Consider the following 85,985-nt stretch of genomic DNA (forward strand, 5'->3'; position numbering starts at 1 on the left):
TCGTACGCTTCCGTGCGATCCCGGGCGCCGACGATGCGTTCGCCGCGTGGTTCGAGCCGGGGCACCTGATCGTCGATCGCGTGGCGCCGTTCTTCGTGCGCCGCTTCACCGGCATGCGCTGGTCCATCGTCACGCCGGACCGCAGCGCCTGCTGGGATGGCGAGGCGCTGTGGCTGGGGCCGGGCGGCCAGCGCGACGACGTGCCCCCGGAAGACGCCGGCGAAGCCCTATGGCGCACCTATTACGCCAACATCTTCAATCCCGCGCGGCTCAACCTGCGGATGATGCGGCAGGAGATGCCGCAGAAATACTGGCACCTGCTGCCGGAAACGCACGCCCTGCCGGTGCTGCTGCGCACTGCGGGCGAACGCGTGCAGGCGATGGCCGAACGCGAGGCGCAACCGGTGCGGCGGCGCATCCCGGGACGGCCGCCGCAGCGCTGAGGCTTGGGGTGCTTGACGGCGACGCGGCGAGGCGCGATGGTCGCGCTGGCCGCGTCGCCACGACGGGCGAAGGGGACCGACGAATGGGAAGGATGCGATGGATCGTGGGTGCGATGGCGGTCGCGCTGGGCATGGCGGCGCTGCATGCAATGCCCGCGCTGGCATCACCGGACGTCGGCGAAGTGCCGCCGGACTATCTTGGCAAGACGCCGAAGGGCGAGGAGATCCGGATCAGCGAACATCGTGGCAAGGTGCTGGTGGTGACGTTCTGGGCCTCCTGGTGCCCGCACTGTCGTCGCCAGTTCCCGGTGCTCGATGCGCTGCAGCAGCACATCGACCCGTCGCAGCTGCGCGTGGTGGTGGTCAACTTCAAGGAAGACACGCCGACCTACCGCGCCATCCTGCGCCAGGCGCGGGATTCGGCGGTCACGTGGACGCATGACCGCAGCGGCGCCGTGTCCGACGCCTACGGCGTCAACTCGGTCCCGCACACCTTCGTGATCGACAAGGCCGGCCTGGTGGCCAACGTCAGCAGGGGATACTCCGCCGATTCGATCCAGGCGTTCGGCGCCGTGATCGACGAGCTGCTGGCCGAGCCGCCGCCGAACGAAGATCCGCCAGCGGCCGAGCCTGTCGCCAGCTTCGCGCCGGGTGCCTGAACGAGCGTTTCGCGCGGTGGCTAAAGCCGGTTGACCCGGAACTTGCGGCCCTTGATCTTGCCCTCGCGCAGGCGGGTCAGTGCCTTGCCCGCCTGCGCGCGCGCGATGGCGACGTAGCTGCGGGTGGCGAAGACGTCGATCTTGCCGATCGCATCCTTGTGCAGCCCGGCATCGCCGGTCAGTGCGCCGACGATGTCGCCGGGGCGCAGCTTGTCGGTCCGCCCGGCGTCGATGCGCAGCGTCGCCATCGCCGCCGCGGGGACGTTGCCGGGCTTGCCGGCCAGCGGCTGCACGCGCTCCCACCGCAGGGACTGGCCGATGCGTTCGGCCACCAAGTCGGCGCGCGGCCGCTCGCGCGGTGCGCACAGGCTCAGTGCCAGGCCATCTCGGCCGGCGCGACCGGTGCGGCCGATGCGATGCTGGTAGATGTCGGCGTCGTGCGGCAGCTCGTAGTTGACCACCGCGCCGATGTCCTCCACGTCCAGCCCGCGCGCGGCGACGTCGCTGGCCACCAGCACGCTGCAGCTGCGGTTGGCGAAGCGCACCAGTACCTCGTCGCGGTCGCGCTGGTCCATGTCGCCGTGCAGCGCCAGCGCGGAGAAGCCGTAGTGCTCCAGCGAACCCGCGACCTCGGCGACCTCGGCGCGGGTGTTGCAGAACACCACCGCCGACGCGGGCATGAACTGCAGCAGCAGCGCGGCCAGCGCCTGCACCCGGCGCGCGGGTTCGACCTCGAAGAAGCGCTGTTCGATCGTCGCCGGCTGCGCGCCGCCTTCGATGCTGACTTCCCGTGCATCGCGCAGCATGGCATTGCCGAGGGCACGGATGGCCTCGGGGAACGTGGCCGAGAACAACAAGGATTGACGATCCTTGGGCAGGCGCTTGACCAGGTCGCGGATCGCCTCTTCGAACCCCATGTCGAGCATGCGGTCGGCTTCGTCCAGCACCAGCGTGCGCACGCCACGCAGGTGCAGGGCCTTCTTCGCGACCAGTTCCTGCAGGCGCCCGGGCGTGCCGACCACGACGTGCGGGTCGTGTGTCAGCGACGCGAGTTGCGGCCCCAGCGGAATGCCACCGCACAGGATCGACACCTTGAGGTTCGGAATGCCCACCGCCAGCTTGCGCAACTGCTTGCCCACCTGGTCGGCCAGCTCGCGCGTGGGGCACAGCACCAGTGCCTGCGTCTGGATGCGCGCGGGGTCGAGCCGCGCCAGCAGCCCCAGCCCGAAGGCCGCGGTCTTGCCGCTGCCGGTCGGCGCTTGTGCGATCAGGTCGCGTCCGTCGAGGATCGCCGGCAGCGCCTGCGCCTGGACCGGCGTCATCGCGGCATAGCCCAGGGCATCGATGCCCTGCAGCAGGGCGGGCGGAAGGGGCAGCGCGGTGAAAGGTGTGGACTCGCTCATGCGGACATGATCGCAGGTCCGGAGACGACACCGCCGGCAGGTGCCGGCGGTGTGCGTGGATCAGGGCGCGTGCCCGGTCACGCCGCCTTCTGGCGCTCGATCCACTGGTCCACGCGACGCTCCAGCAGGTCCAGCGGCATCGCGCCGCCGCCGAGGATGGTGTCGTGGAAACCCTTGATGTCGAAGCGCTCGCCCAGCTCGGCCTCGGCCTTCCTGCGCAATGCCTGGATCCGGATCATGCCGACCTTGTAGGCGGTGGCCTGGCCCGGCATGATCAGGTAGCGCTGGATCTCCGACTCCATCGCCGCCTGCGGGATCGAGCCGTTCTCGCGGAAGTAATCCAGCGCCTGCTGCTGGGTCCAGCCCTTGGCGTGCATGCCGGTGTCCACCACCAGGCGGATCGCGCGCCACATTTCCGACATCAACCGGCCGTAGTCGGAATACGGGTCTTCATAGGTGCCCGGCATTTCCTTCGCCAGCCACTCCGAATACAGGCCCCAGCCTTCGGCGTAAGCCGTCGAGTTATAGCGCGTGCGGAACACCGGGATGCCCTGCAGTTCCTGCGCGATCGAGATCTGCATGTGGTGGCCGGGCAGGCCCTCGTGGTATGCGATGACCTCCATCTCGGTCTTCGGCATCGCGTCCATGTCCGACAGGTGCGCGTAGTAGATGCCGGGGCGCGAACCATCGGCGAGTCCGGGGTAATAGTGCTGCGCGGCACCGTCCTGTTCGCGGAAGGGTTCGACGCGACGCACCACCAGGTCGGCCTTGGGCAGGATGCCGAAGTACTGCGGCAGCACCTGCTTGATGTTGTCGATCGCCGCGGTGGCATCGTCGATGTAGGCCTGGCGGCCGGCATCGGTATTGGGATACTTGAACTGCGGATCGGTGTTGATGAACTCGAAGAAGGCCTGCAGGTCGCCTTCGAAGCCCACCGTGTCCTTGATCGCCTCCATCTCGCCGCGCAGGCGCGCCACTTCATCCAGGCCCAGCTGGTGGATCTCGTCGGCGGTCATTGCCGTGGTGGTGTTCTGCTTGAGCTGGTAGGCGTAGTAGTCGGCGCCGTTGGGGTGGGTGGTGCCCACGCCGGCGGGGTTGACCAACGCATTCGCCTGCTCCTGCTCGCTCCAGGCGATGAGTGCGTCGTAGGCCGGCTTGACGTGTTCGACCAGGGCCGTGCGCGCCTGCTGCTTCAATTCGGCGGCGCGTTCGGCGGTGATGGTGCCGCCCTCGGCAAGGGCGTCGGCCTTGCGCTGCAGGTCGGCCCACAGCGCGCTGTCGGCGCCGCTGTCGAACGGCGCACCGCTGACCACCTTGCGCGACTGGTCGATCACGCCTTCGAACGCGAACCGTGGCGGGCGGATGCCGTCCGCGGCAGAGGCGCGCGCATTGTCCAGCAGCTGGTCGAAGAACCGCGGCACCTGGCCCAGGCGCGACAGGTAGGCTTCGTAATCCTGTTCGTCCTCCACCTGGTGGAAGTTGATCAGGAAGGTCGGCAGCATGCTGTGCATGCCGTTCATCTGGTCGAACGGATACCCGTTGCGCAGGAAGGCCATGCCGTCGCGCGCGTCCTCGTACTGGCGCTTCCACAGGTCCCACGACAGTTTCGTGTCGTCGTCGAGGTGGTCGTAGTTGAAGTCGGCCTCCATCTTCGCGACCGAGGCTTCCAGCCAGGCCAGCCGCTTGTTCATGCCGTCCTCGGAGGCATCGTCGAGCTGGTCGTTGAGCTCCTTGCTGCCGTAGAAGGTCAGCATCACCGGGCTGAAGCGCATCCACTCCTCGTACTGCGCATCGAACCACGCGTTGGCGCGCTGCGATTCGTTGCGGACTTCTTCTGCGCTGGGTGCGGCCGCGGCAGTCGAGTTGCCCGGCTGCGGCGAGCAGGCGGCAAGGGCGAGGGCCAGCGCGAGCGCGCTGCAGGCAAGGACGGGACGACGCATCGGGCGGGCTCCTGGGACGGGAAAGCGCCCAGTGTGCCCGCGCCCCGGGCGCCGCGACCAGTGCGTTTGGTCACGCGCGACGGTTCAGCCCGAGGTGACCGCCTCCAGGATGCGCTTGCCGGTGCGGATGTCGGCGGCCGCTTCCGCCTCGACGGCATCGGCAGCCGCGTCCCCGCCATGCGTGCCATCGCAGTGCTGCTGCATCAGCGGGCAATGCGTGCTCATGTAGTCGATCTCGAGGTTCAACCGCTCCAGCAGGAAGTCGACGAAAGCGCGCACCTTCGGCGACTGCGCATGGCCGCGCGGGAACACCGCATTGAGCTGGTACTCGCCGCCGGTCCAGCCTGCCAGCACGCGCTTGACCATCCCCTGTTCGACGAACGGCTTGACCATCACGTCCGCGGCGATGGTCAGGCCTTCGCCGCAGAGCAGCGCACCCTTCCAGGCCGAGGGATCGTTGGCGACCAGGATCGGATTGACCGGGAACGCCTGGCGGCCGTTGCCATCGTCGAGGAAGAAGGCATAGCCGTTGCCGTTGCGGTTCTTCGGGCTGGCCAGGGTGCGGTGGTACTGCAGCTCGTCCGGATGCAACGGCTCGCCATAGCGGGCGATGTAGGCGCTGCCGGCGTACACCTGCGTGTGCAGCACGCTCAGCTTGCGCGCGACCAGCGTCGAATCGGGAAGGTCGCCGAAGCGCAACGCGACGTCGATCTCGCCGGCGATCAGGTCCAGCGGCTCGTTGCTCAGCAGCATCTCCACGCGCACTTCCGGATGGCGCGAATGGAACTCGCCCAGCAGCGGCGCGATCTTGTCGATGCCGATCGAATACGGCGCGGTGAAGCGCAACCAGCCGCGCGGGCCGGCCTGCAGCTGGCTGACGGCGCTTTCGGCTTCGTTGAGGTCGCGCGCGATGCGTTGCGAATGTTCGAAGTACACGTTGCCCGCTTCGGTCAGGCCCAGCTTGCGCGTGGTGCGATGGAGCAACTGCGCGCCGAGGCGCGTTTCGAGTTCCTGCACCTTGCGGCTGACCGTGGTCTTGGGCAGGCGCAGCGACTTGGCGGCGCCGACGAAACTGCCATGTTCGACCACCTTGACGAAGATCAGGGTGTCGTTGAGATCGTGCGACATGAGGGGCTCCGGAAGGGGAAGTGGTTTAGCCCACCTGCGGGATAATTATTCCCTTAATTCTGGACTAATCAAGTCCTGCTTTGATGCGTATCGTGCTCGCCATTCCCCACGAGGCCTGCCGCCATGCGCAGCTCCCCGCGTCGCCATCTCTCCTATGCCAGCTTCATGCTGCTGCTGGCAGCGGACGTGCTGGTCCTGTCGATAGTCGTTCTGGATCAATTGCTTACCGTGCCGGAGGCCTGGCTGGTCGGGTTGTCCGCCGTGCTCACCCTCGCGGCGATGCCGGCCCTGCTGAAGCTGTCGGATGCGGTGTTCGCGATGGCCCGCCGGCACCGGAATGTCCCGTGGACGGGAGAATCATTCCCATGAACGGGATAATCGATAACGGGACAATCGCCCCGGCCCTGCTGGTGCTGGGCGCAGGCGGCGAAGCCGGCCGCGGCGTGGTGCGTGCCGCGCTGGACGATGGCCGCGCCGTGGTCGCGGTGTCGCACGACGCTGCCGCCCTGCAGGCGTTGCGCGGTGCGCATCCCCGCGCCCCGCTGCGCACGCTGCAAGCCTCGGTCGCCAGCGACGGCGACGCAGCCGGACTTGCCGCGCGCCTGCGTGCGCTGCGTATCGGGTTCGACGGCGTGGTGGCCAGTCTGGTGGGAGACCACCCCTGCGGTCGCCTGGTCGAGCAGCCGGACAGCGTGCTGCGCAAGACCCTCGACGAGGACCTGATGCCGCACCTGTTCGCGGCGCGCCATCTGTTCCCGATGCTGTCGGAACATGCCGCGTCGGGCTACGTGCTGATCGGTGGGCCGGGCGGCGACTATCCGTGGGCCGGGTACGGGCACTGCTCGATCGCCGCCGCGGCACTGCGGATGATGGCGCGCGTGCTGCATGACGAAGCCGCCCGGCACGGCCTGCACGTGCAGTTGCTGGCGCTGGATGCGCCGCTGGATGGCACCCGCGCCGCGCACGATGCTGCGGCATTCGATCGCGCCACGACCACCGGTCGCCGTGCGCTGGCGATGCTCGACATCGGCCGGGAAACCCTCCGCCCGTCGCATCCGGACAGGCACCGCGCCGTGCCGCGACACCCCACCGACCACTTGCCCGCACGCGAACTGCGCGATGCGCGGGCGTTGCTGTCCTCGCTCTCCGTCCTTCCTCCCACCTCCCCAGGGATCCTCCACGATGAAGCCTTCTGATGCCGCCGCGGCACGCGAGCCGCGCAACGAGTTGTTCGACCCCGTCGTCTTCCGCCCCGTCGTCGCTGCCCTTGCGCTTGCGCTCCTGATCGGGTGCAGCAGCCAGGCGGCGCCCGGCGAAGGCGCCCCGCCGCCGCCGGAAGTCAGCGTGGCGCCCGTGCTCTCCGAACAGGTCCGCCAGTGGGACGACTTCACCGGCCGCGTGCAGGCGGTGCAGAGCGTCGAGCTGCGCCCGCGCGTGAGCGGCTATGTCGAGCGCGTGGCCTTCACCGAAGGCCAGGACGTGCGCATGGGCGACCTGCTGTTCGTGATCGACCCGCGGCCGTATCGCGCCGCTCTGGCGCAGGCACAGGCGCAGCTGGAGCGCGCGCGCAGCGAAGCGCTGCTGGCCAACGCGCAGAACGCGCGTGCACAGGCGCTGGTGGATGCGAAGGCGATCTCGCGCGAGGAGTTCGAGACCCGCAATGCCGCCACCGCCCAGGGCAACGCCGCGGTGCGCGCGGCCGAAGCCGCCGTCACCGCCGCGCGGCTCAACCTCCAGTACACCGAGGTGCGTGCACCCATCGACGGCCGCGCAGGTCGTGCGTTGGTGACGGTCGGCAACCTCGCCCAGGCCGACGCCACCCTGCTGTCGACCGTGGTCTCGCAGGACCCGGTGCATGTGTACTTCGAAGCCGACGAACGCACCTGGTTGCGCTATGCGCAGCTCGCACGCGACGGCGAGCGCGACGGCACCGGCAATCCCGTGCGGGTCGGGCTGGCCAGCGATGAAGGCCATCCGCACACCGGCACCGTCGATTTCGTCGACAACCACGTCGATCCGGCCACCGGCACCATCCGTGCGCGTGCGGTGCTGCGCAATCCGGACGGCGTGTTCACGCCCGGCCTGTTCGCGCGCGTGCAGCTGGAAGGCAGTGGCCAGTTCCAGGCACTGCTGGTCGACGACAAGGCGGTGCTGACCGACCAGGACCGCAAGTACGTCTACGTGCTGGACGAAGGCGATACCGCACAGCGCCGCGACGTGGTGCTTGGGCCGATGATCGACGGCCTGCGCGTGGTCGAGCGCGGCCTGGCGCCCGGCGACCGGGTCATCGTCAACGGCGTGCAGAAAGTCTTCATGCCGGGCATGCCGGTATCGCCGCAGCCCGTGGCGATGCGCGACGCGACGCCGCCACGCGTGGCCAGCGCCGGCGTGCAGTAACCCGCAGCGCACCTCGCCTGGAGCTGCAAGGGGCGAGGTGCGCGAACGTACCGCTCCGTTCGCCATGGAAGGTGCGCGGGGCGTCCCCTGGGCCGTTCGCTGCCAAGCGGCAGGACGGCCTCCTCCGGCTGGCGACCCTTCCACGGCCCCTCTCCCCGAACCGGGGAAGGTCGCCGGGCCGGAACCTTTTCCGTTCACCTCGTGCGCACGTGCGCACGGGACCGCCGCCGACGTGCCGCGCACAGGACCAATGCCATGGGCTTCTCGAAATTCTTCATCGACCGGCCGATCTTCGCCGCCGTGCTGTCGATCGTCATCTTCGCCGCCGGCCTGCTGGCGATCCCGAACCTGCCGGTCAGCGAATACCCCGACGTGGTGCCACCGGCGGTGGTGGTGCGCACGGTGTATCCGGGCGCCAACCCCAAGGTGATCGCCGAGACCGTGGCCACGCCGCTGGAGGAAGCAATCAACGGCGTCGAGGACATGATGTACGTCAAGTCCGTGGCCGGCTCCGACGGCGTACTGCAGCTCACCGTCACCTTCCGCCCCGGCACGGATCCCGACGAGGCCGCGGTGAAGGTGCAGAACCGGGTGGCGCAAGCGCAGGCGCGCCTGCCCGAGGACGTGCGCCGCCAGGGCGTGACCGTGCAGAAGCAGTCGCCGGTATTCCTGATGGTGGTGCACCTGACCTCGGAGGATGGCAACCACGACTCGCTGTACCTGCGCAACTACATGCGCCTGCACGTCAGGGACGAACTGGCGAAGATCCCCGGCGTGGGCGATGCGCAGCAGTTCGGTGGCGGCGACTACGCGATGCGGCTGTGGCTGGACCCGGACAAGGTGGCTTCGCGCGGCATGACCGCCGGTGACGTGCTGCGCGCGGTACGCGAGCAGAACGTGCAGGTGTCGGCCGGCCAGCTGGGCGCCGAACCGATGGCCAACGGCAGCGACTTCCTGCTGCCGATCAATGCGCGCGGGCGGCTGGAGTCGGTCGAGGAGTTCGGCGACATCGTGCTCAAGGCCGGCAGCGACGGCGAGATCGTGCGCCTGGCCGACGTGGCCCGCATCGAACTCGCCGCCGGCGACTACACCCTGCGTTCGCGGCTGGACGGCAAGAACGCCTCGGCCATCGGCATCTTCCAGGCGCCCGGCGCGAACGCGCTGGAGATCCGCGATGCGGTGGTGGCGAAGATGGACGAGATCCGCCCGTCGCTGCCACCTGGGGTGGAGATCCAGTCGATCTACGACACCACCATCTTCGTGCGCGACTCGATCAACTCGGTCATCGTCACCCTGCTCGAAGCGGTACTGCTGGTGGTGCTGGTGGTGATCCTGTTCCTGCAGACCTGGCGCGCGTCGATCATCCCGCTGCTGGCGGTGCCGGTGTCCATCGTCGGCACGTTCGCGGTGTTGCACCTGCTGGGCTTCTCGATCAACACGTTGACCCTGTTCGGGCTGGTGCTTGCGATCGGAATCGTCGTGGACGACGCCATCGTGGTGGTGGAGAACGTCGAGCGCCACATCGAGAACGGCGCGCAGCCGCTGGACGCCGCGCACCTGGCGATGAAGGAAGTGTCCGGCCCGATCATCGCGATCACGCTGGTGCTGTGCGCGGTATTCGTGCCGATGGCCTTCCTCGACGGCGTGACCGGCGAGTTCTACAAGCAGTTCGCGGTGGCGATCGCGATCTCGGTCGCGATCTCTGGCCTGAACTCGCTGACCCTGTCGCCGGCCCTGGCCGGGCGCCTGCTGCGCGCGCACGACGCACCGAAGGACAGGCTGACGCGCGGCATCGATCGCGCGTTCGGCTGGGTGTTCCGTCCGTTCAACCGCTTCTTCAAGCGCAGCTCGGACCGCTACCACGGCAGCGTCGGCCGCATCCTCGGCCGGCGTGGCGCGGTGTTCGCGGTGTATGCCGGGCTGCTGCTAGCCACCGGGGTGATGTTCAACACGGTGCCGGCGGGCTTCATCCCGGTGCAGGACAAGCAGTACATCATCGCCGGCGTGAAGATGCCCGAAGGTGCCTCGATCGAGCGCACCGACACGGTGCTCAAGCGCATGGCCGACATCGCGTTGGACGTCGAAGGCGTGGCCCACGAGGTCGCGTTCCCGGGCCTGAACCCGCTGCAGTTCACCAACACGCCCAACCACGGCGTGGTGTTCTTCACCCTCACCCCCTTCGGCGAGCGCTCGCGCAGCGCGGAGGACATCACCGCCGAGTTGAACCAGAAGTTCGCGTCGATCCAGGAAGGCTTCACCTTCGCCTTCATGCCGCCGCCGATCCAGGGCCTGGGCAACGGCTCGGGCTGGTCGCTGTTCGTCGAGGACCGCACGCGGCTGGGTTACGGCGAACTGCAGAACGCGGTGCAGGCGTTCCAGGGCGCCGCGGCGCAGACGCCCGGCCTCGGGTTCCCGATCAGCAGCTACCAGGCCAACGTGCCGCAGCTCGACGCCGAGGTGGATCGGGTCAAGGCCAAGGCGCAGGGCGTGCCGCTGACCGAGCTGTTCGACACGCTGCAGACCTATCTCGGCTCGGCCTACGTCAACGACTTCAACATGTTCGGCCGCACCTGGCAGGTGATCGCGCAGGCCGACGGCCAGTTCCGCGACGAGGTCGGCGACATCGCCAACCTGCGCACGCGCAACGACCGCGGCGAGATGGTGCCGATCGGTTCGATGGTGGACATCCGCGAGACCTATGGCCCCGATCCGGTGATCCGCTTCAACGGCTATCCCGCGGCCGACCTGCTGGGCGACGCCGATCCGCGCGTGTTGTCGTCGGGCGAGGCGATGGCCGCGGTGACTGCGCTTGCCGAACAAGTGCTGCCGCCTGGCATGGGCATCGGCTGGACCGACCTCAGCTACCAGCAGGCGACGCAGGGCAGCGCCGCGTACATCGTGTTCCCGCTGGCGGTATTGCTGGCGTTCCTGGTGCTGGCGGCGCTGTACGAAAGCTGGACGCTGCCGCTGGCGGTGATCCTGATCGTGCCGATGACCCTGCTGGCGGCGCTGTTCGGCGTGTGGCTGGCGGGGGGCGACAACAACGTGTTCGTGCAGGTGGGCCTGGTGGTGCTGATGGGCCTGGCGTGCAAGAACGCCATCCTGATCGTGGAGTTCGCGCGCGAACTGGAGTTGCAGGGCAAGGGCATCGTCGAGGCCGCGTTGGAAGCCTGCCGCCTTCGCCTGCGCCCGATCGTCATGACATCCATCGCCTTCTGTGCCGGCGTGGTGCCGCTGATGCTGTCCTCCGGTGCCGGTGCCGAGGTGCGCGCGGCGACCGGCGTGACGGTGTTCGCCGGCATGGTCGGCGTGACCGCCTTCGGCCTGTTCCTGACCCCGGTGTTCTACGTCGCGCTGCGCAAGCTGGCCAACCGGCCGTTGGTCTCCCACGCGCCTGCGCACGCTGCGCCCGCGACGGTGCATGCCTGAGTCGCCAGCACACCGCTCATCGGATCCATCCTTCATTCCCGCGCCACGCAAGGACAACGACATGAACACACCATCACGCATCGCCCTGGTCACCGGCGCCACCCGCGGCATCGGCTTCGAGACCGTGAAGCAGCTCGCCGAAGCGGGCGTACATGCGCTACTGGCCGGCCGCAACCGCGAGCGCGCGGTCGACGCCGCCCTGAAGCTGCAGGTACTGGGCCTGCCGGTCGAAGCAATCACGCTGGACGTCACCGACGCCGACAGCATCGCCACCGCGGCGAAGGAGATCGAGCAGCGCCACGGCAGGCTGGACATCCTGGTCAACAATGCCGGCATCGTCATCGACGATGCGCAGAAGGGCGTGTCCGGACAGTCGCTGGACACCTGGCGCAAGACCTTCGACACCAACGTGTTCGGGCTGATCGCCACCACGCAGGCCCTGTTGCCGCTGCTGCGCAAGTCGCAGGCAGGGCGCATCGTCAACGTCTCCAGTTTGCTGGGCTCGTTGTCAGAACACCAGAACCCGGAGTCCTTCATCTACGGGATCAAGGGCGTGCCGTCGTACAACGTCTCCAAGAGCGCGGTCAACGCATGGACGATCCACCTGGCGCACGAGCTCAGGGACAGCGGGATCAAGGTCAACACCATCCACCCGGGCTACGTGAAGACCGACATGAACAAGGCCGGCGACGAACAGAACGGGGAGCTGGAAGTTGCCGACGGTGCGCGCACCAGCGTACGACTGGCGCTGGTCGCCGACGATGGCCCGACCGGCGGCTACTTCTACTTCGACCAGGTGTTGCCATGGTGATGCGCCTCGCGACTACGCTGCTGGCCAGCGCGCTGCTCACGGCATGTGCGGTCGGACCCGACCACGTACGGCCATCGATGGCGGTGCCGGAGGCGTTCGGGTCCATGCCGGCAATCGCCGGGGCCGATGCGGCGCATTCGTTCGACGATGCCTTCCTCGACGGCCTGGGCGATCCTCAGCTGGCACACCTGGTGCACGACGCATTGCGTGCCAACCACGACCTGCGCATCGCGTTGTCGCGGTACGACCGCGCCAATGCCTTGCTGCGCGGCGCGCGGTTCGATGCGCTGCCGACCATCACCGCGCAGGGCGAGGCGGCCGACGTGCGCAGCAGCGCGTCGCAGGCACCGGGCGTGTCACGCGACGGGCGCGATGGCGAGCAGTGGAGCGCCGGGATCTCCGCGGGCTGGGAGCTGGACCTGTTCGGTCGCGTGCGCCGCGGCATCGAAGCCGGGCGTGCCGATGCCGAGGCGACTGCCGCCGACCTGCGCGCGATGCAGGTGGTGATCGCCGGCGAGGTGGCGATCACCTACGCCGAACTGCGTGGCACGCAGGAACGCCTGCGGGTGGCGCGCGCCAACCGCGACAACCAGCAGGCCACGCACGACCTTGTGCAGGCACGGCTGGATGGCGGCATCGGCACCGAGTTCGACACCGCACGCGTGCGTGCGCAGCTGCAAGCCACAGCGGCGCGAATCCCCGCGCTGGAGGCGCAGGAAGCGATGGCGATGCACCGGCTCGCGGTGCTGGGCGGGCGCGCGCCACGCGCGCTGGTCGAGGAGCTTTCCGGGCAGAGGCCGTTGCCGGCGCTGCCGTCGCGGATCGATGCCGGCACGCCCGGCGACCTGCTGCGCGCGCGTCCCGACGTCGCCGCTGCCGAAGCACGGCTGCATGCCGCGACCGCGCGGATAGGCATTGCCACGGCCGACCTGTTCCCGCGCTTCACCCTGGGAGGGCTGATCGGCAGCCAGGCGATCGACGGCAGCGCCCTGTTCGAGCGCGACAGCGAGACCCGCATCATCGCACTGGGCATCGACTGGTCGTTCCTCGACGTCGGTCGCGTGCGCGCCCGGATCGCCGCCGCGGACGCCGATGCCGAAGGCGAGCTGGCCCGCTACCGGCGGAGCGTGCTGCTGGCGCTGGAGGACACCGAGAATGCGCTGGTGCGCCACGCCAGGACGCGGGCCGAGGATGCGCACCTCGAACGTGCCGCGATCGATGGCGAAACCGCCGCGCGACTGGCGCGTGTGCGTTTCGAGGCGGGTGCGTCCGGCCTGCTCGAAGTGCTCGACGCCGAACGCACCCAGCTGCAGGCGCAGGATGCGTTCGCCGAGGCGCGTACCCGCAGCGTCGTGTCGGCGGTGGCGCTGTACCGGGCATTGGCCGGCGGCTGGCCCGGCCTGTCGCCTGATCGCGAGCGGCTGGCGGAGGCAATTGGTGCCCGGATGCACCTACGATAGCGCCGGATCGGCGTGTTCGCGCCATGGAGGCGGGCTTGTGGGCGAGCGGGCAGCGTGACGGCTGCATCCGCTCGCCCGGCATCTGCGTAGGACGCAGCGTTCGCCAATCGCGGCGTGGCGCAATCGACCAGGCCGGCGTCGCGATACCATGTCCACCCTTCGATCCCGAGGCCCGCCCGTGAGCAAACACGACGACACCCGCAACGGCGTGCCCCGCGACCAGGCGGAGGAAGCGGTGCGCACGCTGCTGCGCTGGGCGGGCGAAGACCCGGCCCGCGAAGGCCTGCTCGACACGCCCAAGCGCGTGGCCAATGCCTATGGCGAATGGTTCAGCGGCTACGCGCTGGATCCCGATGAGTACCTGGCGCGCACATTCGAGGAAGTCGCCGGCTACGACGAGATGATCGTGCTGCGCGACATCGAGTTCGAAAGCCACTGCGAACACCACATGGCACCGATCATCGGCCGCGTGCACGTGGGCTACCTGCCGAAGGGCAAGGTGGTGGGCATCAGCAAGCTGGCACGGGTGGTCGAGGCATATTCCAAGCGCTTCCAGGTACAGGAAAAGATGACCGCGCAGATCGCCGGCTGCATCCAGCGCGCGCTGGCACCGCATGGCGTGGGCGTGGTGGTGGATGGCGCGCACGAATGCATGACCACGCGCGGCGTGCACAAGCGCGGCGTGAGCATGATCACCTCGACGATGCTCGGCAGCTTCCGCGAGGACGCCCGCACACGCGCCGAGTTCCTGCGCTTCATCGAGGCGGGCGGCGGCCGGCGTTGATGGCGGATACGTGCCCCTGCGGCACGGGACGCGGTTACGCGGCGTGTTGCGGGCCGTTGCATGAGGGCTCGCCTGCACCGGATGCCGAAGCGCTGATGCGCTCGCGCTACAGCGCCTACGTGCTTGAGGATGCGGCTTACCTGCTGCGCAGCTGGCATGCATCGACGCGACCGGCCGACTTGTCTTTCGACGAACCGCCGGCGCGCAAGCCGGCCTGGCTGAAGCTGGAAGTGAAGTCGCACGCGGCAACCGGCGAGGACACGGCCGAGGTGATCTTTGTCGCCCGCTACCGCATCGGCGGCGGCAGCGTGGTGCGCATGCGCGAGCACAGCCGCTTCGTGCGCGAGGGTGGGCGCTGGTTCTATCTCGATGCCGTGGTTGATTGAGCCATCCGGGGCCAGATCGCTGTTCGGACAACGAAAGCTTCCGAAGCCATGCATCTCCGTCATCCCGGCTTGCGCCCGGATGACGGCTGAACGACACGGACAAGGCTGCGTCGGGATTCAAGCGGCATGACGGGGCCGCGGGCTATGCTCCACGCATCGCCACCACGCCTGCCCGTCGCATGACCCGCCTTCGCTTCTGCCTACCGCTGCTGCTCGTCGCACCCGTCCTGCAGGCGTACGCGCAGGCGACGCCGGTGTCGGCCCCCGATCCGGAATACGACGCCTGCATGGTGCGGATGAAGGCGCAGGCGGCGTCGCGCGGCGTGCCGGCGGCCAGCTTCGACCGCTTCATGGCGGACGTCACCGCAGATCGCAGCGTGCTGGACCTGCTCAATGCGCAGCCCGAGTTCACCACGCCGATCTGGGATTACCTGGCCGGGCTGGTCGACGACGAGCGCGTGGCGGATGGCCGGACGATGCTGGACACGCATCGCGAATTGCTGGCGCGCGTGGAACGCGAATACGGCGTCGACCCCGCCACGGTGGTGGCGGTGTGGGGCGTGGAAAGCGACTTTGGCCGCATCTCCGGCCGGCGCCCGCTGCTGCAGTCGCTGTCCACGCTGTCGTGCTTCGGTCGGCGCCAGGAATTCTTCCGCGGCGAGTTCATCGCCACGCTGAAGCTGTTGCACGATGGCGACCTGCGCGACCCCGGCATCACCGGGTCGTGGGCCGGCGCGTTCGGGCATACCCAGTTCATGCCGACCACGTATGCGCGCATCGCGGTGGACTTCGACGGCGATGGCCGCCGCGACCTGGTGACCAGCATCCCGGATTCGCTGGCTTCGACGGCCAATTACCTCAAGCGCAGCGGCTGGCAGACCGGCCGTCCCTGGGGGCACGAGGTGAAGCTGCCCGCGAACTTCGACACGTCGCTGGCCGGGCGCACGAACCGCCGGCCGCTGTCGGACTGGGTGGCGCGCGGCGTGACCCGCGTCGATGGCACGCCGCTGACGGCCTCCGACACGCGCTCTGCACTCATCCTCCCGGCTGGACGCACCGGCCCGGCGTTCGTGGTGTTCCGCAACTACGACGCGATCTACAGCTACAACGCCGCCGAAAGCTATGCACTGGCCATCGCCACGCTGGCCGACCGGTTGCGTGGTGGCAGTGGCCTGGCCATGCCTTGGCCGACCGACGATCCCGGGCTGTCGCGTGCGCAGCGTCGCGAGCTGCAGACCCTGCTGCTTGCGCATGGCCATGACATCGGCGTGGTGGATGGCATGATCGGGACCAATACGCGCCGTGCGATCCGCGACGAGCAGCAGCGGCTGGGGTTGTCGCCTGCCGATGGCCGCGCCGGGCAGAAGATCCTCGAGGCCTTGCGCGCGCTGCCGCCCGGGAAGCCGGACTTCGTTACACCGCCGTCGTCCGGGGCGCCAACACCGCGTTGACCCCAGGCCGCGCGGCGCGGGTTCCCGCATAATCCGCGCCTTCGTGCCGCCGCACCGGACGCGCCATGCCTGCTCCACCCGCCCACACGCCACGCAAGGCCGCGCTGGCCTTCATCTTCCTCGTCGTGCTGATCGACGTGCTGGCGTTCGGACTGATCATCCCGGTGCTGCCGCACCTGGTGGAGGAGTTCACCGGCAGCGCCGCTGGTGCCGCGCTGTGGATCGGCATCTTCGGCACGGTCTTCGCCACCATCCAGTTCGCCAGCGCGCCGATCCAGGGCGCGCTGGCGGACCGGTACGGGCGGCGTCCGGTGATCCTGCTGTCCTGCCTCGGGCTGGGCCTGGACTTCATCATCATGGCGCTGGCACCGACGCTGTGGTGGTTGTTGCTGGCGCGCGTGTTCTCGGGCGTGTTCTCGGCCAGTTTCTCCACCGCCAATGCCTATGTCGCCGACATCACCCCGCCCGAGCAGCGTGCGAAGCGCTATGGCCTGATCGGCGCCACATTCGGCGTGGGATTCATCATCGGTCCGGTGATTGGCGGTTGGCTGGGCGGGATCGACCTGCGGCTGCCGTTCTGGTTCGCGGCGGGACTGGCGCTGCTGAACTTCTGCTATGGCCTGTTCGTGCTGCCCGAATCGCTGCCGCCGGAGAAGCGTGCGCGCCGTTTCGACTGGACCTCGGCACGGCCGCACGCCTCGCTGCTGTTCCTGCGCCGCTACCCGGCGATCTGGGGACTGGCGGCGGTGGTGTTCATCGCCAACCTCGCGCATTACGTGTATCCCAGCGTGTTCGTGCTGTTCGCCGACGTGCGCTACGGCTGGGGGCCGCGCGAGGCGAGCTGGGTGCTGGCGCTGGTGGGCGTGTGCAGCGTGATCGTCAACGTGCTGGTGATCGGCCGCGTGGTGAAGGCGGTTGGCGAGCGTCGTGCGCTGCTGTTGGGCCTGTCGTGCGGCGTGGTGGGGTTCGTCGTCTATGCGTTCGCGTCCGAGGGCTGGATCTTCCTGCTCGGCTTGCCGATCAGCGCGCTGTGGGCGTTGGCGGCACCAGCCACGCAGGCCTTGATCACCCGGCAGGTGGACGTGGACATGCAGGGCCGCGTGCAGGGCGCGTTGATGAGCCTGGTCTCGGTGGCCGGCATCATCGCCCCGATCAGCTTCGCCAGCGTCTTCGGCTTGTTCATCAGCGATCGCGCGCCGGTGGCGTTCCCGGGCGCGCCGTGGATGCTGGCGGCGGTGCTGCTGGCGCTGGCGGTGTTGATCGCCTGGCGCCATGCGCGCCCGGCGCCGGTGGCGGAGGTTGCGGCGCAGCCTTGAGCGAGGGGTCGCGGACCGAGGTGCGGGGGTAGGGGCATCCATCGCCAACTTCCTTCCCGTGGCAAGGCCGTGCGCCGGCCATGACGTATTGCGTGCAGGACAAGCGTGGCGCGGATGCAGCAGGAACAAGGAACGTCGCAGTGCGGACACATGACTGACGCCACATGGGCCAGTGCCCGCGGCCGGGAAGAATGCGCCGTTTTCGCCCAACGGGAACCCTGCCATGCGCCGCCTCCTCGTCCTGGTGCTGCTACCCATGCTGCTGTGCGGTGTGGCGCGCGCGGCCTCGCCTGCCGCGGCGGAAGTCGCCGAGTTCTCGCGGCAAGCGATGGCCAGGCACTGTGTGCCGACGGGCCCGGGACTGGCGGTGCTGGTCGCGCGGGGCGATGAGCTGCTGTTTCGGGGCGCCTGCGGCCTTGCGGACGTGGCGAGCGGCGCGCCATTGACGCCGGACCATGTCTTCCGGGTGGCGTCGGTGACCAAGCAGTTCACGGCCGCGGGTGTGCTGAAGCTGGTGGATGAGGGGCGGCTGTCGCTGGACGACCCATTGTCGAAGTACTTGCCCGCCTTCCCCGACGCAGGCGGCATCACGGTCGGGATGTTGCTCAACCACACCGCGGGCGTTCGCAATGCAGCGATCATGCCCGCGGCCGATGCCGGCACGCAGGGCATGGTCGATGCCATCGGCAATGCAGGCGTCGATTTCCCGCCCGGGCAGGGCTACCGTTACAGCAACGCCGGCTACGTACTGGCCGGTGCAGTGATCGAACGCGTGACCGGCATGGCATGGGATGCCTACCTGCACCAGGCGTTCTTCGCGCCGCTTGGCATGACGCGGACTCGCGGTGGGCACGACGTGGGCGTGGGCGATCGAACCGGCGAGGTCACGGGGCATGTGATCCAACAGGGGGCCTGGTCGCATGCCCGGCAGATGGACATGCGGCTACCGCATGCGGCGGGCGCGCTGGTGTCGACGCTGGACGACCTGTGGGCCTGGAACCGGGCATTGCATGCCGGAACAGTGCTGTCGGCGCAGTCACATGGCGCCATGGCGACCCCGCGCGGCAAGGCCGCCGATGGGAACTACGGTTACGGAATCGCGGTCGGCACGCTGCGCGGTTCGCGCGTGTTCCGCCACAACGGCGGCATTTCCGGTGCAAGCGCCTACCTCGCCTACCTGCCCGAACACGACCTGACGGTTGCCGTGCTGTCCAATGCCGATGCACTGCAGCCTGAGGTGGTGCGTAACGGATACCTCGCCAACCTTCTCGCGGCCCACGCCATCGGCAAGCCCTATCCGTCCCGTGACGCCATCCATGTCGATCCGGAATCGTTGCGCCAGTACGAGGGGGTCTACCGCACCGACGCCGCGACCGCCCGGGTGTTGCGCGTTGTCGAAGGCCGGTTGACGTCGCAGCGGATCCCCGGGGGACAGCCCGTCGCCCTGGAGCCGGTGGCGCGCGACGCGTTCGCCCTCGAGGCGGCGTTTTCACGCATGGTGTTCGAACGTGACGCCGCCGGTGCGGTCGTCGCGATGCAGTTCCTTTCCGACGACGAAGCGCAGCCCGAACGCATCGAGCGCAGCGACGAGCCGCTGCCGTCAGTCCGGCAGGAAGTACGCGTTCCGGTGGAAGCGCTGCAGCGGATCGCTGGCGAATACGTCTACCGTTCGATGACGCTGGTGGTCTCGGTGGACGACGGTACGCCGCGCGTCCGCTTCAACAACCAGCAGCAGCCGATCGAACTCGTGCCGCAGTCGCCGTCACTGTTCTCGCTGAAGGTCGTCGATGCAACGCTGGAATTCACGCCGGACGGGGACATCGCACGGAAGGCGATCCTGCGCATGGGGCCCGCCGTCAATGAGTACGTGCGCCGTGAGCAGTGACGCCTGCATCCCGGAAGGCGAATGGATGCCACCTTCCGGAACGCTGGTTGCGCGAATCAGCCGCAGCGGACGGATTCGATCACGCCGTCGGCATCGAGCATGATGTTCAGGCGGTCTTCGCGATAGTCCATCGTCGCGGCGTCACCGGGCGACAGCACGCGCACGCTTGCGGCACCGCTGTCGATGCGCGCCTGCTCGGTCACGGCATCGGACGAGGCTTGCCCGACCAGCGACTGCACGGCGTCGGCATTGCAGGTGCCCATGGCCGGTGGCATGTCGGTCGCGACGGGATCGACCGGGGCTGGTGCGGCATCGGCCGGGGCCGGTGCAGTCGTGTCCGGCGTCGCGGCGGTACCGGCGTCATCGCGCGCGCAGCCAACGACCGTGAGTGACAGCAAGGTGGCCAGGCCGGCGGCAAGGGCGTTTCGGGTGAGGGACATGTGGTGTCTCCGGTTTGGGGTGGGCGCACGATAGCGCGGCGCGCACGACGCCGGATGTGAAGGCGCACGCAGTCGGGGTAGGCTTTGCATTCGACCTAGCCGACAGGATCGCCATGCCCGCCACCATGCGCATCGCCCGCGTGTCCCTTGCCCTGTGCCTGTTGCCGCTGGTGGCTGCCGCGGATGACATCCCCGGCGGTGGCATCGATGCCGACCGCCTCGCGACGCACCTGCGCATCCTCGCATCGGACGAATTCGAAGGCCGCGCGCCGACCACGCCCGGCGAGGACAAGACCGTCGCCTACATCAGCGAACAGTTCGCCGCCGCCGGCCTGCAGCCGGCGGGCGACGACGGCGGCTGGATGCAGCAGGTCACGCTGTCGCGCAGCACGCTGACCGGGCCGGTGGAGGCCACGCTGCAGGCCGGCGGCACCACGCGCCCGCTGGCCAACAGCGACGACATCGCGGTCGAGAGCCTGCATCCCGACCCCCGCGTCGACCTGCGCGACGTGCCGCTGGTGTTCGCCGGCTATGGCGTGACCGCGCCCGAACTGGACTGGGACGACTACGCCGGGCTGGACGTGCGCGGCAAGATCGTCGTGGTGCTGGTCAACGATCCCGACTTTGAAACCGACAGCGGCAGGTTCGGTGGCAAGGCGATGACCTACTACGGTCGCTGGACCTACAAGTACGAGGAAGCCGCGCGCCGCGGCGCGGCCGGCGTGCTGATCGTGCACGAGACCGTGCCCGCCGCCTATCCGTGGGCCACGGTGCGCAATGGCCGCAACGGGCCGCAGTACGACATCGTGCGTGCCGATGCCGCGACCCACCACCTGCCGATGCGCGGCTGGATGCAGCGTGAAGTCGCCGAGCGCCTGTTCGCCGACGTGGGCATGGACTTCGATGCCGCCAAACTCGCCGCGCAGCAGCAGGGGTTCCGCGGCAGCGCACTCGGCGGCGCCACGTTGTCGATCGCGTTCGGCGTGGTCCACGATCGCGTGACCACGCGCAACGTCGCCGGCGTGCTGCCGGGTGCTGCGCAGGCCGACGAGACGGTGATCCTGTCCGGCCACTGGGACAGCTTCGGCATCACCCCGAATGCCGACGAGCGCGGCGACAACATCATCAACGGCGCGGTCGACAACGCCACCGCCATCGCATCGCTGATCGAGCTTGCGCGCGTGTTCGCCGCCGGCGAGCCGCCCGCGCGCAGCCTGCTGTTCCTGGCCCTGACCGCCGAGGAGAACGGCCTGTTGGGCGCGAAGTACTACGCCGCCAACCCGCTACGCCCGCTGGAGACGACGGCGGCGGTGCTGAACATGGAGATGTGGAGCCCGGACGGACCGACGCACGACATCTCGTCGTGGGGCATGGGCAAGGTCTCGCTGGAAGGCAGCCTGGTGGCCGCCGCGGCGCACGACGGCCGCACGTACTCGCCCGACCCCAACCTCGAAGCCGGCCTGTTCTACCGCGCCGACCATTTCGCCTTCGCGCAGGCGGGCGTGCCCGCGATCACCATCGGCCCCGGCGTGGACCAGCTGGACGGCGGCATCGCCGGAGGACAGGCGGCGCGCGCGGCGTATTTCGAACGGTGCTACCACCAGCCCTGCGACGAATTCAGCCACGACTGGGACATGCGCGGCCCCACACAGGACACGCAGACCGTGTACCGGCTGGCGGCCGACATAGCCAACCGCCGCGACTGGCCGACCTGGGACGCCGACAGCGAGTTCGCGGCCGAGCGCGCGAAGTCGGCGAAGCACCGTCCGGCACCGTGACCGATGGCCGGCGCGCGCGGCGTTTGCACCGGGCAGGCTGTCATCACGTCAATCGAGGGGAATGCCATGCGCACCAGATGCCTGTTGCTAGCCGTACCGCTGTTCGCGCTGGCCACCGCGCTCCACGCCGCGCCCCCGTCGAAGCAGCAGGTCGAACGCGACGCGGCGCGCGCGCTGGCGGCCAATTGCCAGGCCGATGCGCCGGGCATGGCGGTGCTGGTCGCGCGTGGCGACGAAGTGCTGTACCGCGGCGCGTGTGGCCTCGCCAGCCTGGAGCTGGGCGTGCCGCTGTCGCCGGGCCACGTGTTCCGGCTGGCCTCGGTGACCAAGCAGTTCGCGGCTGCGGGTCTGTTGAAGCTGGTCGATGAAGGCAAGGTGTCGCTGGACGATCCGCTGTCGAAGTACGTGCCGGGTTATCCCAACGGCGATGCGATCCCCGTGCGCACGCTGCTCGACCATACCTCGGGCATCCGCAGCTACACCGCCATCCCGGAGATCATGGCCGGCGGCGGCATCATGAAGGACCTGACCACCGCCGAACTGATCGACAGCTTCAAGGACGCCGAAGCCGACTTCGCGCCCGGCGCCGACTACCGCTACAACAACTCCGCCTATGTGCTGGTGGGTGCGGTGATCGAGGCGGCCAGCGGAAAGACGTGGGATGCGTACCTGCGCGAGACCTTCTTCGCGCCGCTGGGCATGACCCACACGCGCGGCGGGCAGGATGGCGCGGATGGCGTGCTGGAAGGCTACGTACCCGGCTACACCCGCAAGGGCGAACGCTGGGCACCCGCGCGCTACCTCAGCATGACCCAGCCACACGCGGCCGGCGCGCTGGTGTCGACCGTCGACGACCTGCTGAAATGGAACCGCGCGCTGCACGAGGGCAAGCTGTTGTCGGAAGACAGCTATCGCGCCATGGTCACGCCCGGGGGCAAGGCGGCGGACAACGACTATGGCTACGGCATCATGACCGGGACCTTGCGCGGCGAGCCGGTGCTTCAGCACGGCGGCGGCATCTTCGGCTTCAGCACCTACCTGCTGTACCTGCCGGGCAGCGACACCACGGTCGCGGTGCTCTACAACGCCGATGCCGGCCGCCCGGGCATGCTCGGCAGCGGTCGCATCGCGCAGTTGCTGGCTGCGCAGGCGGTCGGCAAGCCGTATCCCGACAAGACTGCGATCGATCTCGACGAAGCGACGCTGAAGCAGTATGAAGGGGTCTATCGCATCGACGCCGAGGCCACGCGCGTGCTGCGCGTGGCCAACGGCAGGCTCACTTCGCAGCGCGTCCCCGGTGGGCAGCAGCTCGTACTGGTCCCGGTGGCAAAGGACGTGTTCCTGTTCGAGGAGGGCTTCTCGCGCATGGCGTTCGAGCGCGATGCCGACGGCGCGGTGGCCGCGATGCGCTTCTTCCCGGAAGACGAAGGCGAGGGCGAGGTGGTACCGCGCACCGACGAACCGTTGCCGTCCGGACGCGTTGAAGTGCAGTTGCCGCGCGAGGTGCTGGAGCGCCTTGTCGGCGAATACGCCTACCAGTCGATGGTGATGACGGTGTTCCTCGATGGCGACACGCTGAAGGCACAGCTCAGCGGGCAGCCGGCCTTCGAGATCTTCGCCGAGTCGCCGTCGAAGTTCTTCCTCAAGGTGGTGGAGGCGACCCTGGAATTCGCGCCGGAGGGGGAGATTCCCGACACGGTCACGCTGCGCCAGGGCGGGGCGGTGATCGAGTACAGGCGCAAGGCGGAGTGATGTAGACGCCTGCCGGCGAGAAGCGACACGAAGTGACCGTGCCGTGCAGGCGAGGCTGGCTTGACGGCTCGGAAGGATCAACGGCCCTCGCCTTCGATGGGGGTCCTTCATTCCGGCCGTTGCGGGTCTGGTCAAAGAAGAGCATTCCGGCCATGAACGGGCGGGTTCATTTCCTTTTGCTGCCCACTGCATGCAAGACGTGCATGCGAACGGCGAACCCGTCCCGAAGGGTGGGTGCCGCAGGCGCGAGTCAAAAGAAACGAACCAAAGAAAAAGGGCCTCCCCCGACGGAGCCGACGATTGGGCGGAGCGTGCGCGGGGGCTTTCCGACTCGCCATCCATGGCTCGGTCGGAGAACGCCGCGCATCCTGTGCGGCGCCCTACGGGTCTGGCGAGTACGGGGGCGTTCTGGCGAAGCAACAATCGCTCTTGATCTTCGTTTCGCCATCATCGATGTCTGCCGTTTTTCGACCAGGACAGGGATGTCCTGTCGAAAAATCCCGTCGAGCCTGGCCCGAAGCGTTGGCTCCGTCGGGGAAAGGCATTTCTTTTGGTTACTTTCCTTGACCGGCTTCGCCGTTCGCTTCGCAGTGGGCAAGCAAAGAAGGTAACCCGCCCGTTCACGGGCGGAATGCTCTAGCTTCTCACCAGTTCCACCGTTTGCTTTGCGTGGGCAGGCAAAGAAAAGAGCCCTGCCGAAGTCGGATGCATCTGCTCCACGCTCCAAGTTCCGCCAGAATCAGGCTGCCTGCACGATGCGCAGCGGGTTGTCCCACTCCTTCAGCAGTTCCGTCTCGCGTGCCTTGGCCTTGTGCAGGTGCGCTTCCTTGACGTGGCCATAGCCGCGGATCTGCTCCGGGATGCTCGCGATCTCGACGGCGAGGCCGACGTTGCCGCCATCCAGGCCGTCGAGCAGGCCGCCGATGGTGCGCTGGTAATCGTCGATCAGCTTGCGCTCGGACCTGCGCTCGGCGGTGTAGCCGAACACATCCAGCGCGGTACCGCGCAACACGCGCAGCTTCGCCAGTACCTTGAAGGCGGTGAATACCCACGGGCCGAACTCGCGCTTGACCAGCTCGCCCTTGTCGTTCCTTTTCGCCAGCAGTGGCGGCGCGAGGTGGAAGTGCAGCTTGTAGTCGCCTTCGAACTGCTGTTCCACGCGACGCTGGAACTCGCCGCTGGTGTACAGGCGCGCCACCTCGTACTCGTCCTTGTAGGCCATCAGCTTGAAGAAGTAGCGGGCCACCGCTTCGGACAGATCGGTGCTGCCGGGGGCCTTGCTGCGTTCGGCCTCGCGCACCTTCGTCACGAAATCCGAGTAGCGCTTGGCATAGGACGCACCCTGGTACTCGGTGAGGAAATCGAAGCGGCGCGACACGACTTCATCCAGCGAACGCGACAGGCGCAGGTCGTCCAGCGGCAGGAACGCGAAGCCGTCGGTGCCGGCATGCGCGGGCACGTGGCGCAGCTCGTCTTCGGCGCGCAGCGGCTTGGGCGCGGCGGTGGCGCCCCACTCGGTGCTTTCCCATTCGCCCGGGGGCAGCACCGGCAGTTCGCGTGGCGCACTTTCGGCGGCGGTCGGCATGTTGCGCACGATGCCGGCGGCCTCGTACACCGCTTCCGGGTCGATCGCCGCCAGCCGGCCCCACGCGAATGCGGTCTTGTTCATCTCCACCGCGGCGCCATTGAGCTCCACGGCGCGCATCAGCGAGTCGAACGACAGCGGCACCAGCCCGCGTTGCCAGGCGTAGCCGAGCATGAAGAGGTTGGACGCGATGGCGTCGCCCATCAGTGCGGTCGCAAGCTTCGTTGCGTCGATCTGCAGCGGCGGCTGGCCGCCGAGCGCCTGCGAGATCGCCTGCACGATGTCGGCCGCCGGGAACTGCATGTCCGGGCGCGTGGTGAACGTGCCGGGCATCGCCTCGTAGGTGTTGATGACCACCTGCGAACGGCCGGCGCGCACCTTCGACAGCGCCCAGTAGTCGTTCACCACCACCATGTCGCAGCCGAGCACCAGGTCGGCCTCGCCGGCGGCGATGCGCACCGCGTGGATGTCGTCGGGTGTCTTCGCGATGCGGATGTGGGTGGTGACCGCGCCCCCCTTCTGCGCGAGACCCGTCTGGTCGAGCACGGTCGAGCCGCGGCCTTCCAGGTGCCCGGCCATGCCCAGCAGCGCGCCAATGGTGACCACGCCGGTGCCGCCGACGCCGGTGATCAGGATGTTCCAGGGCTGCGACAGGTCGCTCTCGAAGCGCGGCTTCGGCAGGCTGGCGAGGCGATCGGCCGCGGCCACCTTGTTGCCCTTGCGCGGCTTGCCGCCGTGCACGGTGACGAAGCTGGGGCAGAAGCCTTCGACGCAGGAATAATCCTTGTTGCAATTGCTCTGGTCGATCTCGCGCTTGCGCCCGAACTCGGTGTCCTTGGGCAGCACCGACACGCAGAACGACTTCTTGCCGCAGTCGCCGCAGCCTTCGCAGACCAGGGTGTTCACGAACACGCGCTTTTGCGGATCGACCATCTTGCCGCGCTTGCGGCGGCGGCGTTTCTCGGTGGCGCAGGTCTGGTCATAGATCAGCACGCTCACGCCCTTGACCTCGCGCAGTCGCTTCTGCGCCGCGTCGAGTTCGCGACGGTCGAGGAACTCGACGCCGGACGGGAAGATCGTGGCATCGCTCCACTTTTCGATGTCGTCCGACAGCAGCACGATGGTCTGCACGCCTTCGCTGCGGACCTGGTGCGCGATCTGCGGCACGCTGAGGGTGCCATCGACCGGTTGGCCGCCGGTCATCGCGACGGCATCGTTGTAGAGGATCTTGTAGGTGATGTTGACGCCGGCCGCGACCGACTGGCGGATCGCCAGCGAACCACTGTGGAAATAGGTGCCGTCGCCGAGGTTCTGGAACACGTGCGGGGTGTCGGTGAACGCCGCCTGCCCGCACCAGGTCACGCCTTCCCCGCCCATCTGGGTGAAGGTGTCGGTGTCGCGGTCCATCCACGTGACCATGTAGTGGCAGCCGATGCCGGCCAACGCGCGCGAGCCTTCCGGCACCTTGGTCGAGGTGTTGTGCGGGCAGCCCGAGCAGTAGTGCGGCACGCGCGGGAACTGCGCGCGGGGCAGCGCCAGTTCGCCTTCCTTCTGCTCCATCCAGCGCAGCACGTCGCGGATGTGCGCGGTGTCGCGGCTGCCTTCCGGGATGAACTGCTGCAGGCGGCGCGCGATCACGCCGGCGATGGTGGCGGGCGTGAGCTCGCCGGTGCTGGGCAGGATCCAGTGTCCTTCCTCGTCGTACTTGCCGACGATGGACGGACGGTCGCCGTCGAAGTTGTAGAACAGCTCCTTCATCTGGCTCTCGATGAAGGCGTGCTTCTCCTCCACCACCAGGATGTCGCGCAGCCCGCGCGCGAACGCGCGGATGCCCATCGGCTCCAGCGGCCAGGTCATGCCGACCTTGTAGACGCGGATGCCCAGCTCGCGGCAGCGCCCGGCATCCAGGCCGAGGTACTCCAGCGCCTGCAGCACGTCGAGGTAGCTCTTGCCGGTGGTGACGATGCCGAAGCGCGCGTCCGGCGCGTCCAGCACCCTGCGGTCGAGGCGGTTCGCGCGCGCGAACGCCTGCGCCGCCTTCACCGCATAGCGATGCAGGCGCATCTCCTGGTCCATCGGCGGGTCGGGCCAGCGGATGTTGAGGCCGCCGGCCGGCAGTTCGAAGTCTTCCGGCAGCGCGATCTGCAGTGCCAGCGGGTTCACGTCCACCGACGCGGAGGATTCCACCGTCTCGGCGATGGTCTTGAAGCCGACCCAGCGCCCGGTGAAGCGCGACATCGCCCAGCCCACCAGGCCCATGTCGAGGATGTCCTGCACCCCGGCCGGATTGAGGATCGGCATCAGCGCGCTGGTGAACTCGCCCTCGCTGCCGTGCGGCAGGGTGGAGCTGCGGCAGGCGTGGTCGTCGGCGGCCAGCGCCAGCACGCCGCCGTGCTTCGAGGTGCCCGCGGCATTGCCGTGCTTGAACACGTCGCCGCAACGGTCCACGCCCGGGCCCTTGCCGTACCACATCGAATACACGCCATCGACCCTGGCGCCCGGGAACAGGTTGGCCTGCTGCGTGCCCCAGACCATGGTGGCGCCGAGGTCTTCGTTGAGGCCGGGCTGGAACTTCACGCCCGCGGCTTCCAGGTGCTTGCGCGCGCGCCACAGCTCCAGGTCGAAGCCGCCCAGCGGCGAGCCGCGGTAGCCGGAGATGAAGCCGCCGGTGTTCAATCCCGCCGCCTGGTCGCGCAGCCGCTGCATCAGCGGCAGCCGCACCAGTGCCTGCACGCCGGACAGGTAGATGCGGCCCTCGGTGCGGGTGTACTTGTGGTCGAGCGTGTAGTCCGGATCGCTCACGCCGTGGGTCAGCGCGGTGTTGGCGGAGGCGGGCGAGGAGAGTTCGGCGGTACTGGTCATGGCGGGGTCTTCGGCTTGCGCGCGCGGCGCTGGCGGGCCCCGTGGCGGCGGCCGAACGTCGTTCGAATCGGTGCGAAATTGTAGCAGCGGCCCCCGACGACCCGGTTTGCACCGGCCCGGGGACCGGCGTACAAAGGGCGTTCGCTGTCGGCGTGGGAGACGCGCGGCGCATCCGGAGAGCCAGGGCATGTCGGCAAGGCAGGCGGGCGAACGGCAGGAACACGGCGCCTGGGCGCGCCGGCACAACCATGCGCTGGTGTCGCTGGCGCGACGGGTCTGGCAGGACGACTGCAGCCTGCAAACCGCGCTGGCGGTGATCTGCGAGACCGCGGCGGACACGCTGGAGGTCGAACGCGTGAACGTGTGGCGGATCGGCGAGGACGCCCACACCCTCGAATGCCTGCACCACTACCAGCGCAGCACGGGCGAGCACGTCCCCAAGCCCGGCGTCGCCCTGCACGTGGGTCCCGGGTATGGCGCATTGCTGGACGAGGTGCGGGTGGTGGACTATGCCGGCGCCGCGCGCTTCGACATCGACGGCGGCCTGTCCGAGTACCTGCGCCGCCATGGCATCGGCTCGATGCTCGACGCGCCGGTGCGCATCGCCGGGGAGCTGGTCGGCGTCGCCTGCCACGAGCACGTCGGCCCGGTGCGCGTGTGGAGCCCGGAGGACCATGCCTTCGCCGGCAGCATCGGCGACTACGTGGCGATGGCCTGCGAGATCGACCGCCGCCGCAACCTCGAAGGGCGCGTGCGCTACCTCGAGCTGCACGACCCGCACACCGACCTGCCCAACCGCGACCACCTGCTGGAAGTGGTGCACTCGGCGCTGCGGCCGATGCACGGCGACGATACCGGCCTGGTCGCGATCCACCTGCACATCGATGCCTCGCCGCACGAAGGCGACGCCGACAACGCGCTGCTGGTGCGCGTGGCCGACTGTCTGCGCGGCGAACTGGGCGAGACCGCCACGCTGGCGCGCGTGCGCGGCGACGCCTTCGCGGTGCTGCCGCACCGCCACCTGCACGAGACCGAAGCGCTCAACCTCGCCGAGCGCTGCATCGCGCTGATCGAGGAAGGCCTGGCGGCGCAGGGCACCCAGACCGTGGTGTCGGCCGGCATCGCGTTCTCGCGCGATCTCGCCGCGCCGTCCGCGGACAACCTGTTGCGCAATGCCGAGACCGCCAGCCATCGCGCGCGCAATGGACGCCACAACCGCTGCGAGGTGTTCGATGCCGAGCACCATCGTGGACTGCTGGCGCGGCTGAAGATCGAACGCGGCCTGCGGGAGGCGTTCGCCGACGGACGCATCCGCCTGCAGTACCAGCCCGAGGTGCGCATCGACGACGGCCGCTGGCTGGCGGCGGAGGCCTTGTTGCGGTGGGTCGACGAAGACGGCGTGATGCACGCCGCCTGCGAGTTCATCGACATTGCCGAGGCCTGCGGTTTGATCGTGCCCTTCGGACGCTGGGTGCTGGTCGAGGCTTGTCGCGAGGCGCGCCGCTGGCCGCAGCACGGCGGCTTCGCGCCGAAGCTGCGGGTGAACCTATCCGCGCGCCAGTTCGAGCAGGCGGGCCTGGTGGACGACGTGGCCCGCGCGCTGACCGAGACCGGCCTGCAGCCGGGCCGCCTGTGCCTGGAGCTGACCGAGACCGCCCTGCTGCCCGACCTTGGCGTCGCGGCGCAGACGCTCGCGCGGCTGCGCGAGCTGGGGGTGAGCATCGCGCTGGACGATTTCGGCGTCGGCTACTCGTCGCTGGCCTACCTCAAGCGCCTGCCGATCGACGTGCTCAAGCTCGACCGCAGCTTCGTCGCGGGGCTGCCGCACGATCCCTACGACCTGGCCATCGTGCAGGCAGTCAGCGGGCTGGCGCGGAAGACCGGCATCGAGATCGTCGCCGAAGGCGTGGAAACCCATGCCCAGGCCGACGCATTGCGGGCCTGCGGGATCGAGCGCGCGCAAGGCTTCCTCTATGCGCGGCCCTGCGATGGCGACGCGCTGTTGCGCGGATTTGCGACGCAGGACGATTGATCCGGCCGGTGCGCCCGGAATCGCGCGGTTACAATCGGTGCGGGAGGCAATGCACAGGGGATCCCGTCATGACTGTTTTCGCCTTGCGCGCGTGCGCGCTTGTGTTGGGCCTGCTACCGCTGCTGGCGGTGGCGCAATCGCCGCTGCCACGGCCTGCCGAGTTCTATTTCGATGAAGACGTGGCCGTCGCGCGCCCCGTTACCGCCGTGGCCGGGACTGACGAGGCCGCCGTCGCCCAGCTGATCCGGCTGATGGAGCGCGGCGGCCGCAATGCCGATCGTGCCGTGGCGCAGCTCGCCCACCTCTCCATGACCAGCGGTCGCGTCGAGAACGGCCATGCGCTCTATGCGCGTGCGCTGGAGATGACCACGCCGCGCGGCCAGCAGCACAACGCGGTGCGGTGGAACTACGGATGGGACCTGTACCGGCTGGGCGACACCGAGGCTGCGCTGGCGCAGTGGACCGAGGCGGGTGCGAACCGCGGCGTGGTGTATCCCGCCTGGGCGCCGCCGACACTGGCGCTGGCGCTCTGGAAACTCGACCGGCGCGACGAGGCGGTGCGCTGGTACGCCGCGGCGGTGCGCACGTATCCCGACCGCTGGTCGAACCCGGCGCAACTGCCGGCGCTGCTGCCAGACTGGACCGACGCCGATCGCGCGACCCTCGCCGAGGTCCTCGCGGCGTGGCGCCAGGATCCACCGGCGTGGCCGTGAGCCTGCCGCATCGATGGCTGCGGTATGGTGCCGGTCCTGCCTGCCGGGAAGCACTCGATGAACGCCTGCCTTGCCATGATTGCCGCCGTGATGGTGGCCGCAATGCCCGCGATGGCCGCCGACCGCGTCACCGGTAAGCCGTTCGCTACCCGCAGCGAGGTGTATGCCCCGCATGCGATGGCGGCCACGTCGCATCCGCTGGCGACGCAGATCGCGCTCGACGTGATGCGCGCCGGCGGCAGCGCGGTGGATGCCGCGATCGCCGCCAACGCCGCACTCGGCCTGATGGAGCCGACCGGCAACGGCATCGGCGGCGACCTGTTCGCCATCGTCTGGGACCCGAAGACGCAGCGCCTGCACGGCTACAACGGCTCGGGCCGCTCGCCGCGTTCGCTGACACTGGCCGAGTTCGAACGGCGAGGGCTCAAGGACATTCCCTCGCACGGACCCCTGCCGGTCACCGTGCCCGGCACGGTCGACGGCTGGTTCGCGCTGCACGAACGCTTCGGCAGGCGCAGCATGGCCGAGAACCTCGCGCCGACCATCCGCTACGCGCGCGAAGGCCATCCGGTGCACGAGGTCATCGCGTACTACTGGGATCGCTCGGTGCCACGGCTGTCGCGCTGGCCGGGGTTCACCGAGCAGTTCACCATCGATGGCCGCGCACCCCGCACCGGCGAAACCTGGCGCAACCCCTACCTTGCCGACACGTTGCAGGCGATTGCCGAGGGTGGCCGCGATGCGTTCTACAAGGGCGACATCGCGCGCACCATCGGCGATTACTTCGCGGCCAACGACGGCTTCCTGTCGTACGAGGACATGGCTGCGCACACCGGCGACTGGGTCGATCCGGTCTCGACCAACTACCGTGGCTACGACCTGTGGGAACTACCGCCCAGTGGGCAGGGCATCGCGGCGCTGCAGATCCTCAACCTGCTGGAGCCCTACGACCTCGCGTCCCATGGTTTCGGCAGCCCCGAGCACGTCCATCTGTTCGTCGAAGCCAAGAAGCTGGCCTTTGCCGACCGCGCGCGCTGGTATGCCGATCCGGCGTTCCATCCCGCGCCGGTGGCGAAGTTGATCTCGAAGGAATACGCGCGCGACCGCGGCCAGTTGATCTCGATGGAGCGCGCGCTGCGCGAAGTGCAGCCCGGCACGCCGGCACAGCTCGACGAAGGCGACACCATCTACCTCACGACCGCCGACGCCGACGGCATGATGGTCTCGCTGATCCAGTCCAATTACCGCGGCATGGGCAGCGGCATGGCGCCGCCGGGGCTGGGTTTCATCCTGCAGGACCGTGGCGAGCAGTTCGTGCTGCAGGAAGGCCATCCCAACAGTTTCGCGCCCGGCAAGCGCCCCTTCCACACCATCATCCCCGCGTTCGTGACCAGGGACGGCAAGCCGTGGCTGAGCTACGGGGTGATGGGTGGCGCGATGCAGCCGCAGGGCCACGTGCAGATCCTGCTGAACCTGATCGACTTCGGCATGAACCTGCAGGAAGCCGGCGACGCGCCGCGCATCCACCACGACGGCTCCACCGAACCGACCGGACAAGCCACGGCGATGACCGACGGTGGCCGCGTCGAGCTCGAATCCGGCTTCCCCATCGAGAGCGTGCGCGCGTTGATGCGCAAGGGCCATCGCGTGCAATTCGCCGACGGTCCGTATGGCGGCTACCAGGCGATCATGGTCAATCCGCAGGGTGGCTGGATCGGCGCCAGCGAATCGCGCAAGGACGGGCACGCGGCGGGGTATTGAGTCACGCAAGGCTCATGCGCTTGGCGGCTATGCTGTGCACGAAGATCCAATGGACGTCGCCATGAACCGCACCCTGTTGCTCGCCGCCCTCCTGCTCGCCGCGCCTGCGCTGCACGCGCAGTGGAGCGACGCGCCCGATGACGACGAAGCCGCGTGGATGGAGCAACAGGCCACGACCACGCAGGCGTACCACGCCCGCATCGCCACCGCACTGGCGGCATCGCGTGACGTGCGCGACCAGGCCTTCGCGGAGATCCTGCGCCAGCCGGCCTCTCCAGCAGGCGGCGCGATGCCGTCGGGCGACACGCCATCGCGTGCAGCCCCGCGCGACACCGAGGCGGAAGCGCGTCTGCGATCGATTGCCGCGCGCGCGGGCGACGACCGGCTCGCGAACCAGCTGCTGCTCCTGGCATCGCCCGCGCCGGGCTCGGCGGAACGCACCGCGGCCGCCAGGCGCTGGCACGCGGCCGAGCCGGGCAACCTGGTGCCGCTGCTGCATACCGGCATGGCCGCGGATGCGCTGCTGGTCGAAGCCCGTCGCGCCACGCAGGCCACGACGCACCTGTACGACGTGGTGCGCTGGATGGCGTCGGCATTCGAGCGGCATCCCCTGACACCACCCGAGCGCACCGCGCTGGCCGGTGGCGAAACCTTCCATCCCGAAGAAGCTGCGGCGATGTCGGCCATGGGGATCTGGGCGGCGTCGATGGCGCCGGCATACGGCGCCCTGGTCGAGGCCTGCCGCGGCAATGCGCTGCGCGCCGCCCCGACGCGCCAGGCCGACTGCCGGCATGTCGCAACCCTGCTGGCGCAGCAGTCCGACAGCGTGCGCGACCGCATGGTGGGCCTGTCGATGCTGCGCGGCATGGCATCCGACAGCGCCGAGCGCGCGGCCATCGATGCGCAACACCGGACGATGGACTGGCAGATGCTGCAGTGGGGCCGCATCGCGCAGCAGCAGCCGCGCGACGGTGCCGAACAGTTCGTGCGCCTGCTGCGCACCGGCGTGACCTCCGAACTGGAGCTGGCCGGACGCGTGTTGCAGGAGGCCGGTGTATCGCCGGAACCGCCCGCAGGCTGGACGCCGCCGCGTCGATAGCGCGTTCAACCCCACGAATCGTCCTTGATTCACCGGGACATGCCGTGGCACCACGAGGATCTTGTTCTTCCCTGTCTGGCGGGCAGGTGCCGGTACGCGGTGGCGCAGGTTCGATGCCACCGCAAGTCGCGGCCCGATATCCGCCTGGTTGCGGTGGCATCGGACCTGCGCCTGACAGATCCCGGCCGCTTCGGAAAAAGCGACGCGACGCTGTCTTTGCCTTGGCTTTCCGTGCCGCGCGCCGGAAGCGTGGAGGCGCCCGCCGGGACCGCGCCGACCAAGCGCATATCCGGCCGCGACTCGGCGTGGTCCCGCCGGCGCCTTCGGCGTCCACGGCTTCGGGGAAAAACCTGGAATCTCCCTGATGGTCGATGGCAGGGGGCCGGGATCCGGCGACTTTCTCCCCGTGCAGCAGTCCGCCGGGCTCGGCCCAACGACGAACTGCTCAGGGATCGAATGCCAGTCCTTCGACCAGCTGCATGCGTGTTTCCAGCACGTCTTCCGATGGCGCCCGCACCACCACGTGCACGTCGCGTCCACGGCCCAGGCGCAGCAGGGTTTCGCGGACCTGGACGGTGGGATCGAAGCCGTCGCTGCCGCGGTACCAGCGCACGCGCTGTCCGCCGACCGTGCCGCGACCGACTTGCTGGCTGCCGACCGGGCGGAATGGCAATGATCCGCCCAGCGTCACGGTGAACATCTCGGTCGCATCCGCGGTCGACAGCGCCTTGCAGAACACCATGCCAGGCACGTCACGCTGTTCCCAGCGCAAACCGCTGCCGTCCGGCAGCCGCGGACAGCTTTCGATGGCCTGTGCGTCGGCAGGCGCAGCGCTGCACAGCAACCACGCCAGCCAGATGAGCACACCTGTTCGCAGCATCTCCGCACCCTCCCAAATGCGTCGAGGCAACGGATCCGTCCGCGTGTTCTCCGTGGGCCGCGTGGCCGGCCCATCGGGACCGCCACGCGTCGCCGCACCTTATCGTCGTGATCGGTGTCACGCAAATGGCGCCGGCGGCATCGTGCGGGCCATTACTCCTGCCGCAGCGCCGCAATCGGATCGAGTTGCGCCGCCTGCCTCGCGGGATACACGCCGAACGCCAGCCCCACCAATGCGCAGAAGGCCGCCGACAGCAGGATCGGCACCGGCGCCCACGCCACCTGCCAGCCGGCGAAAGTGGCGATGAGGTAGGCCAGCACGCCGCCGAACACCAGCCCCAGCAGCGCGCCGGAGATGCAGATCACGCTGGCCTCGCGCAGGAACTGCGCGATCACGTCGCGCCTGCGCGCGCCCAGCGCACGCAGCAGGCCGATCTCGCGTCGCCGCTCCAGCACGTTGGCCAGCATGATGTTCATGATGCCGATGCCGCCCACCACCAGGCTGATCACCGCGATCGCGCCCATCACCACCTGGAAGATGCGCTGGGTCTGCTGGTGCTGCTGGAACAATTGTTGCGGCACCACCAGCTGGTAGTCGGCGATGCCGGCGTGGCGCTGGTCCAGCACCGCCGACAGCACGCCCGCGCCGGCGGCCAGCTTGTTCGGTGAATCGAGCCGCAGCAGGAAGCGGTCGATCTCGTCCTCCTGCGGCTGGAAGCGGAAGCGGGCACGCGCGCTGGCCAGCGGCAGGTAGATGCGGTTGCTTTCCGAGCCCAGTTGCACGCCTTCGAAGTCGTCCTGTCCCAGGTCGCGGTCGGCCAGCACGCCCACCACTTCCAGCCAGACGTGGTTGACCTTGACCAGCGCGCCGATGGGGTCGGCGCCGGGGAACAACCCGGCCGCGGCCTGGTGGCCGATCACCGCGACCGGTGCCAGCGCCCGTTCGTCATCGGCATCCAGGGCGCGGCCTTTGGCCACCTGCAGCGACGACAGTTCGAACCAGTCGGCGCTGATGCCGCTGGCCTGCGCATCGCTGCGGCCGTGGTCGCTGAACACGGTATGCGTGCGCACGCGCTTCTCGGCGGCGAACTTCTCCGCGCCGGGCACCACCGCCAGCGCGGCGTGGGCATCGGCGACGCTCAGGCCGAGGCTGCGCGCGCGCGATTCCTTCAGCGTCGCCTCGTCCTGCGGCTTCACCTCGGCGATCAGGTTGTGCAGGCCCAGGCTTTCCACCATGCGCAACGCCTCACGCTTGCTGCCTTCACCGACTGCCTGCATCGCGACGATCGCGCCCACGCCGAAGATCAGGCCGAGGAGGGTCAGCAGGGTGCGCAGGCGACGGCGCCACAGTTCCTCGACGGCCTCGCGCCACACCGGTGGCAGTTTCGAGATCCACTTCATCGCGTGCCGCCTCCTGCGAGGGTGCCGGCCTCATCCGGCGCGTCGTTGGCACCAGGCGCGGCGTCGCCGGTGGGCTTCAGCGGCAGTTCGATGCCGCCGGGCGACAGCAGCACTTCGTCGCCGGCCTTCAGGCCCGCGACCACCTGCGACCGCGCGGTCCCGCGCACGCCCAGCTCGATTTCGCGACGTTCGTAGCCGCGGCCGTTGCGCACCTGCACCGTGTGCTTGCCATCCTGTTCCTCGATGGCGACGTTGGCGACGCTGAGCGCATCGGGCTCGCGCAGCAGGATCACCCGCGCGGCGAACCGCTGCCCGGGTACGAAGCCATGTCGTTCGACCGCCTCGCCCGGCACGGTCGCGCGCATCGACAGGTATTTCACCGGGCTCTCACGATCGAGCACGGTCGCCGCACTGGCCACCCACGACAGTTCGCTGGTGAACGCCTGGTCCGGGCGTCCCAATGGATGCAGCTCCACGACATTGCCGGCGCGAATGCCCTGCGCCTCGAGCTGCGGCAGGTCGATCTGCACCTCCATCGCGCCGGTGTCGGGCAGGCTGCCGAATTCCTGCCCCGCGCGCAGCGTGGAGCCGACCATCGGCTTGTCGCCGGACCAGTTGGCGGTCAGCAGCAACACGCCGTCGTTCGGGGCGCGCAGTTCCAGCGCATCGAGGTCGTCGCGACGGGTCCGGGCGTTGAGGTCGAAGGTGGAACGCTGCGCGTCGAGCACGGCAAGCTCGGCACCGCCGCGTGTTTCCGATTGCCCGCGCTGCCACTCCAATGTGTCCTGCCGCGCCTCCAGGAACTTGCTGTCCTCGATTGCATCCAGTACCTCGTTGCGTGCCATCGTGCTCAGGTCGGCGTCGGCATAGCGCTGGGCGATGCCGAGCTGCACCGCCACCTGCGCCAGGTCCACGTCCACGCGGCCCCGCGAGGCCAGCAACTCGCTTTCCTTCGCCAGCCGCGACAGCGCGTTGCGCTGCAGGTCGAGCAAGGCGAGGTCGAGCTGCTGCTTGCCTTCGTCGGCGCGGAACCGCGCCAGCAACTCGCCTTGCTTCACCAGGCTGCCTTCCGGCAGCATCCACTCCACCTGGCGCGACGACCAGTTGCGTCCCGGCACGCTCAACGGCGTGGGCTTGGCCGAACGCAGCTCGCCTTCGCCGTGCATGCTCAGCACCAGTTCGCCGGCGGTGACTACCTCGCTGGTGGGCGGGGTTTCGTTGCTGCCGCAGGCGGCGAGTGCGAGCAGGGCAGGCAACACGAAAGAACGAAGCCGGGCCAAACCGTCGCTCCCGTGGAGGAACGGCGATCGGGTGTGCACAGTCCTGCCCGAGCCGAGGCGCCGTGTCATCGCGAGGCTCCCGCCGTCTGCTCCGGCACCGTCAGTTCAACGCGCACCGCCTGTCCCGGCCGCAGCCGCACCGCCTTGTCGTCGAGCGTGATCTCGACGTCGACGACCGGGATCGGCTGCACCTGCGACTTGCTGCGCACGGTCCGGCCGATCGAAGTCACCGTGCCGCGGTGCACGCTGCCGCCGCCGCCTTCGACCACGATCCGCGCCGGCACGCCCGCCGCCACCCGCAACAGGTCGCGTTCGGGCAGTTCCGCGCGCACGGCCAGGGTCTCGCTGTCCGGGATCTCGGCGATGGTCTGGCCGCGCCAGACCTGGGAACCCACGTCGAACTTGTCGCCGTTCCAGCTGCTCTTGTGCATCATCACGCCCGAGCGCGGCGCGACGATGTTGAGCTGCGCCAGCGAGGCTTGCAGCCGGGTCACGTCGGCCTGCAGTTGCGCCAGTTCCGACTGCACCAGCCGGCGTTCCTGCCGGCGCTGCTCGGCGGCGAGGCGTTCGCGCTGCGCCGACAGCACCATGCGCCGCTCCGCGCGCCGGCGCTCCTCCACCAGCTTGTCGTACTGCAGCGCGGCGATCAGTTCGCGCGGCTGTTCGGTCTTGCGTTCGGACTTGTCCAATGTGGCCTGCGCCTCGGCGGTGAACAGGCGCTCGGTGCGCTCGCGTTCGGCGAGGTCCAGTTCGAGCTTTTCCAGTTCGCGTTGCTTCTCGGCCAGCTGGCTCTGCTTCTCGGTGAGCTGCTGCACGATCTGGTTGCCGTCGAACGCCAGCACCACGTCGCCCTGCTTCACCGGCTCGCCATCGGGTGCCAGCCGGGTGATGTTGAAGTTCCAGACGCGGTCGATCATCGGCGGCATCAGCGAGGACTTGTCCACCGCATAGACCTCGCCGTCGATGCGCAGCGTGGCCGCGTGCGCCGACAGCGGCAGCACTGCCGCGAGCAGCAGGGGCAAGGCGCGACGCGTGTTCATTGGCCGGCTCCGGTGGCCACCGACGCGGCGGGACGGGCGATCACGCGTGCGCTCATGCCCGGCAGCAGGCGCAGGCCGCCGGCATCGAAATCGACATCGACGGTGAAATAACGGCCGCTGCCCCACTCCGGGCGGCGGTCCGGCGCACCGGAAATGTCGGCGATCGTGCCCTGCACGCGACTGCCCGGATGCGCGTCGAAACTCAGTTCCACCGCCTGCCCGACCTGCAGGCCGCGGCGGTCGGGTTCCAGTGCCCAGGCGCGCACGCGCGTGCCCTGCCCGCTGACCACCTCGCCGGCGCGGCTGCCGGGCATGGTCGACGAGCCTTCGTCGATGCGGCCGCCGATCCAGTTGTTGTTGAAACCGTGCACCACGTAGCCATCGCGGTCGGCGCGCACTTCGGAGGTACGCACCATCAGCGCGTGGTATTCGCGCTGCACCACCAGCTTCTGCACTTCCAGCCGGGCGTCCTCGCGGCGGCGGCGCACGGCTTCGCGTGCTTCGGCCAGCTGCTGGCGCTTGAGCGCGGCCTCGCGCGTGGCGCGGTCCAGTTCGCCCTGGTAGCGATCGTAGTCGAGGTCGGCGATCAGGCCCCTGGGAATGCGCGCATCGATCCGCGCCGTGGCCAGTTCGGCTTCGGCATCGACCAGCGACAACTCGGCATCGAGCGCCTTGACTTCCAGTTCGGCCACTTCCTTGTCGCCGCGCGCGGTCGTCTGCTCGATGCGCGCGTCGAGTTCGGGGATCTGCGCGGCGGACTGGCCCGGGTCGATCCGCAGCACCACGTCGCCCTTCTTCACCGGGTCGCCCTCGGGCACGAAGAAGCGGATCACCACCGGTGAGCTGTTCGACTGCGGCGTGATCAGGGTTTGCGAATCGGTGGAGCGCACTTCGCCGGTGAGCACGACGGCATGGGCTTGCGCGGCGCATGCCAGCAGTGCCGGCAGCAAGAAGGCCTTCAGCGAAAACGCCGGGACGGTCATCCCTCGGCTTGCGGGGAAGATGGAATGCGAAGGTGCGCCGGCCCCCGGCCGCTCAATGCAATGCGGAGTCATGCTCGATCCTGCCGTCGCGCAGCTTCACCTGGCGCGGGGCGCGCGCGGCGATGTCGTTGTCGTGGGTCACCATCACCACGGTCTGGCCACCCTTGTGCACCTCGTCGATCAGTGCCAGCACATCCGCCGCACTCTTCGAATCGAGGTTGCCGGTGGGCTCGTCGGCCAGCAGCAGCGCGGGGCGCAGCAGCAGTGCGCGGGCGATGGCGGCGCGCTGCATCTGGCCGCCGGACAGTTCGCCGGGGCGATGGTCGCGGCGCTCGGACAGGCCCACGCGCGCCAGCAGCTCGTCGGCGTGGCGGTGCGCATCGGCCGGAGGTTCGCGATGGAAGCGCAGCGGCAGCAGCACGTTCTCCAGCACGGTAAGCCTTGGCAGCAGGTGGAAACTCTGGAACACGAAGCCGATGCGACGGTTGCGGATGTCGCTGCCGGCTTCGTCGTCCAGCGTGGCCACGTCGCGGCCTTCGATCAGGTAGTGGCCGCTGGTGGGGTGGTCGAGGCAACCGAGGATATTGAGCAGGCTCGACTTGCCCGACCCCGACTGCCCGGTGATGGCGACGAAGTCGCCGGTGGCCACCTTCAGGCTCACGCCGGCCAGCGCGCGTACGGTTTGCCCGGCCATGGCGTAGTGCCGATGCACGTCCTGCAGCTCGATCATGTCCTGTCCAATCCCTGATGGCCCGTGCGGTCCCCCTGCACGGCGCCGTGGCGCGCCTGCACGGGGTGGACAGTCTCATAGGCGGTTGGTTCCCGAGCATGTGCCGATGGTCGTCCTCATGCAGGCATGGGATGCGGCGGCGTGGAAAAGGGTCGCAGCCGACGCCGTGGCGGGTCCATGGCCCAGCCACGGCGGTAGGCCCGCTGCCGCACAATGCCGGTGCGGCGCGTGCCGTCCCCGGGGGGCGGGCAAGGCCTCTTCGAATCGTGAAGCCCGCACGACGCATGCTGTCCAACCGCCCGCGCCATGAAAGCCACCGGGGCAGCGACTTGTGAAGACTGCGTCAAGAATGCTGCAACAGCAGCAAAGCCGACGTGCGCCCGGTGGCATGCGTAGCGCGGGTTCGTGGAGGATGGTCGCGGGACCCCGCGTGCCGGTGTACGCTCGGCCTTCGTTTCTGACCCGGAGCGTGTGGATGAAGACGGTGTTGGTGGCCAGTTCGAAGGGCGGTGTGGGAAAGACCACGGTGGCGACGCATCTTGCGGCGCAGGCGGCACTGTCCGGGCAGAAGACGGTGATCATCGATGCCGATCCGCAAGGATCGTCCACCCGCTGGGCCGAGCGCCGCGCCGGGCTGGACAGCGCGGTCCTGCCGATCGACGGCAGCCGCCGCCACAAGACCGCCTGGAAATCGATCCCCGACGGCACCGACCGGGTGGTGATCGATGCGCCTGCGGGCGCGCACCCCGATGCGCTCGAGGCCTACCTGGAGCACGCCGACGCGGTGGTGGTGCCGGTGCTGCCCTCCGCGCTGGACATCGACGCCACCGTGCCCTTCCTCAATGCCATGGCCAAGCACCCTCGCGTGCGCCGTGGCCAACTGCGCGTGGGCCTGGTCGGCAACCGCCTGCGGCCGTGGACCAATGCTTCGCAGCAGGCGCTGGAACTGTTGTCGCAGTGGCCATACCCGGTGGTGGCGCAGCTGCGCGACAGCCAGGCCTACGTGATGCTGGTCGGGCTGGGCCGCAGCCTGTTCGACTACAACTCGCAGCAGGTTCGCGACCACCAGGCCGACTGGCAGCCACTGCTGAAATGGTTGAAGAAGTCCTGAGCGCAGGGAGCGCACGATGCGAGAACTGATCCTGTTGCGTCACGCCCATGCCGAGCCCGCGATGCCGGGGCAGGCCGATCTGGACCGCCCGCTGTCCTCGGTGGGGTTGGCCGAAGCCGCCGAAGCGGGGCGTTGGCTGCGCGAGCGCGGCCTGGCCCCCGACCGGGTGCTGTGTTCGCCCGCCCGGCGCACGCGCGAGACCCTCGATGCGGTGCTGGACGACGTGGCGGGGATCGACTGCCGGCTGGAAGAGGCGATCTATGAAGCCACGCCGGGCACGCTGGCCGGGCTGGTGGATGCCCACACCGATGTTGACCGCCTTCTCGTGGTCGGCCACAACCCGGGGCTGGAGCAGCTGGTGGCACTGATGCACAGCGGCGCCAGCGGCGAGTACCGGGGCATGCCGCCGGCGGCGATCGCGACGCTTGCGTTGCCGGTCGATGCCCGCGTCGAGCCGGGAATCGCCAGCCTGACCGCTTTCTGGTGGCCTTGAGACCCAACGCCATGCGGATCCTCCAGGGGCGGCGATCGCGGGCGACAGCCTGGCTGGTGGGAGCGGCCGCGATGCTGTTCGCCACGCAGGTGGCGTCTGCGACCGTGGACGCGCAGAAGTCCTGGGCGGGATTTTCGCTGAAGACCCGCTGGGGCCAGACCCTGGAGGGGCATTTCCCGGTGATGGAGGGCGAGATCGTCCTGGCCGGCGACCGCAAGCGCGTGCAGCTGCGGCTGTCGACCGATGAGGTCGTGGTGATCGGCTCGCCGCGCTACAGCCGCCTGACCCGGGGCGAAGGCTTCTTCGATGCCGACCACCACCCGCAGGTGGTGTTCGTGTCCGACGCCTACCCGGCCTCGCTGGTGCGCGAAGGCGGGCGACTGGCGGGCGAGCTGACCATCCGCGGCACCACCCGGCGCGAGGTGTTCATCGTCGAGCCTTCCACCTGCGACCGCCCGGGCATCGATTGCGACGTCGTGGCCGCCGGCGTGGTGTACCGCGGCGATTACGCGATGGACCGCTGGGCCTTCGCGCTGTCCGACCGGGTGCAGCTGGTGCTGCGCCTGCGGACGCGCAGCGGCGGCGCATGACGCCCTGGCAACGGTTGCTGGCCGTGGCGCTGGCCCTGGCCTGCAGCGCCTGCAGCGGATTGTCCGCACTGCAACGCGAGCAGGCGGCACGGGTGGCGCTGGACGCGCGGTCGCAGCAGATCGATTGCGATGGGCCGGACGCCTGCGCGCGGCCATCGCCGCTGCTGGAACTGGGCGCGCGCGCCAATGCCGAGAGCGCGCCCGGCGCCCCGCGCCATTACGCCCTGCTGCTTGAATACGGGCAGGACGCGATGCTGGCGCGACTGGACATGATCCGCGGCGCCACCCGTACGATCGACCTGCAGACCTACATCTTCGACGAAGACGACGCCGGCCACCTGTTCCTCGATGAACTGGTCGCCGCCGCGCGCCGCGGCGTGCGCGTGCGCTTGCTGGTCGACCAGCTGTCGGCACTGCGCGAGGTGGACACGCTGGCGGCGCTGTCGGCCACGCACGCCAACTTCGAGATGCGCATCTACAACCCGCTGCTGGGACGCGCGCGCATCAACTATCCGATGTACGCGCTGGCCGCGGCCTGTTGCTGGCGCAGGCTCAACCAGCGCATGCACAGCAAGCTGCTGCTGGTCGATGGCAGCGTCGCGGTCACCGGGGGACGCAACTACCAGGACGACTACTACGACTGGAACCCGACGTTCAATTTCCGCGACCGCGACGTGCTGGTGGCCGGGCCGGAAACCGTGGAGATGGCGGCCAATTTCGATGCGTTCTGGGACGCGCGCCTGTCGGTGCCGGTGGAGCAACTCAGCGACGTCGGTCGGCGGTTGCTGCGACAGGGCGCGCCGGCACTGCCGCACCAGCCCTTCGACGATCCGCACCGGGTGGAGGCAATCTCGCGCAATGCCGACGACGCGGATCTGGTGCGCACGCGCCTGGCCGATGCCGCCATTCCCGTGGGCACGGTCGAGTTCATCGGCGACCTGCCGTCCAAGCACCGCAGCGATCGCGAGCGCGCACGCGAGGCGGTGCTGGCGTCGCCCGGGCTGAAGTCGCTGATCGAATCGGCGCGGCACGAGGTGCTGTTGCAAACGCCATACCTCGTGCTGTCGCCACCGGCGCGGGAGCTGTTCGCGCGCCTGCAGCAGCGCGACGAGCCGCCGCGGATCATCGTCTCCACCAACAGCCTGGCCGCCACCGATTCCTTCATCACCTACGCGCTGTCGTACAAGTACAAGCGCCGCTACCTGCGCGACTACGGCTTCCAGATGCACGAGTACAAGCCGTTTCCCGAGGATGCGCCGTTCGACCTCGACGCCACGGGGGCGGTCGGCATTTCCTGGAACACCGACGGCACGGTGAACATCGTCGAGCCGCTGCGCGACGAATCGGCCGCCGGCCGCAGCCGTCGCAACCTGCCGCTGGAGCGCGAGAACGCCGCGTTGCGCTACGCCGGCGTGGGCGTGAACCGGCGCGTGCCGCTGCAGCGTGCGGGCATGCGCGTGGGCCTGCACGCCAAGTCGATGGTGGTGGACGGCCGCGTCGGCGTGGTCGGCACCCACAACTTCGACCCGCGCGGCGACAACTACAACACCGAGAGCGCGGTGATCATCGAAGACCCGGTGTTCGCGCAGGCGCTGGCCGACAGCATCCGCCGCGACATCGCGCCCGCCAACGCCTGGGCCATCGCGCGCCGCGACAAGCCGCCGGTGTTCTCGGGGCTGGCGTATTCGATGGGCAAGCTCTCCGAGCACCTGCCGGTGTTCGACTTCTGGCCAACGCGGTACGCCACCAGCTACGAGTTCCAGCCCGGGCCCGACTGCCCGGAGCCGCTGCCCCCGTCCGACCCGGGCTTCCGTGCCTGTTACCAGCCGGTCGGCGATTTCCCCGAGGTCAACCTCGGCTGGCGCAGCCTGTTGACCCGGATCTTCACCGCCTTCGGCGCGGGCCTCAGCCCGATCCTCTGAGCCGCCGCGCTTCGCCGGCGGCACTGGCCGTGGCGTCACCGGCTTCGGCATGGCCAGCAGCTCCAGACCCCCAGTCAGCTGACGTCGGGACGGCCCGACCGTGTCGTCAGTCATGCTCCGCGACTGCAACCGTCTGGTTTGAAACTCCATCCAAATCAGCAGGTTCCAGCGATCTGTCGAAGCATGACTTCCGGCCCATTGCGGGACTGGCTAGGTGTATTACTATACCAACACACCAAATCACACACGCTTCCACCCCAACCCCATGGAGACCGTGATGTCCTACCTCACCCAGTCCACCCCGTCCCCCCGCCGCGTCGTGGTCCCGGCCGTCTCGGCCGCCAGCGCCCGCACTGCGCGCCCGGCCCGCGAGTTCGGTACCGGCTATGGCAACAGCAGCGGCTATGCCAGCCCCAGGCGCTACGTGCGCGATACGGGCGTGGCACGCTTCCGCTTCGCCTGATGCTCGTCGCGTCGGCGGGCGTTTCCGGCCCCGTGCCGCGATTGACGCCGACGCGCGGCGCGCCCTAGGCTGCGTCCCTTCCCCACCGACCGGACCCGCGCCATGTCGCTCACGCTGACCATCGACCTCAACGACCACGACCTCGAACACTTCGCCAGCGCGCTGAAGGCCTCGCACAAGGCGGCCGAGGGCCGTTCGGCGGAGGAGATCGTCGCGGCGGCGGCGAAGTTGCTGGAGGATGCACAGAAGGTCAAGGCACCGGACTTCATCAGCGAGCGGCTGGAACGGCTGGACGACATGATCGCAATGGTCCGCGACGAGGGCTGGCACCTCGACGAAGAAGACCGCCAGCACGTGCTGTCCGCGCTGGTGTATTTCGCAGACCCGACCGACGTGATCCCGGACCACGTGGAGGTGCTGGGTTACCTCGACGACGCGATCATGATCGAGCTGTGCGTGCGCGAGCTGAAGCACGAACTCGACGCCTACGACGACTTCTGCGAATACCGCGAACGCGAAGCGAAGAAGCGCGGCGTCGAACCGTCCGCGGTCGGCCGCACCGATTGGCTGGACGGCCGCCGGGATGAGCTGGTCGAGCGCATGCACGCCCGCCGCAAGCGCGACAGCGGCGGTGGTTTCGGCGCCGGTTACGGCAGCAGCAGCGGTTACGGCAAGCCGGCCTACTCGCGCGCCTGGCGCCCGGGCATGTTCCGCGTCCGTTGAGCGCGCGGTCGCGGATGTTCCGCGCCGGCATCACCGTCGAGGACCTCAACGCGATGTCGCGGAGCACCGCGATGGAGCCATTGGGCATCGTTTTCACCGAGCTCGGCGCGGACTACCTGCGCGGCACGATGCCGGTCGATGCGCGCACGCACCAGCCCTATGGCCTGCTGCATGGCGGTGCCTCGGTGCTGCTGGCCGAGACTCTGGGCAGCACCGCCGGTGGCCTGTGCGCGCCGGACGGATGCGGCGTGGTCGGAATCGAGATCAACGCCAACCACCTGCGCGGCGTGCGCAGCGGCACCGTCACCGGAACCGCGCGCCCGCTGCATGTCGGACGCAGCACTCAGGTGTGGGAGATCCGCATCGAGGACGAGGCCGGCAAGCCGGTCTGCATCTCCCGGCTGACGCTGGCGGTGGTGCCGCGCTGACCGTGCGAAGCGCCATCCGTCGCGACCATGCTGGCGGGTATCGCAAGCGAACGGGTATCGTGCGCACCATGTCGACCTCCCCCGGTCCCGCCGACGCCACCCTGGTGCGCGCGCTGCGCTACGCGCTGCGCGTGCCGTTCCTGCTGTGGCATGTCTTCGTGCACCTGCCGATTGCCGTCGTATTGATGGCACCGCCGTGGGGCCCGCGCCGGCTGGCGGGCGGCGATCGCCTCGACCACCGGGTGATCCGGATGTGGTCGTCGGGGATGATGCGCGTGTTCGGCATGCGCATGCGCCGCGTGGGCACGCCGATGCCGGGTGCGGTGATGTTCGTCGCCAACCACGTCAGCTGGATCGACATCGTGGCGTTGCACAGCCAACGGATGATGGGCTTCGTGGCCAAGCGCGAGATCGCGGGCTGGCCCGTGGTCGGCTGGCTGGCGACACGCGGCGAAACCATCTTCCACCAGCGCGGCAGCCAGGAATCGCTGGGCGGCGTGCTCCACGAGATGCTCGCGCGGCTGCGCGATGGCCGTGCCGTGGGCGTGTTCCCGGAAGGCCGGACTCGCGACGGGCTCGAGGTCGGCCCGTTCCACGCGCGTATCTTCCTTGCGGCCGTGGAGGCGGGCGTGCCGGTGCAGCCGGTGGCGCTGCGCTATGGCGAAGCGGCCTGCGCGCAGCACATCGTGGCGTTCACCCCCGGCGAGAGTTTTTTCGCCAACTTCCTGCGCCTGCTGGGCGAACCGGCCCGGGTGGCGGACGTGGTGTTCCTCGCGCCCATTGCCCCCGGCGATGCCGAAGGCCGCCGGCGGATTGCCGAAACCGCGCGCGAGCGCATCGTCGCGGCGATGCGGCCATGACCGAGGGCGTCGTCGGCACCGACCTGCTGGACACCGTGGTCGAGGGCGAGGATTACCTGCCGCCGCGCTGGCTGCGCAACCCGCATGTGCAGTCGGTGCTGGGTACCAGCCCCTGGCGGCGGCGGCGTGGCGCGATGGCACTGGCCGCCACCGGTGCCACCACCACCGGGCACGATGTCGACGGCGGCGACGGCATTCGCCTGCATGGCCTGCATAGCCGGCTGGCGGGCCAACGGTCGCGCGGCCTGGTGGTACTGCTGCACGGCTGGGAAGGCAGCGCGGAATCGAGCTACATGCGACTGACCGCCGCCGAGTTGCTGCAACGCGGCTTCGACGTGTTCCGGCTGAACTTCCGCGACCACGGCGAGACCCACCATCTCAACGAGGCCATCTTCCACTCCAACCGCATCGATGAAGTGGTGCATGCCACGCGCGACGTGGCGCAGCGCTTCGCGGAAGGTCCGGTCGCGGTCGCCGGTTATTCGCTGGGCGGCAACTTCGCCTTGCGCGTGGCCTTGCGCGCGCCGGCAGCGGGGCTGGAGCTTGCGCGGGTGGCGGCCGTCTGCCCGGTGATCGACCCTGCGCGCACCATGCTGCAGATGGAGAACGGCCTGCAGTTCTACATGCGCTACTTCGAGCGCAAGTGGCGCGGGTCGCTGATGCGCAAGCGCGCGCTGTTCCCCGAGGCGCATGCGTTCGATGACAGCACGCTGAAGCTGGGCATGCGCGAGCTGACCGAGTGGCTGGTGCAGCGGCATACCGATTTCGGCACGCTCGAGGCCTACTTCGACGGCTATTCCGTCGCCGGTGATCGCCTGGCCAGCCTGCAGGTGCCGGCGGACATCCTCATGGCCGAAGACGATCCGGTGATCCCGGTCGACGAATTCCGCGCGCTGACGCTGCCGCCCACCACGCGGCTGCAGCTGGCGCGCTGGGGTGGACACTGCGGTTTCCTCGAAAACGCCGGGCTGACCGGCTATGCCGAACGCTGGGTGGCGCGGCGGCTGAGCGTGCCCGGTCCGGCCTGACACGGCCCCAGCCGCTACAATCGCCACTTCGTCCACGCCGAGGCCGCTTGGTCCTCATTCCATACATGCAAGAACAGATTTTCGACGCCCTGCGCCGCGGTGCGCACGACGAGGCGCTGGACGCGGCGCGCGCCGCGGTCGCCGCAGAGCCCAACGCCAGCCAGCCGCAGCTCTGGCTGGCGATGGCGCTGAAGGCCGCCGGCCGGCATGACGAGGCGATCGCCGCCATCGACCACGGCATCGCGCTTTCGCCCGAGGACGCGGACCTGCACGTACATCGCGCCGGGCTGCTGCTGGGCGCGCGCGACCTGCAGGCCGCGCAGTCGGCGCTGGCGCAGGCGGTGACGCTGGACCCCAACCAGTTCGGCGCCTACGTGATGCAGGCGCACCTGGCGCTGGCTGAAGGCAAGCCCGAGGAAGCCGAGCGCCTGTCCAAGCTCGCTGCCCGCCTGGCGCCCGAGCACCCGTGGAGCCTCGCGCTCGACGGCACGCTCGCCCTGCACCGCGGCGATGCCGACACGGCGCTGTCGCTGTCCACGCGCGCGCTGGAAATGGCGCCGGACGATGCGCGGGTGTTGTTGGCTGCCGGCCTGGCCTATCGGCAGAAGGGCCACCACGCGTTCGCCGAGCAAATGTTCCGCCGCTTGCTCGACAGCGAGGGCGCCGGTCCCGGGTCACGACTGTTGCTGGTGCAGACGATGCAGGTACAGCGTCGACCGGAGGATGCGCTGGAAGCTCTGCAGCCCCTGCTGAAAGGCGATGCGCCCGCGCACGGCCTGCTGCGACTCGCGGGGGAGCTGGCGTTGCAGTCGGGGCGCACGGAAGAAGGAATGGCGTCGCTGCGCCGGGTCTTGCAGCAGGTGCCGGACGACGAGCCCGCGTTGTTTGCGCTGATGCAGGCCTGGCGCATGACCGGCGACACGGAAGATGCGCGGCGCACGCTTGAAGACGCGCTGGCGAAGGCGCCGGCGTCGGCGTTGCTGTGGCGCGCGCGGCTGGCTGTCGAAGACACGCAGGATGGCGCCGACGGGATCGTCGATCGCTGGAATACGGCGGCGCCGGGCCATGTCGGCGCGCTCGAGGCGCGGATGCAGCAGCATCGTCGTCGCGGTGAGCTCGATGCGGCCGAGGCGGTTGCGCAGCGCATCCTTGCGGAGATGCCGGGCAACGCGCTGGCCCATGGGCTGGTGGTGGACCGGCTGCACGCGCGCGACCCCGGCGCAGCCATCGATTACGTCGACAACCTGCTCTCGCAGGCAGGCGGCGACGCCGCGAAGGAGCAACTGCTTGTCTGGCTGGGCGCGCTGGAAGACAGTGCGGGCCGGTATGCCCAGGCGGTTGCGCGCTGGACGATGCTGGCGGAGTTGCGTCGACCTGCACAGCTGCCGCTGACGCCGGTGAGCCTGCTGCCCGACAAGGTGCCGGCCGGCGACTGGCCGGCGTGGGACACGGGTGGCGACGCAGGCAACGCTTCACGTGACCTGCAGACGCTGTTCCTGTGGGGGCCGCCCGGCTCCTGTGTCGAATATGTGGCGACGCAGCTGTCCGCGTTCGACGGCTTCCGCGCCGACCGCATGTCGGCGGCAGCGCCGGGGGACGGGTTCCAGCGCTTCGCAAGCATCGACCAACTGTCCTCGGGTGAGCTGTCCGGTGCCATGGTGGCCGACGAGTGGCGCAAGTCGCTCGAAGCGCGCGGGATCGCAGGCGAGCATGTCATCGACTGGCTGGTGTGGTGGGACAATGCGCTGTTGCGTGCGCTACGTCCGCATTTCCCGGCGGCCGGCGTGGTGTTCGTGGTCCGTGATCCGCGGGACATGCTGCTGCAGTGGCTGGCGCGCGGGTCGCCGATGCAGTTCTCCGTGCCTTCGCCGCTGCTGGCGGCGCAATGGATGTCGGCGGTGCTGTCGCAGATGGCGGACACCGTGGCCCAGCCACTGTTCCGCAGCGTATTGCTGAAGATCGACGGAATCGAGGGGGATGCCGCTGCCATCGGCGTGCGGTTGTCGGAGGCACTGGGCCTGCAGGTGCCAGTGGTGCCGGTGGCGGCCGACATCCTGCCTGCGGGCCACTGGCGCAAGTACGCCGAGGCGCTGGCCGAGCCCTTCGCCGTACTCACGCCGATCGCAAAACAGCTTGGGTATCCTGAAGACTGAGTCCAGCCAGAACGGAAACCACGATGCGCATCCGCAGCGACAGCTTCGACCACGAGGGCCGCATCCCGGCCGAATTCGCGATGGGTGCGCCCGACGGCTTCGGCGGCAATCGCAACCCGCACCTGGCCTGGGATGACGTGCCCGACGGCACGCGTTCGTTCGCGCTGCTGTGCATCGACACCGACGCGCCCACCGACGCCTCGCTGGCGGGCAAGGAAGGCGTCGAGATCCCGGTGGCGCATCCGCGCGGGGATTTCGTGCACTGGGTGGCGGCCGACATTTCCGTCGACACGCGTGACATCGCCGCCGGCGCAGTCAGCGACGGCGTGGCCAAGGGCGGCAAGGCCGCCGACGCCAACAGCGGCCTGCGCGAAGGCCTGAACGACTACACCGGCTGGTTCGCCGGCAATGCGGACCTGGCCGGCGATTACCACGGCTACGACGGCCCGTACCCGCCGCCCAACGACCTGCGGGTGCATCGTTATTTTTTCCGTGTGTTCGCGCTGGACGTGCCGGAGCTGGCGTTGCCTGCATCATTCACCGCAGCCGACGTGTTCCGCGCCATGCACGGCCACGTGTTGGCCGAAGCCGCGACCTACGGTACCTACACCCTCAACGAGAAGGCCGGCGGCTAGGGCGCTCCCGCGCCGGCCTCGCGCCGGTCGCCATCCCGGCGCAAGCCGGGACCCAGCGACGTGTCTTGCGGGGACGTGGAAAAGCAAAGGCGTGGGGTCTTCGACTCCGGCCCTCGCGCACAGCGCTCGGGCGTGCGGCCGGATGCGAGCCTGTGGCTCGCAGGCCATCCGCCCTGACCCCGGCTTGCGCCGGGGTGACGATGCGTAGACACCAGGACCGGGACCGTTCTAGCGGTCCACGACTTCCGACTCGACCACCATGTCCAGCACGTAGGCGATCGACGACGCATCCGCGGGCGGGTTGGCGATGGTGTAGCGGTTGAGCCGCAACACGTTGCGCACGCCGGGCTCATGGGTGTACCCCTCGATGTCCTGGTACAGGAACCCCCACTCGCCTGTGGATTGCCTGGTGCCGTTGTCGGCGTAGGTGATCTCGCGCACGTGCAGGCACCGATGGTCCGGCATCAGTGGGTGGTGGCAAGGCACGCGCCGGGCGGCGACTTCCAGGAACACGCGCTCGCCCGGCCCGCCGAAGCGCGTATCGGGCGTGGGCACGCCGTTGAAGCGCAGGGTGTCGCCAGCGGGCGTGGCCAGCACCAGGTCATCGCCATCAAGGCGCAGCGTGCCGCCGGCCTGCAGCCGCTCGCCGATGGCGTCGTCGGATTGCATCAACGCAGCGTCGACGCAGGCCATCTGGGTCTGCACCAGGTTGCCGACGGATAGCGCGTTGCCGTCCAGCGCGTAGCTGCCGCCGATGTGGTTGCAGGCGTTGGACACCGACACCCGGCCGTCGGCGAAATCCACCTGCAGCGGCAATTCCGCGCGCGGGAACAGCGCGTCGATGCGATTGCCGTCGCTGTCCGTGGCCTGTCTGAGTCGCCAGTGGTAGTCGCCCAAGCGCGTGGCGTCGAAGGTCCCCGCCGCGGGCGGCGCGGTTGCGGCATCGGCGCTGCCGGGCGTGCGTGGCGCCTGCGTGCATGCGGTGGCCAGCAACAGGGCGGGCAGGGTGAGCAGGGCGAGTGTGCGCATGGCGGCTCCGGCGTCGGGGTGGGTGGGTGGAAACGGGCGGGCGCGGCGAATGGGGTTGCCGGTCGAGCATACGCCCGACCCCTCCGCGCCGCATGCGATGCCATGTCGATCCGCGCCGCCGCCGTTCGTCGCTCGCGAAAGACCCTGTCCCCCGCCGATGGAGCCCTGCGATGCCCAGACAGCTGTTCGTCAACCTGCCGGTCAAGGACCTCGACCGCACGGTCGCGTTCTTCACCGCGCTCGGATTCACCTTCAACCCGCAGTTCACCGATGACAACGCCACCTGCATGGTGGTGTCCGAGCACATCCAGGTGATGCTGCTGGTCGAGCCGTTCTTCGCCGGGTTCACGAACAAGCCGGTGGCCGATGCCTTCGCCGCCACCGAGGTGCTGGTGGCGCTGGCGCTGGACAGCCGCGACGACGTCGACGGCATGGTGGCCAAGGCGCTGGCAGCCGGCGCACGGGCGCCGATGCCGGCCAGGGACCTCGGCTTCATGTACCAGCACGGCTTCGAGGACCTGGACGGGCACCAGTGGGAGGTATTCCACATGTCCGCCATGCCCGGGTGATCGTGCGTCGTGTCGATGCTGTGGCTGCTGGCGACGCGCGCACTCGAGAAGGGATGCCGGTCTCCACCGCGTGGCGTTCGCGACCCGGAGGGTCTGGATGGGGACGATGTGCGCGATGTGGAACGTGATGTCGCTGTCGCAGGCGAACCCGACGCTGCCTGCGGCACCCGCGAGGCGCACTGAGGCACCGGTGCCATGCGACTTGCCGCACTTGCATGCCACGCATGGCGGTGCTGTCATCGCCGCAATGCCGATGCCGCCCGTCCAGCGCACCATCGATGCCGTCTGGCGCGCGGAATCGCCGCGCCTGGTCGCCGGCCTGATGCGGCTGGTGCGCGACGTCGACCTGGCCGAGGAGTTCGCGCAGGACGCGCTGGTGGCCGCGCTGGAACGCTGGCCGCGCGACGGCGTGCCGGATAACCCGGGCGCATGGCTGATGACCACGGCGAAGCACCGCGCGCTCGACCGGTTGCGGCGCGACCGCATGTCGGCCGACAAGCATGCGCAGCTGGCGCATGAACTCGACGATGCGCATGAACTCGCGCATGCGCGCGAGCAGGCCGCGCTGGACGACGAGATCGGCGACGACCTGCTGCGGCTGATCTTCGTCGCCTGCCATCCCTCGCTGTCGCTGCAGGCGCGCGTGGCGCTGACACTGCGGCTGCTGGGCGGATTGACCACGGACGAGATCGCACGTGCGTTCCTCGTGCCCGAAGCCACCATCGCGCAGCGGATCGTCCGCGCAAAGCGCACGCTTGCCGATGGCAAGGCGGCGTACGAAGTGCCGCGGCGCGCCGAGCTCGACGAACGCATGCCGGCGGTGCTGGGCGTGGTGTACCTCGTGTTCAACGAAGGCTATGGGGCGACCGCGGGCGACGACCTGCTACGGCCGGCACTGTGCAACGAAGCCCTGCGCCTGGGCCGACTGCTGGTGGGCCTGCTGCCGCAGCACGCGGAAGCGCATGGCCTGCTGGCGCTGATGGAGCTGCAGGCGTCGCGCATGGCTGCGCGCACCTCGTCTTCAGGAGAGCCGGTGCTGCTGGCCGACCAGGACCGGACGCAATGGGACCGGCGCGCGATCGAACGCGGGCTTGCCGCGCTGGAACACGCGCAGATCCGTTCGCCACGCCGCGGCACCTACACGCTGCAGGCCGCCATCGCCGCCTGCCATGCACGCGCGGATTCGGTGGAGGGCACGGATTGGGCGCGCATCGTCGCGCTGTACGGCGAACTCGCCGAGGCGGCGCCCTCGCCGGTGGTCGCGCTCAACCATGCGGTCGCGGTGTCCATGCTGCTGGGCCCTGCTGCCGCCCTGCCGCTGGTAGAGGCCTTGCAGGACGATCCGGCGATGAAGCGCTACCACCTGCTGCCTGCCGTGCGCGGTGATCTATTGCAGAAGCTCGGCCATCACGACGAAGCGCGGGAGGCGTTCACTCTCGCCGCCGGCATGACCCGGAACGAGCGCGAGCGCGCGCTGTTGCTGTCACGCGCCGGACAGGGCGCGCGGCGCTAGGACGCAGGCGTCACTCCATCGAATGCAGCCCGATCATGTTGCCCTCGGTGTCGAACGCCAGCACGATGAAGCCGTACTCGCCGATCGACATCTTCTCGCGCTGGATGCGCCCGCCCGCGGCCGCGACGCGCGCGCCGGTCGCGGCGCAGTCCCCGCAGGCGAAGTACACCAGCGTGCCGCCCGGGCCTGAGGGCACGCCGGGCATCCGGCACAGCGCGCCGTTGGCGCCGTAGCGCTCCATGTCGCCGGGGAAGGACCACATCTCGAGGCTGGGGGACTCCGGGTCGTCGGGCACCGACAGCGCTTCCAGGCGGATGTCGAACACCGCTTCGTAGAACGCGCGGGCGCGCGCCATGTCCTGCACGTAGATCTCGAACCAGTTGACGCTGTTGCTGCCGCGCATGTGCGTTCTCCGGAGGTCGCCTGCGGCGCGTTGGCGCCGGATCAGAGGGAAACGATGGTCTTGAACCCGCCCCACATCATCCGCTGCGGGTCGAACGGCATCTTGTCCGGCCCCATCGCGGCGATGCGCGGGTCGGCCATGACCTTCTTGTTGACGCGGTCGCGGTGCGCACGCGAGCGGTATCCGATGTACGAGAACAGCGCGACCTCGCCACGCTTGAGCTGCACCGCCTTGCCGAAGGACACGACCTGTCCCGGCTGCAGGTCGTCGGCGACGCATTCCACGTACTCCAGCGCGCCATGTTCCATCCAGACCTTCCCGGCTTTGCGTGCGATCCGACGGTAGTCGACAAGCCGCTTTTGCGGCACGGCCAGCAGGAAACCTTCGACATAGCCTGGCATGCAGCGCTCCTGGCGGGCTGGCGGGCCCGGCGATGGCGGATGCCTCGCATGATGCGGGCGGGGCGGGCGGCCAGCCATCTGCGGCGCAGCATTCGCCGATGCGAGGGCGACGTTCCGGCGGCCCGGCGCCGCCCTCAATCGCCGGCTGGCAACCAGAGCAGCAGTGCGATGCCGAACAGGATCCGGTAGATCGCGAACCCGGTGAACCGGTGCGCCTTGATGTACCCCAGCAGCCACCTCACCACCAGGAACCCGGTCACGGCGGATGCGGTGAAGGCGATGGTCACGTCCAGCCAGTTCTCGCCGCCGACGCCCTGTTCGAGCAGCAGTTCCAGGAAGGCGTAGCCGCTGGCGGCGAACATGGTGGGAATGCCGACGATGAACACGAACTCGGTGGCGGCCGAGCGCCGGCTCAGGCCGAGCAGCATCGCGATGAAGATCGTCGCCGCCGAGCGCGAGGTGCCTGGAAACACGCCCGCCACCACCTGCGCCAGCCCGACCGCGATCGCGACCGTCCAGGTGACCTCGGTACGGTCGCCGCGCTTCTCCGCGAAATGTTCGGCCACCAGCATCCAGACGCCACCGATCACCAGCGCCCATGCGATCGGCGTCACCGTGTCCGGCAATTCCCAGCCGGCCAGTCGCACCGGCAGGCCGACCAGCGCCGTGACCAGGAAGGCCACGGCCACCTTCATCGCGTAGTCGCGGTTGGCGGGCACGTGCAGCCCGCTCGCCAGCCCCCACAGCCGCTGCCGGAACACCAGGGTGATGGCGAGGATGGCGCCGGCCTGGATCACGATGTTGAAGAAGTCCGAGCGTGCGCCCAGCCAGTACTGCGCCACCAGCAGGTGGCCGGTGCTGGAGACGGGCAGGAACTCGGTGATGCCTTCGATGATGCCCAGCAGCAGGGCGGCCAGCGCGTCGGGCATGGGGAATCCGGGCAGGGCGGGGCGCGACAGGATAGTGCATTCGCAGGAATGCACCACGACGGTGCGCGGCATCAACACCACGACCCAAAATAGTGCAATCGTCCGGCTTGGCACTGTGCTCGCATCTTGTAAATCAATACGTTAGCCGCCTGTCGCGGCTGGCACGGCCCTTGCGTGAAGACCATCATCACTTCAAACCCAAGGTGTCCCGGATGTCGATCGATCACGTCGAAAAACTCATCGCCGACCACAAGGTCGAATTCATCGACCTGCGCTTCGCCGACATGCGCGGCGTGCAGCACCACGTCACGTATCCCAAGTCGATCGTGGAGCCCGGCCTGTTCGAGGACGGCAAGATGTTCGACGGCAGTTCGATCAACGGCTGGCGCGGCATCCAGAACTCCGACATGGTGCTGCTGCCGGACCCGTCCACCGCGTTCCTGGATCCGTTCACCGCCGATCCGACGCTGGTGATGACCTGCGACATCCTCGACCCGACCACCATGCAGGCCTACACCCGCGACCCGCGCGGCGTGGCCAAGCGCGCCGAGGCCTACCTCAAGTCCAGCGGCATCGCCGACCAGGCCTTCTTCGGTCCCGAGCCGGAGTTCTTCGTCTTCGATTCGGTGCGTTACGCCAACGAGATGGGCCACACCTTCTTCCACATCGATTCGGAAGAAGCGCACTGGAACTCCGCGAAGGAATACGAAGGCGGCAACAGTGGCTATCGCCCCGGCGTGAAGGGTGGCTACTTCCCGGTCGCACCGCTGGATTCGCTGCATGACATCCGCGCCGAGATGTGCAAGACGCTGGAAGAGGTCGGCATCGAGGTGGAAGTGCACCACCACGAAGTGGCCAACGCCGGCCAGTGCGAGATCGGCACCAAGTTCAACTCGCTGGTGAAGAAGGCCGACGAGCTGCTGACGATGAAGTACATCGTCAAGAACGTCGCCTTCCGCAACGGCAAGACCGCGACCTTCATGCCCAAGCCCATCGTCGGCGACAACGGCAGCGGCATGCACGTGCACCAGTCGCTGGCGAAGGACGGCAAGAACCTGTTCTCCGGCGACGGCTACGGCGGCCTGTCGCAGACCGCGCTGTGGTACATCGGCGGCATCTTCAAGCACGCGCGTGCGATCAACGCGTTCTCCAACGCGTCCACCAATTCCTACAAGCGCCTGGTGCCGGGCTTCGAGGCACCGGTGATGCTGGCGTATTCGTCGTCGAACCGCTCCGCCAGCTGCCGCATCCCGTACGTCGCCAACCCCAAGGCGCGCCGCATCGAGATGCGTTTCCCCGACCCGGTGAACACCGGTTACCTCACCTTCGCCGCGCTGATGATGGCCGGCCTGGACGGCATCAAGAACCAGATCGACCCGGGTGGCCCGAGCGACAAGGACCTGTACGACCTTCCGCCGGAAGAAGAGAAGAACTACAAGACAGTCTGCCATTCGCTGGACCAGGCGCTGGAAGCGCTGGACGCGGACCGCGAGTTCCTCAAGGCCGGTGGCGTGTTCACCGACGACTTCATCGACGGCTACATCGCACTGAAGATGCAGGAAGTCACCAAGTTCCGCGCGGCGACCCATCCGCTCGAATACCAGCTGTACTACGCGATCTGACTTTGCTCCCTCCCCCGCGCGCAGCGCGGGGGAGGGTTGGGGTGGGGGGCTCCTCTGCTTAAGTGGCAAGAACGTCCCCTCCCGGCCTCCCCCTTCGCCTGCGGCGAAAGAGGAGGTGAAAGGCGATACACAACAACGCAACAACAGATCCGGATGCCGTCCCCTTCCCCCACGTCGGCGGCGGCATCCGGATTTCCCGGGGACAGGGAACGAACGACATAACAGGGAGCAGCACCGGCGGGTGAGGCGGCACAGACCGCGACCTGCCAGCGATGGCACAACGCCATCGCATGCACCACGAAGTGCGACGCATACAAGCAATGACCGGGGAGGGCTTTCCATTTCGATGAGGAGCCTCAAGTCATGTCGTCACGCAAGCACGCGGTTGCAATCCTGTTGTGCACGTCCCTCGCGGCCGCCGGGCAGGCATCCGCCGAGGTGTCAGGGGAAGTCGCGGTGGTCAGCGACTATGTGTTCCGTGGCCTCAGCCAGACCAACGAAAAGCCCGCCCTGCAGGCCGGGCTGACCTGGGAACACGAAAGCGGGTTCTACGTCGGTGGATGGGGCAGCAGCATCAGCTGGCTGTCCGATGCCGATCCCGATGTCTCCAGCCAGGTCGAGATCGATGTCTTCGCCGGCTACGCCGGCGAGTTCGGCGACAGTGGCGTCGGCTATGACGTCGGCGTCCTCCACTACTGGTATCCGGGCCGCTATCCCGCCGGCTTCAACAGCCCCGATACCACCGAACTCTACGCCGGGCTCAGCTGGAACGTGCTCAGCGCGAAATATTCGTACGCGGCCAGCGACCTGTTCGGCATTCCCGATTCCGACGGCAGCAGCGCACTCGACCTTGGCCTGGACTGGGAGTTCGAGGGCGGCTGGTCGACGGGCGTGGCGTACGGGCGGCAATGGGTCAGCGGCTACGGCGGCGAGCTCGACTACGACTACTGGAAGGTCGGCGTGGGCAAGTCGTTCGAGAGCGGCTTCGGCATCGGCCTGGAGTGGCACGACACCGACATCACCGGCGCCGACGACATCGTGCTGCTGTCGCTCTCCAGGTCGTTCTGACACGACAAGGCATCTTCCACAGGAGGCGTTCCATGAAACTCATCATCGCCATCATCCGGCCGTTCAAGCTCGACGAGGTGCGCGAAGCCCTCGGCGAAGCCGGCGTGTCGGGGCTCACCGTCACCGAGGTCAAGGGCTTCGGGCGGCAAAAGGGCCACACCGAGCTGTATCGCGGCGCGGAATACGTCGTCGATTTCCTGCCCAAGCTGAAGATCGAGGTCGCGGTCACCGACGAGGTGTTCGACGCCGCGCTGGAAGCGATCTCCAAGTCCGCGGGCACCGGCAAGGTCGGCGACGGCAAGGTGTTCGTCGTCGCGCTCGACCAGGTCGTCCGCATCCGCACCGGCGAAGTCGGCGCCGACGCGCTCTAACCACCTTCGGAGGCACACATGAAGACTTGTCATCCCCCCGGGTGGAAAACCCGATTGCAGGCCGCGGTGTTCGCGGTGATGTGCGCGGTCGCGGTGCTGGCCGCACCGCAGTCCGCGTTCGCGCAGGACGCCGAGGCGCCCGTGGCCGAGGCGGTTGAAGAGACGGTCGAGGCGACCGAAGCGGTGGTCGAGGAAGCCGTCGCCGCCGTCGAGGAAGCCGTTGATGGCACGGAGGCGGAGGCGGTCGCCTTCGACAGCGGCGACGTCGCGTGGATGCTCACGTCCACCTTCCTGGTGCTGCTGATGGTGGTGCCCGGCCTGGCGCTGTTCTACGGCGGCATGGTGCGCGCGAAGAACGTGCTGTCGGTGCTGATGCAGGTGCTGGTGGTGTTCTCGGTGGTGATCCTGCTATGGGTGTCGTACGGCTACAGCGTCGCCTTCACCGAGGGCAATGCGTTCTTTGGATCGTTCACCGAGAAGGCGTTCCTGAAGGGAATCGTCGCGGACACCGATGCGGGCGGCCTGCCGGAGTTCCTGTTCATCGTGTTCCAGTCCACGTTCGCCGGCATCACCACGGCGCTGGTGGTCGGCGCCTTCGCCGAGCGCATCAAGTTCACCGCGGTGCTGCTGTTCGCGGTGCTGTGGGCGACCTTCTCGTACCTGCCGATGGTGCACATGGTATGGAGCGGCGAGGATGGCTTCCTGGCGCACAAGGGCGTGATCGATTTCGCCGGCGGCACCGTGGTGCACATCAACGCGGGCATCGCGGGCCTGGTGGCGGCGTACTTCGTCGGCAAGCGGCTGGGTTACGGCCGTGAAGCGCTCAAGCCGCACAACGTGCCCTTCACCTTCATCGGCGCCGCGCTGCTGTGGGTAGGCTGGTTCGGCTTCAATGCCGGCTCGGCGCTGGCGGCGGATGCGTCCGCATCGCTGGCGATGATCAACACCATGGTGGCCACGTCCGCCGGCGTGGTGGCGTGGAGCCTGGTGGAAGCGATCGGCAAGGGCCGCCCGTCCGCACTGGGCGCAGCCTCGGGCGCCATCGCCGGATTGGTCGGCATCACCCCGGCGGCCGGCACGGTGGGCCCGATGGGTGCGATCGTGATCGGTCTTGCTGCCGGCGCCATCTGCGTCTGGGCGGTCAATGGCCTGAAGCGCTTGCTGCGCGTCGATGACACCGCGGACGTGTTCGGCGTGCACGCGGTCGGCGGCATCGTCGGTGCGGTGTTGACCGGTGTGTTCAGCGCGGAAACGCTGGGCGGCACCGAAGCCGACCTCGACATCGCGGCGCAGGTCTGGGCGCAGACGCTCAGCGTGCTGGTGACCATCGGCTGGGTGGCCGTGGTGACCGCGCTGGTGATGGTGGTGGTGAAGCTGGTCGTCGGCCTGCGCGTGAGCGAGGAAGACGAGCGCATCGGCCTGGACATCGTCTCGCACGGCGAATCGGCCTACGAGAACTGACGGAACACGCCACTCCCCCACGGGTGGACGCGGGCGGCGGCAACGTCGCCCGCTTTTTTTGCGGTGCACGCCCACCCCCTTTCCAACCCTCTCCGCAGGCGGGGGAGGGGGCGGACACATCGTGCCCAACGTTGCAGGCGTGGCGAAAAGCGCTGTTCATCACAGGTCATGCGGACTGGCCCACGGCAGATTCAACCCCCCCGCTTGCGGGGGATGGTTGCGGTGGGAGCCGCCCCGCAGCCTTGATCCGACTTGCCTTCCGCGCCCTCAAGCGCTGCAATGCAGCCATGAGCCGACGAATGCACACTTTCGCCATCGTTGCCGCGTGCAGCCTCCTGCTGGCCGCGTGCCAGACCACGATCGCCCCGCGCAACCCGATGGCGCAGTGGGTGCCATCGGAGAATTACGATGCCCGCCGTGCGCAGGTCATCGTGGTGCACTACACCGAGCAGGATTCGGTGCAGCGCAGTCTCAATACCCTGCGCACGCGCAACAGCGGTGGCCGCGTCAGCGCCCATTACCTGCTGGGCGACGATGGCGCCATCTACCAGCTGGTGTCCGACGAACACCGCGCCTGGCACGCGGGTGCCGGCAGCTGGGGCAGCATCCACGAACTCAACTCGGCTTCCATCGGCATCGAGATCGACAACGATGGCCGCGAGCCGTTCACCGACGCGCAGATCGACGCCCTGATCCGCCTGCTGGAAGACCTGACCACGCGCCACCGTATCCCCAGGACCGAAGTCATCGGCCATTCCGACCTCGCGCCTGGCCGCAAGGTCGACCCCGGCCCGCTGTTCCCGTGGAAGCGCCTGTTCGATGCCGGTTTCGGCATCTGGCCCGACCCGGATGCGCCGCCGCCGCCGCCGGGTTTCGACCCGGTCAACGCGCTACGCCTGATCGGCTACTCGACCGACAACCTCCAAGCCACCATCCATGCCTACCGCATGCGCTTCCGCGGCGACAATGGAAAGGCGCTGGACGAGGAAGACCTGCGCATCCTGCATGCGCTGACGTGGCGCAGACCCCCATTGCCTCAAGGGAGCGTCACGCCCTGACTGGAGGGAACATGTTGCTGCGGGGCGGCCGGTGTTGAAATCGATCCTGGGCGGGGTGGTTGTAGGCCTTGTGTTTGCTTTTCCGGCAGTAGCGGCGGCCGACGACGAAGGCGTGCGGGCAGATCGCCCTGTCGACCCGGCTTCACCAGCGGTCAATGCCGCCTACGCCGCATTCTCGGAGTGGCTGGCGGGCAGGGATGAATCGGGTGGCGATCAGGCGCTGGCGCGCTTCGCCCTCGACATCAGGAACTACGACATCTGGATGAGCCAGAGTGGAAGCCGGTACTTCATCGAGTTCCGCCTGAAGCGGATGGAGCCATTCCAGAATGTCGTTGGCGGCGGATCGAAGTACGTCATCCGCAAGCGCGACAACGTCATCGAACGGGCCGAGCATTCCAGATAGCCGCATGGCCGAAGACTCGCGGCCTGATACCGATCTGGAACAGCGGTCCCGGTCAAACGCTCGCGTCATTCTGGTGCATGCCCCACAATGGTGCGATGCAACCGTATGCCGCCCCTGATATCGCCGTCGAGCCGTTGCTCACGCCGGTGGCTTGGACCGATGCCCATGCCCGGATCGAAGGCTGCAACGCCGCGTTCGGGCGCTGGCTGGGGGTCAGCGTGCGGCGGCTGCTGGACCAGCCGCTGGCGGCGCTGGAGGTCGAGGGCGACATGCTGCGGCGGGCGCTGGCAGCCGAGGATGGCGGGCCGGGCGACCAGTTGCGCCTGCGCCGGATCGAGCTGGCCTACCTGGGCGGTTCGCCGCGGTTTGCCGATGGCTGGCTGAGCCGGCGCGAGAGCGGCGGCTGGTTGCTGGAGGCGCACCCGGTGGACGAGTTCCCTGGCGATGATCCGTTGCAGGTGCTGCCCAGCGCGCTGTCGGCGGCGCTGCGCGGGCTGGCGCACGAACTGCGCAATCCGCTGGCCGGCCTGAAGGGCGCGGCGCAGCTGCTGCAGCGGCGCATCGACGAACCGGCTTCGACCGAACTGCTGGCCCTCATCCAGTCCGAAGTGGCACGCCTGACCGCGCTGGTCGACAACCTGCTGGCGCCGGCGCCGCCCGGCCCGCACGCGCCCGTGAACATCCATGCGGTGCTGGAGCGGGTGGTGGTGCTGGCCGATGCCGAGGCCGGCTGGATCGTCAAGCTGGTCCGCGACTACGACCCCAGCCTGCCCGACCTGTCCGGCGGCTTCGACCGGCTGGTGCAGGCGGTGTGGAACCTCGTGCGCAACGCCATCCAGGCGGGCGCGGCCAATGTCACGCTGCGCACGCGGATCGAGCACGGCGTCCGCATCGGCGACGCGGTGCATGTGCGCGCGCTGCGGCTGGAGATCATCGACGACGGCCGCGGCGTGCCCGAGGAGCTGGCCGAACAGGTGTTCCTGCCGCTGGTGTCGGGACGTCCCGGCGGCAGTGGCCTGGGCCTGGCGCTGGCGCAGCAGGTGGCGCGTGAACATCGCGGCTCGCTGGCGTACCGATCGCGCGCCGGGCATACGGTATTCACGGTGTTGTTGCCGCTGGATGTCGAGGCCACTGCCGACGATGCCGAACGCAAGGGGGGCGGCGATGCCGGTTGAGCCCGCGACGATCTGGGTGGTGGACGACGACCGTAGCGTGCGCTTCGTGCTGGCGACCGCGCTCAGCGATGCCGGGCATGACGTGGCCGGGTTCGATTCCGCCGAAGCGGTGCTCGATGCGCTGCGCAAGCGCACCTCGCCGCAACTGCTGTTCACCGACGTGCGCATGCCCGGCGACAGCGGCATCGCGCTGCTGGAAACGTTGAAGCAGCGCCACCCGCAACTGCCGGTGGTGGTGATGTCGGCCTACACCGATGTCGCCAGCACGGCGGGCGCGTTCCGCGCCGGCGCGCACGAGTTCCTGTCAAAGCCCTTCGACCTCGACGAAGCGGTGGCGCTGGCCGAGCGCGTGCTCGCCGAACGCGGCGCGCAGCCGGCGGCCGATGCGGACATCGAAACCTCGACCGATGGCGACGCGCTGGTCGGCGACACGCCGGCGATGCGCCAGCTGTTCCGCGCCATCGGACGGCTCGCACAGGCGCCGCTGTCGGTGCTGATCACCGGGGAGACGGGCACCGGCAAGGAACTCGTCGCGCGGGCGCTGCATCGCGAATCGCCGCGTTCGCGTGCGCCCTTCGTCGCGCTCAATACCGCGGCGATTCCGTCCGAACTCCTGGAAAGCGAACTGTTCGGGCACGAGGCTGGCGCGTTCACCGGTGCTTCGAAACGCCACATCGGCCGCTTCGAGCAGGCCGATGGCGGCACATTGTTCCTCGATGAGATCGGCGACATGCCGCTGCCGCTGCAGACGCGGCTGCTGCGGGTGCTGGCCGAGGGCGAGTTCTTCCGCGTCGGTGGCCGCGAGCTGATCCGGGTCGACGTGCGCGTGGTCGCGGCCACCCACCAGGACCTCGATGCGCGCGTGCGCGAAGGCGGCTTCCGCGCCGACCTGCTGCATCGGCTCAACGTGGTGCGCCTGCAGCTGCCGCCGCTGCGCGAACGCCGCGAGGACATCCCGCTGCTGGCCGAACGCTTCCTGCTGGCCGCCGCCGAACGCTTCGATGCCGCGCCCAAGCGCTTCGGCAAGGCGGCGATGGCGCGGCTGCTGGCGCACGACTGGCCCGGCAACGTGCGCGAGCTGGAGAACCTGTGCTGGCGGCTGGCGGCGCTGGCGCCTGCCGACACCATCATGCCGGCAGACCTGGACGGCGCATTCGCCACATCGGGCGGCAACGAAGGCGTTGGCTGGGAAGCGGCCCTCGCGCACTGGGCGCGCGGCCAGCTGGCGGCGGGCGCGACCGACGTGCACGCCAGCGCCCGCGAACGCTTCGATCGCGTGCTGCTGGATGCCGCACTGGAGCACACCGGTGGCCGCCGCACCGAAGCGGCGACGCGCCTCGGGCTGGGCCGCAACACGCTGACCCGCAAGCTGGGAACCAGCCGCACGCGGCGTTGAGGCACGGTTGGCGTTGACGAGAGCCTTGCCGTTGGGGCGCAAGGCGGCGCCGACGGGGCATGCCAATGGCAGGGTGGCGCCGCGTCGATCGGCGCCAACACCGCCCCGTCGCACCCTCATCCGCCCTCCGGGCATCTTCTCCGGGGGAAGGAACAGGGCGCGCGTACTGGAACTTCATCGCCCGGAAAGGGTCCAGCCACTACCTTGTCCGTCTTCTGCCTCTTTCGGGAAGGAGTCCGATGCGCAACGCCTTGCTGATGCTGTCCTCGACGTTGCTGCTGTCTGCATGCGCCAGCAGCCCCGCGCCGGTCGCACGCGCGCCGGAAGCCCAGCCGACGCCGCGGGTCATTGCCGACACCGGCACCGCGCGCAAGGCCGTGGCCAACCTGGCATCGTCGTCCGGCAGCCTGGTCAGTGGCCGCGTGGAACTGGCGCAGGCGACGGAGGGCGTGCGCATCACCGGCACCATCGGTGGCCTGACCCGCAACGGCGCGCATGGCCTGCAGGTGCACGAGCGCGGCAACTGCAGCGCGGTGGATGCCAGCAGTGCTGGCCGCTATTACGACCCGCTGTCGGGCGTGCGCCAGGATGGCGCGGTCGGTGAGTTCCCCGACCGCATCGTCGCCGACCCGCGCGGGGTGGCCCAGGTGGACCTGCTGGTGCGTGGCGCGGTGCTGGGCGGTGGCGCCGACAACGACATCGCCGGGCGCGCATTGCTGGTGCTGGGCGCGACCCGCGGCGCGATCAGTGCGCGCGTGGCCTGCGGGGTCATCACGGCGCAGCGATGAGGGCTGCGGTTAGGATCGGGGGTTCCGGCCCAGGCCGTTGTCCGAGTCCGAGGAGGTTCCCGATGCGTCACGCCCGTTCCCTGCTGGTCGCGCCCCTGTTGCTGGCCTGTGCCGCCTGTTCGCAACCGGCGACCGAGCCCGCAACCGACACCACGCTGCCGCCTGACCCGGTCGCCGAGCCGGCAGCCGCCATGGCGGCTGCGGCCACGGCCAACGTGACCCTCGCACCGACCGAAGGCAACGACACCGCCGGCACGCTCACCTTCACCGTGGCCGATGGCGTGGTGCAGGCCCGCGGCCAGATCACCGGCCTGGGCGCCGGCACCCGCCACGGCTTCCATATCCATGAAATGGGTGACTGCAGCGCGCCGGATGCGGAAAGCGCCGGCGGCCATTTCAATCCCGGCATGAGCGACCACGGTCGTGTCGGCCACGGCGACCACCATGGCGGCGACAGCGACAACCTGGTCGCCGACGATGCCGGCGTGGCGACGGTGGATGCGCGCTTCGATGGCGTCACCATCGGCGATGGCGGCGCCTCCGACATCATCGGCCGTGGCGTGATCGTGCATGCCGATCCCGACGACTACATGACCCAGCCGACCGGCAACGCCGGTGCGCGGTTGGCGTGTGGAGTGATCGCAGCCGGGCAGTAAGCGCCGCCTGGAGAATCGTCGTGCGGGAGTTTCCCCGGGACTCGCCTGAGAAGAACAGGCGAGTCCCTTGAAAGCCCTGGAGCCTTGGACAAGGCCCGTCATCCCGGCGAAGGCGGGGGATCCGCGGACGCCACGGCGTCGAGGAAGGCGCCTCCGGGTTGAGCAGCGCTTCGCGCAGTCGTGAAGTGCTCGCGCCTGATCGGCGGCACTGTCGGCTTTCCGGTGAGGAAACCGCGCGCAATAGCACCCGGCTCCGGTGATGCCTAAGCGTCCGGCCGCGGCGCCGATTCGAACAACACCGGGATGCCGTGCGCACCCAGCACCGCCGCGAACTGCTGCTGGCGCATCTCGTACTGCGCGAAACGGCGGCGCAGGCGTTCGCAGTCGCTGTCGTTCCCGCCGCAGCGCGCGCGCCAGTCGTCCGGCGTCAGCAAGGTGATCGTCACTTCGCCACCGGCATAGTGCAGTTGCGGCTCCGGCGGCGCATCGAGTGCCGCCGTGTCGTCAGGTGCCAGCAGGGCCGTTTCGATCAGCGGCCACAGCGGCGCGAGGCCCGCGTGCTCGTATTGCATCGCGGTCATCGCGGCCAGGTCGTGCAGGGTCATGCTGCGCGCATGCTCGACGCGGGTGTCGAAGGACTGCTGTGCGGCGAGTGCGGTGTCCGCCGCGGCCATGCCCCGGTCCAGCAGGATCGATTCGAACGCTTCTGCCACCTCGTCCACCAGCGCGCGGGCGCCGGCGAACAGCCACGGCAGCACGCGCAGCTGGCCGCCGGCGAGGCTGGCGTCGCACTGCAGCGGCATCGGCACCTCGCCCGCGGCGTCGGCGCCGAAGGCGATGACGCGCGGCGTGCCGTCGCCGCGTGGCGCGCGTGCATGCAGGTCCTCGAGCCGGCGGTGCAGCGGCCAGCCCGGGCGCAGCGCTTCGGCCGGATCGAAATGGGCGGCCATCAGGCATGCGTCGAGTCCACGCGCGGCAGGCACCAGCCTGGCCAGGTCGCGCGCCAGCAGCGATGCCAGCGCTGCGGCCTCGGTCTGCCGCAGTGCGGCCCTGTCGATGCGGCTGCCGGGCGACAGTTCCAGCGCGAGCAGCCCGCGCACGCACGCGGGTGCATCGGCATCGGCAAGGGTGGCGCGGTCGTTCATTGGCCCTATGCAGTCGCGGCGGTAGACTCCGCATTATGCCCGGCGCGCGTCCCGGGCCATTCCCGCGAGGTCTCCCGATGCTGCAAGGTCGTCCCGTCGCCGTGCTTGGCGGCGTCCGCATCCCGTTCTGCCGCCAGAACACCGCGTACGCGGACGTCGGCAACCTTGGCATGTCGGTGCGCACGCTGGGTGCGCTGGTCGAGAAGTTCGGCCTGCACGGGCAGCAGCTCGGCGAAGTGGCGATGGGTGCGGTGATCAAGCACAGCAGCGACTGGAACCTCGGGCGCGAGGCTGCACTGTCGTCCGGCCTGTCGCCGCTGACGCCCGGCATCACCCTGCAGCGTGCCTGCGGCACCTCGCTCGACTCCATCATCACCATCGGCAACAAGATCGCCGCCGGGCAGATCGAGTCGGGCGTCGGTGGCGGTTCCGACACCACCTCCGACGTGCCGATCGTCTACGGCCAGTCGCTGCGCCGCCGCCTGCTGGCCGCGAACGCGGCGAAGACCACGAAAGGCAGGATCGCCGCGTTCAAGGGGTTCAAGCTGCGCGAGCTCAAGCCCGACTTCCCCGGCGTGGCCGAGCCGCGCACCGGCAAGTCGATGGGCCAGCACTGCGAAGACATGGCGAAGGAGTGGAACATCTCCCGCGATTCGCAGGACGAACTGGCCGTCGCCTCGCACCGCAAGCTGGCCGCGGCCTACGATGCCGGCTTCTTCGACGACCTGGTGGTGAGTTTCCGTGGCGTGTCGCGCGACAACATCCTGCGCCCCGACACCTCGCTGGAAAAGCTCGCCACCCTCAAGCCCGCGTTCGACAAGGTGAGCGGACGCGGCACGCTGACGGCGGCCAACTCCACGCCGTTGACCGATGGCGCCTCGGCCTGCCTGCTGTCGACCGACGACTGGGCGGCCGCGCACGGGCACGAGGTGCTGTGCCACATCCGCGACGCCCACGTGGCCGCCGTCGATTTCGTGCATGGCGAAGGCCTGCTGATGGCGCCGACCGTGGCGGTGGCCGAGATGCTCGCGCGCAACCACCTCACGCTGCAGGACTTCGACATCTACGAGATCCACGAGGCCTTCGCCGCGCAGGTGTTGTGCACGCTGCGCGCGTGGGAGAGCGAGGATTACTGCCGCAACCGGCTCAAGCTGGACGCGCCGCTGGGCCGCATCGACCCGGAGAAGATCAACCCGGTCGGCTCCTCGCTGGCCGCGGGCCATCCGTTCGCCGCCACCGGTGCGCGCATCGTCGCCACCGCCGCCAAGCAGCTCAAGGCCCGCGGCGGCGGACGCGCGCTGATCTCCATCTGCACCGCCGGCGGCATGGGCGTGGTGGCGATCCTGGAGCGCTGACGCCCCGGTCGTCGATCGCGTCCGCAGCTGCGTTTCACAGCGATGACGATCCATCTGGTCGGCGATTCGATCCGTCTCAACGCCGAACCCACGGTGCGGGGGATGCTGGCGGAGTTCGTGGTCAAGTCGCCAGTCGAGAACTGCGAGTCCTCCACCCAGGTGCGAAAGCGGATCGCGGAATGGCTGCCTGCGGTGCCGGGAGACCTCGTCCACATCAACTGCGGCCTGCACGACCTGCGCTACGACGCTGGCGCATCGCAACCGGTCAACACGCTTGCGAAGTACGTGGATAACCTGCGGGCGATCTTCGATGTCTTGGCCGCCACCGGCGCCACCGTGGTCTGGGCCACCAGCACGCCGTTCGACGAGGGGCGACACAACGCCGCCAAGGCCTCGCGCAGGTACCGGGCCGACCTGCAGCGTTACAACGCGGCATCTGTCGATCTTGCGCGGGCGCATGGTTTCGCCGTGCATGACCTGCACGCCGTAGTGCTGTCGCATGACCTGCCGTCGTTGCTGCTGGACGATGGCCTGCACTTCAATGCGGCAGGCAATGCCGTGGTCGGCGCGGCGATCGCTCGCGTGATTCGCAAGCACCTGTCGGAGTCCGAAGCCGAACGTGGCGGCACGCTGTCGCCGGCTTGATCACGCCGGCTTGATGAGCCCGCGGTTGCCGCAGTGCATTTCAGGCAAAAAGTGCCACCGACGCTGCCGCCAGCATCATCCCGGCCAATCCGATTGCAATGCGGATACCGAATGCCGGACCGCCACTGACGAAGGCGACGACGGACTTCGCAGCAGCGCTGGCCGCCAGCAGGCCCACCACCGCCCACTGCGCGTGGCGCGCGTCGATGGTGCCGTCGCGGAACAGGGTGCCGACGGTGGCGACGGCGGCGTGCAGCTCGGCCAGCGCAGTGAGGAAGGCGGTGGCCAGTGCGGCGTTCGCGCCCAGCCATTCCGCCGCCACCCGCGAGACGAACAGCACGCCGGCGATCAGCGCCGCGAAGCCGAGCGCCTGGCCGATGCGGAACATGCGCGCATCCGCGGTCGGTGGCGGGGCTTCGACGCGTTCGCCGCGATGGAAGCCGAACGCGGCGCCGACCATCAATACCGCTGCGGCCGCCAGCAGCTCCAGCCACACCTCGCGCAGCAGGCCGGGCGCGATCGCCAGCAGCACCGGCACGAACAGGCTGAGCGAGGCGAGGTTGGCCAGCAGGGTCGCGCCGATCGCCGACGACAGCAGCGCGGGCTCTGCCTTTGCGCGCTGCCCGAACCCCGCCGTGGCTGCGGTGGACGAGACGTAACCGGCGAAGAACCCGGAGACCAGCAGGCCCCAGCGCGTGCCGATCAGGCGCAACGCGACATGGCCCAGCGCCCCGATCGCCATCACCAGCACCACCAGCTTCCACACCGTGGCGAGGTTGAGCGCGCCGTAGGGGCCGATCGGTTCGTCGGGAATCAGCGGCAGCACGATCAGCGCGAAGGCCAGCAGGATCAACCCGTCGGCGATCTCGCGATCGCTGATGCGCTCGCGGGTGATGTGGTGCAGCCGCGGCTTGGCGTAGATCAGGATCGCCACCAGCACCGCCAGCGCACCGGCGGCGACCGGCGATCGCATCGCCAGTCCACCCAGCACGCAGCTGCACAGCAGCGCGAACTCGGCCGTCAGCCCGGTGTCGTGCTGGCTGGTGCGCAGGTAGCTCAGCGCGGCGAAGGTGCCGGTGAGCAGCAGTGCGAGCAGGAACGCCGGTACGCCGATCCACAGCGTCACCGCACCCAGCAGCGCCGCCAGCGTGTGCGTGCGCAGTCCTGCGGCGATGGCGGGGTCGTCGTGCTTGCGGCGCTCGTAGAGCAGGCCGAGCAACAGCCCGGCCCCGAGCGCGGTGGTCAGCGACAGCAGCGGCAGGTCGTCGGCATTCGGCATCGGCGGACTATGCCGCGGGATGCTTCGGCGCGATAGGGGCGGTGCGTGCCGAGGTCAAACGCGGTCGATGGGATCCCGGTCGTCCTCGAACCGCGGCAGACCCCGGTCGTCATGCACCACTGCGCGCGCATGCGTGGCAGGTTCAACCGCGAGGCCTTGGTCGGCGATGGCGGTGGCCAGCGGTGCCGCGCGTTCGCCACGCGACACGCGCAGCGCATTGGCGTAGCACTGTCGGGCCGCGGCCTCGTCGCCGCGCGCGGCGCAGGCGTCGCCCAGCGCTTCCCAGTCATCCGCGCTGCCGCCTTCCGCGAGCGCCTGTCGCCAGTAGCCGTCGGCTGCCGTGGCATCGCCCTGCGCGTGCGCCAGGCGGGCCAGCGTGGCCGGCAGGGCGAGGCTGCCCGGGTGCGCGGCCAGCCAGCGTTCGGCCTGCGTGCGGCGATGGTCGAGGTTGCCGACCGGCAAACGGCCGTACAGCGTGGCGAGGCGTTCGTCCCAGCGCGATTCCAGCGCGCGCTCGACGCTCTTGATCGCGGCATCGTCCCAGCCCAGTTCCGCGGCCCGCGTGGCATAGGCTTCGACCACCGCGGGCTCGTGCTTGAGCGATTTCGGCAGGGTTTCCCAACGCTGGGCGAAGGCGTTCTCGTCGCCCTCGCGCAGCGACAGCGCTGCCCAGCGCAATTCGCGGTCGGCGAATTCCGCGTCGGTCCAGGCGTCCTGCTTGCGCACTGCACCGAGCAGGCCATAGGCCTCGGTGGCCTGGCCATTGCGCGCCAGCGCCTCGGCACGCAGCGCCAACCCGCGCGGCGGCAACGGCTGTGCGGCGGGCGCATCCAGGGCCACCAGCGCATCCGTGGGACGATCGTCGCGCAGCGCGATGGTCGCCAGTGCGATCGCGCGCGAAGCGGGGTGGCGGTCGCCGAACGCATCCAGTTGCGCACGGGCCGCCGCTTCGTCGCCGCGCGCCAGCGCCGCTTCGGCCGCGGCGATGCGGGCCGCGGCTTCCAGGTCGGGATCGTCCGTGGCATCGGCCAGCAGCCGCTCGGCCTGCTTGTAGCGACCCTGGTGCAGCGCTTCGATGCCATCGCCGATGCGTGCGCGCTGTTGGCGATCGCGATGCAGGCTCCATGCGCGGAACGGCCAGGACAGCAGGCTCCACGCGATCCACAGCGCCAGCGCGATGCCGATGACGATCCAGGTGGCGTAGATCAAGGTGGTGGTGTAGTCGTCGCCGCGCCAGCGCACCAGCACGTAGCCGGGATCCTGCGCGAACACGAAATGCGCCGCCACTGCGCCCAGCAGCGCCAGCACGATCCAGAACAGCAGGTTGCGCAGCAGGGTCATGGTCGAAGCTCCGTGGCGTAGCGAAGCGACCATAGCCGGTGGCGTGTCGGGGCCGTGTCGACCTGCGTGAATGGCCGGCAACGGCGTGTGGCTGCACAGCCTCCAGGCGCTCGCGTGCCCATGCCGTGCACGCCACCCTCACCTCCGCGCAGTCGGGGACCCGGTCAACGACCGCCGGCCTCCGCCTGCACGGGGGTGACGGATTCGGTTGCGGGGTGACCGGGCCTCCATCCCGCGAGCTGCAGATCGTCGACGACAGGCCGAATCCAAGAGATCGGCGGACGATCACGCGCCCACCAGCATCACTCCGCGATGGCATCCACCAGCGACCCTGGTCTTGCATCGACGGCGATGCGTACATCGCGGAAACCCAGCCCGCGCGCCAGGTCCGCAAGGCGCGCGCTGGCGGCGACCACGCGGGCACGGCGCAAGGCGGTCGCCGCGGCGGTCGGCAACGCCGACAGCACATGGCGCAAGGCTTCGCCGCTGCTCAACGCCAGCCATGGTGTTGCATGCGACGACTGCAGGAATGCGGCGGCTCGCGGCGATGGCGCAATCGACACGCGTTCGTACACGTTGGCGCGCACCACCGTGGCACCGCGTTGCCCAAGCGCGGGCGCCAGTGCGCCACGGCCACCGGGTGCGGTGACCAGTCCGATCCGCTGCCCGCGGATGCCACGCAGTGCGGGCAGTGCCAGCAGGCCTTCGCTGTCCATTCGCGTGGGCGCGCCCACGTCCTGCACCCCGGCCCGTCGCAGCGCCGCCGCCGTGCCGCCGCCGACCGCCAGCCAGGACTGCCCGCGGCGCGGGCGCAGCGGCTGCAGGGCCGCGGCCGCGCGTACCGCGGGCGGGCTGGTGAACACCACCGCGTCGGCGGCGAGCGCCGCGCGCAATGCCTTGCGGGTGGCGGCATCGTCGCGCGCCTCGATGCGCCAGGGCGACAGCGCCAGCACGCGCATCCCGCGCGCGGCCGCGGCGCGCCGCATCATCCCGTGCGCGCCGACCGGGCGCAGCGAGATGACGTAGCATTCCTGCAGCGGGGTGGGCGTGGGCGTCGGGACCATCCCCGCAGCTTGGTCGCTGCGCGCGGCCATCGCAACACCGCATGGCGCCGGGAAGGATGGAATGGACAAGGACCCGCTGCGCGCCCTCGAGGCGCATTACCAGTCGATGCCGCCGGTCGCGGCGATGCAGTTGCGCATCGCCGGCTACGACGGCGAGCGCCTGTCGCTGCACGCGCCGCTGCCGGTGCACGTCAATGACAAGGGCTGCGCCTTCGGCGGCAGCCTGGTGTCGCTGCTGACGCTGGCGGCCTGGGGGCTGGTGACCTTGCGCGTGCAGCAGGCCGGGCTGGACGCGGACGTGTTCGTGGCCGATACCGAGGTCCGTTACCTCGCGCCGCTGTTCGCCGACCTCGAGGCCGACGCGTCGCTGGCCGAGGGCGAATCCTGGGAGGCCTTCCTGACCACCCTGCGCGAGCGCGGCCGTGCCCGGACCACACTGGCCAGCCGCGTGCCGCTGCCCGACGGCAGGGTGGCCACCGAGGCACGAGCCCGCTACGTGGCCATCCTGCGGCGCTGACCGCCCCATTCATCAAGTGGTCCGTACGCGGGCTCGCGACGCGGGCTTCGGCATAATGGCCCCGATGATGCCCACCCAACCCCCCCTGTTCGACGACGACCGTGCCCAGCCGCCGGACGCCGCGATGGCGCCTGCCGGCGATGCGCCGCACGACCGTGGGGCTGGCGCGAGCCCGGACGCCCCAACGGCAGGCGAGGCCGGGACCGTGGTTGCGGCACCGATGGTGCCGACCGGCCCGCGTCGCGAGCTGCGCGCGCGACGCCCGTGGTGGGCGAAGTTGCTCGGCGGCATCCTGAAGCCATGGCTGGTGTTGAAGATCGAACCGCAGGCACCGCCCGACCTGGTCGATGGCCGCCCGGTCTGCTACGTGCTGGAAGACTACGGCCTGTCGAATGCGCTGATCCTCGACCGCGCCTGCCGCGAGGCCGGGCTGCCGTCGCCGCTGCGGCCGCTGCCGGGCGACCCGCTGGGCCGGAAACGCGCGTATGTGGCGCTGTCCCGGCGACACGCCAGCAGTGCGCTGGCACTGGCCACCGGGCAGGTGCAGCAGAAGAAGACGCACTCCGAATCGCTGGCGCGGCTGCTCGATGCGCATCGCGACGATCCCGTGCTGGACGTGCAACTGGTGCCGGTCTCGATCTTCGTCGGCCGCTCGCCCGACAAGGCCAGCGGCTGGTTCTCGGTGCTGTTTTCGGAGAACTGGGCCATCGTCGGCCGCTCGCGCCGGCTGCTGGCGATCCTGCTCAATGGCCGCGACACCCTGGTGCGGTTCGCGCCGCCGGTCGACATGCGCGGCATCCTCGACGAGGACCTCACGCCCGAGCGTTCGGTACGCAAGCTCGCACGCGTGTTGCGCACGCACTTCAACCGCACCCGCGAAGCCATCGTCGGGCCCGACCTGTCCACGCGCCGGCTGCTGATCGACAAGGTGCTGGCGTCGGCGCCGGTCAAGGACGCCATCGCCGACCAGGCGCGGCGCGACAACAGCAAGCCCGAGGATGCGTGGAAGAAGGCGCACGCGATGGCGTACGAGATCGCCGCCGACTATTCGCATCCGGTGGTGCGTTCGGCGTCGTTCCTGCTGACCGGGGTGTGGAACCGCATCTACCGCGGCGTGCTCGTGCACCACCTCGATGCGCTGAAGGCCATCGCGCCGGGCAAGGAAGTGGTGTACGTGCCCAGCCACCGCAGCCACATGGACTACCTGCTGCTGTCCTACCTGCTGTACACCAAGGGCATCGTGCCACCGCACATCGTGGCCGGCATCAACCTCAACCTGCCGGTGGTGGGCACCATCCTGCGCAAGGGCGGGGCGTTCTACATCCGCCGTTCGATCCGCGGCTCCGCGCTGTATTCCACCATCCTGGCCGAGTACGTCGCGCAGCTGGTCGCCGGTGGCTACTCCATCGAGTACTTCATCGAGGGCGGGCGCTCGCGCACCGGACGCCTGCTGCAGCCCAAGGGCGGCATGGTGGCGATGACCATGCGCGCCTACCTGCGCCAGCCGACGCGGCCGGTGGTGTTCCAGCCGGTGTACATCGGCTACGAGAAGCTGATGGAAGGCAACAGCTACCTCGACGAACTCAGCGGCAAGCCGAAGGAAAAGGAATCGATCTGGGCGCTGCTGTGGGGCATTCCGAAAGTGCTTCGCCAGAACTACGGCCAGGTGGTGGTGAACTTCGGCGAGCCGATCGAGCTGGGCGACCTGCTGGCCGAGCACGCCACCACCTGGGACGGCAAGCCGCTGGGCGACGACGACAAGCCGGACTGGCTGGCGGACATGGTCGATGCCGCCGCGCAGCGCATCCAGGTCAACATCAACCGCGCGGCCGACGTGAACCCGATCAACCTGCTGGCGCTGGCGCTGCTGTCCACGCCCAAACATGCGATGGGCGAAGGCGACCTGCTGGCGCAGATCGAGCTGTCGAAGAAACTGCTGGCCGAAGTGCCGTATTCCGACCGGGTGACCGTCACGCCGCACTCGCCACTGCAGATCGTCGCGCACGGTGAGGAAATCGGCGTGCTGCGGCGGGTATCGCATCCGCTGGGCGACGTGTTCAGCGTCGGCGACGACGACGCGGTGCTGCTGAGCTACTTCCGCAACAACGTACTGCATTTGTTCACGGCCTCGGCGTGGATCGCGTGCTGCTTCCTGCACAACCGCCGGATGTCGCGCGAGAACCTGCGCCGCATCGGCCGCGGGATGTATCCGTTCCTGCAGGGCGAACTGTTCCTGCCGTGGGACGAGGATGGTTTCGCCGAGCGCATCGACCGCACCATCGAGGTGTTCGCGCGCGAAGGTTTGCTGGAGCAGGTCAGCGACGACGACGGCGGCATCCTCGCGCGCAACGCCGGGCAGTCCGACGAAGTATTCCGCCTGCGCGCGTTGGGGCATCCGCTGCAACAGGCGTTCGAGCGCTACTACATCGCCATCTCGGTGCTGGCCAAGAACGGTCCGGGCACGCTGGGCGCCGGTGAACTCGAAAGCCTGTGCCAGCTGGCCGCGCAGCGCCTGTCGCTGCTGTACGCCCCGGCGGCGCCGGAGTTCTTCGACAAGACCCTGTTCCGCGGCTTCATCCAGAAACTGCGCGAGCTGGGACTGGTGAAGCTGGACGAGAACAGCAAGCTGGTGTTCGACGAACGCCTCAATGCCTGGGCCAGGGACGCGAAGGTGATCCTGGGCCGCGAGCTGCGGCACACCATCGAGAAGGTGAGCCCCGAAGCGGTGAAGCCCGTCGGGACAGTCGTGGCGGATTGAGGATGAGCGTGTAGGGCGGGTCTCGACCCGCCGCTACGGCACGTGGGCGCCCGCGATCAAGTCGATCGCCCCGTATCCCCGTGACAAGTGTTGCGTCGGGCATGGACGCATCTGCCCACTGCGAAGGCAGGCAGCGGCGGGTCGGACCCGCCCTACGCTGGCTCGTCGGGAATCAGCGCCGACTCCAGCCGCGTGATCATGTCCTTGAGCTGCAGCTTGCGCTTCTTCAACCGCTTGACGGCCAGTTCGTCGGCGGCGATGTCGATCTGCAGCTGGGCGATGGCGGTATCGAGGTCGCGATGCTCCAGCCTGAGTTCGGCCAGCTTGCGGGGGATCTCTGCAGGGTCGACGGGCAGCATCGCCACTCCATGGGTGTGCCGGACCAGCTTACACCCGGAGGCGGCGGAGGAGGGGATGGCGGAGCGCCTGGCCGCTCGGCAGAATGCGTCCGCGCAGAGGGGGCGATGCGCACCGGGACTGCCGGACCAGCATCCGCGGCGTGCCCTGCCGCACGGGAATGGAGAACACCATGAAGTACCGACTTGTCCTGCTTGCGGGCCTGGCCGTGGGCGTGCTGCCTTGCGCGGCGTTCGCGCAGGCGAAGTTCGATGGCTACCTCTGCTGCAACATGCGCAGCGATGGCAGCTGGATCAGTGATGGCAACTATGCCGAGGACGGCAAGCGCACCCTCCCGGCCGGTACGCCCGCCAAGGTGACCGGTTACGGCCGCTACCGCGTGCGCGTGGAGCTGGATGGCAGCAAGCAGGCCATCGGCAACGACTACAGCCGCGACCTGGCGCCGGAGGACTTCGCCCGCCGCTATGTCGTCAGCGAGAATCCCGCCGACCGCATCGCCAGCTGGCCGGCGAAGGTGCAGGAAGCCGTGGGGCAATCCAGGGTCACGCCCGGCATGGACCGCGAGCAGGTGCTGACGTCGCTGGGCTATCCCATGCACAGTGAGAATCCGGACCTTGATGCCGCACTGTGGCGCTACTGGTTGAGCAGCTTCGACGAGTTCCAGGTGCAGTTCGACGGCAGTGGCCGCGTCAGCGACGTCACCGCATCACCAACCACGCGCAACCGGGTCTGGATGCCCTGATCCCGCGCGCCCGCCCCTTCGCCATCGAGGCGGGCGGGCGCACCCGGTAAACTTGCGGCCATGAGTACCGTCCTGCCCTTGGCCGAACCCGTCCTGCGCCGCGACCCGCGCGCCGCCGCGCGCGAGGCGAACAAGCTCGCCAGGCGCCTGCGCCACCAGGTGGGCAAGGCGATCGCCGACTTCGGCATGATCGAGGACGGCGACAGGGTGATGGTGTGCCTGTCCGGCGGCAAGGACAGCTACACGATGCTCGACATCCTGCTCCAGCTGCAGAAGAAGGCGCCGGTGGCGTTCTCGATCGTCGCCGTCAACCTCGACCAGAAGCAGCCCGGGTTCCCGGAACACGTGCTGCCCGGGTACCTGCGTTCGCTCGGCGTGGATTTCCACATCATCGAGCAGGACACGTATTCGGTGGTCAGCCGGGTCGTTCCGGAGGGCAAGACGATGTGTTCGCTGTGCTCGCGGCTGCGGCGCGGCGCGCTGTACACGTGGGCGGCGGAGAACGGCATCACCAGGATCGCGCTGGGCCACCATCGCGACGACCTGGTGGCCACGTTCTTCCTCAACCTGTTCTTCCACGCCAAGCTCAGCGGCATGCCGCCGAAACTGCTGAGCGACGACGGCCGCCACGTGGTGATCCGCCCGCTGGCCTACGTGCGCGAGGACGACATCGCCGCGTATGCGCAGGCCAAGGCCTTCCCGATCATCCCCTGCAACCTGTGCGGCTCGCAGGAGAACCTGCAGCGCAGGCAGGTGGGGCTGATGATGCGGCAGTGGGAAAAGGACAGCCCCGGTCGCATCGAGACCATCGCGCGCGCGCTGGGCGACATCCGCCCCTCGCAGCTGAGCGACGCTAACCTGTTCGATTTCCTGTCGCTGGGCCGCCACGGCGATGCCGCGCTGCCCGATGCGCATGCCTGGCTGGCCGGCGAGCCGCACGGCGTCGACCGGGGCGACGACTGACCGGTGTCGATGTTGACGCCGTCATCCCGGCGCGAGCCGGGACCCTGCGCCGTGGCTTCGCAAGTCTTGCGACCGGATTGAACACACTGGATCGCCGCTCGCCCCGGGCTGGCATGACCAGACACCCTCCCCGATTCCAATTCCCCGACTCCGGATTTCCATGTTCTTCAGAAACCTCACGCTGTTCCGCTTTTCCACCTCCCTCGATTTCACCAAACTCGACGAGCTGCTGGCCGACCATCCGCTCAAGCCCGTCGGCGCGCTGGAGATGTCCTCGCGCGGCTTCGTGTCGCCCTTCGGTCGCGAGGGCGAGGCCTTGTCGCATCGCATCGGCGACACCATCTGGGTGACCGTCGGTGGCGAGGACCGGCTGCTGCCCTCGGCGGTGGTCAACGACCTGCTGGCGAAGAAGCTTGCGGAGATGGAGGAGAAACAGGGCCGGAAGCCCGGCGGCCGCATGCGCAAGCAGATGAAGGACGACCTGGTGCACGAACTGCTGCCGCGTGCCTTCGTGCGCCCGTCGCGCATCGACGCGCTGATCGACCTCAAGCTGGGCGTCTGCGCGGTCGACACCTCCAGCCGCAAGAGCGGCGAGGCGGTGGTGTCGGAAATCCGCCATGCGATGGGCAGCTTCCCGGCGCTTCCGCTCAACTCCGAAGTCGCGCCACGCAACGTGCTGACCGGCTGGGTCGCGGGCGAGGCGTTGCCCGAAGGCCTGTCGCTGGGTGAGGAATGCGAGCTGAAGGACCCGATGGATGGTGGCGCGGTGGTCAAGTGCCAGCACCAGGAGCTGCAGTCCGACGAGATCGCCAAGCACCTCGAGGCCGGCAAGCAGGTGACGCGGTTGGCGCTGACGCTCGACGATCACGTCTCGTTCGTGCTGGGCGAGGATCTGGTCGTGCGCAAGTTCAAGCTGCTCGACGGCGCCGTGGACCAGCTGGAATCGACCGAGCGCGACGACCTGCGCGCCGAGCTCGATGCGCGCTTCGCGTTGATGAGCGCGGAATTCTCACGGCTTTTCGTGGTGCTCGAAGGTGCCTTGAAGCTGTCGAAAGCGGATGCTTGATGAATGCAGTCCGCGGCAGGAATTGACCGCTGTTTCGTAGTGCTGTATAGCGGGTAGGCACTCATCGATGGACGAAGGAGACGTGGCCATGTTGTGGACTTTCCTGCTTGCCGCGTCGATGGCGTCGCCCGGCGCAACGGACGTGGATCGCTGCGAATCGGGGACGAGGGCACCTGTCGTCGTCCAATCGGCATTCATCGGTGGACATTCGCCGTTGTGGCGGGTCTCCGGTGTCCCGGTCCACATGGTGGTCGATGTGGACGGAAAGCCGAAGGATATCGTGGTGGCTGATGATTCAGTTCCCGCGACGTTCCGTCAGGCGGCGTTGAATGCAGCCGCAAGATGGCGATTCGATCCGGCGCTTGAATGCGGGCAGGTCGTCGCTCGCAACGTGGAACTGGTGGTTCCTGTCGTACGTGATGCGGCCGACCAGAACCTGCGCATGCGTCCGTTCCCGACGCTCGATCCGCATCAGCCGGGCGTGAACAGCCCGCGCGCCATGAACCGGCCGCTGGCTTCCGGGCGCTAGGGCCGGTTGCCCATCGCGAAATCTGGGTGGCCGGACTGCTTCGCCGGCGAGTCGGCCATCCATTCCGCCTTCGGTGCTTGTCTTGTCTGGATGTGGCAAGTCGTCCAGCACCATCATCGCGTCGGAAGTGTCCTGGAATCGCCTGCCAGCGACGACCTGAACCTTGATGTCGTCCCGACGGACAGCACAAGCACGGATGGTGTCGCATCGCGTCGTGTAGACGGCCCGATTCCACGATTGGGCATGCAGCCGCTTGCATGCCGTCCAGCGGAATGCGCTGCTCGCCGCTAGAATGCGCGCATGCCGTCGCTGCTTCGCCTGCTTTCCCCCAGACCGGTACCGAAGATCGGTGGCCTGCAGCGCGACGCGATTCCTTTCGTGCTTTCCGATGGTCGTCGCATCGACGTCCTGCGCGTGCGCGATCCGCGCGCCAAGCGCCTGCGACTGACGGTCGGCGAGCGCGGTGCGCGACTGACCTTGCCGATGCGCGCCAGCCTGGTGTCCGGCGAGCGTTTCCTGCATGAGCACCGCGACTGGCTGACCGTGCAGATGGCGCGCACCGCCGACGACGTGGCGCCGCTGGTCCGCGGCGAGAGCGCTGCATTGCCCTTGCGGGGCCTGCGCGTGCCGCTGCTCTGGGCGGAAGGCCGTTTTGCGCGCGTCGTGCGCGACGAGGCGGGCATCACGCTGCAGCTGCCGCCGCGCGCCGGCGACGTTGCAATGGTCCGCGCGCTGCGCGACTTCTACGAGGCAGAAGCCCGTGCCGACATCGCGGCATGGTTGCCGAAGTACCTGGCCGGCCTGCCGCGGGCGCCTTCGCGCATCCGCCTTCGCGTGCTGTCGTCGCAGTGGGGCTCGCTGGCGCCGGACGGCACGCTGACGCTGGACCTGTCGCTGGTGCTGGGCCAGCCGGCCGCCTTCGAGTACGTGCTGGTGCACGAGCTGTGCCACCTGATCCACGCCGACCATTCGCCGCGGTTCTGGCGCGAAGTGGAGGCGCGGTTCCCGGCCTGGAAGGACCAGCGCGACTATTTCCATGCCGAGGGCCGTCGCCTCAAGGCGGGACTGCACGCCATGCTTGGCTGAGCGCGGCGCGCAGCGCCAGGCCGCATCCACCGCCGCATCCACCGCCGGAGGTGTCGCGCGCCCTGTCCGGGCCTACGGTCAGATTGCGTGTTCCCAGATCAGGAGGGGTGCCGGGCGGACGTCGACACGGGTCGATGCCAGGCCCTGCCCCGATCAACCGCACGCCATCCGGGGACACCATGGCCAGCATCGCGCTTCGTTCCAGACTCCACGGCCTGCTGGCGCTGGCGCTGGTGTTCGCCGCCGCGGGTTGCCAGCGCGCGTCCGACGCCATGGTCGAGCGTGCCAGCGGTGGCCAGGTCGCGATCGAACGCGATGGCGACACCGTGGTGCTGAAAGGAAAAGAGGGCGAGATGACCATCCAGGGCGGCGATGGGCTGGCGCTGCCGAAGGCCTTCCCGGACGACGTCTACCTGCCGCGCGGCTACGCCATCAACAGCGTCATGGACCTGCAGGGCGTGAACGTGATCGGATTGCAGGCACCCGGCAAGGTGCCGGGACTGTTCGCCGATGCACGCGAGGCGATGGCCGCCCAGGGCTGGAAGGAAACCATGGCGATGCAGCACTCGGCCGACAGCGCGATGCTGGCCTTCGAGAAGCCCGGCAGCGGCGATGAGCCGCGCAGCGCGATGCTGGCCTTCAACGACGGCGGCGACGACAGCGTCACCCTGAGCGTGCAGCTGCGCAGCACGCGGCAGTAACGCGGGGCAGCGCCGCGCGCGGCTCAGCCGCCGGCCAGGAAGTCGCCGATCAGTCCGGCCACCGTGGCCGGGTCTTCCATGTGCAGGTGGTGGCCACCCGGCACCACGACCAGTGTGCCGTCGGGCAGCAGCCCGGCGCGACGGCTGCGGTCGGGCTCGGGCAGGTAGGGCTGCGGCGGCGACGCATACAGCACCCGGGTCGGGCATTCGATGCCACGCACCAGCGCATCCACCTGCGCGTCGGTCATCCGCACCATCGTCGGCAGGGTCAGGCGCGGATCGCTGCACCAGGCGTGGCCACCTTCGACTGGCGTGGTGCCGCGCTCCACCAGCAGGCGTGCCACCGGTTCGCTGAGGTCGTTGGCCTGCATCCGTGCGCGGATCGCGGGCGACAGGTCCGGGAACACGCGCAGCCGCTTGCCGGGCAGGGCGCGGGTGGCGGCGACCGCATCGCGCAGGCGCGGCACGGTGTTCTCGATGGTGTCGGGCAAGGCGCCCAGCGCCTCGATCGCCACCAGCCGTTCGATCCGGTCCGGCGCACCCGCGGCCACCAGGCTGGCGATGCCCGCGCCCATCGAATGCCCCAGCAGGGTGAAGCGGTCCCAGCCCAGCGCATCGGCAATGTCGAGCACGTGGTGCACGGCCCCGGCGAACGAATAGTCGGTGCCGCGCGGCAGGTGCACGCTGCGGCCGTGGCCGGGCAGGTCGGGGGCGACCAGTTCGATGCCGTGCAGCAGCGGCGCCAGCGGCACGAAGCTGGCGGCGTTGTCCAGCCAGCCGTGCAGCGCAAGCACGCGCGGTGCGCCCGCGTTGCCGGTGCGCAGGCCGTGGATGCGGCCCAGCGGGATGTCGAGCGCGAAGTCCTGCATCAGGCCATCGCGTCCAGTTCGCGGCGCGCCAGTGCCGCCAGGGCATCGGCGTGCGCGGGGGCATCGTTGAGGCAGGGGATGTAGCGCAGCGTCTCGCCGCCGGCTTCGTGGAACAGCTCGGCGTTCTGCATCGCGATCTCTTCCAGCGTCTCCAGGCAGTCCACCGCGAAACCCGGGCACACCACGTCGACCTGCTTCACGCCTTGCGCGGCCAATGCGCGCAGCGTCTCGTCGGTGTACGGCTGCAGCCACGGTTCGCGGCCGAAGCGCGACTGGAAGGTCAGCACGATGTCGGACGGGTCGATGCCAAGCGCCCGGGCGATGGCGTCGGTGCTGGCGCGGCAGTGGCGCTGGTAGGGATCGCCGGCATCCACCAGCCGCTGCGGAATGCCGTGGAACGAGAACAGCAGGCGCTCGCCGCGCGTGCCGTTGGCCCAGGCGTCGCGGATCGACGCGGCCACCGCCTCCACCCAGCCGGGATCGACGTGGTAGTCCTGCAGCACGCGCACGCCATCGACGCGGCGGGCCACGTCGTCCACCGAGGCGGTGGTGGTGGTGGAGTACTGCGGATACAGCGGCAACACCACGATGCGCCGGGCGCCCGCGTCGCGCAGCCGTTGCAGCGTGCCGGCGAGCGACGGGTTGCCGTAGCGCATGGCATGCACCACGCGTACGCCGGGCAGGCGCGCCTGCATCCCCTCCGCCAGTCGCCGCGTGTGCACGGCCAGCGGCGAGCCGCCATCCATCCAGATCCCGGCGTATTTTTTCGCCACCCGGCCGGAGCGCAGCGGCAGGATCACGAAGTGCAGCAGGGGGCACCACAGCCAGCGTGTCAGCGGGACCACGCGGTAATCGTGCAGGAACTCGGCCAGGTAGCGGCGCACGGCCGGCGCGGTGGGCGCGTCCGGGGTGCCGAGGTTCGCCACCACGACGGCAGTGTCCGGGGCGGAAGTGGCGGGCAAGGTGTCGTCCATGTGCATAGGATGGCAGGGCCGGGCGCGCGATGCGCGCCGCCGGGCGAACTCATGTGCGATTCATGCCGCCACGCATAGCCTCCGGCGGTGACGCGCGCGTCTCCCATTGGCCGCGCGCAACCCGAATCTTCCTGGAGCCACTCCATGTTCCTTCGCCATCTCCCCGCGCCCGCGGCGGCCATCGTGTTCGCCGCCGCCTTCGCCCTCGTCGCCGGACAGGCCCACGCCGGTCCGCGCGAGGACGAGCGTGCGCGCAATGCCCTGCGCGTACTGACCGAAGTGCAGGCCATCCCCGAATCGGCGATCCCCGACAAGCTGCTCGACGAGGCGCGCGCGATCGTGGTCGTGCCCGACACGCTGAAGGTCGCGCTGGCGTTCGGTGGCCGTCGCGGCCATGGCCTGCTCTCGGTCAAGAGCCCGGACGGCACCTGGTCCAATCCCAGCTTCGTGCGCCTGACCGGTGGCAGCATCGGTTTCCAGGCCGGCGTGCAGTCGTCGGACGTGGTGCTGGTGTTCCGCAACGACCGCAGCCTCGAGTCCATCGTCAACGGCAAGATCACCCTCGGCGCCGATGCCGGCGTGGCCGCTGGCCCGGTCGGTCGCAATGCCGCCACCGCCACCGATGGCCAGCTGAAGGCCGAGATCTGGTCGTGGTCGCGCGCGCGCGGCCTGTTCGCCGGCGTTGCGCTGGATGGCGCCGCGCTGACCATCGACGATGCCGCCAACGAGGCCGTGTACGGCCGCGACACCACGCCGCGGATGATCTTCGAGGGCCGCGCGCACCAGCAGCCGTCGAACGCCGTAGTCGATTTCCGCGATCGTCTGGAGGAAGCCACTGCCATCGCGCGTGCCGCACGCGGCACCGGTGGCGCCCAGCCGGCCCGCGCGCCGACGACTGTCCCGCAACCCCGGCAGCCGTCGCCGGTCGAGATCGCCCCGGCCACCGAGGCGCGTCCGGAGCCCTTCCAGCCGGTCGAGGACAACCCGGCGACGGTCGAGCCGCTGCCGTAACGCCGCATGTGGCGGGCCCGTGCGCGCCGCCACGGTGCGCACGCGCGCGGTGCGCTATCCTGAGCGCCCCAAACAACGAGAACGCGCAATGGGCGCATTCAGCCTCTGGCATTGGATCATCGTGCTGGTGGTCGTGCTGTTGATCTTCGGCACCAAGCGCCTGCGTGGTGCCGGGCGCGACCTCGGTGAAGCGGTGAAGGGCTTCAAGAAGGGCATCAGCGACGACGACAAGCCGGCCGGCGAACTCGACGACCAATCGGCGTCGCGCCGCGGCGACGATGGCGTCGCCGGCAAGTCGCGCCAGGACGATTCCGTGTCGCGCTGACGCGGCACATCGCCGTCGTCCGCCATGTTCGATATCGGCTTCACCGAGCTGCTGCTGCTGGCGGTGGTCGCACTGGTCGTGCTCGGTCCGGAACGTCTGCCGAAGGCCGCGCGCTTCGCCGGCTTGTGGGTGCGCCGCGCGCGCGCGCAGTGGTATTCGGTAAAGTCCGAACTCGAGCGCGAGCTGGCCGCCGAGGAGCTCAAGCGCAGCCTGCATGACGTAGAGGGCATGGCACGCGACGTTGGCCGCCAGGTCGAGGACGAGGCGCGTGCCGCCGAGGCCGGCGTGCGCGCCGCGGAACGGCAGGCGCGCGAGGAAGTGGAGGCAATGCGTCGGCGCGTCGATCGCGGGGCCGCATCCACGGCAGATCCCACGGCACTGGCGGTCGAGGCGACGGATGTCGACAAGGTTGACGACCCAGCCGCATTGATTGCGGACGCTGGCGATACAGCGGCGACGCAGCAGGATCCTCCGTCCGAGGCAGCAGCGCTGCCGGAAGCCGAGCCCCGGCAGCCCGACCTGCTGGCTCCCGACGGACGCGACATCCAGGACGGCGCGGGAGGCGGCGATGGCCCTCGGCGCTGAACACGACGAGGGCGAAAGCAGCCTGATCGAGCACCTGGTCGAGCTGCGTTCGCGGTTGATGCGCGCGCTGGCCGGGCTGGGCATCGCCCTGCTGGCGCTGCTGCCGTTCGCCAACCGCCTGTACGGCTGGTTCGCGCAGCCGCTGCTGGACAAACTGCCCGAAGGCGCGCACCTGATCGCGGTGGAAGTGGCCTCGCCGTTCTTCGCACCGCTCAAGCTGGCGCTGTTCGTCGCGGTGGTGGTGATGATGCCTTGGCTGCTCTACCAGGCCTGGGCCTTCGTCGCGCCGGGGCTGTACAAGCGCGAGAAGAAGCTGGCGCTGCCATTGCTGGTGTCGGCGGTGGCGTTGTTCTATGCCGGCTGCGCATTCGCGTTCTTCATCGTGCTGCCGGCGGTGTTCGGCTTCCTCACCGCGATCACGCCCGAGGGCGTGGCGATGATGACCGACATCAACGCCTACCTCAGCTTCGTGCTGGTGATCTTCCTGGCGTTCGGGCTCAGCTTCGAGCTGCCGGTGGCGCTGGTGATCCTGGTGCTGATGGGCTGGGTGACGCCGGCGCAGCTGCGCGAGTGGCGCGGCTACGCCATCGTCGGCATGTTCGTGCTCGCGGCGCTGATCACGCCGCCGGACGTGGTGTCGCAACTGATGCTGGCCATCCCCATGTGCCTGCTGTACGAAGCGGGCATCGTGGCCGCGCGACTGGTGTCGCCCACGCGCGGCAACGAGGACGCGCCCGGCGCCGAAGACACGCGGTGATTCCCGCCGGGCTGCCGCGCCGCTATGCCGCGTGGTCGCTGGATGCCACGATCATCGCGCTGGTGGCGCTCGCGCTTTGCGCCGGACCGGTCGCGGAAGGTTGGCGTCGCGGCAGCGAAGCGCTGTCGTCGTTGGCCGACGCCATGGCCACGATGATGTTGCAGGCGATGCAGGCCGGCATGTCGCCACTGGCGCTGCTGCGGGCATGGACGGCCGATCCCGTGTTGCATGCCGCCGCCGCGCGCCTGGCGAGCGCCATCGCCACCACCACGTGGCCACCACTGCTGGCGTTTGCCCTGCTCAGCGGTGCGTATTTCGTCGCCTTCGAGGCTTCGCGCTGGCAGGCGACGCCGGGCAAGCGCGTGCTTGGCCTGCGCGTCGTCGATGCATGCGGCGGGCGGCTGCGCTTGCCCCGCGTTGCATGGCGTCACGCGGCGGGCGCGTTGTCGTGGCTCAGCCTCAACATCGGCCATGCCATGGCGGCGTTGCCGCCGCAGCGGCGCGCCCTGCATGACGCCATCGCGCAGGCACGCGTAGTGCAGGTCGCTGGAGACGAAGCGCCGCTGCCGGCATGGGCGAAGGCGTGGCTGGCGTTGCAGGCGCTGCTGGCCGTGGCGGCCTTCGCGTGGCTCTTCCGCGCGGTGGATGCCGCCACCCAAGCCGCATTCGACCGCTTGCTGTAGGGCGGGTCCCGACCCGCCATGCTGGGCGTATCCCACCTCTGTAATGACCCAGCGGTTTCTGCACAGGTCAGGCCGCTAATGCATATGCCTCAGCGGGTGTCTTCATGCCCAGCGCCTGGTGTGGGCGCCGGTGGTTATAGAACTGGATCCAGTCGCCG

The 85,985-nt window shown here is 69.2% G+C and carries 79 protein-coding genes and 1 pseudogene (1 of these 80 only partly in view); 57 read left to right on the forward strand and 23 right to left on the reverse strand.

Features of this window, described 5'->3' with window-relative positions:
• Together E2F46_RS09835 and E2F46_RS09840 are read left to right on the forward strand one after the other, a co-directional pair.
• Positions 1 to 431 (forward strand): annotated as a pseudogene (locus E2F46_RS09835) (TIGR03915 family putative DNA repair protein); its annotated part reaches 379 nt to the left of the window's first position; the annotation flags it as partial.
• 104 nt (positions 432 to 535) lie between these two features.
• Positions 536 to 1,102 carry a TlpA family protein disulfide reductase gene (locus E2F46_RS09840; protein WP_165967423.1) on the forward strand — a complete coding sequence of 189 codons (567 nt, stop codon included), beginning with the start codon at positions 536 to 538 and terminating at the stop codon, positions 1,100 to 1,102.
• Positions 1,103 to 1,122: 20 nt separating this feature from the next.
• On the opposite strand, the gene dbpA is transcribed toward E2F46_RS09840, so the two are convergent.
• The 3 genes from dbpA to E2F46_RS09855 form a co-directional block, all read right to left on the reverse strand.
• Positions 1,123 to 2,505 carry an ATP-dependent RNA helicase DbpA gene (gene dbpA, locus E2F46_RS09845; protein ID WP_133321918.1) on the reverse strand — a complete coding sequence of 461 codons (1,383 nt, stop codon included), beginning with the start codon at positions 2,503 to 2,505 and terminating at the stop codon, positions 1,123 to 1,125.
• Between the two features lie 77 nt (positions 2,506 to 2,582).
• Positions 2,583 to 4,445, reverse strand: a complete 1,863-nt coding sequence (locus tag E2F46_RS09850) for a DUF885 domain-containing protein (RefSeq protein ID WP_133321919.1) — start codon at positions 4,443 to 4,445, stop codon at positions 2,583 to 2,585.
• 84 nt (positions 4,446 to 4,529) lie between these two features.
• Positions 4,530 to 5,573 (reverse strand): LysR family transcriptional regulator, encoded by a 1,044-nt coding sequence (locus E2F46_RS09855; RefSeq protein ID WP_133321920.1) that lies wholly within the window; start codon positions 5,571 to 5,573, stop codon positions 4,530 to 4,532.
• A gap of 123 nt (positions 5,574 to 5,696) precedes the next feature.
• Here E2F46_RS09855 and E2F46_RS17460 point away from each other — a divergent pair, with 123 nt between their 5' ends.
• The 11 genes from E2F46_RS17460 to E2F46_RS09905 all read left to right on the forward strand — a co-directional run bounded on the left by E2F46_RS17460 (position 5,697) and on the right by E2F46_RS09905 (position 19,492).
• Positions 5,697 to 5,942, forward strand: coding sequence for a hypothetical protein (locus tag E2F46_RS17460; RefSeq protein ID WP_165967424.1), 246 nt, complete (start codon positions 5,697 to 5,699; stop codon positions 5,940 to 5,942).
• Positions 5,939 to 6,769: an SDR family oxidoreductase gene (locus tag E2F46_RS09860; protein ID WP_165967425.1), complete on the forward strand. Its 831-nt coding sequence runs from the start codon at positions 5,939 to 5,941 to the stop codon at positions 6,767 to 6,769. The genes E2F46_RS17460 and E2F46_RS09860 overlap by 4 nt, the downstream gene beginning before the upstream one ends.
• Positions 6,756 to 7,970: an efflux RND transporter periplasmic adaptor subunit gene (locus E2F46_RS09865; protein WP_133321922.1), complete on the forward strand. Its 1,215-nt coding sequence runs from the start codon at positions 6,756 to 6,758 to the stop codon at positions 7,968 to 7,970. The genes E2F46_RS09860 and E2F46_RS09865 overlap by 14 nt, the downstream gene beginning before the upstream one ends.
• A 255-nt stretch (positions 7,971 to 8,225) precedes the next feature.
• A complete protein-coding gene (locus E2F46_RS09870; protein ID WP_133321923.1) occupies positions 8,226 to 11,399 on the forward strand; it encodes an efflux RND transporter permease subunit in 3,174 nt (1,057 codons plus the stop codon).
• Positions 11,400 to 11,460: 61 nt separating this feature from the next.
• On the forward strand, positions 11,461 to 12,210 hold the full coding sequence (locus E2F46_RS09875; protein WP_133321924.1) for an SDR family oxidoreductase: 750 nt from the start codon (positions 11,461 to 11,463) through the stop codon (positions 12,208 to 12,210).
• Positions 12,204 to 13,670, forward strand: coding sequence for an efflux transporter outer membrane subunit (locus tag E2F46_RS09880; protein ID WP_133321925.1), 1,467 nt, complete (start codon positions 12,204 to 12,206; stop codon positions 13,668 to 13,670). Before E2F46_RS09875 ends, E2F46_RS09880 begins: the two co-directional genes overlap by 7 nt.
• 148 nt (positions 13,671 to 13,818) lie before the next feature.
• Positions 13,819 to 14,454 carry a GTP cyclohydrolase I FolE gene (gene folE / locus E2F46_RS09885; RefSeq protein WP_133321926.1) on the forward strand — a complete coding sequence of 212 codons (636 nt, stop codon included), beginning with the start codon at positions 13,819 to 13,821 and terminating at the stop codon, positions 14,452 to 14,454.
• The gene (locus tag E2F46_RS09890) at positions 14,454 to 14,840 is read left to right on the forward strand and encodes a YchJ family protein (protein WP_133321927.1); all 387 of its coding nucleotides are present in this window, start codon (positions 14,454 to 14,456) and stop codon (positions 14,838 to 14,840) included. The genes folE and E2F46_RS09890 overlap by 1 nt, the downstream gene beginning before the upstream one ends.
• A gap of 179 nt (positions 14,841 to 15,019) precedes the next feature.
• Entirely contained in the window at positions 15,020 to 16,291 is a 1,272-nt protein-coding gene (locus tag E2F46_RS09895) for a lytic murein transglycosylase (RefSeq protein WP_133321928.1), read from the forward strand.
• Between the two features lie 65 nt (positions 16,292 to 16,356).
• On the forward strand, positions 16,357 to 17,607 hold the full coding sequence (locus E2F46_RS09900; RefSeq protein WP_133321929.1) for a TCR/Tet family MFS transporter: 1,251 nt from the start codon (positions 16,357 to 16,359) through the stop codon (positions 17,605 to 17,607).
• A 223-nt stretch (positions 17,608 to 17,830) separates the two neighbouring features.
• A complete protein-coding gene (locus E2F46_RS09905; RefSeq protein WP_133321930.1) occupies positions 17,831 to 19,492 on the forward strand; it encodes a serine hydrolase domain-containing protein in 1,662 nt (553 codons plus the stop codon).
• 56 nt (positions 19,493 to 19,548) lie between these two features.
• Here the strand turns inward: E2F46_RS09905 and E2F46_RS09910 are convergent, their stop codons facing one another.
• On the reverse strand, positions 19,549 to 19,932 hold the full coding sequence (locus tag E2F46_RS09910) for an I78 family peptidase inhibitor (RefSeq protein ID WP_133321931.1): 384 nt from the start codon (positions 19,930 to 19,932) through the stop codon (positions 19,549 to 19,551).
• 125 nt (positions 19,933 to 20,057) lie between these two features.
• Between E2F46_RS09910 and E2F46_RS09915 the strand changes: the two genes are divergently transcribed.
• Both E2F46_RS09915 and E2F46_RS09920 read left to right on the forward strand, forming a co-directional pair.
• On the forward strand, positions 20,058 to 21,710 hold the full coding sequence (locus tag E2F46_RS09915; protein WP_133321995.1) for a M28 family metallopeptidase: 1,653 nt from the start codon (positions 20,058 to 20,060) through the stop codon (positions 21,708 to 21,710).
• Positions 21,711 to 21,776: 66 nt separating this feature from the next.
• Positions 21,777 to 23,462: a serine hydrolase gene (locus tag E2F46_RS09920; RefSeq protein WP_165967427.1), complete on the forward strand. Its 1,686-nt coding sequence runs from the start codon at positions 21,777 to 21,779 to the stop codon at positions 23,460 to 23,462.
• 739 nt (positions 23,463 to 24,201) lie between these two features.
• Here the strand turns inward: E2F46_RS09920 and E2F46_RS09925 are convergent.
• Positions 24,202 to 27,909 (reverse strand): indolepyruvate ferredoxin oxidoreductase family protein, encoded by a 3,708-nt coding sequence (locus E2F46_RS09925; protein WP_133321933.1) that lies wholly within the window; start codon positions 27,907 to 27,909, stop codon positions 24,202 to 24,204.
• A gap of 187 nt (positions 27,910 to 28,096) precedes the next feature.
• On the opposite strand from E2F46_RS09925, the gene E2F46_RS09930 reads away from it, so the two are divergent.
• From E2F46_RS09930 to E2F46_RS09945, 4 genes are all read left to right on the forward strand, one after another.
• A complete protein-coding gene (locus E2F46_RS09930) occupies positions 28,097 to 29,941 on the forward strand; it encodes a putative bifunctional diguanylate cyclase/phosphodiesterase (RefSeq protein ID WP_165967428.1) in 1,845 nt (614 codons plus the stop codon).
• A 68-nt stretch (positions 29,942 to 30,009) separates the two neighbouring features.
• Positions 30,010 to 30,654 (forward strand): tetratricopeptide repeat protein, encoded by a 645-nt coding sequence (locus E2F46_RS09935; RefSeq protein ID WP_133321935.1) that lies wholly within the window; start codon positions 30,010 to 30,012, stop codon positions 30,652 to 30,654.
• A gap of 57 nt (positions 30,655 to 30,711) precedes the next feature.
• Complete coding sequence (ggt, locus tag E2F46_RS09940; RefSeq protein ID WP_133321936.1) at positions 30,712 to 32,415, forward strand: gamma-glutamyltransferase; 1,704 nt, start codon at positions 30,712 to 30,714, stop codon at positions 32,413 to 32,415.
• Between the two features lie 61 nt (positions 32,416 to 32,476).
• Positions 32,477 to 33,514 (forward strand): hypothetical protein, encoded by a 1,038-nt coding sequence (locus E2F46_RS09945; protein ID WP_133321937.1) that lies wholly within the window; start codon positions 32,477 to 32,479, stop codon positions 33,512 to 33,514.
• A gap of 445 nt (positions 33,515 to 33,959) precedes the next feature.
• On the opposite strand, the gene E2F46_RS09950 is transcribed toward E2F46_RS09945, so the two are convergent.
• From E2F46_RS09950 to E2F46_RS09975, 6 genes are all read right to left on the reverse strand, one after another.
• Positions 33,960 to 34,394 carry a hypothetical protein gene (locus E2F46_RS09950; protein WP_133321938.1) on the reverse strand — a complete coding sequence of 145 codons (435 nt, stop codon included), beginning with the start codon at positions 34,392 to 34,394 and terminating at the stop codon, positions 33,960 to 33,962.
• Positions 34,395 to 34,546: 152 nt separating this feature from the next.
• Positions 34,547 to 35,794 (reverse strand): ABC transporter permease, encoded by a 1,248-nt coding sequence (locus tag E2F46_RS09955; protein ID WP_133321939.1) that lies wholly within the window; start codon positions 35,792 to 35,794, stop codon positions 34,547 to 34,549.
• Complete coding sequence (locus tag E2F46_RS09960; RefSeq protein WP_243720376.1) at positions 35,791 to 37,053, reverse strand: efflux RND transporter periplasmic adaptor subunit; 1,263 nt, start codon at positions 37,051 to 37,053, stop codon at positions 35,791 to 35,793. Before E2F46_RS09960 ends, E2F46_RS09955 begins: the two co-directional genes overlap by 4 nt.
• Before the next feature lie 86 nt (positions 37,054 to 37,139).
• Positions 37,140 to 38,114, reverse strand: coding sequence for an HlyD family secretion protein (locus tag E2F46_RS09965; protein ID WP_133321940.1), 975 nt, complete (start codon positions 38,112 to 38,114; stop codon positions 37,140 to 37,142).
• Positions 38,111 to 39,097: an HlyD family secretion protein gene (locus E2F46_RS09970; RefSeq protein ID WP_133321941.1), complete on the reverse strand. Its 987-nt coding sequence runs from the start codon at positions 39,095 to 39,097 to the stop codon at positions 38,111 to 38,113. Before E2F46_RS09970 ends, E2F46_RS09965 begins: the two co-directional genes overlap by 4 nt.
• Positions 39,098 to 39,149: 52 nt before the next feature.
• On the reverse strand, positions 39,150 to 39,827 hold the full coding sequence (locus tag E2F46_RS09975) for an ABC transporter ATP-binding protein (protein ID WP_133321942.1): 678 nt from the start codon (positions 39,825 to 39,827) through the stop codon (positions 39,150 to 39,152).
• 475 nt (positions 39,828 to 40,302) lie between these two features.
• On the opposite strand from E2F46_RS09975, the gene E2F46_RS09980 reads away from it, so the two are divergent.
• The 11 genes from E2F46_RS09980 to E2F46_RS10030 all read left to right on the forward strand — a co-directional run bounded on the left by E2F46_RS09980 (position 40,303) and on the right by E2F46_RS10030 (position 50,233).
• Positions 40,303 to 40,938 (forward strand): ParA family protein, encoded by a 636-nt coding sequence (locus E2F46_RS09980; protein ID WP_133321943.1) that lies wholly within the window; start codon positions 40,303 to 40,305, stop codon positions 40,936 to 40,938.
• A gap of 16 nt (positions 40,939 to 40,954) precedes the next feature.
• Positions 40,955 to 41,431, forward strand: coding sequence for a SixA phosphatase family protein (locus E2F46_RS09985; protein WP_133321944.1), 477 nt, complete (start codon positions 40,955 to 40,957; stop codon positions 41,429 to 41,431).
• Positions 41,432 to 41,502: 71 nt separating this feature from the next.
• Entirely contained in the window at positions 41,503 to 42,021 is a 519-nt protein-coding gene (locus E2F46_RS09990) for a YceI family protein (RefSeq protein WP_165967429.1), read from the forward strand.
• On the forward strand, positions 42,018 to 43,943 hold the full coding sequence (locus E2F46_RS09995) for a phospholipase D family protein (RefSeq protein ID WP_133321946.1): 1,926 nt from the start codon (positions 42,018 to 42,020) through the stop codon (positions 43,941 to 43,943). The genes E2F46_RS09990 and E2F46_RS09995 overlap by 4 nt, the downstream gene beginning before the upstream one ends.
• A gap of 277 nt (positions 43,944 to 44,220) precedes the next feature.
• On the forward strand, positions 44,221 to 44,406 hold the full coding sequence (locus E2F46_RS10000) for a hypothetical protein (RefSeq protein WP_133321947.1): 186 nt from the start codon (positions 44,221 to 44,223) through the stop codon (positions 44,404 to 44,406).
• Between the two features lie 102 nt (positions 44,407 to 44,508).
• A complete protein-coding gene (locus E2F46_RS10005) occupies positions 44,509 to 45,129 on the forward strand; it encodes a YkvA family protein (RefSeq protein WP_133321948.1) in 621 nt (206 codons plus the stop codon).
• A gap of 14 nt (positions 45,130 to 45,143) precedes the next feature.
• On the forward strand, positions 45,144 to 45,557 hold the full coding sequence (locus tag E2F46_RS10010) for a hotdog fold thioesterase (RefSeq protein WP_133321996.1): 414 nt from the start codon (positions 45,144 to 45,146) through the stop codon (positions 45,555 to 45,557).
• Positions 45,558 to 45,625: 68 nt separating this feature from the next.
• Positions 45,626 to 46,417 carry a lysophospholipid acyltransferase family protein gene (locus tag E2F46_RS10015; protein WP_133321949.1) on the forward strand — a complete coding sequence of 264 codons (792 nt, stop codon included), beginning with the start codon at positions 45,626 to 45,628 and terminating at the stop codon, positions 46,415 to 46,417.
• Entirely contained in the window at positions 46,414 to 47,445 is a 1,032-nt protein-coding gene (locus E2F46_RS10020; RefSeq protein ID WP_133321950.1) for a YheT family hydrolase, read from the forward strand. Before E2F46_RS10015 ends, E2F46_RS10020 begins: the two co-directional genes overlap by 4 nt.
• 65 nt (positions 47,446 to 47,510) lie before the next feature.
• Positions 47,511 to 49,598 carry a tetratricopeptide repeat protein gene (locus tag E2F46_RS10025; protein WP_133321951.1) on the forward strand — a complete coding sequence of 696 codons (2,088 nt, stop codon included), beginning with the start codon at positions 47,511 to 47,513 and terminating at the stop codon, positions 49,596 to 49,598.
• A gap of 23 nt (positions 49,599 to 49,621) precedes the next feature.
• Positions 49,622 to 50,233, forward strand: coding sequence for a YbhB/YbcL family Raf kinase inhibitor-like protein (locus E2F46_RS10030; protein WP_133321952.1), 612 nt, complete (start codon positions 49,622 to 49,624; stop codon positions 50,231 to 50,233).
• Positions 50,234 to 50,461: 228 nt separating this feature from the next.
• Here the strand turns inward: E2F46_RS10030 and E2F46_RS10035 are convergent, their stop codons facing one another.
• Entirely contained in the window at positions 50,462 to 51,262 is an 801-nt protein-coding gene (locus E2F46_RS10035) for an META and DUF4377 domain-containing protein (protein WP_133321953.1), read from the reverse strand.
• 170 nt (positions 51,263 to 51,432) lie between these two features.
• On the opposite strand from E2F46_RS10035, the gene E2F46_RS10040 reads away from it, so the two are divergent.
• Together E2F46_RS10040 and E2F46_RS10045 are read left to right on the forward strand one after the other, a co-directional pair.
• On the forward strand, positions 51,433 to 51,831 hold the full coding sequence (locus E2F46_RS10040) for a VOC family protein (protein WP_133321954.1): 399 nt from the start codon (positions 51,433 to 51,435) through the stop codon (positions 51,829 to 51,831).
• Between the two features lie 247 nt (positions 51,832 to 52,078).
• The gene (locus E2F46_RS10045) at positions 52,079 to 53,344 is read left to right on the forward strand and encodes an RNA polymerase sigma factor (RefSeq protein WP_133321997.1); all 1,266 of its coding nucleotides are present in this window, start codon (positions 52,079 to 52,081) and stop codon (positions 53,342 to 53,344) included.
• A 10-nt stretch (positions 53,345 to 53,354) separates the two neighbouring features.
• Here E2F46_RS10045 and E2F46_RS10050 read toward each other — a convergent pair whose 3' ends face one another.
• The 3 genes from E2F46_RS10050 to E2F46_RS10060 form a co-directional block, all read right to left on the reverse strand.
• Positions 53,355 to 53,747 carry a VOC family protein gene (locus tag E2F46_RS10050; RefSeq protein ID WP_133321955.1) on the reverse strand — a complete coding sequence of 131 codons (393 nt, stop codon included), beginning with the start codon at positions 53,745 to 53,747 and terminating at the stop codon, positions 53,355 to 53,357.
• A 41-nt stretch (positions 53,748 to 53,788) separates the two neighbouring features.
• Entirely contained in the window at positions 53,789 to 54,148 is a 360-nt protein-coding gene (locus E2F46_RS10055) for a DUF1428 domain-containing protein (protein ID WP_133321956.1), read from the reverse strand.
• Positions 54,149 to 54,282: 134 nt separating this feature from the next.
• Positions 54,283 to 55,077: an undecaprenyl-diphosphate phosphatase gene (locus E2F46_RS10060; protein WP_133321957.1), complete on the reverse strand. Its 795-nt coding sequence runs from the start codon at positions 55,075 to 55,077 to the stop codon at positions 54,283 to 54,285.
• Between the two features lie 212 nt (positions 55,078 to 55,289).
• On the opposite strand from E2F46_RS10060, the gene glnA reads away from it, so the two are divergent.
• The 10 genes from glnA (at position 55,290) to E2F46_RS10110 (ending at position 65,075) form a co-directional block, all read left to right on the forward strand.
• Positions 55,290 to 56,699 (forward strand): type I glutamate--ammonia ligase, encoded by a 1,410-nt coding sequence (gene glnA / locus E2F46_RS10065; RefSeq protein ID WP_133321958.1) that lies wholly within the window; start codon positions 55,290 to 55,292, stop codon positions 56,697 to 56,699.
• A gap of 363 nt (positions 56,700 to 57,062) precedes the next feature.
• Complete coding sequence (locus tag E2F46_RS10070; RefSeq protein WP_133321959.1) at positions 57,063 to 57,767, forward strand: TorF family putative porin; 705 nt, start codon at positions 57,063 to 57,065, stop codon at positions 57,765 to 57,767.
• A gap of 32 nt (positions 57,768 to 57,799) precedes the next feature.
• A complete protein-coding gene (locus E2F46_RS10075; RefSeq protein WP_133321960.1) occupies positions 57,800 to 58,138 on the forward strand; it encodes a P-II family nitrogen regulator in 339 nt (112 codons plus the stop codon).
• An 18-nt stretch (positions 58,139 to 58,156) separates the two neighbouring features.
• Complete coding sequence (locus E2F46_RS10080) at positions 58,157 to 59,599, forward strand: ammonium transporter (RefSeq protein ID WP_133321961.1); 1,443 nt, start codon at positions 58,157 to 58,159, stop codon at positions 59,597 to 59,599.
• 287 nt (positions 59,600 to 59,886) lie between these two features.
• Positions 59,887 to 60,657: an N-acetylmuramoyl-L-alanine amidase gene (locus E2F46_RS10085; protein WP_133321962.1), complete on the forward strand. Its 771-nt coding sequence runs from the start codon at positions 59,887 to 59,889 to the stop codon at positions 60,655 to 60,657.
• Between the two features lie 34 nt (positions 60,658 to 60,691).
• The gene (locus E2F46_RS10090; RefSeq protein ID WP_133321963.1) at positions 60,692 to 61,060 is read left to right on the forward strand and encodes a hypothetical protein; all 369 of its coding nucleotides are present in this window, start codon (positions 60,692 to 60,694) and stop codon (positions 61,058 to 61,060) included.
• A 95-nt stretch (positions 61,061 to 61,155) separates the two neighbouring features.
• Positions 61,156 to 62,235 (forward strand): two-component system sensor histidine kinase NtrB, encoded by a 1,080-nt coding sequence (locus E2F46_RS10095; RefSeq protein WP_243720377.1) that lies wholly within the window; start codon positions 61,156 to 61,158, stop codon positions 62,233 to 62,235.
• Positions 62,225 to 63,631, forward strand: coding sequence for a nitrogen regulation protein NR(I) (gene ntrC, locus E2F46_RS10100; protein ID WP_133321965.1), 1,407 nt, complete (start codon positions 62,225 to 62,227; stop codon positions 63,629 to 63,631). The genes E2F46_RS10095 and ntrC overlap by 11 nt, the downstream gene beginning before the upstream one ends.
• 239 nt (positions 63,632 to 63,870) lie before the next feature.
• The gene (locus E2F46_RS10105) at positions 63,871 to 64,419 is read left to right on the forward strand and encodes a superoxide dismutase family protein (protein ID WP_133321966.1); all 549 of its coding nucleotides are present in this window, start codon (positions 63,871 to 63,873) and stop codon (positions 64,417 to 64,419) included.
• A 62-nt stretch (positions 64,420 to 64,481) separates the two neighbouring features.
• Positions 64,482 to 65,075, forward strand: a complete 594-nt coding sequence (locus E2F46_RS10110) for a superoxide dismutase family protein (RefSeq protein WP_133321967.1) — start codon at positions 64,482 to 64,484, stop codon at positions 65,073 to 65,075.
• A gap of 263 nt (positions 65,076 to 65,338) precedes the next feature.
• Here E2F46_RS10110 and E2F46_RS10115 read toward each other — a convergent pair whose 3' ends face one another.
• Positions 65,339 to 66,220 carry a hypothetical protein gene (locus tag E2F46_RS10115; protein WP_133321968.1) on the reverse strand — a complete coding sequence of 294 codons (882 nt, stop codon included), beginning with the start codon at positions 66,218 to 66,220 and terminating at the stop codon, positions 65,339 to 65,341.
• A gap of 77 nt (positions 66,221 to 66,297) precedes the next feature.
• Between E2F46_RS10115 and E2F46_RS10120 the strand changes: the two genes are divergently transcribed.
• Both E2F46_RS10120 and E2F46_RS10125 read left to right on the forward strand, forming a co-directional pair.
• Positions 66,298 to 67,575 carry an acetyl-CoA C-acetyltransferase gene (locus tag E2F46_RS10120; protein WP_133321969.1) on the forward strand — a complete coding sequence of 426 codons (1,278 nt, stop codon included), beginning with the start codon at positions 66,298 to 66,300 and terminating at the stop codon, positions 67,573 to 67,575.
• A gap of 42 nt (positions 67,576 to 67,617) precedes the next feature.
• On the forward strand, positions 67,618 to 68,220 hold the full coding sequence (locus E2F46_RS10125) for an SGNH/GDSL hydrolase family protein (RefSeq protein ID WP_133321970.1): 603 nt from the start codon (positions 67,618 to 67,620) through the stop codon (positions 68,218 to 68,220).
• A 40-nt stretch (positions 68,221 to 68,260) separates the two neighbouring features.
• Here the strand turns inward: E2F46_RS10125 and E2F46_RS10130 are convergent, their stop codons facing one another.
• From E2F46_RS10130 to E2F46_RS10140, 3 genes are all read right to left on the reverse strand, one after another.
• Positions 68,261 to 69,499 (reverse strand): MgtC/SapB family protein, encoded by a 1,239-nt coding sequence (locus tag E2F46_RS10130; protein ID WP_133321971.1) that lies wholly within the window; start codon positions 69,497 to 69,499, stop codon positions 68,261 to 68,263.
• 54 nt (positions 69,500 to 69,553) lie between these two features.
• Positions 69,554 to 70,840, reverse strand: a complete 1,287-nt coding sequence (locus tag E2F46_RS10135; protein ID WP_165967430.1) for a heme biosynthesis HemY N-terminal domain-containing protein — start codon at positions 70,838 to 70,840, stop codon at positions 69,554 to 69,556.
• 302 nt (positions 70,841 to 71,142) lie between these two features.
• Positions 71,143 to 71,904, reverse strand: coding sequence for a uroporphyrinogen-III synthase (locus tag E2F46_RS10140; protein WP_133321973.1), 762 nt, complete (start codon positions 71,902 to 71,904; stop codon positions 71,143 to 71,145).
• Between the two features lie 61 nt (positions 71,905 to 71,965).
• On the opposite strand from E2F46_RS10140, the gene E2F46_RS10145 reads away from it, so the two are divergent.
• Together E2F46_RS10145 and plsB are read left to right on the forward strand one after the other, a co-directional pair.
• Positions 71,966 to 72,421: a YiiD C-terminal domain-containing protein gene (locus E2F46_RS10145; protein WP_133321974.1), complete on the forward strand. Its 456-nt coding sequence runs from the start codon at positions 71,966 to 71,968 to the stop codon at positions 72,419 to 72,421.
• A gap of 67 nt (positions 72,422 to 72,488) precedes the next feature.
• A complete protein-coding gene (gene plsB, locus E2F46_RS10150; RefSeq protein ID WP_133321975.1) occupies positions 72,489 to 75,179 on the forward strand; it encodes a glycerol-3-phosphate 1-O-acyltransferase PlsB in 2,691 nt (896 codons plus the stop codon).
• Between the two features lie 152 nt (positions 75,180 to 75,331).
• On the opposite strand, the gene E2F46_RS10155 is transcribed toward plsB, so the two are convergent.
• Positions 75,332 to 75,538, reverse strand: a complete 207-nt coding sequence (locus E2F46_RS10155) for a YdcH family protein (protein WP_133321976.1) — start codon at positions 75,536 to 75,538, stop codon at positions 75,332 to 75,334.
• 170 nt (positions 75,539 to 75,708) lie between these two features.
• Between E2F46_RS10155 and E2F46_RS10160 the strand changes: the two genes are divergently transcribed.
• The 6 genes from E2F46_RS10160 to E2F46_RS10185 all read left to right on the forward strand — a co-directional run bounded on the left by E2F46_RS10160 (position 75,709) and on the right by E2F46_RS10185 (position 80,623).
• The gene (locus E2F46_RS10160; protein ID WP_133321977.1) at positions 75,709 to 76,278 is read left to right on the forward strand and encodes a hypothetical protein; all 570 of its coding nucleotides are present in this window, start codon (positions 75,709 to 75,711) and stop codon (positions 76,276 to 76,278) included.
• Positions 76,279 to 76,338: 60 nt separating this feature from the next.
• Positions 76,339 to 77,241 (forward strand): tRNA 2-thiocytidine(32) synthetase TtcA, encoded by a 903-nt coding sequence (ttcA, locus tag E2F46_RS10165; RefSeq protein ID WP_133321978.1) that lies wholly within the window; start codon positions 76,339 to 76,341, stop codon positions 77,239 to 77,241.
• Between the two features lie 160 nt (positions 77,242 to 77,401).
• On the forward strand, positions 77,402 to 78,307 hold the full coding sequence (locus tag E2F46_RS10170; RefSeq protein ID WP_133321979.1) for a recombination-associated protein RdgC: 906 nt from the start codon (positions 77,402 to 77,404) through the stop codon (positions 78,305 to 78,307).
• An 88-nt stretch (positions 78,308 to 78,395) separates the two neighbouring features.
• Positions 78,396 to 78,836 (forward strand): energy transducer TonB, encoded by a 441-nt coding sequence (locus E2F46_RS10175; RefSeq protein WP_165967431.1) that lies wholly within the window; start codon positions 78,396 to 78,398, stop codon positions 78,834 to 78,836.
• Positions 78,837 to 79,136: 300 nt separating this feature from the next.
• Positions 79,137 to 79,922 (forward strand): YgjP family zinc-dependent metalloprotease, encoded by a 786-nt coding sequence (locus E2F46_RS10180; RefSeq protein WP_133321981.1) that lies wholly within the window; start codon positions 79,137 to 79,139, stop codon positions 79,920 to 79,922.
• 134 nt (positions 79,923 to 80,056) lie between these two features.
• Positions 80,057 to 80,623 carry a hypothetical protein gene (locus tag E2F46_RS10185; protein ID WP_133321982.1) on the forward strand — a complete coding sequence of 189 codons (567 nt, stop codon included), beginning with the start codon at positions 80,057 to 80,059 and terminating at the stop codon, positions 80,621 to 80,623.
• 23 nt (positions 80,624 to 80,646) lie between these two features.
• Here E2F46_RS10185 and E2F46_RS10190 read toward each other — a convergent pair whose 3' ends face one another.
• The gene (locus tag E2F46_RS10190) at positions 80,647 to 81,417 is read right to left on the reverse strand and encodes an alpha/beta fold hydrolase (protein WP_425599820.1); all 771 of its coding nucleotides are present in this window, start codon (positions 81,415 to 81,417) and stop codon (positions 80,647 to 80,649) included.
• A 74-nt stretch (positions 81,418 to 81,491) separates the two neighbouring features.
• The gene (gene hemH, locus E2F46_RS10195; RefSeq protein ID WP_133321984.1) at positions 81,492 to 82,466 is read right to left on the reverse strand and encodes a ferrochelatase; all 975 of its coding nucleotides are present in this window, start codon (positions 82,464 to 82,466) and stop codon (positions 81,492 to 81,494) included.
• 144 nt (positions 82,467 to 82,610) lie between these two features.
• Here hemH and E2F46_RS10200 point away from each other — a divergent pair, with 144 nt between their 5' ends.
• From E2F46_RS10200 to E2F46_RS10220, 5 genes are all read left to right on the forward strand, one after another.
• Positions 82,611 to 83,477: a lipid-binding SYLF domain-containing protein gene (locus E2F46_RS10200; RefSeq protein ID WP_133321985.1), complete on the forward strand. Its 867-nt coding sequence runs from the start codon at positions 82,611 to 82,613 to the stop codon at positions 83,475 to 83,477.
• A gap of 88 nt (positions 83,478 to 83,565) precedes the next feature.
• Positions 83,566 to 83,802 carry a Sec-independent protein translocase subunit TatA gene (gene tatA, locus E2F46_RS10205; protein ID WP_133321986.1) on the forward strand — a complete coding sequence of 79 codons (237 nt, stop codon included), beginning with the start codon at positions 83,566 to 83,568 and terminating at the stop codon, positions 83,800 to 83,802.
• Positions 83,803 to 83,826: 24 nt separating this feature from the next.
• Positions 83,827 to 84,387 carry a Sec-independent protein translocase protein TatB gene (gene tatB, locus E2F46_RS17695; RefSeq protein ID WP_243720378.1) on the forward strand — a complete coding sequence of 187 codons (561 nt, stop codon included), beginning with the start codon at positions 83,827 to 83,829 and terminating at the stop codon, positions 84,385 to 84,387.
• Positions 84,371 to 85,144 carry a twin-arginine translocase subunit TatC gene (tatC, locus tag E2F46_RS10215; protein WP_133321987.1) on the forward strand — a complete coding sequence of 258 codons (774 nt, stop codon included), beginning with the start codon at positions 84,371 to 84,373 and terminating at the stop codon, positions 85,142 to 85,144. Before tatB ends, tatC begins: the two co-directional genes overlap by 17 nt.
• The gene (locus E2F46_RS10220) at positions 85,141 to 85,827 is read left to right on the forward strand and encodes an RDD family protein (RefSeq protein ID WP_165967432.1); all 687 of its coding nucleotides are present in this window, start codon (positions 85,141 to 85,143) and stop codon (positions 85,825 to 85,827) included. The genes tatC and E2F46_RS10220 overlap by 4 nt, the downstream gene beginning before the upstream one ends.
• A 67-nt stretch (positions 85,828 to 85,894) precedes the next feature.
• Here the strand turns inward: E2F46_RS10220 and E2F46_RS10225 are convergent.
• Positions 85,895 to 85,985 (reverse strand): integrase core domain-containing protein (locus tag E2F46_RS10225; RefSeq protein ID WP_165967401.1); only part of this gene is annotated, 91 nt, incomplete at its 5' end.

Origin of the sequence: Luteimonas aestuarii (genome assembly GCF_004357985.1) — a bacterium.
GTDB classification, from domain to species: domain Bacteria; phylum Pseudomonadota; class Gammaproteobacteria; order Xanthomonadales; family Xanthomonadaceae; genus Luteimonas; species Luteimonas aestuarii.

Excerpts from the sequence above, each read along its gene's own strand:
- E2F46_RS17460 (WP_165967424.1), top strand. The coding sequence starts at position 5,697 with ATGCGCAGCTCCCCGCGTCGCCATCTCTCCTATGCCAGCTTCATGCTG.
- ttcA (WP_133321978.1), top strand. The coding sequence starts at position 76,339 with ATGAGTACCGTCCTGCCCTTGGCCGAACCCGTCCTGCGCCGCGACCCG.
- E2F46_RS10145 (WP_133321974.1), top strand. The coding sequence starts at position 71,966 with ATGGACAAGGACCCGCTGCGCGCCCTCGAGGCGCATTACCAGTCGATG.
- E2F46_RS09995 (WP_133321946.1), top strand. The coding sequence starts at position 42,018 with ATGACGCCCTGGCAACGGTTGCTGGCCGTGGCGCTGGCCCTGGCCTGC.
- E2F46_RS09980 (WP_133321943.1), top strand. The coding sequence starts at position 40,303 with ATGAAGACGGTGTTGGTGGCCAGTTCGAAGGGCGGTGTGGGAAAGACC.
- folE (WP_133321926.1), top strand. The coding sequence starts at position 13,819 with ATGTCCACCCTTCGATCCCGAGGCCCGCCCGTGAGCAAACACGACGAC.
- E2F46_RS10105 (WP_133321966.1), top strand. The coding sequence starts at position 63,871 with ATGCGCAACGCCTTGCTGATGCTGTCCTCGACGTTGCTGCTGTCTGCA.
- dbpA (WP_133321918.1), bottom strand. The coding sequence starts at position 2,505 with ATGAGCGAGTCCACACCTTTCACCGCGCTGCCCCTTCCGCCCGCCCTG.
- E2F46_RS09930 (WP_165967428.1), top strand. The coding sequence starts at position 28,097 with ATGTCGGCAAGGCAGGCGGGCGAACGGCAGGAACACGGCGCCTGGGCG.
- tatC (WP_133321987.1), top strand. The coding sequence starts at position 84,371 with ATGGCCCTCGGCGCTGAACACGACGAGGGCGAAAGCAGCCTGATCGAG.
- tatB (WP_243720378.1), top strand. The coding sequence starts at position 83,827 with ATGTTCGATATCGGCTTCACCGAGCTGCTGCTGCTGGCGGTGGTCGCA.
- E2F46_RS09890 (WP_133321927.1), top strand. The coding sequence starts at position 14,454 with ATGGCGGATACGTGCCCCTGCGGCACGGGACGCGGTTACGCGGCGTGT.
- ntrC (WP_133321965.1), top strand. The coding sequence starts at position 62,225 with ATGCCGGTTGAGCCCGCGACGATCTGGGTGGTGGACGACGACCGTAGC.
- E2F46_RS09965 (WP_133321940.1), bottom strand. The coding sequence starts at position 38,114 with ATGAACACGCGTCGCGCCTTGCCCCTGCTGCTCGCGGCAGTGCTGCCG.
- hemH (WP_133321984.1), bottom strand. The coding sequence starts at position 82,466 with ATGGACGACACCTTGCCCGCCACTTCCGCCCCGGACACTGCCGTCGTG.
- E2F46_RS09870 (WP_133321923.1), top strand. The coding sequence starts at position 8,226 with ATGGGCTTCTCGAAATTCTTCATCGACCGGCCGATCTTCGCCGCCGTG.
- E2F46_RS09875 (WP_133321924.1), top strand. The coding sequence starts at position 11,461 with ATGAACACACCATCACGCATCGCCCTGGTCACCGGCGCCACCCGCGGC.
- E2F46_RS10175 (WP_165967431.1), top strand. The coding sequence starts at position 78,396 with ATGTTGTGGACTTTCCTGCTTGCCGCGTCGATGGCGTCGCCCGGCGCA.
- E2F46_RS10110 (WP_133321967.1), top strand. The coding sequence starts at position 64,482 with ATGCGTCACGCCCGTTCCCTGCTGGTCGCGCCCCTGTTGCTGGCCTGT.
- E2F46_RS10140 (WP_133321973.1), bottom strand. The coding sequence starts at position 71,904 with ATGGTCCCGACGCCCACGCCCACCCCGCTGCAGGAATGCTACGTCATC.
- E2F46_RS09855 (WP_133321920.1), bottom strand. The coding sequence starts at position 5,573 with ATGTCGCACGATCTCAACGACACCCTGATCTTCGTCAAGGTGGTCGAA.
- E2F46_RS09920 (WP_165967427.1), top strand. The coding sequence starts at position 21,777 with ATGCGCACCAGATGCCTGTTGCTAGCCGTACCGCTGTTCGCGCTGGCC.
- E2F46_RS09865 (WP_133321922.1), top strand. The coding sequence starts at position 6,756 with ATGAAGCCTTCTGATGCCGCCGCGGCACGCGAGCCGCGCAACGAGTTG.
- E2F46_RS10095 (WP_243720377.1), top strand. The coding sequence starts at position 61,156 with ATGCAACCGTATGCCGCCCCTGATATCGCCGTCGAGCCGTTGCTCACG.
- ggt (WP_133321936.1), top strand. The coding sequence starts at position 30,712 with ATGAACGCCTGCCTTGCCATGATTGCCGCCGTGATGGTGGCCGCAATG.
- E2F46_RS10050 (WP_133321955.1), bottom strand. The coding sequence starts at position 53,747 with ATGCGCGGCAGCAACAGCGTCAACTGGTTCGAGATCTACGTGCAGGAC.
- E2F46_RS10045 (WP_133321997.1), top strand. The coding sequence starts at position 52,079 with ATGCCGATGCCGCCCGTCCAGCGCACCATCGATGCCGTCTGGCGCGCG.
- E2F46_RS09935 (WP_133321935.1), top strand. The coding sequence starts at position 30,010 with ATGACTGTTTTCGCCTTGCGCGCGTGCGCGCTTGTGTTGGGCCTGCTA.
- E2F46_RS09850 (WP_133321919.1), bottom strand. The coding sequence starts at position 4,445 with ATGCGTCGTCCCGTCCTTGCCTGCAGCGCGCTCGCGCTGGCCCTCGCC.
- E2F46_RS09990 (WP_165967429.1), top strand. The coding sequence starts at position 41,503 with ATGCTGTTCGCCACGCAGGTGGCGTCTGCGACCGTGGACGCGCAGAAG.
- E2F46_RS09970 (WP_133321941.1), bottom strand. The coding sequence starts at position 39,097 with ATGACCGTCCCGGCGTTTTCGCTGAAGGCCTTCTTGCTGCCGGCACTG.
- E2F46_RS10115 (WP_133321968.1), bottom strand. The coding sequence starts at position 66,220 with ATGAACGACCGCGCCACCCTTGCCGATGCCGATGCACCCGCGTGCGTG.
- E2F46_RS09900 (WP_133321929.1), top strand. The coding sequence starts at position 16,357 with ATGCCTGCTCCACCCGCCCACACGCCACGCAAGGCCGCGCTGGCCTTC.
- E2F46_RS09975 (WP_133321942.1), bottom strand. The coding sequence starts at position 39,827 with ATGATCGAGCTGCAGGACGTGCATCGGCACTACGCCATGGCCGGGCAA.
- E2F46_RS10015 (WP_133321949.1), top strand. The coding sequence starts at position 45,626 with ATGTCGACCTCCCCCGGTCCCGCCGACGCCACCCTGGTGCGCGCGCTG.
- E2F46_RS10130 (WP_133321971.1), bottom strand. The coding sequence starts at position 69,499 with ATGCCGAATGCCGACGACCTGCCGCTGCTGTCGCTGACCACCGCGCTC.
- E2F46_RS10185 (WP_133321982.1), top strand. The coding sequence starts at position 80,057 with ATGCCAGGCCCTGCCCCGATCAACCGCACGCCATCCGGGGACACCATG.
- E2F46_RS09860 (WP_165967425.1), top strand. The coding sequence starts at position 5,939 with ATGAACGGGATAATCGATAACGGGACAATCGCCCCGGCCCTGCTGGTG.
- E2F46_RS09905 (WP_133321930.1), top strand. The coding sequence starts at position 17,831 with ATGCGCCGCCTCCTCGTCCTGGTGCTGCTACCCATGCTGCTGTGCGGT.
- E2F46_RS10125 (WP_133321970.1), top strand. The coding sequence starts at position 67,618 with ATGACGATCCATCTGGTCGGCGATTCGATCCGTCTCAACGCCGAACCC.
- E2F46_RS09945 (WP_133321937.1), top strand. The coding sequence starts at position 32,477 with ATGAACCGCACCCTGTTGCTCGCCGCCCTCCTGCTCGCCGCGCCTGCG.
- E2F46_RS10155 (WP_133321976.1), bottom strand. The coding sequence starts at position 75,538 with ATGCTGCCCGTCGACCCTGCAGAGATCCCCCGCAAGCTGGCCGAACTC.
- E2F46_RS09925 (WP_133321933.1), bottom strand. The coding sequence starts at position 27,909 with ATGACCAGTACCGCCGAACTCTCCTCGCCCGCCTCCGCCAACACCGCG.
- E2F46_RS10035 (WP_133321953.1), bottom strand. The coding sequence starts at position 51,262 with ATGCGCACACTCGCCCTGCTCACCCTGCCCGCCCTGTTGCTGGCCACC.
- E2F46_RS09985 (WP_133321944.1), top strand. The coding sequence starts at position 40,955 with ATGCGAGAACTGATCCTGTTGCGTCACGCCCATGCCGAGCCCGCGATG.
- E2F46_RS10080 (WP_133321961.1), top strand. The coding sequence starts at position 58,157 with ATGAAGACTTGTCATCCCCCCGGGTGGAAAACCCGATTGCAGGCCGCG.
- E2F46_RS10010 (WP_133321996.1), top strand. The coding sequence starts at position 45,144 with ATGTTCCGCGCCGGCATCACCGTCGAGGACCTCAACGCGATGTCGCGG.
- E2F46_RS10075 (WP_133321960.1), top strand. The coding sequence starts at position 57,800 with ATGAAACTCATCATCGCCATCATCCGGCCGTTCAAGCTCGACGAGGTG.
- plsB (WP_133321975.1), top strand. The coding sequence starts at position 72,489 with ATGCCCACCCAACCCCCCCTGTTCGACGACGACCGTGCCCAGCCGCCG.
- E2F46_RS09950 (WP_133321938.1), bottom strand. The coding sequence starts at position 34,394 with ATGCTGCGAACAGGTGTGCTCATCTGGCTGGCGTGGTTGCTGTGCAGC.
- E2F46_RS10025 (WP_133321951.1), top strand. The coding sequence starts at position 47,511 with ATGCAAGAACAGATTTTCGACGCCCTGCGCCGCGGTGCGCACGACGAG.
- E2F46_RS10135 (WP_165967430.1), bottom strand. The coding sequence starts at position 70,840 with ATGACCCTGCTGCGCAACCTGCTGTTCTGGATCGTGCTGGCGCTGCTG.
- E2F46_RS10085 (WP_133321962.1), top strand. The coding sequence starts at position 59,887 with ATGAGCCGACGAATGCACACTTTCGCCATCGTTGCCGCGTGCAGCCTC.
- E2F46_RS10020 (WP_133321950.1), top strand. The coding sequence starts at position 46,414 with ATGACCGAGGGCGTCGTCGGCACCGACCTGCTGGACACCGTGGTCGAG.
- E2F46_RS10055 (WP_133321956.1), bottom strand. The coding sequence starts at position 54,148 with ATGCCAGGCTATGTCGAAGGTTTCCTGCTGGCCGTGCCGCAAAAGCGG.
- E2F46_RS10030 (WP_133321952.1), top strand. The coding sequence starts at position 49,622 with ATGCGCATCCGCAGCGACAGCTTCGACCACGAGGGCCGCATCCCGGCC.
- E2F46_RS09880 (WP_133321925.1), top strand. The coding sequence starts at position 12,204 with ATGGTGATGCGCCTCGCGACTACGCTGCTGGCCAGCGCGCTGCTCACG.
- E2F46_RS09915 (WP_133321995.1), top strand. The coding sequence starts at position 20,058 with ATGCGCATCGCCCGCGTGTCCCTTGCCCTGTGCCTGTTGCCGCTGGTG.
- E2F46_RS10000 (WP_133321947.1), top strand. The coding sequence starts at position 44,221 with ATGTCCTACCTCACCCAGTCCACCCCGTCCCCCCGCCGCGTCGTGGTC.
- E2F46_RS09910 (WP_133321931.1), bottom strand. The coding sequence starts at position 19,932 with ATGTCCCTCACCCGAAACGCCCTTGCCGCCGGCCTGGCCACCTTGCTG.
- E2F46_RS10005 (WP_133321948.1), top strand. The coding sequence starts at position 44,509 with ATGTCGCTCACGCTGACCATCGACCTCAACGACCACGACCTCGAACAC.
- E2F46_RS10120 (WP_133321969.1), top strand. The coding sequence starts at position 66,298 with ATGCTGCAAGGTCGTCCCGTCGCCGTGCTTGGCGGCGTCCGCATCCCG.
- glnA (WP_133321958.1), top strand. The coding sequence starts at position 55,290 with ATGTCGATCGATCACGTCGAAAAACTCATCGCCGACCACAAGGTCGAA.
- E2F46_RS09840 (WP_165967423.1), top strand. The coding sequence starts at position 536 with ATGCGATGGATCGTGGGTGCGATGGCGGTCGCGCTGGGCATGGCGGCG.
- E2F46_RS10180 (WP_133321981.1), top strand. The coding sequence starts at position 79,137 with ATGCCGTCGCTGCTTCGCCTGCTTTCCCCCAGACCGGTACCGAAGATC.
- E2F46_RS09955 (WP_133321939.1), bottom strand. The coding sequence starts at position 35,794 with ATGAAGTGGATCTCGAAACTGCCACCGGTGTGGCGCGAGGCCGTCGAG.
- E2F46_RS10160 (WP_133321977.1), top strand. The coding sequence starts at position 75,709 with ATGAAGTACCGACTTGTCCTGCTTGCGGGCCTGGCCGTGGGCGTGCTG.
- E2F46_RS10170 (WP_133321979.1), top strand. The coding sequence starts at position 77,402 with ATGTTCTTCAGAAACCTCACGCTGTTCCGCTTTTCCACCTCCCTCGAT.
- E2F46_RS10070 (WP_133321959.1), top strand. The coding sequence starts at position 57,063 with ATGTCGTCACGCAAGCACGCGGTTGCAATCCTGTTGTGCACGTCCCTC.
- tatA (WP_133321986.1), top strand. The coding sequence starts at position 83,566 with ATGGGCGCATTCAGCCTCTGGCATTGGATCATCGTGCTGGTGGTCGTG.
- E2F46_RS09895 (WP_133321928.1), top strand. The coding sequence starts at position 15,020 with ATGACCCGCCTTCGCTTCTGCCTACCGCTGCTGCTCGTCGCACCCGTC.
- E2F46_RS10040 (WP_133321954.1), top strand. The coding sequence starts at position 51,433 with ATGCCCAGACAGCTGTTCGTCAACCTGCCGGTCAAGGACCTCGACCGC.
- E2F46_RS10200 (WP_133321985.1), top strand. The coding sequence starts at position 82,611 with ATGTTCCTTCGCCATCTCCCCGCGCCCGCGGCGGCCATCGTGTTCGCC.
- E2F46_RS10060 (WP_133321957.1), bottom strand. The coding sequence starts at position 55,077 with ATGCCCGACGCGCTGGCCGCCCTGCTGCTGGGCATCATCGAAGGCATC.